The sequence below is a fragment of the Klebsiella sp. D-Nf1 genome (assembly GCF_002810515.1).
Classification (GTDB): Bacteria; Pseudomonadota; Gammaproteobacteria; order Enterobacterales; family Enterobacteriaceae; genus Klebsiella; species Klebsiella variicola.
This window is the reverse complement of sequence record NZ_PIOK01000001.1, coordinates 1822419-1936339: the sequence shown is the minus strand read 5'-3', so window position 1 is coordinate 1936339 and position 113921 is coordinate 1822419. Positions and strand designations below refer to the sequence as shown.

The window sequence follows — 113921 nt, the reverse complement described above, 5'->3', positions numbered from 1 at the left end:
AAAAATCTTTTGTCAAACATCAATTCGCCTGTTCAGGTGCAACTGCCGCTTCCATCAACAATTTGTTGTCATTTCCGACAATTATTCAGGAAAAATACTTTGCAGGATATCCATTTCTCAATCATCATTTGAAATGTTGTTTCAACATCTCTCACTAAGGTCTCTCTTGAACGTCACCTCCGCCGTACGCCAGGCCGTCGAACGGACATCCTGGTTTAAAAAACGTCAGCGTTATCGTGTGCTGTACTGGCGCGAAATCAGCCCTCTCGCTGTACCCATTTTGCTGGAAAATGCCTGTGTGCTGTTGATGGGGGTATTGAGCACCTTCCTTGTCAGCTGGCTGGGAAAAGAGGCCATGGCCGGGGTGGGGCTGGCCGATAGCTTTAACATGGTGATCATGTCGTTCTTTGCCGCCATCGATCTTGGTACCACGGTGGTGGTGGCTTTTAGCCTTGGCAAGCGCGATCGGCGGCGGGCGAGAGCGGCCGCGCGTCAGTCGCTGGCCATTATGACGCTGTTTTCCATTTTACTGGCGGGAGTGATTCATGCCTTTGGTCAGGAGATTATTGATTTTGTTGCCGGTGACGCCACTGCGCAGGTCAAGGACCTGGCGCTGACCTATCTGGAGCTGACGGCGCTGAGCTATCCGGCGGCGGCGATTGCGCTGATCGGTAGCGGTGCACTGCGCGGCGCCGGAACCACCAAAATCCCGCTGCTGATCAACGGCGGGATGAATATCCTCAACATCTTAATCAGCAGCGTGCTGATCTATGGCATCTTCTCCTGGCCGGGGCTGGGGTTTGTCGGCGCCGGTCTCGGGCTGACCATTGCCCGCTATATTGGCGCCGTGGCGACTATATGGGTGCTGATGGTGGGCCTCAATCCGGCGCTGCGGTTGTCGCTGAAGAGCTACTTCAAACCCTTTAACTTCGCCATTATCTGGGAGGTGATGGGGATCGGCATCCCGGCCAGTATCGAATCGGTCCTGTTCAATGGCGGCAAGCTGCTGACCCAAATGTTTGTCGCCGGGATGGGTACCAACGTTATCGCCGGCAACTTTATCGCTTTTTCAGTGGCCTCGCTGATTAACCTGCCGGGCAACGCCCTCGGCTCCGCCTCGACGATCATCACCGGCAAGCGACTGGGGAAAGGGCAGATTGGTCAGGCTGAATTCCAGGCCTGGCACGTATTTTGGCTGTCGACGATCATTCTGACGCTGATCGCCTGGGGCAGCGCCCCGTTCGCCGGCTTCATTGCCTCGTTCTATACCCATGAAGACGACGTGAAAGAGGTGGTGAAGCAGTTGCTGTGGCTCAACGCCCTGTTTATGCCAATCTGGTCGCTGTCGTGGACCTTACCCTGCGCGTTTAAGGGGGCCCGCGACGTACGCTATACCATGTGGGTGTCGATGCTGGGGATGTGGGGCTGCCGGGTGGTGGCGGGCTATACGCTGGGTATCGTGCTGGGGATGGGCGTGATTGGCGTGTGGTTGGGGATGGTGCTCGACTGGGCGGTGCGCGGTGTGCTGTTTTACTTCCGCATGGTGAGCGGTCGCTGGCTGTGGAAGTACCCGCGCGTGAAGGCCACGTCGGAGAAAACCTGAGCCGTTTGCGGGGATGAACGCCATTTTTTGCGCAAAGTGAAGAATAATTCGGCAAACGATTCATTTTATTGAAAACAGGCTTTGACAGCGCCGGGCGTCATCGATAATATGCGCCCCGTTCACACGATTCCTCTGTAGTTCAGTCGGTAGAACGGCGGACTGTTAATCCGTATGTCACTGGTTCGAGTCCAGTCAGAGGAGCCACATTTAAGAAGCCTGCTTTCGAGCAGGCTTTTTGCTTTTCAACATCTTTTGGCCGTATAAAAAGTATCAGCTCATAATGGCTTCCAGTCGGGTCAGCACTTCATTCACAATATCTGTCTATCTACAGGATCTCCTTACCCACCGCAGGCGCATCGATCCACTCTCGATACCCTACGCTACAAAACAAACTCATAGTGCGACCCGTCCGGGAGCTCAACATCAAGCCGCAGCTTACCACCCGCCGCTTCAACATAACGCTTAAGGGTAGAGAGCTTCAGGTCGCGGCCCGGTTTTTCCATTCCTGCAACGGTAGGCTGTTTTATGCCTAAATCCTGAGCCATTTCTACCTGGGTCTTCTGCACCTTCTCACGTAGTTCGGCAAGATGAATATTAAGCAGGATATCCTTAGCAATAGCCTGAGCTTCGGCAACGACATCCGGTTTTTCATCTATAAGAAGCTGTTCCAGCGTTCTGCCCATCGCGTTACTCCTTCTCTTTCAATCTGTTAAGCCAGTTCGTGAATTCCCGATCTGCGACCGCGAGCATCTCATGGTAAAACCGTTTTTCATTGCCGACCTTATTTCCGGCACAAAGCACAATGCCGGTACGGGCCGGGTCAAAAGCAAAAAACGCCCGTATTGGATCGCCCCGGCTCTGAACACGCAACTCTTTCATGTTGCTGTAGCGGGAACCTCTGATCGTATCGGCATAAGGTCTGGACAAACCCGGCCCCTTTTCCCGCAAGACCAACAGCGCTGCCAGCACGCTGGCCCGATCGATATCATTGAGCGAGGTAAACCAGCGATCAAACATATCCGTTGTTTTAATCGTCCACACGGGACCTCCAGGTTAATATAGGTTAAATACTATATAGATGTAAAGCTATAAGGGTAATAATGAAGCGATGGAATGAAGGATTCATGCGTTGTTACTGCAATGCTGAAGACGCATTCGGGTATTTCTGTGCATAACATGCAAGGTGTTCACCGTTTTACGAGCTGTGCCGAGAAACCAGATCAGGGATTGATGCAGTGTGAAGAGTGACCTTAGCTGCAACGCAGCCCGACATTTTCAAAGGTATTGTCGGTAACGGGACGATCAGCCTGGAATCAGGCCGCTTTTTACATGTCATGAAGCGTAAGAGCAACCCCGAGGGCCATTTGTTGCATGGGGGAAATCACATCAATGCGGATCACACAGTCACTTCTATAAAATACCGTTTCCATTGCCGCACGGGCTCGTATAATCAGATGCGAATGGAACTGCGAGCTGATTATTCACTACACTCTTTTTTGTTAATGGAAATAACGATGAAAAGTAAATGCTTTATTATAGTATTGATATCTACACTCTTATTAAGCGCCTGTGCATGGACTTCGCGAGGTAAAATCAACCGTAACCTGGAGAGCGCTTCCTATCTGGCAAATAAGAATTCATATTCTTCTTCCTATTGTGACAGCCTTGATTACCTGAAGGGAGCCCTGACAATCGCGCAGGCTAAGGGGAGTGCCGGTCTGCAAGCCAAAGTATTGCAGGCCTATGTCGATAATTATAATAAAATTATAATTAATCTTAAATATATTCATGCACAATCTAGTATTAATGATCTTTGGCAAAAAGGCGAAAGCTATGCCTGCTGGATGCCGGAGATGCGCCGCGTCATGCCCTTAATGACGGCAGAAATGAAAGCGCAGATTCATCCTGAATCTTACCCATCCACGGCTAACGAGCAAAAAGGAAGGGATCTGGCGGGAGAGGCTTTTTATCAACTGGCGCAAAAAGAAAAAAATAAAACAGTGAAGCTCCATGACCTGCTTGCAACTTATCGTTACAGCCCATGGCGTAAAGGTCTTAATCACGATCTGCAAACGGCTTATGACAATGCAACCAATCATATCATTATAAAAATTGCCGGAGACCGGGCTATCGCGGGTAAAGATGTATTGAGGGAAGGTGTTATTCCCGGACTTCGTCACTATTACGCGGCAAAATCACTCGATGAACGCAAAAAAGAAGCCAGCGACAGGAATAAAGTGCTTCCTTACCCTCTGGAAGTCAGCTGTATGTGTCACTATGTCTTCGACTATCCCAGTGCCCCACAAAAAACCGGTACAAATTTTGTTATTACATTGCGCTTAACCAAAGCCGAACGTGAATCCGGAAGTTACAGAAGGACCGCGCCGGAAGAAAGAGAGGGCGTCACACAGCAGTGTTACGATGTCCCTGTTTTCAGTCGCGACGGCAAAGGGAAAAAAATGAAAACCGGTGAAACGAAAACCCGCTGTGTCAATAGCACCTATACTTATACTGAAAATGCCGTTTACAGCGGAACAGAATATACGACCACCCTGAAGGGAAAAATAATGATGAGTATGAATGGTCGCACCATACTCAAAAACCAGGACATTATTGGCTATGAATCGACCGAGTCTTCTTCCGCAGATAGCCTTGAAAAGGCCCAGAATGATATTGTCCGGTTTATGGCTTACAAAATAAAAGTGGGCATCTTCAGCGCCAAATGACTCTGCTCGCCGGTGGGGATATCGCTACACACTGACGATCCCCTGCGGGGAACGCCAGCGTGTTTCCTTTTTATCCCTGCGTCACCGGTTAACGGAACGGTGGCTCGTTGAAGGTGCGCAGCTTACGCGAGTGCATGTGATCTCCCTCGGCGCGCAGCAGGTCGATCGCCCGGATGCCTATCTGCAGATGCTCGGAGATGGCGCCCTCGTAGAAGCGGTTGGCCTGGCCCGGTAGCTTGATTTCACCGTGCAGCGGTTTGTCCGAGACGCAGAGCAGCGTGCCGTAAGGCACGCGGAAGCGATACCCCTGGGCGGCGATGGTCGCGCTCTCCATATCGATAGCTACCGCGCGGCTGAGATTAAAGCGCAGCGCCGAAGCGGAATAGCGCAGCTCCCAGTTACGGTCGTCGGTGGTCACCACCGTTCCGGTACGCAGCCGCTGCTTCACTTCCTCGCCGGGCATCCCGCTTACCTGCTTGGTGGCGTCGTAGAGGGCGCGCTGCACTTCGGCAATGCTGGGGATCGGAATATCCGGCGGCAGTACGGCATCCAGCACATGATCGTCACGCAGATAGGCGTGGGCCAGCACATAGTCGCCGATAGTCTGGCTTTCGCGCAGGCCGCCGCAGTGGCCGATCATTAACCAGACGTCCGGCCGCAGTACCGCCAGATGATCGCAGATGGTTTTGGCGTTAGCCGGGCCGACGCCAATGTTAATCAGGGTGATCCCCTTGCCGTCGTGCGTGAGCAAATGCCAGGCCGGCATCTGATGCTTTTTCCACGCCAGATCGGAAATAGCCTGTTCAGGCGCTTCCGTTTCCGCGGTGATCCAGATCCCGCCGGCGCAGGAGAGGGCGATATAGGGGCTGTCGGGATCGAGGATCTGGCTGCAGCCCCAGCTGACGAACTCATCCACATAGCGGGTATAGTTGGTGAACAGTACGTAGGGCTGGAAGTGTTCCGCCGGCGTGCCGGTGTAGTGTCGCAGACGCGCCAGCGAAAAATCGACGCGGCGTGCGTCAAAGTGTGACAGCGGATAGAACTCGGTAGGGTGGAACAGGCCATCCGCGGTCTCATCGCCAATCTGTGACAGCTCGGTGGTGGGAAAATAGCGCGTCAGACCAGCGCTCATCGAGCGGTCGAGGGTCAGGGTGGAGCCATCTATCACGTAAGGATAGGGGATCTCATGCTGCGACAGCTCGACGCTGATATGCGCGCCATAGTCCTGATACAGCAGGGTCAGCTGTTCCAGCAAATAGCTGCGGAACAGTTTCGGATTCGTAATGGTGGTGGTATAGCAACCGGCATGGGTAAAACGCCCCCAGGCGCGCGTTTTGAGGGCCTTATGGTCGGCGCCGTCCCAGGAGACCGACAGCTGCGGATAGACAAAAAGGCCTTCCGCACGGGCTTCGGTATCAGGGAGCGTATTATGGTCGATATAATCGCCGATGGCCTTGCGTAACGCCGTGACCGAGGCTTCATAGCGCGCTTCCAGCTCGGCAAGCGCTTGTTCCGGGGTCAGACTGGCGGCCTTGTGATTCATTATTCGCTCCTTGTTTCAGGTCTGCTGACATTCCCGATAGTATGTCACAGCGCGAAAAGGACGAAGGGGAATTTATATATTGGATGCGAAGATACTGAGACCATAACTGGCTAAGGGCCTGGCGTGTTCTTTATCCGCCGAGGTTGGCCCAGCGCTCACTGCTATAATGAGTGGCTTTGAGGATCTTCAACGTCTGCGCCGGGTTATTATTCAGACAATAACGAGCATTGGCCAGCGGAGTGAGTTTATCGCCTTCCTGCAGGTGGAGGCGACAGGCTTCAATTTCCGCAATCATCTCCAGCGCACCGCTCTGCAGCACGACGCAGCAGGGGCTGGTCATTGAATTTTTTCGTACTTTTTTTACCCACCACTCCATCTATATCTTCCTGTCCTGTTTGTGTCCCTGCCGATAATTCATGTTTTCTCAAGGTCTGACAATAAGATTATCCCCTTGGTTTATACAGTATTTAAAAATACGCGACCGAACGTTGATCTCATCGGTAGGTTTTTTTTCACCAAACATGAATGATCTGCCGGGTTTAATTTCCCGGAACCGATGACTATGCTGAGAAGCAGACAGTGAAAATAGCCTGTCAGGAATAGGGCAGATGAGTTCGGCTACGCGAAAAATATAAGAGGGAGCGTCATGAAGCATGTTTTACGCCACTGGCGAACGTCGGGCGCCGTGATTGGCTCACTGCTAAAAAAAGGGATCATTGCGCTACTGGTGCTGCTGGTGGTCTTTCTCGCCGGGCGGATCTATGAGTCCCAGCGTGGCCCGGCCCTGCATCGCTGGCATACCTGGAGCGCCAACGAGATGTCGGCCGAAGCGATCGACCAGGCGACCTTTGCCCAGTATCTGGCGCGGGAGAAGACGATTTTCGCCGATCTCCAGCGCGAGGTGACAGAGGCTTTGCCGGAAGAAGATAAAACCCCGGTCAACCGCTTTTATCGTCACAGCCGGGTCTGGCCGGGGCAGTTTAAGCAGGACTGGAATCGTTCTTTTGTGCTGTTGCCGCAGGGCAAGCCGCGCGGCAGCGTGGTGTTGCTCCATGGCCTGACCGATTCGCCCTACAGCGTGCGCTATCTGGCGCAACTCTGGCAGCAGCGGGGTTATGTGGCGGTGGTGCCGCGTTTGCCGGGACACGGCACCGCGCCGGGGGCGTTAACGGCGGTGGACTGGGAGACCTGGCTGGCGGCGACGCGTCTGGCGGTGCGCGAAGCGACGCGCCTGGCCGGGGCGGACGTGCCGCTGCATCTGGTCGGCTACTCTAACGGCGGTGCGCTGGCGCTCAAGTATGCTCTCGATAGCCTGGAGGACAGTCACTTGCGCCAGCCGCAGCAGATTATCCTGCTGTCGCCGATGATCGGCGTGACCGCGTTTGCCCGTTTCGCTGGCCTCGCCGGGCTGCCGTCCATCTTCCCGGCGTTCGCCCGCGCGGCCTGGCTGAACGTGGCGCCTGAGTTTAATCCCTTCAAGTACAACTCCTTTCCGGTTAAGGCGGCAAGACAGTCCTGGTTATTGAGCCAGGCGCTGCAGCAGCAGATTATCCGCGCGTCCCGTCAGGGCGAGCTGAAAGCGCTGCCGCCGGTCCTGACCTTTCAGTCGGTGATGGATTCCACGGTCAGCACCCGCGCGGTGGTGGAATCCCTGTATCGCTACCTGCCGGATAACGGCAGCGAGCTGGTGGTGTTCGACATTAACCAGGCGGCGGATCTCCGGGTCCTGTTTCGTCCCGCGCTCTATGCGGCAGTCAATACGCTGCTGCCCCCGGCGCCGCGGGCCTATACCACCACGGTGGTGACCAACGCGACGGCGCACACGCTGCAGACCATCGCCCGTACCACGCTGGCGCAGGAGCAGGATGAGCATCGTTATCCGTTGCATCTCGCCTGGCCGGCGGATATGTACTCTCTGTCGCATGTGGCGGTGCCGTTCCCCCTGAGCGACTCGCTGTATGGTCGCGAGCCGGACGAGAAGAACCGCTACGGCATCAGCCTGGGCACCATTTCACTGCGTGGGGAAACCGGAACGCTGAGCGTGGGGCTGGAGACGTTAATGCGCGTCACCTCCAATCCTTTCTTTCCGTGGATGCTGGCGCGCGTCGATGAGCATATCACCTGCGGCGAGCAGGCGGCGGTGACGGCCTGCCTGAAAGCGCAGGCCAGAGCAGAGGCGTTAAAACAGGATCAGGTGCAGAACGGTACGCAGCAGGATGCCGACGATCGCCGCGGGAACGACAAAGCGAAACAGGCGGACGAACCGTGAGCTGATGCCGAGAAAAATACCGATACCGGGGAGGTCAAAGGTCTGGATCAGCAGGCCTGCCGAGGCGTTGACCTGGCTGACGGTCACTTTGCCCTGCTGGATCAGCTCAGAAATGACGCCAAAGTAGGCGGTGCCCCCGGCGACGCACTTCACCAGCGCCGGCAGCACAAAGTTCTGCGGGATGTGCAGCCAGCCAAGTACCGGCTTCAGCAACTGCTGTAGCAGGTCGATGGCCCCGGCGCCCTGCAGCAGTCCGACGATGGTTAACGACAGGATCAGCATCGGGACTGCGCCGAGCGCCAGGCGGATGGCGTCGGAGCCGGCGCTGTTGATCACCGCCAGTATGCCCTGGCTGTTTTGCTCGGCGTTGGGCAGCGCTTCCGCGCGGGGATTCTCGGCGACCGATAAGCGCCGTCCGGTGACGTGCCAGGCGACGGCGGCCGCGCACAGCCCGCCGACCACCGAGATAACGATCGAGGCCAGCCAGTGCAGACCAAAAGGGGTGAGGGGATAAAAGACATTGCCTTGCCCCATGGCGAACACCATGGCCAGCGTGGCGGCCATTTGCCGGTCCGAGACGCCGCGTTTGTCCATAATCGACAACGTCGCAAGCGGGGCGGCAAAGCTGACAAAGTTAATCTGGATCAGGGCGAAGGCGCTCATCCCGGTTAAGCCGAAGGGCTTCAGCAGCGGGGCAACCCAGCGAACAATCACATCGAGGATGCCGCGGACCTCCAGATATTTCATGATGATCAGCATGATCACCATAATCGGCAACAGCGTATACAGTGCAACGTCAACGGATGATTTACCCGCCGCCATAATGATGCTTATGACATCCATTTACTTTTTTACCACTCGCAAAGGCATCGGTTCGCGTCATCATAATCCCGTGGGGAAGGAAATGATATGCCTTGATCCTCTCGGGATCCGGCGCCGCACGGGCGCCGGGAGAAGAGGATTACTGGCCGATGCTGACCAGCGTGCGGCCGTGAATATTGTTGCTGAGAAAATCTGCGGCATACGCTGGCGCCTGCTCCAGCGTGATTTCGGTGGCCGCCTGCTGGTAGTAGCTCTCCGGCAGAAGCTGAGCCAGACGCTGCCAGACGGCGTCGCGTTCAGCAGTCGGCACCATCACCGAGTCCACCCCCTGCAGGCGCACGTTGCGCAGAATAAACGGCATCACGGTGGTCGGCAGATCGAAGCCCCCGGCCAGACCGCAGGCGGCGACGCAGCCGCGGTATTGCGTCTGCGCCAGCACTTTGGCCAGCATCGTGCCGCCTACGGTATCCACCGCGCCCGCCCACAGCTGTTTCTCCAGCGGACGGGTCTCCGCGAAGTCGCTGCGCGGCAGGATCGCATCGGCGCCCAGCTGGCGCAGGTAATCGTGCGTCGATTCCCGGCCCGATACCGCCGTCACCCGGTAGCCCAGCGCTTTCAGCAACACCACGGCGGTGCTGCCGACGCCGCCGCTGGCGCCGGTGACCAGGATATCCCCGCTTTCCGGAGTGACGCCCGCACTGACGAGGGCATCAACGCACAGCATTGCGGTAAAGCCGGCGGTGCCGATGATCATCGCCTGGCGCGCGCTGAGCGCCGCCGGCTGGGCAACCAGCCAGTCGCCTTTGACGCAGGCTTCGGTGGCCAGGCCACCCCAGTGGTTTTCGCCTACGCCCCAGCCGGTGAGGATCACGTCCTGACCGGGAACAAAGCGCGGATCGCGGCTTTCACTCACCCGTCCCGCAAAATCGATGCCAGGCACCATTGGGAACTGACGGATGATTTTGCCTTTGCCGGTGATCGCCAGGGCATCTTTATAGTTGAGACTCGACCAGTCGATAGCGACCCGAACGTCGCCTTCGGCAAGGGCGGGCAGGTCGATCGCTTTGACGGCGGCGACGGTGCGGTTGTCGATCTGGTCCAGAACTAATGCTTTCATGACAGAGTATTCCTCGTCGGAAGGGGGTTATCGGCGCTAACGCCGTCCTGTGCAGGTGTTTTTGTTGTCATACTGTGCGCAAAAAATTCCCAGTACTGGTGAAGCGGTGCGGCGGACTGGCACAGCCTGGCGCGCATCACCGCGCCTTCCCAGCCGATCCAGAACACCTGGGCCAGCGCGTCCGGTGAGGCGTCGCGGGCAATCGCTCCGGCAGCCTGCGCCTCGTGCAGGCAGCGGGCCACGCGCGACTCCCATGCCGTCAGGATCGCTTTTAATCGCCCGGGAAAGGTGTCGGGTAACAGCGGGGCCTCCTGCAGCAGGTTGCCCACAAGGCAGCCGCGGCGAAACTGGTATTTCTCCATCCCCTTGCCGGCATGACGCACAAAAGCCGCCATCCGTTCCAGCGGCGGCACGGCGTCGTCCAGCAGGAATTTATCTAATTTATGCGCAAAAAAGTCGCCATAGGCGCTAAGCACGGCCAGGCCAAAGGCCTCTTTGCTTTTAAAGCAGTGATAAAACGATCCCTTGGGCACATCGATATTCCTGATAACGGCCTCGATACCCGCCGCGAGATAGCCCGTTTCGGTCAGCACTTCAAGGCCTGAGCGAATCAGCGCCTGGCGCGTATCGTCAAACTGGCGATCGACCTTGGGTGGACGGCCGCGGCGGGGCTTCAGGATGGCGGAGGTATCGGGATTCATCATTTAGACCGTGTGGTTTAATTGTCGGTCAGGGTACGCCCAAACCCGGGATGGGGCAAGCGCAGCGTGGCGGAGGAGAGGGATGTCGAACAACCTGGGTCAGGAAGGCGGCCTGGCATGAGCATTTTCTGGCACTGTACGGTTATCACCGTTGTTTTCGGCAGAGAAATATTACTCTGCGAATTCTATTAGGTTGCCTGGTAATATCCGTATTCGAAATACGATAAGAAGAACTAATAATATAAAGAATATATTGATCCGTGTTCACTATGAGATGGGATAGACAAGCGCCAGAGATGCCTTCATTACGCTGCCGCAGACGCGGATTGTCAATTATTTGCAGACGATGGCGGATTGACAAAGGCGGTACGATAAAACACATTGTCACCCCTGGTTCGGCAGGAGGCGCCACCGTAGTTTAAATAACATCGCCATCATACCGAGATTGCTGACCTCTATTATCGGCGTCTGAAGCAATAAACCGGCGATGAAACAACACCTGCAAGGAAAGGAATAAAAGCGTGATGTACAGAATGAGTATTGCCGTCAGAGGAGGGGGCGAATGTCGCTAATTACTATTGTGTTGGTCTTTATGATGGCCATCGTCGTGACCGTGTTCGTGTCTCATCTTCTGCCCGTTAAGGTACCGCTGCCGCTGATCCAGATCGCCGCAGGCGCCGCGCTGGCCGCCGGCGGATTTCAGGTCGATTTCGATCCGCATATCTTTTTGCTGCTGTTTATCCCGCCGCTGCTTTTCCTCGACGGCTGGCGGATCCCCAAAGACGCCTTTTTCAGGGATATGAAGCCGATTCTGTCGCTGGCGATAGGCCTGGTGATGGTGACGATCCTCGGCATTGGCCTGTTTATACACTGGCTGATCCCGGCTATCACCGTGGCGGCGGGGTTCGCCCTCGCGGCTATTTTGTCACCCACCGATCCGGTGGCGGTATCGGCAATGACCGCCAGCTCGCCGCTTCCTTCAAGGATGGCGCATATTCTCGAAGGGGAGTCGCTGTTAAACGATGCTTCAGGCCTTGTCGCCTTTAACTTCGCCATCGCCGCGGTGCTGACCGGCAGCTTCTCCCCGGGAGACGCGGTGGTGAAGTTTTTCCTGATGGCGTTTGGGGGGATCCTCAGTGGCCTCGTGGTGGTGTGGGTCACCGGCAAATGTAATAACTTTCTCGTGCGCCGCACCCGCGAGGAGCCGGCAATTCAGATCCTGATAAGCCTGCTTATCCCCTTTGCCGCCTACCTGCTGGCCGAGGCGTTCCATGTCTCAGGCATTCTTGCTGCGGTGGCCGCCGGCATTGCGATGCACTATGAGCAGCTGTCGGGTCCCCGACTACCGGCGACGCGTATGAAAAGCAGCGCGGTGTGGACCATGCTGCAGACGACCCTCAACGGCATGATTTTTCTCATGCTGGGCGAGCAGCTGCCGCGCATGCTGAAGACGCTTCCTGCGGTGGCCAGTCAGGCCGGCGTCTCGTCTCCCTGGTATCTGCTGCTGTACGCGGTGGCCATCACGCTGGCGCTTGGCCTGATGCGCTTTGCCTGGGTATGGCTGTCGATGACCCTGACGATTTTCCGCCGTAAGCGCCGGGGCAAGGCTATCACTATTCGTCCGCGATTCAGCATCATGGCCGTCATGGCGCTGGCGGGAGTAAAAGGTTCCGTCACCCTGGCCGGTATCCTGACGTTACCGGTGATGCTGGCGGATGGCTCGCCGTTTCCGGGGCGGGAACTGCTGATCTTTCTCTCAATGGCGGTGATCCTGATGTCGCTCATCGTGGCGGCTGTCGGCCTGCCGTACATGACCCAGTATCTTGCCGATGATTTACCCCATGACACCGGGAAGGACAATATCGGTGCGGTGATGACCGAAGTGGCGATTAACCGCCTGAATGCGCTGCTGGACGAGCCGGTGGACGATCCGAATGAGCAGGCTTTGCGGGTCGATGCGGGCAATATGCTGCTGGAAACGTACCAGCGGCGGCTGCACTATAACGACAGTGACGAGGAGCAGGACGTCGGGCTGGAGCTGGCGAAGCGCGCCAGGCTGGAGAAGTATATGCAAAGAGAGGTCATTATCGCCCAGCGCCAGGAGCTGTTCCGACTGCGGCGCGCCCATAACATCAGTGATACGACCTTTTATGAAGTGCTGCGGGAGATAGATCTGAAGGAAGAAAGCTTGCGCTAACAAACATGGCCTGTGGCCCCGGGCGTAAGCGCTGGAAAGGGGCTGGTTCGCCTTCCGGAAGCGGTGTTCTGCCGCCGTATAAAACAAAGCCTGCTGGGAAGCAGGCTTTTTTATGTTGGCGCCTTTGACGGATCACCGGTGGCTGATGGGCTAGCGGCTCAGAAAGCAGTCCTCGGCTCTGCTTACCGCAAGGGGCCCGCTTTTCGCCCGTCTTACTGAGGTGTGACACCTGCAATGCTTGACCTGGCGGGACGCGATATCACGACTGAGTGAGGTGAGGGGGAGAGAATGCCTTGATTTTTAACTATTTATTCTTTTCAGCTATTGAAAGTCAATAAGGTTATTTGTTTTTAATGTGGGTAATGCATAAAAGTGAGGTAACGCCAAAAAGAATTTTATCGATGTGCTTTTATGAAGGATATTATTATGCCGGAAGCGGGTGAATTGTATCTCTTGCCGAAAAGAGAAAATAACTGGCATTTAAATAATGTCGTCAATGAATTGCGTCGCGTTCGCCAGGCGTGGCGCGATGAGCACGCGAAGAATAATTATCGTAATAAACGGAGTTTACCTTCCCGGGAAAGCGTTAATTCCGTCGCGGATACATTGATAAAAGTGCTTTATCCGATGCGCTTAGGCGACGTGGACTTACGCAAAGAGGGGGAGGATTATTACGTCGGCCATTTGCTCGGCACGGCGCTGGACAGACTCACCGAAGAAGCGCTGCTGGAACTCTATTATCAGTCGGATGAGCAGGCGGAAAATGAGGTCCTGTTGCAGGAGGCGGTCAGACGCGTTCAGCAGTTTGCCAACCGTTTACCGGTGATTCGTCAGCGTCTTGACGGTGATATCCTCGCCGCTTATCAGGGCGATCCCTCCGCACGCAGTATGGATGATGTGCTGCTGTGCTACCCGGGAATTCATGCGGTGATGCACTATCGGTTGGCCCATGAGCTGCATCAGCTCGACCTTCCGCTGCTGGCGCGCATCATCACCGAAAAGGCGCATAGCCAGACCGGAATCGATATTCATCCCGGTGCGCAGATTGATGATGGATTCTTTATCGATCACGGAACCGGCGTGGTCATTGGTGAAACCGCCATCGTCGGTAAACGAGTGCGTATTTATCAAGCTGTCACCCTGGGGGCCAAACGTTTTCTCGTCGGTGAGGATGGACAATTGCAAAAGAATTATCCTCGCCACCCTATTATTGAAGATGACGTTGTGATTTATGCCGGTGCGACAATACTTGGGAGAATTACCATCGGGGCGCGCTCCAGCATCGGAGGAAATATCTGGCTAACCCGTGATGTGCCACCGGACAGTAATGTTCAACAGGCGCGAATTCAGCAGAGGCATTTCAGCGACGGCGACGGCATTTAATCATTACAAGAATAAATAAACCTACCGTTCCCGTACCACTAAAATAGCAGCGTGATCATTATTATGAATTTACTTGAAACGATTGGCGCGACGCCTTTAATAGCCTTGCCCTCTTTTACTGCAGAATTATCGGGTGTCACCCTGCTGGCGAAAGCTGAATTTATGAATCCCAGCGGCTCGGTGAAAGACCGCGCGGCAAAAGCGATGGTACTGGACGGTATTGCGCGGGGGTTATTGACGCCGGATAAAACTATTATTGATGCGACCAGCGGTAATACCGGAATTGCTTACGCGATGATCGGCGCCGCGCTGGGGTATCACGTTCGGCTGTATCTCCCGCAGAATACCAGCCCGGAGCGTAAAAAAATAATTCGTCAGTATGGCGCCACGATTGTGGAGACTGATCCGCTTGAAGGTTCCGATGGCGCTTATCTTGAAGTTCAGGCCCAGGTCGCCGCACACCCGGAGCGCTATTTTTATCCCGACCAGTATAACAATCCCGTTAATCCGCAAACGCATTTCGCGACCACCGGGAAAGAGATCTGGGAGCAGAGCGGAAAGCAAGTCACCCATTTTGTCGCCGGGATGGGTACGTCAGGCAGTTTTGTCGGTACCGCCCGACGGCTGAAGTTCGAGGATCCGCGGGTGAAAACCCTCGCCGTGCAGCCCGCTTCGCCATTCCATGGCATTGAAGGGACTAAGCATATGGGCAGTAGCATTAAACCCGGCATTCTCGACGAAACCCTGTTTGATGATGTGATTTCCGTCACCACCGAGGAGGCCTATGCGAGCGCGCGACGCCTCGCCCGGCGGGACGGCATTTTTGTCGGTATTTCATCTGGCGCCAATGTTGCCGCCGCCGCACGGCTGGCCCGCACGCTGCCGGCTGGTTCGGTGGTGGTCACACTGCTGTGCGATGTGGGCTCCCGCTATTTGACCGACCCTTTCTGGAATGAAACTCATGATTGAATTGACTCGCGAAATCGCCAGACAGATTGGCGCTGAAGGGGAAAAGACCTATCCCAATGAATGCTGTGGTGCGCTTTTTGGCCATTTATCTGCGCAGGGCGATGGCCGCGTGACGGCGATTTTCCCCATCGTCAACGCGCGGGAATCGGAAGAGCAGTACCACCGCTTTGTTATCACCGCCGACGACGCCTTGCGGGCGGAGCGTGCTGCGCTGGCGGAAGGTGTGGATGTCATCGGCTATTACCATTCGCACCCCGATCATCCGGCCATTCCATCGGAATTTGACCGTGAACATGCCCTGCCGTTTTACGCCTACATCATCGTGGCGGTCGCGCAGCGGCAGGCGGGGGCGCTGACCAGCTGGCGGCTCACGCAGGACCGTCTGCGCTTTTTGCAGGAGGAAGTGCACATCGTTTCATGACGTGAATAACAGGCACAACGTTGCCGGAAACCAGAGCAAAACACGGAGAGATTATCACTATGGCATCGACATTACTGATCCCCACTGCGCTACGCGCGTTCACCGACGGTCAGGGGAAGGTGACCCTCGAAGGTCACACCGTTGGGCAGCTGGTCGCGGCGCTGGCGGCGCGATATCCGGACATTCAGCCGCATCTGTATGACGACGCAGGCGCGTTGCGCAGCTTTATCAATCTGTATGTGGGAGAACACAATATTAAAACTACCGGTGGGCTGGAGACGCCGGTTAGCGATGGGGCGGAAGTGCTGCTGGTTCCCGCCATTGCCGGTGGCGTCGGGAAGGCGATATGAGTAGACCGAGTATTATCCCGGACGACCGTCTGACGGAACTGACGCATGCTGAAATTGCCCGCTACAGCCGCCACTTGCTGCTGCCGGAAGTCGGGCTTGAGGGGCAAAAGCGTCTGAAGGCCGCCCGCGTGTTGCTTATTGGCACCGGCGGGTTGGGGGCGCCAGTGGCGCTTTATCTGGCCGCGGCGGGTGTCGGTAAGCTGGGGATTGTCGACTTTGATTTTGTCGATATCTCCAACCTGCAAAGGCAGATTATTCACAGCACCAAAGATATTAACCGGCCCAAAGTCGCTTCGGCGAAAGACAAGATTAAAGCAATCAACCCCGAGATTCAGGTGGAAACCTATAACACCACCCTGAGCAGTAAAAACGCGCTCGAGATCATCCGCGAATACGACCTGGTAGTCGACGGCACGGACAATTATCCCACCCGGTATCTGATCAACGATGCCTGCGTGTTACTGGGTAAGCCGCTGGTCTACGGCTCCATCTTCCAGTTTGAAGGACAGGCCAGCGTCTTTTATGCCGGGCGAGGACCCTGCTACCGCTGCCTTTATCCCGAGCCACCGCCGCCGGGTCTGGTGCCCTCCTGCGCGGAAGGCGGTGTGGTCGGTGTGTTGCCGGGAATTATTGGCACGATTCAGGCCGCGGAAGCCATCAAGCTTATCGTCGGCGGCAGCGAGAGCCTGATCGGCCGTCTGCTGCTCTTTGATGTGTGGCAGATGAAGCAACGTGAACTGCGGCTGGAGAGGGACCCTGGCTGTCCGGTCTGCGGTGAGCATCCGTCGATCCATGCGCTCATCGACTATGAGGAGTTTTGCGGGCTGAAACCCGATGAGTCAGAAGCACCCATTGAAAGCGTCACGGCGCTTGAGCTTCACGCCTGGATAGAGGAGGGAAAACCCCTGCAACTGATCGACATTCGTGAGCCCCACGAAAGAGCGATCGCAAAATTTCCGCAGGCCAAAGTGATGCCGCTGGGTCAGATAGTCAGACGTATTGATGAATTCGATCCGACGGTCGATGCGGTGTTTCTGTGCAAGATAGGGCAGCGCAGTATTTTCGCCATTCGGGCACTCCAGCGCGCAGGTTATCAGGGGCGCGTGATGAATTTAAAAGATGGCCTAAACGCCTGGGCGCGGGATGTCGATACCCGTTTACCGCAATACTAACCTTCAGCTCCACTCTTTCAAACACTAAGGACTTAACATGGCAGAACAAAAAAGTATTAATGCACTGGGGCGTGAAGCCGCGTATCAGTTAGCGAACGTGACCAAAACGGCGCCGCAATTCGCGGCAATTACTCCGCGCTGGGTCAGTCGTTTTCTCGATTATAAAGGGCTGGAGTCGGGAATTTATCGCGTCAACAAGGTCGTGGAGGGAGAGACGCCGCTGGACGTATTATGCAGCCAGGATCCTTCGCGCGTAGAGATACCGCAGGGCTATATTGAGTATCAGACCACACCGCGTGAATATCAGCTGGATTCGATCTCGACCATTATTAACGTCGATACCAAAATCGCCGATCTCTACAGTTCGCCCTATGACCAGGCGTCAGAGCAAATTGCGTTGGCGATCGAAAGCCTGCGTGAACGTCAGGAAAGCCAGCTTATTAATAATGATGAATATGGACTGCTGAAAAATATTGATGACTCGCAGCGCATTCAGACCCGCAACGGCCGCCCGACGCCGGATGATCTGGATGAGTTGTTGTCAAAAGTGTGGAAAGAGCCTTCCTTCTTCCTCGCCCATCCGCGGGCCATTGCCGCCTTTCAGCGTGAGGCCACGCGTCGCGGTGTGCCGCCGGTCACCGTGAACCTGCATGGCGGGACTTTTATTCTGTGGCGCGGTATTCCGCTGATCCCTTCCGATAAACTGTTTGTCGACGGACTGAAGAACCCAAAAAGCCAGGGCGGGAAAACCAATATTCTGCTGATTCGCTCCGGGGAAAGTAAACGCGGCGTGCTGGGACTTTATCAGGAAGGGCTGCCAAACGAGCAGTCTCGCGGGCTGTCGGTGCGCTTCCGCGGGATCGATGACAACGGCGTGGCCTCTTATTTACTCTCACTTTATTGCTCCGCCGCGATCCTGGCCGATGACGCCATTGCCGTGCTGGAAGATGTTGAAGTGGGTGAATATTATGACTACGAGTAATTTATTCACGCTTCCCTATGCGCCGGGCGGATGGCCCGGCGAGGCGGGTGACGCCCCCTCTGCACGCGATTATGGCCTGCCCGACGCGCGGGATCTGCAAGGATTGTTGGGCGATACGCCCGCCCGTCCGCGCGGAGTGGAGGCGGCCTACGCGCCGCGGGTGGTGCCACTGGGCCAGGAGAGCAGGGCGGATATCGCCCCTCGCGGATTTGCGTCATTGCCTGCTTTCGGCTCCCGGCCTGCGCCAGCGGCGCGGGTTGGGCAGATCCCGGTTGAGCGGATCCGTGCGGATTTTCCGATCCTCGCCGAACAGGTGGAGGGGCATCCGCTGGTGTGGCTGGATAATGCCGCGACGACCCAGCGCCCGCAGCAGGTTATCGATCGCATCAGCCATTATTATTTGCACGAGAACTCGAACGTTCATCGGGCGGCGCATACGCTTGCCGCTCGTTCCACCGATGCTTATGAAGCCGCGCGGGAGAAAGTATCGCGCTTTATTGGCGCCCGCGGCCCGGAGAATATCATCTTCGTGCGCGGCACCACGGAGGGACTCAACCTTATCGCGCACAGCTACGTGAAGCCGCTGCTACGCCCTGGGGATGAAATTATTCTCACGCAGCTTGAGCATCACGCCAACATTGTGCCGTGGCAACTTATTGCGCAGGAGACGGGTGCGACGATCCGCGTTGCGCCGGTTGATGAGCACGGACAGTTGATCGTCGAGGAGTATATTCGGTTATTCAACGATAAAACCCGTTTTGTGTCCGCCACTCACGTTTCCAACGCCCTGGGGACCGTGACGCCGGTTCAGGAACTGGTGCAGATCGCCCATCGTTTTGGCGTGCGTATCGCCATCGACGGCGCGCAGTCTATCTCGCATATTCCGACTAACGTCACGGCGCTGGATGCCGATTTCTTCGTCTTCTCCGGGCATAAAATTTTTGGACCTACCGGGATCGGCGTCGTCTATGGCAAGCAGGAGGTGCTGGAAGAGGCGCGCCCGTACCAGGGCGGCGGGAACATGATTGCCGACGTGACCTTTGAACTGACGCGCTATCAGCCTTCGCCGAATAAATTTGAAGCGGGAACGGGCAATATTGCCGATGCCGTCGGGCTGGGGGCGGCCATCGACTATGTGACCTCACTGGGGATCGAAAATATTGCGCAGTATGAGCATGCCTTACTGGAGTATGGGATTGCGAAGCTGTCGGCTATTCCGGGCCTGACGCTGGTCGGCACCGCGGCGAACAAAACCAGCGTCTTGTCTTTTGTGCTGGCGGGGCATGAAAATGAAGCCGTGGGGCGCTATCTCAGTCAGGTTGGCATCGCTGTGCGGTCCGGGCATCACTGTGCGCAACCGATCCTGCGTCGTTTGGGCTATGAGAGTACCGTCCGGCCTTCGCTGGCTTTTTATAACACGCCGCAGGAAATTGATTTTCTCGCCGAACAGGTTGCCCGATTTGCCGCGCGGCAATGACGCCGTAAACCCGCATGAAAAGCGAAAAGCAAAAAGCCTGCTCGAAAGCAGGCTTTTTTAAATTTGGCTCCTCTGACTGGACTCGAACCAGTGACATACGGATTAACAGTCCGCCGTTCTACCGACTGAACTACAGAGGAATCGTGTGAACGGGGCGCATATTAACGATGCCATCCGGCCTTGTCAAAGCCTGATTCAAAGAATTGCGTTCAACTGCTGACAATTTCAACAACCCCTGACTGGATGCCGCTTTTTTCACCATTACGCACCGTTGCGGTGCAAAAATACCCCTAATGGGGCATACCACAATCTGCTTACCGGGCAAATAAAAGCTGGATTGTTATCACTATCCCTTATAACACGGCCTCTGGCGGGCAGCGGCAGCGCAATTGAAAAGCTGGCAAGCAAATTGCAGAACCAGTTACATCATACTTCCAGCGTTGACGCTGGCGTTCCTTACAGGAGGCAAAATGAACTTAAGACGACTGAAATATTTTGTGAAAATCGTCGATATCGGCAGTCTGACCCAGGCCGCTGAAGTCTTGCACATCGCACAACCGGCCCTGAGCCAGCAGGTCGCGACCCTGGAAGGTGAAATGGACCAGCAGTTGCTGATACGCACCAAGCGAGGGGTCACGCCAACAGAAGCCGGTAAAATTCTCTACACCCATGCGCGAACCATCCTGCGCCAGTGTGAGCAGGCGCAGCTGGCGGTCAATAATGTCGGCCAGACGCTGCGTGGTCAGGTCTCGATTGGCCTGGCGCCGGGCACGGCAGCTTCTGCCATTACCATGCCGTTGCTGCAGACGGTGCGTAATGAGTTGCCCGAGGTGATGGTCTATCTGCAGGAGAGCAGCGGCACTGCGCTGAATGACAAGCTGCTGGCTGGTCAGCTGGATATGGCGGTGCTGTATGAGCGTTCGCCAGTGGCCGGTATCGTCAGCCAGCCGCTGCTAAAAGAGGATCTCTATCTGGTGGGTACCCGCGACTGCCCGGGACAGAGCGTGGATCTCACGGCGGTGGCGGAGATGAACCTGTTCCTGCCGCGGGATTACAGCGCGGTTCGGGCGCGGGTCACTGAGGCGTTCACCCTGCGTCGTCTGTCGGCGAAAATTATCGGCGAGATCGAATCCATTACCACCCTGACCGCGGCCATCGCCAGCGGTATGGGGGCGACGGTCCTGCCGGAATCCGCTGCCCGCTCCCTGTGCGGCGCGGCAAACGGCTGGATGGCGCGGATTAGCACGCCGTCGATGAGCCTGTCGCTGTCGCTGAATATGTCGGCACGCGGCAGTCTGTCGCCGCAGGCGCAAGCGGTGAAAGAGATCCTGCTGTCTCTGGTGAGCCGCCCGTCGCTGGAGAACCGTGAACTGCAGCTGGTTAGTTAGGCTATATTCTCTTAAGGAATAAGTTGCTGGTTTTTATTATTTGTTACCTGGGACAACAGACTTTAACAATAGCAGATACGTTAAGTCCATTGGCCCGGAGGAAAGGGTGAACTTCCAGCAACTGAAAATTATCCGTGAGGCGGCCCGTCAGGATTACAACCTGACGGAAGTCGCGAACATGCTCTATACCTCGCAGTCAGGCGTCAGTCGCCATATCCGGGAACTGGAAGAGGAGCTGGGGATTGAGATCTTTATCCGTCGCGGTAAGCGCCTGTTAGGCATGACCGAGCCGGGTAAAGCGCTGTTATCCATTGCCGAGCGCATCCTCAATGAAGCCAGCAACGTCCGGCGGCTGGCGGATCTTTTTACCAATGATGCCTCCGGCGTCTTAACCATCGCCACCACCCACACCCAGGCGCGCTACAGCCTGCCGCCGGTGATTAAAGCCTTCCGCGAGCTGTTCTCAGATGTTCGCGTCGAGCTGGTGCAGGGCACCCCGCAGGAAATCGAAGCGCTGCTGCATAACGGTGGGGCGGATATCGGTATCGCCAGCGAGCGCCTGAGCAACGACCCGACGCTGGCGGCTTTCCCCTGGTTCCGCTGGCATCACAGCCTGCTGGTGCCGAAGGATCATCCTTTGACGCAGGTTTCTCCTCTGACGCTTGAGGCAATAGCCCGCTGGCCGTTAATCACCTATCGCCAGGGGATCACCGGCCGTTCGCGAATCGATGAGGCCTTCAACCGCAAAGGGCTGATGCCGGATATTGTGCTGAGCGCCCAGGATTCCGATGTCATCAAGACCTACGTCGAGCTGGGGCTGGGCGTCGGGCTGGTCGCCGAGCAGTCCGGGGATGCCCGGGAAGCGGACACCTTTACGCGCCTCGATACCCGCCATCTGTTCGATGCCAATACCGTGTGGCTGGGGTTGAAGCGGGGCCAGCTGCAGCGCAACTACGTCTGGCGCTTAATCGAACTGTGCAATGCCGGACTGTCGCTGGATGAAATTAAGCGTCAGGCGATGGAGCCGGAAGAGGCTGCTATCGACTATCAGATTTAAGTCATGGTGGGTCAGCGGATCGAGGCGAGGAAATAACGCTATAATTCACACACGAGAGTCGCGACTGAGGAAGGGAAAATGACGATGCGGCGTGTGAAATTACTTTGTTCTGCGCTGATGCTGCTCGCCAGCCACGGCGCACTGGCCGTCAGCTACCCGCTGCCGCCGGAGGGAAGCCGTCTGGTGGGCAGCGCATTTACCATCGCCGTCCCGGAGAACAACACCCAACCACTGGAAAGTTTTGCTGCCCAGTACGGCCAGGGGTTGAGCAATATGCTGGAAGCCAACCCCGGCGTCGATGTCTATTTGCCGCACTCCGGTTCGACGCTGACTATTCCGCAACAGTTGATCCTGCCTGACACCGTGCGCGAAGGGATCGTCATCAACGTCGCCGAAATGCGTCTCTATTATTACCCGCCGCTGGGCAATAGTGTGGAAGTGCTGCCGATAGGCATTGGCCAGGCCGGGCGTGAAACCCCGCGTAACTGGGTGACGGCGGTAGAGCGCAAGCAGGAGGGACCGACCTGGGTTCCGACCGCCAATACCCGGCGCGAGTATGCGAAAGAGGGCAAAACCCTGCCGGCGCTGGTGCCGCCCGGGCCTGATAATCCGATGGGGCTGTATGCGATCTACATCGGCAGGCTGTACGCCATCCACGGCACCAACGCCAACTTTGGCATCGGGCTGCGCGTCAGCCAGGGGTGCATTCGCCTGCGCAATGACGATATTAAATTCCTGTTTGATAACGTACCGGTGGGGACGCGCGTCCAGCTAATCGATCAGCCGGTGAAGTACACCGTAGAGCCGGACGGCAGCCATTGGCTGGAGGTGCACGAGCCGCTGTCGCGCAATCGGGCGGAATTTGAATCCGACAGAAAAGTCCCCTTGCCGATGACCTCGGCGCTGCGCGAGTTTACCCAGGGGCCGGGAGTGAGTCCTTCGCAGGCCGAGCAAACCCTGCAGCGCCGCTCCGGCATGCCGGTGAATATCAGCGCCTCAGCGGTGCAGGGGAGTTTGTAAGTGTCGAACGACTGGCTGTCCCTGGCGGGCTGACCGCCCTCTGCGGGACGCCATCTGCTTAGTTCGCTTCCATAAAGTTGGGTAAGTCGGGGACAGGCAGCACGGAAAGCACTTTTAAACGCTGAAGGGTCCGGGATTGCGCGCGTTCAAGGTGATCTTTCAGGCAGGCGGCCGCCAGCGCCCAGTTTCCTTTCAGCAACATGTCATACACCAGAGCGTGTTCTTCCAGGGTGGCGGTTTCTACCGGAATGGCCAGTAAATCATAGAAGATACGCGTGATGATGAAAGGAGACTGATGCTGGCGCAGGATCTGCATCATCAGCTTATTACCTGCGGGCTCGAGGCAGCGGATGTGAAGATCTTCTTCCAGTAACTCCAGTTCCGCGGCAGTCAATTGTCGACCTTTATAACCTTGCGTCTTTTGCAGCATGGACGCCAGCCACGCCGACGAAAGGTGAGGTCCAGCCTTGCACAACGCTGCGGGTTCGAGGCTGGCGCGGATCTCGAAGTGATCGGCGATTTCGCGCGCGGTAAGCGGGCCGGTCAACCACTGTGAGTAAGGCTCTTTTTCTACCAGTCCCTTGTCGCGCAAACGCATCAGACTTTCACGGATTACCGAGCGGCTAACATTATAATATTGTGCCGCTTTTTGCTCATTTACCGAATAACAGCCAAATACCATGGCTGTTGAGAGTACAACCTGCAGGTTCTCCAGCACCTTTTCACCACTGGTGCGGGTATCCACCAATGGCTGCTGTTCATCAAGGCCGAAGAGCTCCCGGGTCAGGGCGAGGCGCAATGGCTCGACCTCTTCGTCAGGCTGTGCCACGATAAAACCACGCCCCTCGAAGCGGGTAATTAATCCTTCTTCATGTAACAGGCTGAGCGCCCGACGCACCGGCACCCGGCTGGTACCGAATAATTGTGCTAACGGACCCTCCAGAAGTACCAGCCCCTTTGGCACTCGCTGGGCAACCAGAATATGACGTAAAAACTGACGAATAACTTCATAGCGCGCAGCGGCGGTATCTTCCGTTGCCGCATGCGAAGGGTTTGTCTGCATGACCATATTTTCGATCCTTACCTCATCAAACTTACCTTATCACATCCTGAGCGGTGTCATACCAACCCCCATCATTAGCACCGCGGTAGTGCAGGCTGCCCACTAATGGATCATAATATAAAATATACATTTATGACTCCGGTTCATGATGCTCTTCTACACCTGTTATCTCATTGCTTCGCCCACTTCTATCTTCTTGATATTACTATAATAAAACAAAATTAATACGATATGATCACATTTTAGACACTTTTTTGTCATTGTTCTGGCACTCGTTTTGCTATGTTTAAATGGATTTTTATTTAAATATACATTTAAGGGTGATATGAACGCGAATACGATTCGCCTGCAATTTCAGCGGGGCCAGATTGATGCCTGTGCCATTGCGGCGCTGTTTGCCAGAGGTCAGCTTTCGCCACTTGCCTTTACGGAAGCCTGCCTGACGGCGGCCAAAGAGACCCAAGGGATTTTTATTACGCTGACTCCCGAACGCGCCCGTCAGGAGGCTGCCGCCTCGACGCAGCGCTGGCGCGAGGGCACGCCGCTGAGCCCGTTGGATGGTATTCCGGTCTGCTGGAAAGATTTATTCGATATCACCGGGACCCGAACCACTGCAGGATCCGCAACCCGCCTGGATGCGCCTCTCGCGACACACGATGCCGGAATGGTGGCGCGCCTGACGCAGGCGGGAATGGTGACTATCGGCAAAACCAATCTGAGTGAGTTTGCCTTTTCCGGTCTGGGTATTAACCCAACGTTTACCACGCCGGCATTACTGGCAACCGATGGCGAGGAACATGTTCCTGGTGGCTCTTCCAGCGGCGCGGCGCGAGCGGTTGCTCAAGGGGTGGCCTGCATTGCAATAGGAACGGATACCGCGGGTTCCGTGCGCATCCCGGCTGCGTTTAACGGAGTGATCGGTTTTCGCGCCAGCCGTCATCGCTATGACGCGAGCGGAGTGTTTCCCCTGGCGGCGTCTCTCGATACGCTCGGGCCTCTTTGTCGCAGCGTCCGTGATGCTTACGCCCTTGATGTCATTCTCTGTGGCGAGGAGACGACTTCGTCGACGGTGTCACGGTTAATTGTCGATCCGGAAATTCTCAATGCCGCTGATATTAGCGTCCGTGACAACGGTGCTTCGTTGCTGTCCCGATTAGCGGCGTCAGGCGTCGTTGTTGAATATCGGCGCCTGCCAGCCTTACATGAAGCACTTACCTGGATTGCTCACCATGGCTGGCCAGGGGCGATTGAAGCCTTTCAGTTACATGCCTCTCTGCTGGCGTCACCGGCAGCAACAGCGATGGATCCCCTCATTCGCCGCCGATTGCTGGCCTCCGGCACGATTGATCCGGCGGTGCTCACCACCTTTTTGCGTCTACGTCCGGTCTGGCAGCTGGCACTGGCTGAAGAACTCAATGGCGCGATTTTGGTGACACCAACGGTCGCGCATACCGCGCCGCGGCTGGCGCCCTTGCAGGCGGATGCTGAGGCATTTGCCCTCGCCAATAGCGCCACGCTGCGCTTAACCATGCCAGGCAGTTTACTGGATATGCCCGGTCTCGCTGTGCCAAGCGGTACGACCGCGAACGGCCTGTATACCAGTCTGCTTTTCTCTTCACCGAACGGTGAAGATCGCTCGCTTTTAAGCGCTGCCTGTGCGGTAGCGCATCTGCTGGCGCCTTCCAAAGGTGATGGCGCTAATTCGTTATCCCTCAACTCAAAAGGAAAATAAACATGGCCAAAGAAATCCTTTGCGCATTTGGTGTGGACGTTGATGCCGTTGCCGGCTGGCTGGGGTCATACGGTGGCGAAGATTCTCCGGATGATATTTCACGCGGCTTGTTTGCCGGGGAAGTGGGCGCGCCGCGGCTGCTGAAACTGTTCGCGGAGCAGCAATTACGTACGACGTGGTTTATTCCCGGGCATTCGATAGAAACCTTTCCGGAGCAGATGAAAGCGGTTGTGGAGGCAGGACATGAGGTGGGGATCCATGGTTATAGCCATGAGAACCCGATTGCCATGACGCCAGCCCAGGAGGAAGCGGTGCTGGATCGTAGCATCGAACTGGTGACGCAGTTAGCCGGTAAACGCCCGACCGGGTATGTGGCGCCGTGGTGGGAGTTTAGCAATGTGACTAACGAGCTGCTGTTAAAAAAGGGCATTAAATACGACCACAGTCTGATGCACAACGACTTCCATCCGTACTATGTCAGGGTTGGCGACAGCTGGACAAAAATCGACTACAGCAAGCATCCCGATGCGTGGATGAAACCATTGCAGCGCGGACAGGAGACGGATCTGGTTGAAATTCCAGCCAACTGGTACCTCGACGATCTACCACCGATGATGTTTATCAAAAAATCCCCTAATAGCCATGGCTTCGTTAACCCTCGTCATCTGGAGGAGATGTGGCGCGACCAGTTCGACTGGGTTTATCGCGAAAATGAGTACGCCGTCTTCACCATGACTATCCATCCCGATGTTTCCGGCCGTCCTCAGGTGTTGTTAATGCTTGAACGCCTGATTCAGTACATCCGTAGCCACGATGGCGTTCGCTTCGTGACCTTTGACGAAATTGCAGATGATTTTAAAGCGCGCAAACCGCGCTCGGCATAATGTCATTTACCCCCTGACAGAGGGATTACGCTATGAGCATTTTTAACAAAACTTCCGTAAACGGCTGGCAGCCGCAGCAGTTAACCATCAAGGATGTGAAATTTGCCACCTGGATTGCCTTTTTTGCCTGGGTTTTCGCTGTCTACGATTTCATCCTTTTTGGCACATTATTGCCGGAAATCGGTCTCCATTTTGGCTGGGATGAGGTAGAGCAAGCGGAAATCGCCACCTGGGTGGCGGTTGGCGGCGCAGTGATTGCGCTGGCGATTGGTCCGCTGGTCGATCGTCTGGGACGCCGGATGGGGATTGTCATTACCGTTGGCGGTGCCGCGTTGTGCTCATTATTGACCGCTGTGGGCGGTGCATGGGGGAAAGGGGCGCTGACGGCCATTCGCTCTGTCGCGGGGTTGGGCTACGCGGAACAAACGGTGAACGCTACCTATTTATCAGAACTGTATACCGCGCTCGACGATCCAAAACTCAATAAACGTAAAGGGTTTGTCTACAGTCTTGTGCAAGGTGGTTGGCCGGTCGGTGCACTAGTCGCTTCAGCGCTGACCGCCATTTTAATGCCCATCATCGGCTGGCAGGGCAGCTTCATTTTTGCAGCATTACCCTCACTGGTTATCGCTGTGCTGGCGCTAAAACTTAAAGAAACACCTCAATTCCAGGTACAAAAGAAAATCCAACATTTGCGTGAACAAGGGCAGGTCGCCGAAGCCCGTCAGGTAGCCCAGGATTATCAGATTTCATGGGAGGAACATCACCGCGGTGGGATTGCCGCAGCGTTTCGAGGCACATCGCTGCGCGCCACCCTGGTACTGGGGGCGGCGGTACTGATCAACTGGTTTGCCATTCAGATTTTTAGCGTGCTCGGTACGACGGTCATCACCAAAACCCATGATGTTTCTTTTAACAACTCGTTGCTTATCTTAATCCTGTCCAATCTGGTGGGCTATTGCGGTTACCTGGCCCATGGCTGGCTGGGCGACCGGATTGGGCGTCGTAATACTATCGCGGTCGGCTGGATGCTGGGGGGGGTGGCGTTTGCTGGCATGCTCTACTGCCCGGACAACTTTGCCGCTATCGTCACGCTGTACAGTATTGGTTTGTTCTTCCTGATTGGTCCCTACGCGGCAGCGCTGTTTTTCATTAGTGAAAGCTTTCCTACCGCCATCCGTGCTACGGCAGGGGCGTTGATTGGCGCGATGGGACCGGTCGGGGCGATCATCGCCAGCGTTGGTACCACCGCAGTGTTAAGCCATGGAGGGCACTGGCAGGATGCTGCGCTGTGGTTTGGCGCCATACCCTGCTTTATCTCAGGTGTGGTGATGTGGCTGGCGCGTGGCGATGTCCAGCACGCGTCAGGGATGAACAAGACCGTTAACACACAACCTCAGGCGTAAGGAGCAATGATGGAAACCACAAACATCAGTCAGCGAGTAGCGGCAATCAGTGGTGCGGCAAGCGGCATTGGTCTGGCGCTGGCCACCCTGTATGCCCGCCGCGGAATACGGGTGATCGCCGGTTACTACCCGGACGATCCGCATGACCCTACTGTCGCCGCTGCACAGGTTGAGGAGGCTGGTGGCGATGCACTCTGGCTGCCGCTGAATGTCGCCGATACGGCGTCGGTTGATACGTTTATAGCGCAAGGCGTCGCTCATTATGGCCGTCTTGATTATGTCATCGCCAATGCGGGGATCTTACGCTGCGCGTCTATTGAAGAGATGAACGACGACCGCTGGAACGAAATGCTTAATGTGGACCTCACCGGCGTGATGCGGTGTTTCCGGGCGGCTACGCCACGACTGGTCAGCGGTGGGAGTTTGGTCGCTATCTCATCGATTGCCGGGGGCGTCTATGGCTGGCAGGAGCACGCCCACTACGCGGCGGCGAAAGCCGCAGTCCCAGGGATTTGTCGCTCACTGGCCGTTGAGCTTGCACCGCGAGGTATTCGCTGCAACGCCGTGATCCCCGGATTGATTGAAACCCCACAGTCGCTGGATAAGCAGAACTCTCTGGGGCCGGAGGGGCTGGCAAAAGCAGCCAGATCGATTCCACTGGGACGGGTTGGCTGTCCGGATGATATCGCTCGCGTAGTGGCTTTTCTCACCAGCGACGAAAGCCGTTATCTGACCGGGCAAAGCCTTATTGTCGACGGTGGTTTGACCGTCCGCTGGCCGGATTAAGGAGCCACTATGCAGTTGCAAAACAGACGTTGTGTTGTGACGGGCGCGGCAAGTGGTATCGGCGAGGCTATCGCACTGCTTTTTGCCGGGGAAGGGGCACGACTGATACTCACCGACCGGGACCGTAATAAACTGGAAGGGGTGGTACAGCGTTGTCGGTTAATTGGGGCGCATTGCTATGGCGTGGTGGCTGATGTCGGCGAGGTCGACGGGGCAACGGCTGGTGTGGATGCCTGCCTGGGGCACTATGAAGGGATTGACGTGCTGGTCAACAATGCAGGCATGCTTACCCAGGCTCCCTGCACCGATATCACTCTGGATATGTGGGAAACCATGATGGCCGTCGATCTGCGCAGCGTGTTTCTGGCCTGCCAGCGAGCTCTGCCAGTGATGTTAAGCCAACGCTGGGGACGCATTATCAATATCGCTTCCCAACTGGGCATCAAAGGTGGGGCAGAGCTGTGTCACTATGCGGCCGCTAAGGCTGGCGTGATCGGCCTGACGAAATCTCTGGCGCTGGAAGTCTCCAGCCGAAATGTGCTGGTTAACGCTATCGCCCCAGGACCGATTGAAACCCCGCTTATTGAGGGTATTCACCAGGCGTGGAAAACGGCCAAAACGGCGGAGCTGCCGCTGGGGCGCTTTGGGCGAGCAGAAGAAGTGGCGCCGGTGGCGCTGCTGCTGGCCAGCGAGCCTGGGGGTAACCTGTTCGTTGGCCAGACGCTGGGGCCAAATTCGGGTGATGTGATGCCTTGAGGAGTGGATGATGTGCGGAGTGTGCGGCCTGCTTGATAACGGGCCGCAGTGGAGCGATCCGCTGCGGCAGGATATTCCCCTACGCCAGCTGCGTCTGCGGCAGCTGGCATTACTAAACCGTACGCTGAAGCCCTGGCGCCTCTCGCTGACGGAGTTTCATGGTCAATGGCTGCTGGCCAGCCCGACGGGACAACAGGTGCTGGTCCACTCCCTGGATCGGTTGTGGAAAGAAGCCGAGAACATGCTGCATCAGGCGATCGATCCGCTCGATGATGCCTGGTTAGCCTCGCTTGAGGCCAAAGGGGAAAACGATGCCTGCTGAAGAGAAATTACCCCTCCATGTGCTGAGCGGGTTCCTGGGTAGCGGTAAAACAACGCTGCTGAAAAACTGGCTCGCCCGGCAGGACGTGAACGATATTGCTCTGCTGGTGAATGAGTTTGGCGAGGTGGGGATCGACCATCATCTGCTTCACGCAGTCGCGCCGGATACTGTGTTATTGCCGAGCGGTTGCGTATGCTGTCAGATTCGAGGGGAATTGCAGGCCGCTCTGCTGGCGCTTTATGAACGGCGGGCGCGCGGCCTGATCCCGGCGTTTCGCTACGTTGTTCTGGAAACCAGCGGGCTGGCCGATCCGGCTCCCATCTTATCGACACTTCTCCACGATCGTCAGTTGCAGAGCCATTTCACGCCAGGGACGCTGGTCACACTCGTCGATGCGGAACATGCCCACCGTCAAGCCGATCTTCAGCCCGAGTGGCTTGCGCAGGTGACGGCGGCGGACAAACTGCTGGTGAGTAAAAGCGATCGCGTTGCCCCCGAGGAGACGGTGACGCTCGAGCAGTGGCTGCGTCAGCTTAATCCGCTGGCGGAAGTGAGCACTACGCGGCTGGCGCAGGATACCCCGGACTGGCTGTTCCGAAGTGAAGTATTTCGCGGCTCTTATGAACAGCGTTTCCGCTGGTTAGGGTCATGTGCTGACAGCACGTTTTCGTTGGTGCCAAAGCGCGATGGCGGGGCGCATCCCACGACAGAAACATGCGTGATTTCGCTTGAGCAGTCGTTAAACTGGCCCGCTTTTGCTATCTGGTTATCCATGCTATTACATTGCCATGGTAACGCGGTGCTGAGAATGAAAGGCATTTTGCGTGTAAGCGACAGTGAGACTCCGGTGGTTATTCATGGTGTACAGCACACGTTGCATCCTCCGGTGCATTTGGATGACTGGCCTGGAGCCTTAAGCCATTCAACGTTGGTATTTATCTTACGTGGACTGGAGGCGCATCGCTTGCAGCAGGCCTTTAGCCGCTTTATGCAAGTATTACAGGAGTCCTGAAGGGATGAGTTCTGCGGCGATTATTTCTCCTCCATTAACGCTTCGGGTTTTGGGCACGTCGGTGACATTACTGGAGATATTGCGTGTTCGCGCTGAGCAGGAGCTGGGGATTAAGATCGAATACCTGCTGCATAGCGTGGAAGATGCCCAGCGCATCGCGGTTATGCAGCCTGACAGTTACGATCTCTATGACCAGTGGTTTCATAATATCGATTTTGTCTGGCCGGCACGTGCTATTCAGCCGCTGGAGGTGAAGCGGCTGAAATATTGGGACGAGGTGAACGAACTGGCGAAGCAGGGCACCCTGAACGGCGTTGTGGCCGATGGCAGCGTACCGTCCCAGCGCTTGTACGTTCAACGGGATCGCCATTTAAGCAGCCAGCCGAGCGATCTCATCAGCATGCTGCCATTGACGCATAATGCCGATAGCTTTGCTTATCATGTCGACCGTCTTCCCGAGGCGCTTCAGCAGGAAGAAGAGAGTTGGGGATGGCTGCTGCATAGCGCGCTTACTGGCGCGGTCGCCCTGCAGGAGGATGCAGCTATGGGAGGGATCGATGCCGCTCTGGCCATGCAGGGCGCGGGGATGGCGCAGTTTGCCGATATTGGCAATTTGACGTTGGAAGAGATCGATGTTTTGACACAAGGATTAGCCCATCTTAATCGCCAGGGACACTTTGCCGCATTCTGGTCGTCCCAGGAGCAGGCATGCGATTTAATCGATAATCGATGCGTTGAGGTCCAGAGCTTATGGGCTCCCATCTATTTCCGGCACCATTTCCATCAGCGAGGCTATAAAATGGCGCGCCCGCGCGAAGGCTATCGGGCGTGGTATGGCGGCATGTCGCTATCTCGCTGCGTGACCGGGAAGGTAAAAGAAGCGGCCTATGATTACCTTAACTGGTGGCAGTCTGGTTGGCCCGGCGCAGTAATGGCCCGGCAGGGGTATTATATTTCCAACCCTCAGCGGAGCCGCGCTTGTCTGTCTCAGGCCGAATGGGACTATTGGTATGCAGGAAAACCGGCAGCTGAATTACTCCTCGATGCCTCTGGCGCGCCGCTTATTCCTGCGGGTGAGCGTCGGGATGGTGGAAGCTACGAGCAGCGGATGGGACATATTGCGGTATGGAATTCGGTGATGGATGAACATAACTATCTGACGCGACGCTGGCAGGAGGCGCTGATGCGCCGCTAGCTCTTATGCGGCTGGGCCGGACAGAAGTGAGGCAGACCTGACGGAAGCTAAAAAGCAAAAAGCCTGCTCGAAAGCAGGCTTTTTTAAATTTGGCTCCTCTGACTGGACTCGAACCAGTGACATACGGATTAACAGTCCGCCGTTCTACCGACTGAACTACAGAGGAATCGTGTGAACGAGGCGCATACTACTGGCCTCGTATTTTTGTGTCAACACTAAAATTAACCTGCTGATTCAAATGGCTAAATTTAGCTCAAGGCGTTGTTTTAGTGAACAATGCGCCGATCGTCTTCATCCTGCAGGCCATTCTCACGTATCCGCTTCAGCGGATCCTGCTGGTAAAAGTGGCAAAAACGCTGCCACAGGGCGGGGAAGCGGGGCGCGAACAACTCGGGTGCGCTGAAAAAATATTCCGAGAGGACGGCAAAGCACTCCGCAGGATCGGTGGCGGCATAGGCGTCAATGCTGGCAGCGCTTTCCCCCACCAGGTCTATCTCATCCTGAATATTGTTCATTGCCGCATGGAGATCGTGTTCCCAGCCGGCGACCTCGCGTAGCGGGATAAGCGGCACGCCGCTGGCCCGATCGCCATTCCTTGCATCCAGTTTATGCGCCACCTCGTGCACCACGAGGTTAAAGCCTGACGCATCAAAGGAGTCCTGAATATCCAGCCAGTTCAGCACCACAGGCCCCTGCTGCCAGCTTTGTCCTGATTGCACCACCCGCTGGTTGTGGACCAGACCAATATCATCCTCCCATTCATCATCCACGACGAACGGGGCAGGGTAGATCAGCACTTCATGGAAACCGTCCAGCCACTCTATTCCCAGCTCAAGCACCGGCAAACAAAAGAGCATGGCAATGCGTGCCTGATGCAGCGGGGTGAGCTCCAGCCCCTGGAGGGCCACCAGACGTTTTTGCTGTAAGAAACGGGCAGCCATCTGAGTCAGCTTGCGCTGCTCAGTGGGTGAAAGATGGGCTAACACCGGAATGGCAAGCGCTTGCTCCCAGGGCATCTCTGCATTGCCGGACTCATCATCTGCTTTCCAGGGCCATTTAAACATCATATCGCTCGCAAAGTCGTCACTTGAACACGATTACCGAAACGGGAGCTATTAAAATGCCAAAGATCCTGGCATTATAGCAACCACAACAGCGGAGAGATGCCGGAGCGGCTGAACGGACCGGTCTCGAAAACCGGAGTAGGGGCAACTCTACCGGGGGTTCAAATCCCCCTCTCTCCGCCACTTTTCTCTTAATGACCATTCCCCTTCAATCACACCGTTAGCTTCAGGTATAACGCCTGCGCTGGGGTATCGCCATCATCATCGTCCTGGTTTCAGCGTAGAGACGCGGTAGCACGTTATCCTTTTAGGACCTTATCGCCGCTTTTTGCCCGAACGAGCTTAAACGCATCATAAAGAGGGAAGGTACGCCTGGAAAGCGGCAATGTCGAAAAGAGTGATCTCAACGGAGCGGGAACATAAAAAAGCCCGCTGAACGCGGGCTTTGACGGGCATCAGAACTGGTAAACCAGACCGAGGGCGACGATATCATCGGTCGCGATACCGCTGTTTTTGTAGAAGCGGTCGTCTTCATCCAGCAGGTTGATTTTGTAATCCACATAGGTGGACATATTTTTGTTGAAGTAGTAAGTCATGCCCACGTCGACATACTTGACCAGATCCTTGTCGCCGTAGCGAGAATAGGTGTAGAGATCTTTCCCCTTCGACTGCAGATAGGCGACAGACGGACGCAGCGGTAAATTATAGTCGTCGAACTGGTACTGCGCGACCACTTCGAAGTTCTGCGTCTTATTGGCAATCCCACCAAAACTGTCGTTGCCATAGAAGGTCATGTTGCGGGTTTCTGCATACATGGCGGCCAGATAGATGTTGTTGGCGTCATATTTCGCGCCGACCGTCCAGGCATCGGCTTTATCGCCATTGGCATAGCGCTGGCTGCTGTGTGCCGCTGCCTGTTGGTTATGGGTCCGGTCCGAAGACGAATACGCTGCCCCTACACTGATCCCCATATCAAGATCGTAGTAGCTGGAGATACCGAAACCGTCGCCATTTTCCCGCGCCAGCTTACGTTTGCCGCCGTTATTAGTGCCTTCGCCAGAACCGGCGTTTTCATTATTACCCTGATACTGCAGGGCGAAATGCAGACCATCGACGAGGCCGAAGAAGTCGCTGTTACGGTAGGTTGCCACGCCGTTGGTACGGCCGGTCATGTAGACGTCGGTCTGGGTGTAGGTATCGCCGCCGAATTCCGGCAGCATATCGGTCCAGGATTCAATGTCGTACACCACGCCGTAGTTACGACCGTAATCCAGTGAGCCGTAGTCGGCAAACTTCAGACCAGCGAAGGCCAGACGGGTCCAGGAGTTTGCGCCTTCTTTTTCAGTGGTATTTGCCTGAATGTTGTATTCCCACTGACCGTAGCCGGTTAATTCTGAGGTAATCTGCGTTTCGCCTTTCAGGCCAAAGCGAACATAGGTCTGATCGCCGTCCTCTGAAGCGTCGTCAGAGAAGTAGTGCAGGCCGTCAACTTTCCCGTAAAGGTCCAGTTTGTTACCGTTGTTGTTATAGATTTCCGCGGCATTAACGGCATTGGCCATTAATAATGCCGGTACCATGAGTGCCAGTACTTTTCTTTTCATTATATATTCCCTTTTAATAATAATTTCTATGAATTATGACAATCCCTCCGGAATGACTATCAGATACTAACGACTAAGTTCATTTTTATTTAAAATGAAAAATGTAAATAAATAATGTAAAATATTTCAATTTATTTCTATTTGGTTCTTTATGTTTTTTATGAATGATTTTGGGTGTGGTATCATTTTGTTATATAGCAATAGGATATGATGTCATTTGATAGATTTTGTTAACTCAATGAAATGGATTGTATGAATTAACATCAAGACATTATTCATCACGAAAATTGATTTTCTACCGGCGAAAATAATCAAAAAATTATCAATACAACACCCGACCTTCCGCGCCGAAATAAACTTTGTCCATGGGGCGAATAATACATAAAGCACTCCAGCGCGCGCTCACCGGCAGCATAAGTCGCAGGTTGACGCAGAAGATGGGGATGAAACTGCTGCCTGCTGCGCAGGTTGACGGTATAATGTGACGCTTGTCACGTTTTGAGTGGCGGTAGTGTGTTGTGTCACGGAGAGGAATGAGATGGAAGAGCAGGCAAAACGCAGCCCCGGAGGGAAGCTCGCGTTATGGGCGTTGTATGCTTTTTGCGGATATTGTGTCTGGGTCATTGTGCGTTACTGGTGGGTGGTCGGAAAAATTCAGAGCGTTCCCGGCGCCAGCGTGGAGGGCGATTTTGGAACCACGACGGGTAAGTGGCTTGGTGCGCTGTTGGGTATGTTAGTGCTTGCGGGCATTGGCGCGATCCTCGGGGCGGTCGTCTGGTATACCCGGCCGTCTCGCGGCGAGCAGGATCATCAGCGGTAAAGTTGCTATGCTCGAGGCTGACCTTCACATAAAGGAAAGCCTATGGACCTGGTTGACTGGCAGCAACGATTTGAGCACTGGATACTGATGCATTACGCGCAGGATGATGCTGCACACGATCTGTCCCATTTTCGTCGCGTCTGGGCCACGGCTACCCAGTTGGCCGCCGGGGAGGAAGTCGACCGACTGGTGCTCCTCACGGCCAGCTATTTTCATGACATCGTCAGCTTGCCGAAGAATCATCCGGAGCGTAGCCGTTCCTCGATGATGGCCGCCGAGAAAACCCTCGCGATCCTGCAATCCTCTTTTGCCGATTTTCCCGTGGAGCGTTACGCGGCGGTCAGCCATGCCATCGAGGCGCACAGCTTCAGCGCGGCGATCCCCCCGCGCACGCTGGAGGCGAAAATCGTCCAGGACGCCGACCGTCTTGAGTCGCTGGGGGCGATTGGTCTGGCGCGCGTCTTCGCCGTCGCCGGCGCCCTGAATACCATCTTGTTTGATGCTGAAGATCCGTTTGCTGACCGGCGGGCGCTGGATGACCGCAGATATGCCCTTGACCATTTCCAGTGCAAACTCCTGCGCCTGCCGGAGACCATGCAGACGGCCAGGGGAAAAGAGATGGCGCAGCACAATGCCCGCTTCCTCGTCGAATTTATGGCCAAGCTCAGCGCCGAGCTGCAGGGGGAGCCGCGGGCGCTGGATGAAGCGGTTTTGCGCCGCTTTGCACCGCAGGCGTCAACCGACCAGTGATTTATGGTACTCTCTGCAAAAATCGTCCGCGCTGGTTGAGGATATGCCGCAAAAGTTAATTAAGGAAAACAGGTCGTTGCCGCTGGCAGAGCAGGCCGGGGAAGAGGCTCAGGCGCTGCTGCGTCAGCTGATGACGATCTATGATGTGAAAACGCTGGTCGCCGAACTGGTAAGCGTCGGCGAACAGCACTGGAGCGCGGCGATCCTCAAGCGCGTGGCGGCGCTCCCCCGCGCGGCGGGGCGTTTGCGTCCGCAGGAGGTCACCCATCTGGCGACGCTGCTGCCGGCGCCGCCAGCTCATCACCCGCATTATGCGTTCCGCTTTGTCGATCTGTTTGCCGGTATCGGCGGGATCCGCAACGGTTTTGAAGCCATTGGCGGGCAGTGCGTCTTTACCAGCGAGTGGAACAAGCACGCGGTGCGTACCTACAAGGCCAACTGGTACTGTGATCCGCAGCAGCATCGTTTTAATGAAGATATCCGCGATGTCACGCTCAGCCACCGCCCCGATGTCAGCGATGACGAAGCGGCGCAGCATATCCGCGAGACTATTCCTCAGCATGATGTCTTGCTGGCCGGCTTTCCCTGCCAGCCTTTTTCACTTGCCGGCGTCTCCAAAAAAAATGCCATGGGCCGCGCGCACGGCTTTGCCTGCGAAACCCAGGGGACACTGTTTTTTGATGTGGTGAGAATCATCGCCGCGCGTCAGCCGGCGATTTTTGTGCTGGAGAATGTCAAAAACCTCAAAAGCCACGATCAGGGGCGCACCTTCCGCATCATCATGCAGACGCTGGATGAGCTGGGGTATGAGGTGGCCGATGCCGGGCATACCGGGCCGGATGACCCTAAGGTCATCGACGGGCGCCATTTCTTACCACAGCACCGGGAGCGCATCGTGCTGGTGGGTTTCCGCCGCGACCTGCAGCTGCATGAAGGATTTACGCTGCGCGATATCGCTGCGCTCTATCCGGCGGTGCGGCCGACATTTGGCGAGCTGCTGGAGCCGACAGTGGATGCCAAATTTATCCTTACGCCGGTGCTGTGGAAATATCTCTATCGTTATGCCCGCAAGCATCAGGCGCGGGGTAATGGCTTTGGTTATGGCCTGGTAGACCCCGGTAATCCCCACAGCGTGGCTCGAACGCTGTCTGCCCGCTACTATAAAGACGGTGCCGAAATTCTCGTCGATCGCGGCTGGGACCGGCCGTTGGGCGAGCAGCATTTTGACGATCCGCAGAACCAACAGCGGCGGCCTCGCCGGTTGACACCGCGCGAATGCGCCCGGCTGATGGGCTTTGAATCGCCCCAGGGTTCGCGTTTCCGCATTCCGGTGTCGGATACCCAGGCCTATCGTCAGTTCGGCAACTCGGTGGTGGTTCCGGTCTTCGCCGCGGTGGCGAAGCTCCTGGCGCCGCGTATCGCCCAGGCGGTGGCGCGTCGCGAAGCGGATGATAACGATGGCGGATGTTCACGATAAAGCCACGCGCAGTAAAAATATGCGGGCTATCGCTACGCGCGATACGGCGATTGAAAAGCGGATAGCGGCGCTGCTGGCCGGGGCGGGATTCACCTTTGTCGCCCAGGATCGCGCGCTGCCGGGACGCCCCGATTTCGCCTTGCCCGACTACCGTTGCGTTATCTTTACTCACGGCTGTTTCTGGCATCACCATGACTGTTATCTGTTTAAGGTACCGGCCACACGGACGGCGTTCTGGCTGGATAAAATCGCCGGCAATGTGGCGCGCGATGCCCGCGACCGGCAACAGCTGGCTGAGCAGGGCTGGCGGATGCTTATCATCTGGGAATGCGCCCTGCGCGGCCGGCTGAAACTAAATGATGAGGCGCTCACCGAGCGTCTGGAAGAGTGGATCTGCGGCGCCGGGCACGACGCGCAGATCGATACGCAAGGGATCCGCGAGCTGGCGTTTACTTCGACGCCTTACAAGGAGTAGCCTCGCTGCGAGCGGGGAAGAGATATTTTCCCAGCGTCACCAGCACTACGGCGAAAATAATCACTGCCAGCGCCAACCATTCAATGAGCGACAGGCTTTCACCGCCAAACCCGGTGCCGAGCAAGACGGCCACCACCGGGTTAACGTAGGCATAGCTGGTGGCTACCGCCGGGGTGACGTTGCGGATCAAAAACATGTAGGCGTTGATGGCGATTAGCGAGCCAAAGATAGCCAGGTAGGCCAGGGCGGCGATCCCGGACCATGAGGGGACATGGGTTAACGTCTCACCGGTCAGCCATGACGCGACCAGCAGGACGATCCCGGCGGCGAGCATCTCGATAGCCCCTGCCATCATGCCGGTTGGCAGCTCAATCCGCGACCCGTAAACCGAACCGAACGCCCAGCTTAGCGAACCCACCAGGATCAGCAGTGCGCCCCACGGATTACCGTTTAAATTGCCACCGCTATTGAGCATCACGATACCCGCCAGGCCAATGGCAATGCCCAGCCATTCCAGTTTACGGGTGGCGATGCCGAAAAAGCGGCTGAAGCACAGGGTGAACAGCGGCACAGTGGCAACCATCACCGCCGCGATCCCTGACGGGACGTGCTGATGTTCGGCGAGGGTGACGAAGCCGTTGCCGACGGCAAGCAACAAAATCCCGATCAGCGCGGCGTTAAGCAACGGCCGGCGCGCTGGCAGCTTATGGCCGGTGGCCAGCAGCCAGCCCAGCAGTAGCACGCCGGCAGAGAGAAAGCGAATACCGGCCATCATCAGCGGCGGCCAGCTGGCGACGCCGACGGCGATGGCAAAATAGGTAGAGCCCCAAATGATATACAGCGCAAACAGCGCCCCGATAAGCGGTAACAGCTGACGGGTAGACATACTTCCTCACGACGGTGCAGAGATAGAAAGGGGACATATAGTAAACGTGAAAACTATCGTGCTGGCGAGCGCTTAATTTGCGCGAGTTTGTTAAATTTATATTGACTAATTGTACCTTGGGCACCGGCCGTTTTTTAACGCATACTCGAGGGAGACATTGATGAAAAGAGAAGGAAATTATTTTGGCAGGAAGTAGTCTTTTAACGTTACTCGATGATATCGCCACGCTACTGGATGATATTTCCGTGATGGGCAAGCTGGCGGCGAAAAAAACAGCCGGGGTATTGGGGGACGATCTGTCGCTCAATGCTCAGCAGGTGACCGGCGTGCGAGCGAATCGTGAACTGCCGGTCGTCTGGGGCGTGGCGAAAGGTTCGTTCGTTAATAAAGTGATCCTCGTGCCGCTGGCGCTATTGATCAGCGCTTTTATTCCCTGGGCGATTACGCCGTTGCTGATGCTGGGAGGCGCGTTCCTCTGTTTTGAAGGGGTGGAGAAGGTGCTTCACAGCCTGGAGGCGCGCAAGCACAAAGAGGATCCTGCGCAACGGCAGCAGCGTCTTCAGGCGCTGGCGGAGCGCGATCCGCTGGCCTTTGAGCGTGACAAAGTGAAAGGGGCGATTCGCACCGATTTTATTTTGTCCGCGGAAATTGTCGCCATCACCCTCGGCATTGTGGCGGAAGCGCCGCTGCTCAATCAGATCCTGATCCTCTCCGGGATCGCGATTCTGGTCACTATCGGGGTCTATGGTCTGGTGGGCGTGATCGTTAAGCTGGACGACATGGGCTACTGGCTGGCGGAGAAACGCGCTGCGCTGGCGCAATGGCTGGGCAAAGGATTGTTAGTGGTAGCCCCCTGGCTGATGAAAGTGCTCTCCATCGTTGGGACGCTGGCGATGTTCCTTGTCGGCGGCGGAATTGTGGTTCACGGCATTGCGCCACTGCATCATGCCATTGAGCACTGGAGCGCGGGGCTGGGCGGGATATTGGCTTCCCTGCTGCCGGTCATTGCCAACCTGGTGCTGGGTTTTATCATTGGCGCAGTGGTGTTGGCGGGCGTGAAAGTGGTGAGCAGCCTGCGCCGGTCGGTGAAGTAGTGTGGTTGCACACAGCGCGACGGCGCTGCGTCGTCTACGCTAAAAGCGCGCCCGGCATCGACAGAACCCGGGGCGCTGACGTCGTCAGGTTTGCGCTACGTACTGCGAGAGAATGATGGATAAGCCACTTCGGTTGAAGATGAAAAAGCTCCGCCACCTGACTCGCCCGGCGCATGTGGTTAACGTCTGTTTTATCGTGGTGCTTTTTTTCTCCACGTTACTGATCTGGCGTGAAATCAACGTCCTGGAAGAGGCCTACGTGGCCAACCAGCGTAATAATCTGGCTAATGTCGCCCATGAAATGGATGGACTGCTGCAGTTCAACATCGACCGGATGATGTTTTTTCGCCACGGTATGCAGTCTGCGCTTGAACAGCCGCTCGATATCGACGTATTGCGTAGTGCCAGCCAGCGCTATCTGAGCCAGCGTCACCAGGAGGCCTGGCGTGTGGCGCTGCCGAACCGTCGTACGCTGCCGGTGTTTGGCGTCTCGGGCAGCGTCGTCGGTAACAACCCTATGCTGCTGAAGGACGATCCGCTCGCGGCTGATGAACTGATGGCGACGCTGGAGCTGGGGTATCTGTTGAATCTGACGCAACATAACCGCGATTTCGCGGAGCGAATGCAGTATATCTCCCGCAGTGGTTTTTTCACCTCGACCCTGCCGCTGCGGGACGAGTCGCAGGTGATGACCCACTATTCGCAAGCCATCGGCGCCCTCTGGTTTACCCGACAGAGCCAGCGGAATAATCCGGGGCGGGGCGTTATCTGGCAAACCTTTCCTGACGACGATCCACAGATGGAAGAGCAAGTGGTCACCGCCTCGATACCGCTGGATTTCGCCGGCTACTGGCGCGGGGTGCTGGCGATGGACTTCTCGGTCAGTGAAATAAAAGCGTTTTTGGTCAGCGCCATGCAGGGGGGGCAGGAGGGGGAGTACCAGCTTTATGATAGCCATTTGAACCTGCTGGCCTCTTCCGCGCCGGGGAATGTCCTGACGCTTTTGTCCCCCCGTGAACAGGAGTTGCTCAGCCGCGCGTTTGTCCATGATAACCAGGGGGGACTGCGCTTGCTGACGCGCTATATCAGCTGGGCCAAACTGCGCAATTTTGACGGCGTGCTGCTGCGGATCCACACTCTGCGGGAAGGCGTGCGGGGCAATTTTGGCACCATCACCATCGCCCTGACCCTGATGTGGGTGCTCTTCACCTTAATGCTATTGCTCTCCTGGCTGGTGATCCGCCGCATGGTCCGCAATATGAGCGTCCTGCAAACCTCCCTCGAATGGCAGGCATGGCACGATGCCTTAACCCGTCTGCTCAATCGCGGGGCGCTGTTTGAACAGGCGATGGCGGTAGCCAGCGCCTGCCAGCGCAGTGGACGACCGTTGGCGGTGATCCAGCTCGATCTGGATCACTTCAAACGCATTAACGATCGCTATGGTCATCAGGCGGGCGACAGAGTGCTATCGACGGTGGCCAGTACCCTTGCCAGCACCGTTCGTGAGGGCGATTTGCTGGGCCGCGTGGGTGGGGAGGAGTTTTGTGTCGTGCTGCCGGATACCACGCTTCAGGAAGCGGCGGTGGTGGCAGAGCGGCTACGCCTGCGTATCCAGCTCCGGGAGGTCTTTTTGCATAACAATGTGACGCTGCGGGTCAGTGCGTCGCTGGGGGTCAGTGCCAGTGAAGAGCAGGGGGAGTATCAGTTTGAAGCCTTGCAGTCGGTAGCCGATCGTCGTCTCTATCAGGCAAAGCAGAATGGCCGCAATCAGGTCTGCTTTGACAGCGAAGCGTGAGCAAAACGTTTCGCCCGAATCAGCTAAAATGAGATTTTTCTTAAAGTGTTCGACAGGGATCGCGCTATCGAATGAAACCGGTTTGCGGCGAAGCCTTCTCGCATCAGCCCTGTAGCCATGTTCCTTGCAAAGCGCCAACATTCTCAATAATTTGCGGCATGAATATCTCTTGTCATGCAAAATAATTGAGGATAATGTTTTAACGCATCGGATTTCCCGGTGTAACGAATTTTCAAGTGCTTCTTGCATTAGCAAGTTTGATCCCGACTCCTGCGAGTCGGGATTTTTTTCGTCCACCGTTAGCGGTTGACTTCACTGGCGCTGAAATCGTGAATATCGAGCTCGAAGGCCTCCGCCAGTTCGCGCCAGGTATGGGCTCCTCGACCATCAATACTGGCACGATGCGGGTCATCCAGTGTGCGATGGACCTCGCTTTCGCTAATCTCATTAATCGCTGCCAGCAGAGCATCAACATTGATATCAACGTCGTTCCCGGCCTGGCCTGTCAATCGATTCTTCATCATTACCCCCTCGCTGAGCGTCGCTCAAGCCTCTTTAAGTATAGTCAGTCTAAAAAAACAACAGTCATGGGCCGCAACGCTGCGAGTTGCGTTGTTTTGTTCTACACTGGCTGAAAAATAGAGGAGATTGAATATGCAGGTGAACGATCGTGTCACGGTGAAGACCGACGGTGGCCCACGTCGATCGGGGGTAGTGCTGGCAATTGAGTCGTTTAGTGAAGGGACGATGTATCTGGTTTCGCTGGAAGACTATCCTTTAGGGATCTGGTTTTTCAATGAAGTGGGGCACCCGGATGGGATCTTCGTCGAAAAAGAAACCTCATAAAACGGGACTGGCGGAACCACCGCCAGTTTGTTTCAGCGCAGGTTCACCTGAATACCTGAAGTGACGTTTTCGGTAAGCCGAACGATATGGTAAATCACCTGTTTATTGTGCGTCTGTATTTTCTTTTTAATATTGCCTTTATGTGACGATACCGTCTTCGCTTTGATGTTCATTTGCGTTGAAATTTGCGACGTGCCATGCCCGGCCATCCACATTTGCAGCATATTGGATTCAGTCTTACTCAGCGATAAAGTCGGTAAATTTAATTGCCCCAGACTGCTGTTTTTGTATTTAAGATAATTAACCAGAATAACATCAAGGTCTTTTGGCGTTATCGATTTAGAACTGATCAGCAGGTTTTTCCGTACCCGCAAATAGCGGTCAAAATGAATGTTTGCCAGCGACATAAAGATAACAAACAGCGTCGCCGGGTTTTGCGTAATGATCTGGCGAATAATGCCATTACTTTCATCATCATGCACGAAGCAGTCTTCATTAAGAAACACCACTGCCGGACAGCACGAGGCGCAATGTTTTTGCAGATCTGCCGCGCAATGGACCTCAACGATTTCCTGTTTTTTAATTCCCCGACTGGTCAGATAACCCGTTAAGCCTAACCGGGTATAGCTGCACAAATCCATAATCATCGTTGACATGACCCATCCTCAATCAACACGTAACGATATTCACTTCACACTCACTTTGTGAAGCAGTCCTTGCGAGCGGTATATAGTAGGTTTAAGAAAGAACCCATTAGTTCCATTAAACTATTCCGCATCTATGCATATAATTTGCCAGGAAAACTCTTAAAGTAAAGTCGAGAACCGGTAGTGTGAGCGGATTAAAAACAAAAAGTGCCCACAGATGCTATGGTTAGGCCCCAAACAATATTTTATTTTCGGAATTTCCTTATTTCAAATGAAGGTCGGATTGCCGGCTTCTGTCTTGCCCGGTTTTTCCGCCTGGGGCGGGGGTGGAAGGCTTAACGCTTTAATGCCACAATACTTTTTTATCGGCTTGTGGGATGAATGATGAAACAGTTAGTTTTTGCTGGCATGGTGTTGGCGCTGGCCGGATGTGTGCAGGTTGATCATTACGATGACGTCGTTAAAGCGCCGGCGCCGGCTGGCCTTGAGGGCTACTGGCAATCGAAAGGGCCGCAGAGTGAAATGATGAGCCCTGACGCGATCGCCAGCCTGATCGTCACCAAAGAAGGGGATACCTTCGACTGCCGCCAGTGGCAGCGCGTGATCGCGCAGCCGGGTAAACTGATGAACCGCGATAACCAGATCTACAATGTTACGGCTTCCCTGGATATCTATCCGATCGAGCGTGAGGGTAATACCCTCTCCTACGACCGTATGACGTTGACCCGTGTTGAACGCCTCACCCCCGAGTGCGAAAAGGCGTGGGCCAAAGTGCGTACGACAGGGACCGTCAGCGCGCCGGTCTCCGCGCGCTGAGGTTCCGGCGGGCCCGTTCGGCCCGCCAGGTACATCGCCCGCTGACTACAGCACGGCTTCCATCACCCACACGCTCACGCTGCCCCCGTTGCAGGTAAAGGTCGCGCTACCGTCGTCGTCGGTTTCGACAATCTCTTCCCGGTTGCCGAGAAAATCCCGCCAGCGTTTATTGCCATAGTTCTCGCCCAGCGTCAGGGTCTTTTCTCCTTCATCACCATTGGACATCACTACCACGCAGCCGGGATCCTCGTCGGTGCCGCTACGGCTGAAGGCAATACAGTTGGGGTGATCGAACCACAGCGTTTGCACGCCGTGAGCAAAGCGCTGACGGGCGTCGATCAGTTCATGCAGTTGTTCGATAACGGGCATCTCAATGGCGTAGGTTTGTCCATCGCCGCCGGTATCTTCATAGGATGCGCCGAAAAGATCGGCATAAAAGACCGACGGCACGCCATTTTCACGCAGCAGGATCAGCGCATAGGCAAGGGGCTTGAACCAGGGTTCAACCGGCGCCTCAAGGGCCTGCAGCGGCTGCGTATCATGGTTTGTCACCAGCGTCACAGCGTGAAAAGGGTCGGCTTCCACCAGCGTGCCGCTGAAGATCTGACTCATGTCATAGTCGCGTCCCTGGCGTGAGGCTTCATGAAATTTCATCTGCAGCGGGGCATCGAACAGCATCGTCTTGCCCTCGACCAGGTCGATATACTGCTGGAGCTTTTCCACCTCATGGGACCAGTACTCCGCGACAATAAACAGCGGCTGCGGCGCCACCTCCTGGACGTGCTCGATCCACACTTTGTAAAACCAGGCGGGGATATGCTTCACGGCATCAAGACGAAAACCATCGCAGCCGGTCTGCTCCATGACCCAGCGCGCCCAGTATTTGATCTCCTCGGTAACGGCGTGATTACGAAAATCAATGTTGGCACCCATCAGGTAGTCGAAGTTGCCAAGCTCATCGTCGACCTGCTCGTTCCAGCCTTCGCCGGTGTAATCGTTGACGATTTTAAACACGCCATCTTCCGTCGGGTTCTCAATGTGGTCGATGCCGCTAAAGCATTTATAGTCCCAGACAAATTGCGAATACTGCCCGGCTCGCACCGGAAAGGTATAGCGAGTCCATGCCTCGCATTCAATGATCTCCTCGGCAATCTGGGTGCGATCCTGCTCATCGACGCGCTGCACCTGTAGGGTTTCTTTTTCATCGGCGCCCATTTTGTGGTTCACCACCACATCCAGCAGCACGGCGATATCATGCTCTTTCAGAGCCTTCATCGCCGCCAGCAGCTGCGCTTTATCGCCATATTTGGTGGCGACTGATCCCTTTTGATCAAACTCACCGAGGTCGAAGAGATCGTAGGTGTCATAGCCGACGGAATAACCGCCCGAGGCGCCTTTATAGGCGGGCGGCAACCAGACCATATTGATGCCGATTTCATTCAGACTGGGGGCCAGCGCTTCGACTTCACGCCACAATTCGCCGCCGGCGGGGTAGTACCAGTGAAAACATTGCAACAAAGTGGGGTTTTTCATCTTCCATGCTCCAGACGTCAACAGGCTGACCTTTGCAGTATGGGAGATATCCCGCAAAACGGGTGAGGAAAGCCCTGATTTTCGCTATACCCTAACAGGGATCATATATAATAAATTGGCATAAGATGTAGCGTAACGATGTTGGTGTGAGGCTGTTAAGCGCCTTACACTACAGGAAAATCCTAACCTTCGGGGTATCTATGAAATTAGCACTTCTGGGTCGTCAGGCGCTGATGGGCGCGATGGCCGTTGTTTTGATGGCTGGCGTTAGCGTGAAAACTTTTGCAGCGGAAAACCTGCTCAATCAGGTTAAAGAGCGCGGTACCCTGCGTGTGGGCCTCGAAGGCACCTATCCTCCTTTTAGCTTCCAGGGTGATGACGGCAAGCTGACCGGATTTGAAGTGGAGTTTGCCAACGAGCTGGCGAAACATCTTGGTGTGAAAGCCGATCTCAAACCGACCAAATGGGACGGTATGCTGGCTTCGCTGGACTCCAAACGCATCGACGTGGTGATTAACCAGGTCACTATCTCCGATGAGCGTAAGAAGAAATACGATTTCTCAACCCCGTACACCATCTCTGGCGTGCAGGCGCTGGTGAAGAAAGGTAACGAAGGCGCGATTAAAACCGCGGCGGATCTGAAAGGCAAGAAAGTCGGCGTCGGACTGGGCACTAACTATGAAGAGTGGCTGCGTCAGAACGTCCAGGGCGTTGATGTCCGCACCTATGATGATGACCCGACGAAATACCAGGATCTGCGCGTAGGCCGTATTGACGCCATTCTGGTTGACCGTCTGGCCGCGCTGGATCTGGTGAAGAAAACCAACAATACGCTGGCGGTAACCGGTGATGCGTTCTCCCGTCAGGAGGCTGGCGTGGCGCTGCGCAAAGGCAACGACGATCTGCTGAAAGCGGTAGACGCCGCGATTGCGGATATGCAGAAAGATGGCTCCCTGAAGGCGTTGTCAGAGAAATGGTTTGGCGCTGACGTGACGAAATAACGGTCAGTGGTGAAAAAAGGCGCTCCTGGAAGCGCCTTTTTTTATTTAGCGCGTAACTGTGTGCATAATGAAGCATAACTGAGTCAGGAGGGGCCATGTCACTGCAAAATTTAACCCGCTTTCCGCGTCTGGAATTAATTGGCGCACCGACGCCGCTGGAGTATCTGCCGCGTTTGTCCGATCACCTTGGGCGCGAGATTTTTATCAAACGCGATGATACAACGCCGCTGGCAATGGGGGGCAACAAACTGCGCAAGCTGGAGTTTCTCGCCGCCGATGCGCTGCGTGAAGGGGCGGATACCTTAATTACCGCCGGCGCGATCCAGTCCAACCATGTGCGTCAGACGGCGGCGGTCGCCGCGAAACTGGGGCTGCACTGCGTGGCGCTACTGGAAAACCCCATCGGCACTCGGGCGGAGAACTATCTGAGCAATGGCAACCGCCTGCTGCTGGATCTGTTTAACACCCAGGTTGAGATGTGCGATGCCCTTTCCAATCCTGCCGCTCAGCTCGACGAGCTGGCGACCCGCATCGAGGCGCAGGGATATCGCCCCTACGTCATCCCGGTCGGCGGATCCAATGCGCTCGGGGCGTTAGGCTATGTGGAAAGCGCGCTGGAAATTGCCCAGCAGTGCGAAGGCGCGGTGGAGATCTCATCGGTGGTGGTGGCTTCCGGCAGCGCCGGTACGCATGCCGGGCTGGCTGTGGGGCTCGAACAGTTGATGCCGCAGGCGGAACTGATTGGGGTGACGGTATCGCGCTCTGTTGCTGACCAGCTGCCAAAAGTGGTGGCGCTGCAGCAGGCCGTGGCCAGCAGCCTCGAGCTGCAGGCGAAAGCCGACATCACCCTGTGGGATGATTACTTTGCCCCAGGCTACGGTACGCCGAACGAGGAAGGCATGGCCGCCGTGAAGCTACTGGCGGAGCTGGAAGGTATTTTGCTCGATCCGGTCTATACCGGCAAAGCGATGGCCGGGCTTATCGACGGCATTACGCAGAAGCGTTTTAAGGATGAAGGACCGATTTTGTTCGTCCATACCGGCGGGGCGCCGGCGCTGTTTGCCTATCATCCTCACCTCTAATACAGAAACGACAGCATGCAAGAAAGTATCCAACTGGTCATCGATTCCGCTCCTTTTCTGCTCAAAGGGGCCGTCTTTACGCTGCAGCTGAGCATTGGCGGGATGTTTTTCGGCCTGGTGCTGGGCTTTATCCTGGCGCTGATGCGCATGTCGCCCCTCTGGCCGGTAAAATGGCTGGCGCGCATGTATATCTCCATTTTTCGCGGCACGCCGCTTATCGCCCAGCTGTTTATGATCTACTACGGCTTGCCGCAGTTTGGCATCGAGCTTGACCCGATTCCGGCGGCGATGATCGGCCTGTCGCTCAATACGGCGGCCTACGCGGCGGAAACCCTGCGCGCGGCCATCGCTTCGATCGACAAAGGGCAATGGGAAGCGGCGGCCAGTATCGGCATGACGCCGTGGCAGACAATGCGCCGGGCCATCTTACCCCAGGCGGCGCGGGTCGCTTTGCCGCCGCTGTCCAACAGTTTTATCAGCCTGGTAAAAGATACCTCGCTGGCGGCGACGATCCAGGTGCCGGAGCTGTTCCGTCAGGCGCAGCTTATCACTTCCCGAACCCTGGAGGTCTTCACCATGTATCTGGCGGCCTCTCTGATTTACTGGGTGATGGCGACCGTCCTCTCCTCGCTGCAGAACTATTTTGAAAACCAGCTGAACCGCCAGGAGCGTGATCCGAAATGAGTGCGATAGAAGTGAAAAGCCTGGTGAAGAAATTCCATGGCCAGACGGTGCTCCACGGTATCGACCTGGAGGTACAGAAAGGGGAAGTGGTGGCGATCATCGGCCCCAGCGGCTCGGGTAAAACCACGCTGTTGCGCAGCATCAACCTGCTGGAGCAACCGGAGAGCGGCACCATCCGCGTTGGCGATGTGACCATCGACGCCGGCCGCAGCATGGGGTCACAGAAAGGACTCATCCGCCGACTACGCCAGCATGTTGGCTTTGTCTTCCAGAACTTTAATCTGTTTCCCCACCGTACGGTGCTGGAGAATATTATTGAGGGGCCGGTCATCGTAAAAGGTGAAGATAAGCAGGAGTCGATTGTGCGGGCGCGCGATCTGCTGGCGAAAGTGGGTCTCAGCGGTAAAGAGAATAGCTATCCGCGTCGCCTCTCCGGCGGTCAACAACAGCGGGTGGCTATTGCTCGCGCGCTGGCCATGCGTCCGGACGTGATCCTGTTTGATGAACCGACCTCAGCCCTCGATCCTGAGCTGGTGGGGGAGGTGCTCAACACCATCCGGCAGCTGGCGCAGGAGAAACGCACCATGGTTATTGTGACCCATGAGATGAGTTTCGCCCGCGACGTTGCCGATCGGGCCATCTTTATGGATCAAGGGCGCATTGTCGAGCAGGGAGAGGCGAAAGCGTTGTTCGCCTCCCCGCAGCAGCCGCGCACTCGCCAGTTCCTCGAAAAATTTCTGATGCAGTAAACCATGTGCTGGCGCGGCGGCTTTCCCGGGGGAGGGCCGCCGCGTTCAGCCTGTCTTCCCTGCGGCGCGCCACGCTCGTCGTCACCTCTTTGTGCGATCTCTCCCTGTGGCCGTATACACCGCTTCCCATCCCCCTTTGTAGGGTGTAGAAAATGACAAGAACGTGGGCACGAGGTTCTGCGCTGAGAACGGGAAAAAGGCAAGCCTTCAGACTAATAAATGCGACGGCGACAATATTTTATACATATAAATAAGATTTATGTGTTAGTTTTCTGTATTTATAATAATGATTATCAATCAGGAGTTATTTGCACAGCTATGAGGGACAATGATTTTTTCAGCTGGCGGCGGGATATGCTGCATCAATTTCAGTCCGTGGCTGCTGGTGAGGAGGTTTATAATCTCCTGCAACGAGAAACCGAAGCGCTGGAATATGATTACTACACGCTTTGTGTACGCCACCCGGTGCCTTTCACTCGCCCCCGCGTCACCTTCCAGTCGACCTATCCCCGCGCATGGATGTCGCACTACCAGGCCGAGAACTATTTCGCGATAGATCCGGTATTACGCCCGGAGAATTTTATGCGTGGTCATCTGCCATGGGAGGATGGGCTGTTTCGCGATGCGGTGGCATTATGGGACGGCGCCCGCGATCATGGTCTGAAAAAAGGGGTGACCCAGTGCCTGACCTTGCCCAACCATGCGCAGGGTTTTCTCTCCGTCTCCGCGAATAACCGTTTGCCGGACGCTTATCCTGAAGATGAACTGGAGATGCGCCTGCGCATGCTGACAGAGCTAAGCTTGTTGACGCTCCTGCGTCTGGAAGATGAGATGGTGATGCCGCCGGAAATGAAGTTCAGCCGCCGTGAACTGGAAATTCTGAAATGGACCGCGGAAGGGAAGACCTCGGCGGAGGTGGCGATGATTCTTTCTATTTCGGAAAATACGGTGAATTTCCACCAGAAGAATATGCAACGGAAATTCAATGCGCCGAACAAAACGCAGATAGCCTGTTATGCGGTGGCGACAGGGTTAATCTGAGAGCGCCTGTCGTTCTGCGTGCCAGACGTGACACCGGCTGTCAGGGATACTTTCAGCCGGCACAGGATTACTGACGGTAAGCTTGTTTAATTTGCTTAACGGTGCTGGAGAATACGGCGGCCTGAGCCTCATCTTCCATCTGCGCGATCTGCTTTTCCATTTTAATAATCACGCGACCCGCATCCGCCTGGCCCATCGCCTGCAGCATCAGCGTTATCAGCGCTTTCATGCAGGAGACTTCCTGCGCCAGTTCTTGATTATTTTCTGCAGTGGAAAAATCTGGTGTGCTCATCGATATCCTCGTTTACTCGCTGCGCTAATGCGCCTTACCCAATGTGAAGGCCGCGCAGTATACCACAAGCGACGGAAAAAAAAGGAGTGCTTAATTTCTGTTCTCTCATCTGAGCTGTGAATGATTCCGTGCTTCGGATAATACGTAATAGCCGCCAGACTGCCATTAATTTATTCCATTTATTTAGCACGTTAATATTTGTTACATATTTTGCCTCCTATTTATGCGCTACGTAATCTGTTGTGTTTTTTGTGCTTTCTGTATGAGGATTGTTAAAAAATAAGACCATGGCAACTGACTGTTCTCAATGACTTTCCACTGTGTGTGCACAGACATTGCCATAAATGAGAGTCAAATCGAGGCGAGGGCATTTTTTTGCCTTTTAAATTAGCAATAAAACCCGGTAATATGTGGGAGATAAAGTATCAGTAGCGTTATCCCTCATTCTGGAGATTATTCCTTTGATCAACGTTCTTCTTGTTGATGACCACGAACTGGTGCGCGCAGGGATACGACGCATTCTGGAAGATATAAAAGGGATTAAAGTCGCTGGCGAAGCCTGTTGCGGCGAGGACGCCGTGAAGTGGTGCCGGGCTAATTCCGCAGATGTCGTCCTGATGGACATGAACATGCCCGGGATCGGTGGTCTTGAAGCCACGCGCAAAATCGCGCGCTCCGTGGCGGGCACGAAAGTGATCATGCTCACCGTGCATACCGAGAACCCTCTACCTGCCAAGGTCATGCAGGCGGGGGCGGCGGGCTATCTCAGTAAGGGGGCAGCGCCGCAGGAAGTGGTGAATGCGATCCGTTGCGTGGCGTCCGGACAACGTTACATTGCCTCCGATATTGCTCAGCAAATGGCGCTAAGTCAGATTGAACCGGAAAAAACGGAATCGCCGTTTGCCAGTTTGTCTGAACGCGAATTGCAGATTATGCTGATGATCACCAAAGGTCAGAAGGTGAATGAGATCTCAGAGCAGCTCAATCTGAGTCCCAAAACGGTTAACAGCTATCGTTACCGAATGTTCAGCAAATTAAACATTCATGGCGATGTGGAGCTGACCCACCTGGCAATTCGCCATGGCCTGTGTAATGCGGAGTCGTTAGCAAGCCAGTGAGTGATGTTTTTGACGCAAAAGCTTTCCTGAAAACGGTGACTAGCCAGCCCGGTGTGTATCGGATGTATGATGCTGGCGGGACCGTCATCTATGTTGGCAAAGCCAAAGATCTGAAAAAGCGGCTCAGCAGCTATTTTCGCAGCAATCTCGCGTCGCGTAAAACCGAAGCGCTGGTGGCGCTGATTGCGCAGATTGACGTGACCGTCACCCACACCGAGACGGAAGCGCTGCTGCTGGAGCACAACTATATCAAGCTGTACCAGCCGCGTTACAACGTGCTGTTGCGCGATGATAAGTCTTATCCTTTTATTTTCCTCAGCGGTGATACTCATCCACGTCTGGCGATGCATCGCGGCGCCAAACATGCGAAAGGCGAGTACTTTGGTCCTTTCCCCAACGGCTATGCCGTGCGGGAGACCCTGGCGCTGCTGCAGAAAATCTTTCCTGTTCGCCAGTGCGAAAATAGCGTCTATCGCAACCGCTCGCGTCCCTGCCTGCAGTATCAGATTGGCCGCTGTCTGGGGCCGTGCGTGGCGGGGCTGGTCAGCGAAGAAGAGTATGCTCAGCAGGTTGAATATGTACGGCTGTTCCTTGCCGGCAAGGACGATCAGGTCCTGACCCAGCTCATCGCCAGAATGGAGAAAGCGAGCCAAAGTCTGGAGTTTGAAGAGGCCGCGCGCATTCGCGACCAGATTCAGGCCGTGCGCCGGGTGACGGAGAAACAGTTTGTTTCTAACACCGGCGACGATCTTGACGTTATCGGCGTCGCCTTTGAGGCCGGAATGGCCTGCGTCCATGTGCTGTTTATCCGCCAGGGCAAAGTGCTGGGCAGCCGGAGCTACTTCCCGAAAGTCCCGGGCGGCACTGAGCTGGGAGAGGTCGTGGAGACGTTTGTCGGTCAGTTCTACCTGCAGGGTAGCCAGATGCGCACCCTGCCGGGCGAGATTTTGCTCGACTTCAACCTCGGCGATAAGACGCTGCTGGCCGATTCGCTGTCGGAACTGGCGGGGCGCAGAATCAATGTGCAGACTAAACCGCGCGGCGACCGGGCGCGTTACCTTAAGCTGGCGCGCACCAATGCCGCGACGGCGTTAACCACCAAGTTGTCTCAGCAGTCGACCATTCATCAGCGTCTGCAGGCGCTGGCCACCGTGCTGGAGCTGCCGGCCGTGAAGCGGATGGAGTGCTTTGATATCAGCCACACTATGGGCGAGCAGACCGTGGCGTCCTGCGTGGTGTTTGACAGCAATGGCCCACTGCGTGCGGAGTACCGGCGCTACAATATCACCGGCATCACCCCAGGGGATGACTATGCGGCGATGAATCAGGTCCTGCGTCGACGCTATGGTAAAGTGATTGATGACAACAAAATTCCGGATGTGATCCTGATAGACGGCGGAAAGGGGCAGCTGGCACAGGCGAAAGCGGTGTTTGCCGAACTGGACGTTCCCTGGGATAAACATCATCCGCTGCTGCTGGGCGTGGCGAAAGGCAGCGATCGTAAAGCCGGCCTGGAAACGTTATTCTTTGAACCGGAAGGTGAGGGGTTTAGCCTGCCGCCGGATTCGCCCGCCCTGCACGTAATCCAGCACATCCGCGATGAATCGCACGATCATGCGATTTCCGGACATCGTAAAAAACGGGCGAAAGTGAAGAGCACCAGCTCGCTTGAGACTATCGAGGGAGTGGGGCCGAAGCGTCGCCAGATGCTGCTGAAGTATATGGGAGGGCTGCAGGGGCTGCAGCAGGCCAGCGTCGAGGAAATTGCCAAAGTACCGGGCATCTCTCACGGTCTGGCAGAAAAGATCTTCTACTCGTTGAAACATTAGGGGCTCTGTAGCAACATAGGGCTAATTTTTACTTACAACAGATAGTTACCCGTCACTATGCAATTTAATATCCCTACGTTGCTTACTCTGTTTCGCGTCATCCTGATCCCGTTCTTTGTGCTGGCGTTTTATCTCCCCTTTAGCTGGGCGCCGTTTGCCTGCGCGCTGATTTTCTTTGTCGCCGCCGTGACCGACTGGTTTGATGGTTTTCTGGCCCGTCGCTGGAATCAGAGCACCCGGTTTGGCGCCTTCCTGGATCCGGTGGCGGATAAAGTCATGGTGGCTATCGCCATGGTGCTGGTTGCCGAGCACTATCACACCTGGTGGGTCACGCTGCCGGCGGCGACCATGATTGCCCGTGAAATTATTATTTCGGCACTGCGCGAATGGATGGCTGAGCTGGGGAAACGCAGCAGCGTGGCGGTCTCGTGGATTGGCAAAGTCAAAACGACCGCACAGATGGCCGCCCTGGTATGGATGCTGTGGCGTCCTTATCCGTGGGTTGAGTGGGCCGGGATCGCGCTTTTCCTCGTAGCTGCGGTGCTGACGCTGTGGTCGATGCTGCAGTATCTGAACGCAGCGCGCGGCGATTTGCTTGATCAGTGATCGTTTCGCCGTTATTTTCAGCAAACGATGCAAAGTTGCGAAAAATACCGTTGACTCACCGCGAGAGATAAGTAGAATGCAACGCATCGAACGGCAGCACAGTCTTCCAGACGATAACAAAATCAAGTAATTAGCAAATAACTTGATAATGCGGGAATAGCTCAGTTGGTAGAGCACGACCTTGCCAAGGTCGGGGTCGCGAGTTCGAGTCTCGTTTCCCGCTCCAGATTATCAGCATCGGCAGTTGCGGGTGCTTCAGTATTAAAGGCGCGTTAGCAAAGCGGTTATGTAGCGGATTGCAAATCCGTCTAGTCCGGTTCGACTCCGGAACGCGCCTCCACTTTATATCCCGAGCCCGGATGGTGGAATCGGTAGACACAAGGGATTTAAAATCCCTCGGCGTTCGCGCTGTGTGGGTTCAAGTCCCACTCCGGGTACCATTGGGATAAAAGCAGAATAATCAAAGCAATAAGCAGTGTCGTGAAACCACCTACGGGTGGTTTTTTGTTTCTGTCCCTCCCTTTTCCTGACATCCTTGTAAGATAACCTTCTTCTACCCTTCAGATTAGGCCGTTCAGTCAACCTTTCATTTGTCCCAGGACAAAACGATCTCTCCTTGCTACTATCAACCGGATTCGTATCCCAGCCTGCCGGAGGCATCATGTTCACAGGGCTTTGCGCATTTCCGCTGACGCCGCTGCATCAGCAGCATATTGATGAAAAGGCGTTTATCCGTATTCTCTCTCGTCTTACCGATACCCGCGTCGACTCGCTGGGCATCTTGGGCTCGACCGGCAGCTACGCTTATCTGAGTCGTGAGCAGCGCAAGCGGGTGGTGCAGGTGGCGAAAGCGCATGTTGGGTCGATCCCGATGATGGTCGGTGTCGGCGCCATCGCCACCAGCGAGGTGCTGCGCCTGGTGGAGGATGCCCAGCAGGCCGGGGCGGATGCGTTATTACTGCCGATGATGTCCTATCAGCCGCTTTCTGCGGAGGAGATCTTTGCCTTTTACGAAGAGGTCTGTCGGCACGTCTCGGTTCCGGTTTGCCTGTATGACAATCCCCGCACCACTCACGTCACGCTGGCGGATGAGCTGCAGGGGCGCATCGCCGCCTTGCCGGCCATCGCCTCGATTAAAATTCCCGGTTTGCCTGAGCCACAGGCGCGTGAACGGCTGGCAACGTTGCGCCGTCATCTTCCTGCCCGCGTTACGCTTGGCGCCAGCGGCGACGCCCTGGCGACGGCGGGATTGCAGGCCGGTTGCGAAGTCTGGTACTCGGTTTGCGGCGGGCTCTTTCCCCAACTTTCGGGGGCGCTGGTAAGGGCGATTCGTACTGGCGACGCGGCGCAGGTTGCGGCGCTGAATGCGCAGCTGACCCCTCTCTGGCGATGCTTTGACCGCTATGGCGGCAGCCTGCGGGTGATAGCCAGCGCGGCGGCCATTCTCGGGCTGTGCGATCCTGACTGTCTTCCCCGGCCCTTGCTGCCGTTAGGGGAGGAGGCCATTCGCGACGTGGCGGCGGCGCTGCACGGCCTGGCCTGATGTGCATGGGCAGGCGGATTGCCGCGCCGGGTGGCTTTCTGTCGGCAATTCGGCTACTGTAGGCCCGATTTTTACCATGCGAGCCTGTGAATGAATACCGGACCTTTAAACGAAAACGAACTGGAATGGCTGGACGAAACGCTGGCGAAATACGCCACCGAAGGCGCTATTCTGGATGTGTCTGAACTGGATGGCCTGCTGACGGCTATCCTCTCTGCACCGACTGATATCGAACCAGCCCAGTGGCTGGTGGCCATCTGGGGCGGGGCGGACAATGTGCCGCGCTGGGCCAATGACCGCGAGCGCGATCGCTTTGTCGATCTGACGCTGCAGCATATGAGCGACATCGCCGAACGGCTGGAGTCCTATCCCGAACAGTTCGAACCGCTGTTTGGCACCCGCGAAGCGGAAGGTCAGGAACTGACGATCGTCGAAGAGTGGTGCTTTGGCTACCTGCGCGGCGTAGCGCTGAGCGACTGGTCGACGCTGCCCGCTGAGCTTCAGCCAGCCCTGGACGCGATTGCACTCCACGGCAGCGAGGCGCAGTTTACCGCGCTGGATAATCTGACGGCGGATGAGTTTATCGACAGCATCGAGCGTATCACGCCGGCGGCGCTGGCGCTTTACCAGTACTGGATGGCGAATCCGCAGCCGGTGGTGGTTCCGCAGCCGGTCAGAAATGAGGCGAAGGTCGGACGCAACGATCCCTGCCCGTGCGGGAGCGGAAAAAAGTATAAGCAGTGCTGCTTAGCAAAATAAAACCAGGGGCCGGCCGGCCCCTTTTTTTATCCCACCGCAGGCAGCAGTCCGGCGACGATACTGAACTGAATCGCCACGATACCGATCCCGCACAGCAGAACCAGCCACAGCGCCGGCGCGCCGCCGACCACTCTCCAGGCAGCCTGCGGATGTTGTCGGCGGCTCTTCATTGCCAGCAGAGCCGGCAACATCAGGGCCAGCACGGCGAGTGCCACCCCGGCGTAGCCCAGGGCCATAACAAAACCGCGGGGATAGAACAGGGCGAACGCCACCGGCGGCAGGAAGGTGATTGCTCCACTCTGCAGACGCCCACTCACGCTGTTTTTGCGTTGAAACACATCGGCCAGATAATCAAACAAGCCGAGCGAGACGCCGAGGAATGAGGTCGCCAGCGCGAGGTCGGCAAACAGGTGTACGGCCAGCTCCACGTGTGGAGACGCCACCACTTCGCGGATCGCCTCCAGCAGACCGTTCAGACCGGCGTTTTTGGCCAGCAGGGCGGTGAACGCGGGAGGGTTGATACTCCCCAGCGTCGCCAGCTGCCAGAAAATATAAGCCACCAGCGGAATAAAGCTGCCGATAATAAATACCCGGCGCAGTTTGCGGATATCGCCGCCAAGATAGCTGACGATGCTCGGCACGCTGCCGTGAAAGCCAAAGGAGGTAAAGATCACCGGAATAGCCGACAGCGCCAGGCCTTGCTCAACCGGCAGCGTCAACAAATTGACTTGATGAATATGCGGCATCAGTAGCGCCAGCATAATCACCAGAAAGATGATTTTGGCGCTAAACAGGAAGCGATTGAATAAGTCGACCAGCGAGGTACCGATGCACACCACCGCCCCGCCCAGTGCTGTAAATAACAGTACCCCGGCCGCCGGCGGCAGCTGCCAGTCCAGCCACTGGTTGAGGCTGGAAGCGAGCAATTCACCGGCGCCACTGATATAGGCCGCCGTGAGGGCATACAGCAGAAACAGCATGCAGAACCCGGTAATCCACTGCCCGTAGCGGCCCAGATAGCGTGCGGCCAGGGAGCCGAGCCCCATGTCGGCAGGCACGTGCTGGTAGACTTCCAGCAACAACAGGGCGGTATAGCACATCAGTGCCCACAAGGTGAAAAGTAAACCCAGCGTGACGGTAAACCCAACGCCGGCGGCGGCCAATGGCATCGCCAACATTCCTGCACCGATAGTGGTGCCAGCTACGATTAAAATACTGCCCAGAGTGCGGTTTTTCACGCTTTTCGCTATCCCTACAGCAAATAACAATAAATTATGCCGCGCAGAGTAGGGGATATTACGGCATTCGTCAAATGAGGGTTACAATGGGTGTAATGTAAACTTTACGAACTTAAAGGGGGGAAAGCCTGCGCTGGCGCAAGGCGCCGATGGCATGGCTGGCCTAAGCTGGTGGTTTTCAGGAGGGGTTATGTCTTCTATTCATGGTCATGAAGTACTGCAGATGATGCTCGCCTCGGGTGAGTCCTGGACGGTCGCCTCGCTGGAGGCCGCCATTCGCCACCGCTTTGGCGAAGAGGCGCGGTTTCACACCTGTTCAGCAGCGAATCTAAGCGCCGCAGAGCTGGTAGCGTTTTTAGAGAAAAAAGGCAAATTTATTGCCAGAGAAGAAGGCTTTACTACCGCAGAAAATAAGATTTGCCGGCATTAAAAGGGCCGCGACACGGGTTGTCGCGGCGCGGGAGATTAATTCTGTGTGTCGAGGGTAGCCAGTTCTTTATCGATAAAGTACAGACCTTCGCCACTTTTTCCAACGAGAGTCAGTTTATCAATCACCGATTTAAATAATTTCTCTTCTTCGTGCTGTTCAGCAACATACCACTGCAGGAAATTAAAGGTCGGGTAATCCTGACTGGTCATGGCGGCGTGCGCCAGTTCATTAATTTTTTGCGTGATCAGCTGCTCGTGCTCATAGGTCTGGCGGAACAGCTCGTCCAGTGAGGCATATTCGGCAAACGGGGAGGCGATAGCGTTGATGCGCGGCAGGCTACCGGTGTCGGTCAGGTAGTCGAACAGGCGCTGCATATGGGTCATCTCTTCCTGGGCATGGCGACGCAGGAAGGCCGCTGCGCCTTCAAAACTGTGGTAACTGCACCAGGCGCTCATCTGCTGATAAAGAAGAGAAGAATAAAGTTCAAGATTCATCTGTTCATTCAGTTTGTCGATCATTTCCGTTTTCAGCATTGTCGCGCTCCTGGAATTAAAAATAGATGTTATAGGATGCCACTATAATTTGTTATTTAATTATTTGCAAAAAGTAAATTTAAAAATATTTTATTTAAAATGCTAATGGGAATAACACGCATTGGCAGTTTAATAATAAATGAGAATGGTTTTAATTTATTATTAATCGTATTGGAAAATCAAATGACCTTCCAACTGGCTGACGAAGTTCAAACCACGAGGTGGGGTTGCTTGCCTGGGGGCGTGGACCTGGCGACTGGACCGGCGGAGAGGGTGAAAGTGTGAAGCGCTGCGTAATTTTTAAAACAACTTTTCATAAAATTTGAAAGTTTGTTTTTCAGGTAGTAGAGTGCAGTCAACGCCAATGACATTCTGCGGGCAGGCCCGCACAGCATTCAGGAGAGTAAACCATGAAGATTGCACTGATGATGGAGAACAGCCAGGCGAACAAAAACGCCATCATCCTTAAGGAGCTTAACGCCGTTGCCGACGAAAAAGGATTCCCGGTGTACAACGTCGGCATGAGCGATGAGCACGATCATCATCTGACCTACATTCACCTCGGGATCATGGCCAGCATCCTGCTGAATTCGAAAGCGGTCGACTTCGTGGTCACCGGCTGCGGTACCGGTCAGGGGGCGCTGATGTCGCTGAATATTCACCCGGGCGTGGTCTGCGGCTACTGTATCGATCCGGCGGACGCGTTCCTGTTTGCTCAGATCAACAATGGTAATGCGCTGTCGCTGCCGTTTGCCAAAGGTTTCGGCTGGGGCGCGGAGCTGAATGTACGCTTTATCTTTGAAAAAGCGTTTACCGGCCGCAACGGCGAAGGCTATCCGCCGGAGCGCAAAGAGCCGCAGGTGCGAAATGCCGGGATCCTCAACCAGGTTAAAGCGGCAGTGGTAAAAGAAAACTATCTCGACACCCTGCGCGCCATCGATCCGGAGCTGGTGAAAACCGCGGTATCTGGCCCGCGCTTCCAGCAGTGCTTCTTCGAAAACTGTCAGGATAAAGCAATCGAAGCCTTCGTTCGCCAGATCGTCGGTTAACCGTCATCAGGGCCAGCGCCCCTGGCCCTTCCATCATTTATGTCTTCTTCTCCGACACGCTGCTGCCGGCCGTTTTGGCCAGATGCAGGCTGTCGATCATCCCCACCAGACAGATCAACGCGATAAAGACAAACGACAGGCGAAAGCTGATCCCCGGCAGCGTGGAAAGGTGCAGCCAGTCGCCGACCTGCTCACCCAGGCGAATACCAATTGCCCCGAGCGTGATCCCCAGCCCCACAGCCAGCTGCGACGCGGTACTGAACAGCGTATTGGCATCACTCATCTGCGCGGCGGGGACATCGGCAAAAGCCAGTGTGCTCACGCCCGTAAACTGGATTGAGCGAAATACTCCGCCGAGATAAAGGATCAGCATGATGGCCCAGACCGGCGTCTGCGGCGTGAGCAGCGCGCAGGCCAGCAGTGAACAGACGTTCAGCGCACCGTTGATCAACAGCAGCCGGCGAAAGCCCAGCCAGCGGATCAGCGGCGTGGTGGCGGGTTTGATGGTCAAATTGCCGACAAACACCGCCAGCACCAGCAGGCCGGAGTGGAAGGGATCCATGCCGAACCCTACCTGAAACAGCAGCGGCAGCAGAAAGGGGACCGCGCTGATGGAGGAGCGGAACAGCGAGCCGCCGTACATCGTCACCCGGAACGTAGGCACCTGTAGCGCGTCGAGACGAACCATCGGCGCCGTCGCCCGGCGGAAGTGGCGTATAGCATATGCCAGACAGCCGAAGCCAAGCGCGGCGAGGGCCAGCGTCGGCCAGATCTGCGGCTGGCGATCGCCGAGCCGTTCCATCGCGGTGACCAGACTGACCATCGCGACTGCGGTGGTGATAAAGCCGGTGAGATCGAAGGAGCGCCGTTCCGTTTCGCGAATATCAGGGATAATGCGCAGCGCAAGGATGATGGCTGCAAGGCCCAGCGGGACATTGATAAAGAAGATCCAGTGCCAGCTGGCGTAGCGGGTGATAAAGCCGCCTAAAGGCGGGCCGATAATGGGGGCCACCAGCGCCGGCCAGGTGAGGGTAGCGATGGCTTTGATCAGCAGGTGTTTCGGCGTGGTTCGCAGTACCGCCAGGCGACCGACGGGGACCATCAGCGCGCCACCGATCCCCTGCAGGATACGCATGGCGACAAAGGTATGCACCTCGGTGGAGAGGCCGCAGAAGACCGAGGCAAGGGTAAAGATCGCCAGGGCGAGGGTAAAAATAGCGCGAGCGCCGAAGCGATCGGCGATCCAACCGCTGGCTGGGATCAGTACCGCGAGGGTGATCAGATAGGCGCTGATGCCGATATTCAGTTCGACCGCGGTGACGCCAAAATCTTTCGCCATATCGGGCAGCGCGGTGGCGATCACCGTCCCGTCGAGAAACTCCATAAAAAAAGCACCGGCCACCAGCAGCGCAGGCGCTGAAAAAGCACGTTCGTCTCTGGAAGAGATCGTGGTAGTCATGTTGTTAATGCCATCAAGAGTGTGAACCTGGGCAAAGCGGCAGGAGAAGTTCCGCCAGCCAGTAGGGCAGATAAAAAAACCTGCGACGGCAGGTTTTTTTATCTGTGACGATTTAGGGTACTATTACGCTCCTGAAAAAAGGAGTAATTAATGTCTCAACATCTTACCGAACACGATGAGCTGGTTTCCGATGTGGTTGCCTGCCAGCTGGTTATCAAACAGATCCTCGACGTCATTGACGTCATTGCGCCCGTGGAAGTGCGTGAAAAAATGACCACTCAGCTGAAAGCTATCGACTTCGCCAGCCATCCGGCCTCTGCCGACCCGGTGACCCTTCGCGCGGTGCAAAAAGCGATCGCGTTGATTGAGCTGAAGTTTACCCCGCAGGAAGAAACGCATTAATAACAGGCCTCGCCGGTCACCGGCGGGGCCTTCTTCTTTAATGGGAAATCACGGTCTGCGCAGGCGCAGGGGCCGTATCTTTGAACAACTTGCTGTTGCCCCAGCACTCTTCGTAGCGGTGGCCGACCAGATCTTCCACGATAACTCGCACATCCGGCGCGATATCGCTGATTTTTCCGCCCGCTTTGATCCGCGCGACTTCCTGCAGCACCACCAGATGAGCTTTACGATCCAGCTTCATCTGCTTGCTGAAGACGATGGCGGCCAACGCTAACGCGATCACCCCGACGCAGAATACCACTGCGATAGCGGTCACCGCGCTTTCCGGTTGGCTGTGCGCTTTTGACTGGAAACCGTAGAAGCTCAGGATCGCCCCCATCGAGAACACCACAATCGAGCGCAGAATTTTCCCTGAGAAGGTCATGGCGCCGGCATAGATCCCTTCCCGACGGCGTCCGGTGTAGATCTCATCGACATCGGCCAGGAAGGTGTAAACGGTCCAGGGAATGTAGTAAACCCCGCCGGTACCCAGGCCGAACAGCACGGTAATGCCGAACATCAGCACCGTCGCCAGGCCTGACGGCAGATGGAAGAACCACAGCGAGGTATACAGCAGGACCGCGAAAATCACGATCCCCAGCGCCAGGATATAGGGTTTGCTGAAGCCCTTTTTCACGCACAGGCCGATAAACAGCGCCGTAGAGATCAGCTGCAGAATCGAGTTCAGGCTGTTCAGTCCAGCGACCATCGCCGGATCATGCTGCAGAACGAATATCACGAAATAGGTGAAGATGGAGGCAAACAGCCATTCAGCGCCAAACCCGCACAGGTACATACCAAGATGTTTGCGGAATACGCGCAGGTAAAAGGTGGAACGCATATCTTTTGCCAGCGACAGCAGGGTGCTCAGCAGTCCTTTTTTCGCGCTGGTTTCCACTTCTTCCTCGCGTTCGCGCTCCCAGCTGCACAGCCACAGGCAGGAAATCGCGACGATCAGGATAGCGCCGTAGGTCAGACCGGTGAGGAAGAAAGGGGTGGCAGAATCTTTGCCGTACAGCAGAATGAACTGTCCGGGAATAAACGCCGCGAGGAAGTTGGCTAGCTTGCCGAAAATGGCTTTATAGCCGGTCAGTTTTGAGCGCAACGAGAAATCATCGGTCATCTCTGTCGCCAGCGTTTCATAAGGCACCATGATAGAGGTGTAGATGATCTCAAACACCACATAGGTGCAGAGGTAGTACCAGAAACTCAGGCCTTCCACCCACAGCAGCGGGTAGAACATCATCAGCGGAATACCGATTAGCAGAAAGAAACGCCGGCGGCCGAAGCGCTTGCCTAAGCGCGTTTTGCTAAAGTTATCGGTGAGATAGCCCATCAGCGGGTTGCTGATAGCATCAATGATGCTGGCGACGGAGAAGATAAATGAGGCCTCGATCAGCGTCAGGCCGCAAAAGGTCGTATAAAAATAGAGCAGCCAGGCGCCGCTTATCGCCAGTGCGCCACTCCCCAACAGATTACCACCGCCGTAAGCTAACTGATGGCGTAACAAGATCGGTCTTCCCTGCAGCCCTTCAGGGGCTGAAGCCGTATATCTAGCCATAAAAAATAAACCTCGTGTTTTATATTTTTGAAACACTGTTTTTATATTTCTTTGTGGCTTGATAAAAAGTGACCGCGCTCACTAATCCCTGAGAAGGGATAGCGGTGACGTGGGAATGCGATCGCGCTAAAACTTTTTTATTCTATTGGGGAATAAATGAGGTGGGAAAATTGACATAACTGATTTAAAGCGAGAGACGGGGCAGCGCGGTCGCGCTCCCCCGGCAGAGCGAAGTGCCCGACTAATGTGGCTTCCGCGATTCCCCGACCAATGCCATCAGACGCCGATCGGTCTGCTCCATTCCGAGACCGGCTTTATCGGCGTTGCGGATTTCCTCAAGCACGCTTTGCAACAGCAGACCATCCTGTTGCTGCTCTTCCGCCAGCAGCGTCAGAAATCGCCAGGTGTTATCGTCGCTGTGCGCTCTGGCTTCTTCGGCAAGACCGCTTAGCATACTGCTACGCTGTTGGTAATCGCTAAGAGTTTGAGTAAACAGATCTTCCAGCGAGGTACACTCGGGATTACAGGCGTGGTCGGGATTCACTATCGGCCAGCTACCGGCTTTTTTCAGGTAATCAAACACGCGCATGGTGAGGGTGATGCTGCTTTGCGCGCGGGTGCGCAAAAATGTTGCGGCGCCGTCGAACCGATGCCGGGCGCACCACTCGCTTAAATTCAGGTAAACGTTAGAGGCGTGAAACTCAAGGTTCATTTGGGTGTTTAGCTTTTGTGCCATTCCTGGAACTGCCATAAAAATATCCTTATTAACCTGGAAGGGGTTACTGATGCGTGTCGACGGATCCTGCGGATAACCGCAAGATAAAATAGTGACACGCTGCACTGTTGCAGAATAATAAAACTCTACACATTCCATATGGTCGGGTAATTTTTCCCGTTTGCCGACGATTTAAGAATACTCGCTGAACGGAATTAAGAAAACTCTCAAGTGCGGTAATTTACGTTTTGTTACACCATTATTTGTGGATAACGTCAGGATTGAGATTGTGCGCCGTTGGCGGGGCTTGCTGGCATCGGGTTAGTGATAAGTTATAGATATTTGACTACGAAATTTGTCGTAGAACAGAGCGGAATAAGTTATTTCAATAGTAATGTTTCAGGCTAATGAAAATTATTTTTATTTTTTGTTGCAGGCTTTTTTTGAAGAGGAATATATTTTTTCAATTCGGAATAAATTACGCAAAAGATCCGTTTTTTCGCGATATTAAGTGGGTCACGTAGCCCAGCCGTGTGAGGCTGCTTGTCACAGGAAAAAGCGAAAAGACGATCGGCCTTTATGACGCCGTCAACCGCCGGTGATAACAGTGTTGTAACCCTCCGTTAAACACCCTCTGACATCACAAGGATAAGTCTGCTGGTGGTATAGATGATCCTGCTATAAGTCGCTAAAATTGTATGACAATTATGTCTTTTTTTATGTCATTTTTTGCTAAATGTATGTACGAAATTACTGTAATTCCGCGATGTGATAATGCTCTCGTATGGAGAAATAATTTCCGGGTATTACTACTCTAACAACGGCAGTGGGGAATGCGATTTTTCTAATGCCTTGTTTTGATGCCGATAAAATTGTTAATTCCGATTTTTCCCTACATGAAAGCGAATTAAAGCTGGAGTTTACCATGCACAAATTTACTAAAGCGCTGGCGGCCATTGGTCTCGCTGCGGTTATGTCACAATCAGCTATGGCGGAAAATTTAAAACTGGGTTTTCTGGTGAAACAACCGGAAGAGCCATGGTTCCAGACTGAGTGGAAATTTGCTGATAAAGCAGGAAAAGATTTAGGGTTTGACGTCATTAAGATTGCGGTTCCGGATGGTGAGAAAACCCTCAACGCGATCGATAGCCTGGCGGCCAGCGGCGCGAAAGGTTTTGTCATCTGTACCCCCGATCCCAAACTCGGGTCGGCGATCGTCGCCAAAGCGCGCGGCTATGACATGAAGGTCATTACCGTCGATGACCAGTTCGTCAACGCCAAAGGTAAACCGATGGAGAGCGTGCCGCTGGTGATGATGGCGGCCAGCGAAATCGGCGCCCGCCAGGGGCAGGAGCTGTATAAAGAGATGCAGAAACGCGGCTGGGATGTCAAAGACACTGCGGTAATGGCTATCACCGCCGATGAGCTGGACACCGCCCGTCGTCGCACCACCGGCTCCATTGATGCCCTGAAGGCAGCCGGCTTCCCGGACGCGCAAATCTACCGCGTTCCGACAAAATCTAACGATATCCCGGGGGCGTTTGACGCCGGTAACTCGATGCTGGTCCAGCACCCGCAGGTGAAACACTGGCTGATCGTTGGGATGAACGACAACACCGTGCTCGGCGGCGTGCGTGCCACTGAAGGCCAGGGCTTTAAAGCACCGGATGTGATTGGCATCGGTATTAACGGTGTGGATGCGGTCAACGAACTGTCGAAGGCCCAACCGACCGGCTTCTATGGTTCCCTGCTGCCAAGCCCGGATATTCATGGCTATAAAACCAGCGAAATGCTCTACAACTGGGTCACCAAAGGCGTTGAACCGCCGAAGTTTACGGCGGTGACCGATGTGGTGCTGATTACCCGCGATAACTTCAAAGAAGAGCTGGCGAAAAAAGGGCTGTAACAGCCCGGTTGAACTGGCCCCCGCCGCGGCGGGGGCTGAGTGCTGAAGAGCGGAGTCGTTATGCAACAGTCTATCCCTTATCTCTCATTTCGCGGCATCACCATGACGTTCCCTGGCGTAAAGGCCTTGTCCGATATCAGTTTTGACTGCTACCCAGGACAGATCCACGCGCTGATGGGCGAAAATGGCGCAGGCAAATCGACGCTGCTGAAAATTCTCAGCGGTAACTACATCCCGACCGCCGGTCACCTGCAGATCGGCGGCCAGCAGATGGCGTTCAGCAATACCATGGCGGCGCTGAACGCCGGCGTGGCGATTATCTACCAGGAGCTGCATCTGATCCCGGAGATGACCGTCGCCGAAAATATCTATCTTGGCCAGCTGCCGCACAGAGGCGGTATCGTCAACCGATCGTTGCTCAACTATGAGGCCCGCCTGCAGCTGGAGCATCTGGGGCTGGATATCGATCCGGAGACGCCGCTGAAGTATCTCTCCATTGGCCAGTGGCAGATGGTGGAGATTGCCAAAGCGCTGGCGCGCAACGCCAAGATCATCGCGTTCGATGAACCGACCAGTTCGCTCTCCGCCCGCGAGATAGACAACCTGTTTCGCGTTATCCGCGAACTGCGGGAGGAGGGGCGGGTCATCATCTATGTTTCGCACCGGATGGAAGAAATTTTCGCCCTCAGCGATGCCATCACCGTCTTTAAGGATGGCCGCTATGTTTGCACCTTTGACGATATGCCGAGCGTCAGTCATGACGCGCTGGTCCAGGCAATGGTGGGACGCAATCTGGGGGATATTTACGGCTGGAAGCCTCGCCCCTATGGCGAAGAGCGGCTGCGCCTGGAGGAGGTCAAAGCGCCGGGCGTGCGTACGCCGGTCAGCCTCTCGGTACGCAGTGGTGAAATTGTCGGCCTGTTCGGGCTGGTGGGCGCCGGTCGCAGCGAACTGATGAAAGGCTTATTTGGCGGGACGCGGATCACCGGCGGTCAGGTGTATATCGATGGCCAGCCCGTGGACATTCGTAAACCGGCCCAGGCCATTCGGGCCGGCATGATGCTGTGCCCGGAAGATCGCAAGGCGGAGGGGATTATTCCGGTTCACTCCGTGCGCGACAACATCAATATCAGCGCCCGGCGCAAGCATATTCACGCTGGCTGCCTGATCAACAACGCCTGGGAGGCGGACAACGCCGATCAGCATATCCAGTCGCTGAATATTAAAACGCCGGGCCCGGAACAGCTGATCATGAACCTGTCTGGCGGTAACCAGCAGAAAGCGATCCTTGGCCGCTGGCTGTCGGAAGAGATGAAGGTGATCCTGCTCGATGAGCCCACCCGCGGCATCGACGTCGGCGCCAAACATGAAATTTACAACGTGATATATGGCCTCGCCGCCTCAGGTGTTGCCGTGGTGTTTGCCTCCAGCGACCTGCCGGAAGTGCTGGGCGTCGCTGACCGCATCGTGGTGATGCGCGAAGGACAAATCGCCGGCGAACTGCTGCATGAAGAAGCCAATGAACAGCAGGCGTTAAGCCTTGCGATGCCAAAAGTGAGTCAGGCTGTCGCCTGAGTAAGGAGTAAATGATGTCATCAGTGACTACGTCCGGCGCTACCCGCTCTGCCTTTAGCTTTGCCCGCATTTGGGATCAGTTTGGCATGCTGGTGGTGTTTGCTGTGCTGTTTATCGGCTGCGTTATTTTTGTGCCCAACTTTGCTTCATTCGTCAATATGAAGGGACTGGGGCTGGCGATCTCGATGTCCGGGATGGTGGCCTGCGGCATGCTCTTCTGCCTGGCCTCCGGCGATTTTGACCTGTCGGTGGCGTCGGTTATCGCCTGCGCCGGGGTGACCACCGCGGTGGTGATTAATCTCAGCGAAAGCCTGTGGCTGGGGATTGCCGCCGGCCTGCTGCTGGGCGCGGTCAGTGGCCTGGTCAACGGCTTTGTCATTGCGCGCCTGAAGATTAACGCCCTGATCACCACCCTCGCGACGATGCAAATCGTCCGGGGTCTGGCCTACATTATCTCCGACGGTAAAGCGGTGGGGATCGAAGATGAGCGTTTCTTCACCCTCGGCTATGCCAACTGGTTTGGTCTGCCGGCGCCAATCTGGCTGACGGTCGCCTGCCTGGTGGTTTTCGGATTATTACTAAACAAAACCACCTTTGGTCGTAATACGCTGGCTATTGGCGGCAATGAAGAGGCGGCGCGCCTGGCCGGGGTCCCGGTGGTGCGCACCAAGATTATTATCTTTGTTCTCTCCGGTCTGGTATCGGCCGCCGCGGGGATCATTCTGGCGTCGCGGATGACCAGCGGCCAGCCGATGACCTCGATTGGCTATGAGCTGATTGTTATTTCAGCCTGCGTGCTGGGCGGGGTATCGCTGAAGGGCGGGATCGGCAAGATCTCCTACGTAGTCGCCGGGATCCTGATCCTCGGGACCGTGGAGAACGCGATGAATCTGCTGAACATCTCGCCATTCTCACAATACGTCGTGCGCGGGGTCATCTTGCTGGCGGCGGTGATCTTTGACCGCTACAAGCAAAAGGCCAAACGTGCGGCCTGATTTTAGGCCGAACTTTTAAGTCTACAGAGTAATTACCGCCAGCGCCCGTTTCGCTGGCGGTAACTATCAAAAATGGCGAGGTTGGTCACACTGTCTATACTTACATGGCTAACATATAATTAACAATCAGCTTCGGCTGGCCATGATAAGGAGGAAACAGGGTGGATAACCAGATATCTGTACCGCCTGCGCTAACCGGAAACTACGCTTTTTTCTTTGACCTCGACGGTACTCTTGCCGATATCCAACCGCACCCCGATCAGGTGGTGATACCCGACAACACGCTGCAGGCGCTCAACGCGCTGGCCCAGCAGCAGGGTGGGGCGGTGGCATTGATTTCAGGGCGCTCAATGGCTGAACTTGACGCGCTAACCCATCCCTGGCGGCTACCGCTGGCCGGTGTTCACGGGGCAGAACGCCGTGATATCAATGGTAAAACCTATATCGTTTCTCTGCCGTCGGCGCTGCGCGATGAAATCGCGGCTGAACTGACCTCGGCGCTGCAGGCGCTTCCCGGCTGCGAGCTGGAGAGTAAAGAGATGGCCTTCGCGCTGCACTACCGTCAGGCTCCGCAGCAGCAGAGCGCGGTGCTGGAGCTGGCTCAGCGCATCGTTCAGCGCTACCCGCTGCTGGCACTGCAGCTGGGCAAGTGCGTGGTGGAGATTAAACCCCGCGGAGTGAACAAAGGGGAGGCGATCAGCGCCTTCATGCAGGAGGCGCCGTTTGCCGGTCGCGAACCAGTTTTTGTCGGCGATGATTTGACCGACGAGGCGGGATTCAGCGTGGTTAATCAACTGCAGGGGATGTCGGTAAAAGTCGGCGCCGGGGAAACTCAGGCGCACTGGCGGTTGGCGGATGCCGCCGCTGTAAGGACGTGGGTGCAACATCTGGCGTATGACGCGCAAATCGAAAGGAGGGATGACCATGAGTCGTTTAGTCGTAGTCTCTAACCGTATCGCCTTACCGGACGATAAAAAATCGAGTGCTGGCGGCCTGGCCGTCGGCATCCTGGGGGCACTGAAAGCGGCGGGGGGGCTGTGGTTTGGCTGGAGCGGCGAAATTGGTGATGACCAGCAGCCGCTGCAGCAGGTCTCCCGCGGAAATATCTCCTGGGCGTCGTTCAACCTGAATGAACGGGACCATGATGAATATTACAACCAGTTTTCCAATGCCGTGCTGTGGCCGACCTTCCACTATCGTCTTGACCTGGTCAGCTTCCAGCGCGAAGCCTGGGAAGGGTATCAGCGGGTCAACGCGATGTTGGCCGACAAGCTTCTGCCGCTGATCGAGCCTGACGATACGCTGTGGATCCATGATTACCATCTGCTGCCTTTCGCCAGTGAACTGCGTAAGCGCGGAGTGAACAACCGGATCGGCTTCTTTTTGCATATTCCGTTCCCGACGCCGGAGATTTTTAACGCGCTACCGCCGCATGCCGAGCTGCTGGAGCAACTGTGCGATTACGATCTGCTGGGCTTCCAGACCGAAAGCGACAGAACCGCCTTTCTTGACAGCATTGCCATGCAGACCCGGCTCTCCGAGATCGGGGACAAACGCTATCAGGCATGGGGTAAGGCGTTCAGTACCGAGGTTTATCCGATTGGGATCGATCCGGACGAGATTACCCGCAACGCCAAAGGCCCGCTGCCACCGAAGCTGGCCCAGCTGAAGAATGAGCTGAAAAATGTGAAGAATATCTTCTCCGTGGAACGCCTTGACTACTCGAAAGGGTTGCCGGAGCGATTCCTTGCCTATGAGACGCTGCTTGAGAAGTACCCTCAGCATCATGGCAAGATCCGTTATACCCAGATTGCGCCCACTTCCCGTGGCGATGTGCAGGCCTATCAGGATATCCGCCACCAGCTGGAAACGGCATCCGGACGCATCAATGGCCAGTTTGGCCAGCTTGGCTGGACCCCGCTCTACTACCTGAACCAGCATTTTGACCGTAAGCTGCTGATGAAGGTCTTCCGCTACTCTGACGTCGGGCTGGTGACGCCGCTGCGTGATGGCATGAACCTGGTGGCGAAAGAGTATGTCGCGGCGCAGGATCCGGATAACCCCGGTGTGCTGGTCCTGTCGCAGTTTGCCGGGGCGGCGCAGGAGCTGACCAGCGCGCTGATCGTCAACCCTTACGATCGCGATGAGGTGGCCACCGCGCTGGATCGCGCTCTCAGCATGCCGCTGGCGGAACGTATCGCCCGTCATTCAGCGATGCTGGACGTGATCAGAGAGAATGATATTCATAACTGGCAGGCGCGCTTTGTCGACGATCTGCAGCATATTTCGCCGCGCAGCGAGGAGAGCCGCCTGCGGGGGAAGATAGCCACCTTCCCTAAACTGGCCTAGTTCAGGAAAAGGGCTAACCGGCGTTAGCCCTTTTCAAGGGAAACCAGCAGGACATCGACGCCGCTACTGCCGACGATATTTTTCGCCGAGCAGGTGGCGCGCGAGAAAAGCGAGTGGTTGTGATTGCCGCAGATCACCAGATCGACCTTGTGCGACTGGCAAAAGTCTTTGACATGGTGACCCAGTTCGCCGCAGGCGATGGTCATTTTTTCTATCGGGTAGTCCGCCTGACGTGCCAGCTCATTGAGAAACTCCCGCGTTTCTTCCTGCATCAGCTCACGCAGATTTTCCATCATCGGTGCGGCGAACTGGTTATACATCTCCGGGTCCGTGGCGAAGGTGATAAAGCTCACTTTCGCGTTAACGGGGCGGGCAATCGACACCGCTTTTTTAATTAATATCTGACTCTCCGGCGTTGGCGCGACGGCAACCAGCAGATGTGAATAAGGCATCAGGCCTCCTTGAGATACGCGGAATAACCCTTTCTTCCATTCTTTACTCCTGTTTCCCCAGCGGCGCAAGGGCTGCTCACGTGATTTGCGACGCTCTTCGCCAGTCCGTGTTTTCCCCACAAGATCACATAAATGAACCTGTCTTTTTATTTAAAAGAAATGCTGTTTTATAAATGAGTGAAGTGGAGACATCGTCTCTTTGTCATTTTGCCACCGGCGGTTGTTCCGTGGCAAAAACACAAAGGTAACGTCTTTTCACTGCTTTTAGTGTAGCCAGGTACCCACTCCCTTCCGGTGGCAAATCCGGAACGATTGTCGGCGTTCTTTTAAAAAAGACACAGGATCACGGCGATGAAAACACGAAAAATTGGACTGGCTAACTACCTGGCCTACGGCGCGGGCGATTTTCTCGGCGCCGGCACGACGGCGCTAACCGCCGCATGGCTGCTCTACTTTTACACCACCTTCTGCGGACTCTCCCCAATAGAGGCCACGCTCATTTTTGCTTCTGCCCGCGTGCTGGATGCGGTGGTGAGCCCGCTGATGGGCTTTCTCACCGATAACTTCGGCACCACCTGGCTCGGCAAGCGCTTCGGCCGCAGAAAATTCTTTATTCTGCTCGGTATCCCGTGCGTATTCAGCTATTCAGCGATGTGGGTCGGCGAGATGGGCTTCTGGTACTACCTCGTCACCTATCTGCTGTTTGATATGGTTTACACCATGATTCTGGTGCCCTACGAAACGCTGGTGCCGGAGATGACCGATGATTTTAAACAGAAAACCAAATTTTCCGGCGCGCGCATCTCGATGGCGCAAATGTCGGCGATTTTAGCCTCCTTTCTGCCGGGGATCCTCCTCACCTGGCTCGGTAAAGACAATGCCAGCTCATTCTTTTATGCCAGTCTGGTGTTCTCGGTCCTGTGCGCGGTGATGCTGACCTTCGTCTGGTGCTTCACGTGGGAACGGCCGCGTGAGGCGTGGTCAGAGGCGGCGCTGCGGGCGGAAGCGGAAAAACAAAACTTAACCCTCGCCCAGAGCCTCAATCGCCTGGTGATTGAGCTAAGCTCCACGCTGCGGATAAAAATTTTTCGCCAGCACCTCGGCATGTATCTGGGGGGCTATATCGCCCAGGACGTCTTCAATGCCGTGTTTACCTATTACGTGGTCTTTGTCCTGATGCAGGAAGCCTCTGTCGCCTCGAATCTGCTGGGGACGATGGCCATCTTCCAGTTTATCGCGGTGATCGCCATGATCCCGCTGTGCATTCGCTTTGGCCCCGCGCCGTCGTACCGCATGGTGGTGGTCCTGTTTGGCCTGAGCTCGCTCTCGTATGCGCTGCTCTATTACGCCGGACTGAGCGACGTCTATTCCTTATTGCTGCTCATCTCTGCTGTCGCCGGACTGGGACGCGGCGGGATTAATTACGTGCCGTGGAATACCTATACCTATATTGCCGACGTCGACGAGGCGATCACCGGCCAGCGCCGCGAAGGGATTTTTGCCGGCATCATGACGCTGACCCGCAAAGCCTCGCAGGCGGGGGCGGTGATGCTGGTGGGCATCATCATGCAACTGTCGGGGTTTGTTTCCGGGCAAAAAATACAACCGCCAGGGGTGAGTCATACCATTTTACTGATCCTCAGCGTCGGCACCCTGGTGGTGTTAGCCTGCGGCTTCCTCGTCTCGCTACGCTTCAAGCTCAACCTGCACACCCACAGCATCCTGCGCAGTGAAACCCTCAGAATGCGCGATCTCGGCTGTGCCCAGCCGGAACAGACCCGTGCGGAACACCGCGCGGTGGTCGAGATGCTGGCGGGGATGCCTTACGACTGCCTGTGGGGCAATAACAATATTGGCTATCTGAATCGTCATAAACCTGCTGCCCCGGCGCTCAACCAGGGCAGCGCTTTGAATTCGACATACACCCGAGGTTAACAACATGAAAGTTTGGCCAGTCAAACATAGCCCATTACTGTGTCAGCCTGAGCGTTTTATCGCCCGCAGCGAACTGCAGGCGCTGATCCGCAACGTGACGCAAAACCTGGTGAACATTAAGGATGAGAGCGGGCAATTTTTACTGCGCCTCGATGACGGGCGCGTGATCGATACCAAAGGCTGGGCCGGCTGGGAGTGGACCCACGGCGTTGGGCTGTACGGCATCTATCAGTATTATCAGCAAACCGGCGATATCGAGATGCGCGATATCATCGACCGCTGGTTTGCCGACCGCTTCGCCGAGGGGGCAACGACCAAAAACGTCAATACGATGGCCCCGTTCCTGACCCTGGCATACCGCTTTGAAGAGACCGGCCGGATGGCGTATCTGCCGTGGCTCGAAAGCTGGGCGGAATGGGCGATGCATGAGATGCCGCGCACCGAGCAGGGCGGCATGCAGCACATGACCCTGGCGGAGGAGAACCATCAGCAAATGTGGGATGACACGCTGATGATGACCGTGTTGCCGTTAGCCAAAATTGGCAAGCTGCTTAATCGCCCGCAGTATGTGGAGGAGGCGACCTATCAGTTCCTGCTCCATGTGCAGAACCTGATGGACCGGGAGACCGGGCTGTGGTTTCACGGCTGGAGCTATGAGGGGCGGCACAACTTTGCCCGGGCGCGCTGGGCGCGGGGCAACAGCTGGCTCACCATGGTGATCCCGGATTTTCTGGAGCTGGTGGATCTCCCCGAGGGGAACGCGGTACGGCGTTATCTGATGACGGTACTCGACGCACAGATTGCCGCCTTAGCAAAATGCCAGGACGACAGCGGCCTGTGGCATACCCTGCTGGACGATCCGCACTCTTATCTTGAGGCCTCCGCGACCGCCGGCTTTGCCTACGGCATTCTTAAAGCGGTGCGCAAGCGTTACGTCGGGCAGCACTATGCCGGGGTGGCTGAAAAAGCGATTCGCGGGATTGTGCAGAATATTTCGCCGCAGGGGGAGTTGCTGCAGACCTCGTTTGGCACTGGAATGGGGTCAGACCTTGATTTTTATCGCCAGATCCCGCTTACCTCGATGCCCTATGGCCAGGCGATGGCGATCCTTTGTCTGACGGAGTATCTGCGTAAATATTTCTGAGCAGAGCGCCCCACTGGCGGGGCGCCGAATAAAACTAACCCGGCTTTCGCCGGGTTACTGGTTACATACGCTCTACGGTTTCGATACCCAGAGTATCGAGACCCAGCTTGAGGGTTTTCGCTGTCAGCAGCGCCAGCTTCAGGCGGCTGTTGCGGATCTCTTCGCTTTCCGCGCTGAGGATCGGGCAGTGCTCGTAGAAGCCGGAGAACAGCCCCGCCAGATCGTACAGGTAGGCGCACATCACGTGCGGCGTCCCTTCGCGAGCGACCACGGAGAGGGTCTCTTCAAACTGCAGCAGGCGCGCGGCCAACTGGGCTTCGCGATCTTCGGCGATGACCACTGGTGCATCGTTCATCGCGTTTTCGTCGATGCCGGCTTTACGGAAGACGGAGAGCACGCGGGTATAGGCATACTGCATATACGGTGCGGTGTTGCCTTCGAACGCCAGCATATTATCCCAGTCAAAAACGTAATCGGTGGTGCGGTTTTTCGACAGATCGGCATATTTCACCGCGCCGATACCCACCACTTTTGCCAGATTTTCCAGCTCGTCAGCCGACATGTCCGGGTTCTTCTCCGCGACCAGGCGACGGGCGCGCTCCAGCGCTTCGTCCAGCAGATCGGCCAGCTTCACGGTGCCGCCGGCGCGGGTTTTAAACGGCTTGCCGTCTTTACCCAGCATCATACCGAACATATGGTGCTCCAGCGGCACAGAGTCCGGCACGTAGCCTGCTTTACGCACGATGGTCCACGCCTGCATCAGGTGCTGGTGCTGACGAGAGTCGATGTAATAGAGCACGCGGTCGGCGTGCAGCGTTTCATAGCGATACTTCGCGCAGGCGATATCGGTGGTGGTATAGAGGTAGCCGCCATCCTTTTTCTGGATGATGACGCCCATCGGTTCGCCTTCCTTGTTTTTGTACTCATCAAGGAACACCACGGTGGCGCCTTCGCTCTCGACGGCCAGCCCTTTGGCTTTCAGATCGGCGACGATCCCCGGCAGCATCGGGTTATACAGGCTCTCACCCATCACGTCATCGCGGGTCAGCGTCACATTCAGGCGATCGTAGGTGATTTGGTTTTGCGACATGGTGATGTCCACCAGCTTACGCCACATCTGCAGGAAGTACTGATCGCCGCCCTGCAGTTTAACCACGTAGCTACGTGCGCGCTCGGCGAAGGCTTCGTCTTCGTCGTAGTGCTTTTTCGCTTCGCGATAGAAACCTTCGAGGTCGGCCAGGGCCATCTCACCGGCGTTTTCCTGCTGCTGTTTTTCCAGATACGCGATCAGCATACCGAACTGGGTGCCCCAGTCGCCGACGTGGTTGGCGCGGATCACCTTATGACCCAGGAACTCCAGGGTACGGACTGAAGCATCACCAATGATGGTCGAACGCAGATGGCCGACGTGCATCTCTTTCGCCACGTTGGGGGCCGAGTAGTCGACGACGATGGTCTGCGCCTGCGGTTTCGTGACGCCCAGGCGCTCAGACTGCAGTGCGCGGTTGACGTTGTCCGCCAGAAACGCGGGATCGAGGAAAATATTGATAAAGCCCGGCCCGGCGATTTCAACCTTGCTGGCAATGCCGTTGAGGTCAAGATGAGACAGTACCTGCTCTGCAAGTTGTCGCGGCGCCATGCCCAGTTTTTTGGCGACAGCCATCACGCCGTTGGCCTGATAGTCACCGAACTGAACTTTTGCTGACTGGCGGACCTGAGGTTCGCAATCGGCAGGCGCGCCTGCCGCGATCAGGGCCTGGCTGACTTTTTCTGAGAGAAGAGCCTGAATATTCACCGGAATACCTTACGTGTAATGCGCCTGCCCCCGAGGGAGGCGGCGCCATAATGTGGACAAATTAGGGCGGGAGTATACTGCATTTGTCCCCGTCCGTCAGCATTGCGCGCGGCGCGGCGGCGTGCGCAATCCATCGCCGTTCGGTTGCCCGTCAGCAGGGCGGCGGTTGGTCCGCAGGCCGAAACACGGTAAATTACCTTTTCATTACTGACGAGCATTATTGACGAGCAAACCCATGGCAAACTGGCAGCAAATTGAACAACTGGCCGATATTACGGCGGATCTCCCGCGATTTTCCGATGCGCTTCAGCGCTTCACTGCGCGACTGGGGCTGGAGATAGCCGGGCTCGACGCCGACCATATCTCCCTGCGCTGTCATCAGAATACCACGGCGGAACGCTGGCGCCGCGGTCTGGAACAGTGCGGAACCCTGCTGTCGGAGAATATGATCAACGGCCGGCCCATTTGCCTGTTCAAGCTGGCGGAGCCGGTCTGCGTGGCGCACTGGCGCTTCCATATCATTGAGCTGCCGTGGCCGGGTGAAAAGCGTTATCCCCATGAAGGCTGGGAGCATATTGAAATTGTCCTGCCTGGCGATCCGGCAACCTTAAATGCCCGTGCTCTGGCGCTGTTGGCCGATGACGGACTCAGCCAGTCGGGGATCGTCGTCAAAACCAGTTCGCCGAAAGGGCAGCATGAGCGTCTGCCGAACCCCACTCTGGCGGTGACCGACGGTAGCGTGACGGTGAAATTTCATCCGTGGTCTATTGAACAAATCGTCGCCAGCGAGCAAGCTGATACATAACAGTGTGAAGCGGCGCGGCGTCTGTGGCGCGAAATCGTGACATGCTCGAAGGATGGTCTGGATCAGGGAGAGGGAAATGGCGGTACTGGAAGTCTGTTGCTATAGCGCGGCGTGCGCCCGGGAGGCTGAGCGCTGCGGTGCCGATCGCATCGAGCTCTGCGCCGCGCCGCAGGAAGGGGGATTAACGCCCTCTTATGGGGTGCTGGTCTCGGTCCGCAAGGCGATGACCATTCCGGTGCATCCGATTATTCGCCCCCGCGGTGGCGATTTCTGCTACACCGAGGCGGAGTTCGCCTCGATGCTTGCCGATGTTCAGATGGTACGTGAGCTGGGGTTCCCTGGTCTGGTGACCGGTGTGCTGGATGCTGATGGCCATGTGGATATTCCGCGGATGAAAAAAATAATGGCGGCGGCAGGACCGCTGGCGGTGACCTTTCATCGCGCGTTCGATCTGTGCGCCGACCCGCGTCAGGCCTGGAATACATTGGGTGAGCTGGGGATTAAACGTATCCTGACTTCCGGTCAGCAACCCTCAGCGGAGAAAGGTATTTCATTAATTACGGAACTTATTGCCGCAGGGGATACTCCAATCATTATGGCCGGTGCGGGAGTCCGCGCCGCGAACCTGCCGCTGTTTCTGCAGGCGGGGGTGAAAGAGGTTCATAGCTCTGCAGGCCAGTGGTTGCCATCGGAAATGCGCTTTCGTCATCCAGGCGTTTCGATGTCAGCCGATCCTGATGCGGACGAATACAGGCGCTACGCCGTTAATGGCGAAGCGGTGGCGGAGATGAAAAGGATTATCTCCGCCTGGAGAAGTTAAACGGTTTTTTGCTGCACATCATGTCGCCCAATATGATGATTGCCCGTACCAGGCCCCTGCCCATTAAACAGGGGCCTTTTTTTATCTCGCTTTTTTCGCCAGCGACTGCTGCGTTTCCGGTTTGGTGGCGATAATCACCGCGCGCAGCGGAGCCGGATAGCCTTCCACGGTTTTGCGCTGATCCTGCGGGTCGAGGAAATCGGCCAGTGATTCACTGGTCATCCATTCGGTGCGCCGCTGCTCCTCAGTCGAGGTGACGCAGGCATCGACGATGCGCACATCGATAAACCCGCACTTCTCCAGCCACATTTTCAGGGCCGCCGCCGAGGGGATAAAATAGACGTTGCGCATCTGCGCATAGCGTTCGCCCGGAACCAGCACCGTATTTTCATCCCCTTCGACCACCAGCGTCTCCAGCACCAGCTCGCCTCCGGGCGCCAGCTGATCTTTCAACTGCCACAGGTGGTCCAGCGGCGAGCGGCGATGGTAAAGCACGCCCATCGAGAACACGGTGTCAAAAGCTTCCAGCGCCGGCAGCTGTTCGATACCCAGCGGCAGCAGATGCGCCCGCTGATCGTTGCCGAGCAGCTTACGGACCGCCTCAAACTGGCACAGGAACAGCTGGGTGGGATCGATGCCGACCGCCAGATGTGCGCCAGCGCCGATCATTCGCCACATGTGATAGCCGCTGCCGCAGCCCACATCGAGGATAGTCCGCCCGGTGAGATCGGACAGGTGCGGCAGGACACGCTCCCACTTCCAGTCAGAGCGCCATTCGGTATCAATGTTAATGCCGTACAGCGAATAAGGCCCTTTGCGCCATGGCATCAGGTTTTTTAGCAGATTTTCTACCCGCAGCTGATGGCCTTCGCTAAGCGGCGTTTCGCTCTCGGCGGTGACGCTGTGCAGGAGGTCCAGACGCCAGGGCGTTAATTCAGGGAGAAACTCAACGGCACGCTCCCATTCGCGAAACTTGCCGTGCAGGGCCTCGCGCTGCCAGGTGGCTACCTGAGCTGGCAAGGTTTCCAGCCAGTGAGACAGCGGGCTTTTGGCGATCAGCTGATAGAAATTACTGAAGTCGATCATGCCTGCTCCCCGGATTTTACTGCCACCAGCGAGCCAAAGTTAAAGCACTGGAACCACAGTTCGGCATGTTCAAACCCAGCCTGACGCAGGCGGGCTTTATGGGTTTCCACGGAGTCCGTCAGCATCACGTTTTCCAGCATGCTGCGTTTCTGGCTGATCTCCAGCTCGCTGTAGCCGTTAGCGCGTTTAAAGTCATGATGCATATTGAACAACAGTTCGCCAACGTGGGAATCTTCGAAGCTGAATTTCTCCGAGAGCACCAGCGCGCCGCCGGGGTTGAGACCCTGATAGACTTTATTCAGGATCGCCTGGCGATCGCCCGGCTCGAGGAACTGAATGGTAAAGTTCAGGATAACCAGCGAGGCGTTTTCAATGGCCACCGCACGGATATCCCCTTCAATCACCTCGACCGGCGTCGGGGCTTTATAGGCGTCAATATGACGGCGGCAGCGTTCCACCATCGCCGGGGAGTTATCGATGGCGATAATGCGACATCCTGGATGGCTAATACTGCGGCGCACGGAAAGGGTGGCGGCGCCCAGCGAACAGCCAAGATCGTAAACCTGGGTGTTGGGCTGAACGAAGCGCTCGGCCAGCATGCCGATCATCGAGATGATATTGGAATAGCCGGGCACAGAACGCTGGATCATATCGGGGAAGACTTCAGCAACCCGTTCATCAAAGGTCCAGTCGCCGAGGCTGGCAATCGGCGCGGAAAAAAGCGTATCGCGGTGAGACATAACGTTAAACCCGAAAAAACGAAAACGGCGTATTGTGCGCTAACGGAGGGAGAAAACCAACTCCCAGGGCATATACCAGAGATTGGCCAGCACCATCAGCAGCAACGCGCACCAGGTCGCGCTCATGCCGGAGCGGCGCCAGTGGTAGACGCGGTGATGAAAACCCCAGGAGTGCATCAGTCGCCCGACAATCAATAAAATGCCGCAAACGTGCACCATCCAGGTCTGGGCGCCATTCATCTCCATAAATAGCAGCAAAATGAGGCCAATCGGCACATATTCGACGGCATTACCGTGAACGCGGATGGCAACCTGCAGCTCGCTAAAGCCGCCGTCACCGTAGCCCACATGGTACTGGGTGCGTAAACGCACCACGTCGAAAGAAAACTTCACTAACAATAACGCACCTAAAACGGCATACAGCGCGCTGACCATACGAAAACTCCCTTTAACTCTGGCAGATGGCTCCGATTATGATAGCAGGATATCAGAAAAGGGAGGATTGCTGCGGAATCGACGGCGCATTTCCTGCCGCCGGCAGGGCGGTGCGCAGATCGCTCCACAGCGTATCGACCAGCGTCGGCGCGTAAGCAATGTCTGGGGTATGCAGGAACAGCCACGGGGTGCCAGACTGATGCCACTTCGGCAGGGTCTGCAGCCAGACGCGAAACAGTTCCCGGTTGTGGGCCATGTCGTCACCGCCGATAAAGCGCACCATCGGCTGCCGGGCGGTCATCACCGCATGTACCGGCACTTTGGGTTTCTTTTTCTGCGCGTCGATCATCGCCGGGCTGGTGGCCGCGGCGCTGTGGACCGGGCGGCTGTCGAGGATCACGCGGTTAACGTTGCGCTCGTGCAGCCCGCGATTGAGCTGCTGTTCCGCTTCGCCTTTGGCGAAGAATTCGGGGTGACGAACCTCGACGCCGTAGGTGAAATCCTTCGGCAGCCCGTCGAGAAATTGCCATAACGCGGGGAGATCGCGAGGACCGAAGGTCGCCGGCAGCTGCAGCCAGTACTGGCCGATGCGCGAGGCCAGCGGCGCCAGGCGGGCAAAAAATTCACTGCTTAACTCGTCGCAATGACGCAGGGCGGCCTGGTGCGAGATGGTGGCCGGGAATTTGAAGCAGAAGCGGAAGTCATCGTGGGTCTGTTCATACCAGCGGGTGACTATCTCCGGCTTCGGCAGCGCATACAGGGTAGTGTTGCCCTCGACGCAATTGAAGTGGCGGGCGTACTCTTCAAGGCTGGTGATGCCAAGGCGCACCCATTTCGGGTGCGACCACTGGGGAAGCCCAATATAAATCATAGCGCGGCGAGGATCTCCTCGGTGCTGCGCACCCGACCGATGCGCGGGAAAATATGCGTCATGCTGCCCTGATGCTGCTCGGCGGAGGCGGCGCTGCAGGCATCTTCGGCGATGATCAGATTAAAACCCAGCTCCCAGGCGTTGCGGGCGGTGGACTCGACGCCGATATTGGTGGAGATACCGCAGAGAATAATGGTGTCGATACCGCGGCGGCGCAGCTGAAGCTCAAGGTCGGTGCCATAGAACGCGCCCCACTGGCGTTTGGTCACTTCGATATCGCTCTCCTGCTTACCGAGCGTGGCCGGGTAGGTCCACCAGTTTTCAGGCAGCGTATGCGCCCCGGCCTGAGCGTCGACAGGCTGTTTCAGCGCTTCAGCGAAATCGGCCGACCAGCCGACGCGGACCATGATGACCGGTGAACCCTGTTGTCGACACTGGTCTGCCAGGCGAGCGGCACGCGCCACCACCTCGTCAGCCCGATGCGGTCCGCCGGCGAAAGGCAGAATGCCTTCCTGCAGATCGATCACCACCAGCGCCGTTTTTTTTGCATTGAGTTCTAACATGGTATCCCCGTATCTTGTTCTGTTGTCAGGCGGCTACAATACCTGCGCGGCTTCTGCAAAAGGGTAACAAATATTGTTAATTTATGTGAGTGTAGACGTTAAGCGCGCAGCAAAGCAGCGTACATCGTGCGTCGGACTTATCGAACGACAGAATTTCCAGTATAATAGCCGCCTTTTTTCATTCAGTTGTGACATCAGCTAAAGCTGCGACCTCGTCGCCTGCAGGGCAGACGACAATCCGCCGACGGCTAAGTTAAGGGATATCTCATGCGTACAGAATATTGCGGACAGCTTCGACAGTCCCACGTTGGGCAGCAGGTGACTCTGTGTGGTTGGGTCAACCGCCGTCGCGATCTCGGTAGCCTCATTTTTATCGACATGCGCGACCGCGAAGGCATCGTTCAGGTGTTTTTCGACCCGGATCGTGCGGATGCGTTGAAATTAGCCTCTGAACTGCGTAATGAGTTCTGCATTCAGGTCACTGGCACCGTCCGCGCGCGTGAAGAGAAAAACATCAACGCGGACATGGCCACCGGCGCCATCGAAGTGCTGGCCTCCGATCTGACGATCATTAACCGCTCAGAATCGCTGCCGCTGGACTCCAATCACGTCAACACCGAAGAAGCGCGTCTGAAATACCGCTACCTCGACCTGCGTCGTCCGGAAATGGCGCAGCGTCTGAAAACCCGCGCGAAAATCACCAGCTTTGTGCGCCGCTTTATGGATGACCATGGCTTCCTCGACATCGAAACCCCGATGCTGACTAAAGCCACCCCGGAAGGCGCTCGCGATTACCTCGTGCCTTCCCGCGTGCATAAAGGCAAATTCTACGCACTGCCGCAGTCCCCGCAGCTGTTCAAACAGCTGCTGATGATGTCCGGGTTCGATCGCTATTATCAGATCGTTAAATGCTTCCGCGATGAAGACCTGCGTGCCGACCGTCAGCCTGAATTTACCCAGATCGACGTAGAAACCTCCTTTATGACCGCGCCGCAGGTGCGTGAGATCATGGAAGCGATGGTGCGTCAGCTGTGGCTGGAAATTAAAGGCGTCGACCTGGGCGATTTCCCGATCATGACCTTCGCCGAAGCCGAACGTCGTTACGGCTCCGATAAACCAGATCTGCGTAACCCGATGGAGCTGGTGGACGTCGCCGACCTGCTGAAGTCCGTGGAGTTCGCGGTCTTTGCCGGCCCGGCCAACGATCCGAAAGGGCGCGTGGCGGCGCTGCGCGTCCCGGGCGGTGCTTCTCTGACCCGCAAGCTGATTGACGAATACGGCAACTTTGTGAAGATCTACGGCGCGAAGGGGCTGGCCTATATTAAAGTGACCGAGCGTGCGAAAGGCATGGACGGGATCAACAGCCCGGTGGCGAAATTCCTGACCGCTGAGATCGTGGAAGCCATCCTCGAGCGCACCGGCGCGCAGGACGGCGATATGATCTTCTTCGGTGCCGACAACAAGAAAGTGGTGGCTGACGCGCTGGGCGCGCTGCGTCTGAAGCTCGGTAAAGACCTGAGCCTGACTGACGAAAGCAAATGGGCGCCGCTGTGGGTGATCGACTTCCCGATGTTCGAAGACGACGGCGAAGGCGGCCTGACGGCGATGCACCATCCGTTCACCTCGCCAAAAGATATGACGGCGGACGAGCTGAAAGCCGCGCCGGAAGAGGCCGTAGCCAACGCCTACGATATGGTCATTAATGGGTATGAAGTCGGCGGCGGTTCTGTGCGTATCCACCGTGGCGACATGCAGCAAACCGTATTTGGCATTCTGGGCATTAACGAGCAAGAGCAGCGTGAAAAATTCGGCTTCCTGCTGGATGCGCTGAAATACGGTACGCCGCCGCATGCGGGCCTGGCGTTCGGTCTTGACCGCCTGACTATGCTGCTGACCGGTACCGATAACATCCGCGACGTTATCGCCTTCCCGAAAACCACCGCGGCGGCCTGTTTGATGACCGAAGCGCCAAGCTTCGCGAATCCGGCCTCGCTTGGTGAACTGGGTATTCAGGTTGTGGAGAAAGAGACAAAAGCGTCTCTGGAGAACAAGTAATATGTCATTTAAGCTGCCCGTTTCGGTGCTGGTGGTGATTTACGCCGAAGATACGAAACGGGTGCTGATGTTACAGCGGCGCGACGATCCCGCGTTCTGGCAGTCGGTGACCGGCAGCCTGGAAGCAGGAGAGACCGCGCTGCAGGCCGCCGCGCGTGAAGTAAAGGAAGAGGTCGCCATTGATGTTGCCTGCGAGCAACTGACCTTAATTGACTGTCAGCGCACGGTGGAGTTCGAGATATTTTCTCATTTGCGTCATCGCTATGCGCCGGGCGTAGAGCGCAATACAGAATTCTGGTTCTGTCTTGCGCTGCCTCATGAGCGGGAGATTACCTTCACCGAACATCTGGCATACCGCTGGGTTAGCGCGGCGGAAGCCGCTGCGCTGACCAAGTCGTGGAGCAACCGGCAGGCGATTGAAGAATTTGTAATTAACGCCGCCTGAAAGGGCGCGCTTTTTGGAGAGTTTTTTATGGCAGGTCATAGTAAATGGGCCAACACCAAACACCGCAAAGCGGCACAGGATGCTAAACGCGGTAAAATCTTTACGAAAATCATTCGCGAGCTGGTGACTGCGGCGCGTCTGGGCGGCGGCGACGCGGCTTCCAACCCGCGTCTGCGTGCAGCTGTTGATAAAGCGTTGTCTAACAACATGACGCGCGACACCCTGAACCGCGCCATCGCGCGCGGCGTCGGCGGTGATGAAGACGCGAACATGGAAACCATCATTTACGAAGGCTATGGCCCTGGCGGTACCGCGGTAATGGTGGAATGTCTGTCCGACAACCGTAACCGTACCGTTGCGGAAGTGCGTCACGCCTTCACCAAAACCGGTGGTAACCTCGGTACCGACGGCTCCGTGTCCTATCTGTTCAGTAAGAAAGGCGTCATCTCCTTCGAGAAAGGCGATGAAGACACCATCATGGAAGCGGCGCTGGAAGCCGGCGCAGAAGACGTGGTGACCTATGACGACGGCGCCATCGACGTCTACACCGCGTGGGAAGAGATGGGCGCCGTGCGCGACGCGCTGGAAGCCGCTGGCCTGAAAGCCGACGCTGCCGAAGTCTCGATGATCCCGTCCACCAAAGCGGATATGGATGCCGAGACGGCGCCGAAGCTGCTGCGTCTGATCGATATGCTCGAAGACTGCGACGACGTGCAGGAAGTGTACCATAACGGCGAGATCTCCGACGAGGTCGCAGCCACCCTGTGATGCAGTCGCATCCACGGTTAACCGGAGGCGCGTGATGGCTATTATTCTCGGCATTGACCCGGGGTCGCGCGTCACCGGTTATGGCGTGATCCGTCAGGTCGGACGGCAGTTGAGCTACCTTGGCAGCGGATGCATTCGCACCAAAGTGGACGATCTGCCGTCGCGGCTGAAGCTGATTTACGCTGGGGTGACAGAGATCATCACCCAGTTCCAGCCCGACTATTTCGCCATTGAGCAGGTCTTTATGGCGAAGAACGCCGATTCGGCGTTAAAGCTCGGGCAGGCGCGGGGAGTGGCGATTGTTGCAGCGACCAATCAGTCGCTGCCGGTGTTTGAATACGCCGCCCGCCAGGTCAAGCAGACCGTTGTCGGGATCGGCAGTGCCGAAAAGAGCCAGGTCCAGCACATGGTGCGTACCTTGCTCAAGCTGCCTGCCAATCCGCAGGCGGATGCGGCGGATGCGCTGGCGATTGCCATCACCCACTGCCATGTTAGCCAGAATGCCGCTCAGATAAGTGAGACCCGGCTCAATCTGGCGCGAGGGCGCTTACGATAATCGCAAATCAGGCTGGATATCTATCCAGCCTTTTTTTATGATACCGCCAGATACTTAGACCATAACGCAGGAGCCCCATGTGATAGGCAGACTCAGAGGCATCATTCTCGAAAAACAACCCCCGCTGGTGTTGCTGGAAACGGCGGGCGTCGGCTATGAAGTGCATATGCCAATGACCTGCTTCTATGAGCTGCCGGAGGCCGGTCAGGAGGCGATAGTCTTTACCCACTTTGTGGTGCGTGAAGATGCCCAGCTGCTGTATGGTTTTAACAACAAACAGGAACGTACGCTGTTTAAAGAGCTGATTAAAACCAACGGCGTAGGGCCAAAGCTGGCGCTGGCGATCCTCTCCGGCATGTCGGCGCAGCAGTTCGTCAACGCCGTTGAGCGGGAAGAAGTCGCCTCGCTGGTGAAGCTGCCGGGGATTGGCAAAAAAACCGCAGAACGCCTGATCGTCGAGATGAAAGACCGCTTCAAAGGGCTGCACGGCGACCTGTTCACTCCGGCGGCCGATCTGGTGCTGACTTCACCGGCAGGCCCGACGGCAGATGATGCCGAACAGGAAGCGGTTGCCGCGCTGGTCGCGCTGGGCTATAAACCGCAGGAGGCCAGCCGGATGGTAAGCAAGATCGCGCGTCCGGACGCCAACAGTGAAACGCTAATCCGCGAAGCGCTGCGCGCCGCGTTGTGAGGTAAGGGATGATTGAAGCAGACCGGCTGGTATCGGCAGACAGCAGCGGCGCAGAAGAGGCCGTTGACCGCGCCATCCGCCCAAAATTGCTGGCAGAGTATGTCGGCCAGCCGCAGGTGCGCTCGCAGATGGAGATCTTTATCCAGGCGGCGAAACTGCGCGGCGACGCCCTCGATCACCTGCTGATTTTTGGCCCGCCTGGGTTGGGGAAAACCACTCTGGCGAACATTGTCGCCAATGAGATGGGGGTGAATCTGCGCACCACCTCCGGCCCGGTGCTGGAGAAAGCAGGCGATCTCGCCGCGATGCTGACCAACCTCGAACCGCACGACGTGCTGTTTATCGATGAGATCCATCGCCTTTCGCCGGTGGTGGAAGAGGTGCTCTACCCGGCGATGGAAGACTATCAACTGGATATTATGATTGGCGAAGGTCCGGCGGCGCGCTCCATCAAAATCGATCTGCCGCCGTTTACCCTGATCGGCGCCACCACCCGGGCCGGTTCATTGACCTCACCGCTGCGCGACCGCTTTGGCATCGTGCAGCGTCTGGAGTTCTATCAGATACCCGATCTACAGCATATTGTCAGCCGCAGCGCCCGCCATATGGGGCTGGAGATGAGCGACGAAGGCGCGCTGGAAGTGGCCCGTCGTTCACGCGGCACGCCGCGTATTGCCAACCGTCTGCTACGTCGGGTGCGCGACTTCGCGGAAGTGCGCCATGACGGCACCATCTCTGCCGACATTGCCGCCCAGGCGCTGGATATGCTGAATGTCGATGCGGAAGGGTTCGACTATATGGACCGCAAACTGCTGCTGGCGGTGATAGATAAATTCTTTGGTGGGCCGGTGGGGCTGGATAACCTTGCCGCCGCGATCGGCGAAGAGCGGGAAACCATTGAAGATGTGCTGGAGCCTTATTTAATTCAGCAGGGCTTTCTGCAGCGTACGCCGCGGGGAAGAATGGCGACGGTGCGCGCCTGGAATCATTTCGGCATTACGCCGCCGGAAATGCCATAGTGCGTTGCGGCAGAGCAGTGCGTGTGGAGGCCCGGTCAACAGCATGACCGGGCTTTTTCATTTTCAGCTGGCGGCTTTTTTCGTCATGCTGAGGATAAACAGCGCGGCGGCGCACAGCACCACCGATGGCCCTGCGGGGGTATCGTAGAAGGCCGATAGGGTCAGCCCCCCGGTGACCGCCAGCATGCCCACGCCCACTGCCACGGCGGCCATCTGCTCCGGCGTGCGGGCAAAACGGCGGGCGGTGGCGGCAGGGATAATCAGCAGGGAAGTGATGATCAGCGCGCCGACGAACTTCATCGCCACGCCGATAGTCAGGGCGGTGACCAGCATCAACAGCAGCTTGACCCGCTGCAGTTTCACGCCATCGACAAACGCCAGATCCGGACTGATGGTCATCGCCAGCAGAGGTCGCCACTGCCAGAGCAGGATACCAATCACAATCACTACGCCAATGGCGATGGCAATCAAATCCTGCGGCGTCACTGCCAGCAGATCGCCGAACAGGTATGCCATCAGATCGACGCGGACGTTAGACATCAGACTGACCACCACCAGCCCCAGCGACAGTGCGCTGTGCGCCATGATGCCCAGCAGGGTATCGATCGCCAGATGGGGGCGTTTCTCCAGCCACACCAGCCCGCCGGCCAGCAGCAGGGTTACGGCGATCACCGCATAAAACGGATTGACGTTAAGCAGTAAGCCGAAAGCGACGCCGAGCAGCGACGCATGCGCCAGCGTATCGCCAAAATAGGACATGCGGCGCCAGACCACAAAGGAGCCCAGCGGGCCGGCGGCGCAGGCCAGCATCATCCCGGCAAGCCAGCCAGGTAACAGAAGTTCAATCATTAGCGGCTGTTTCCCCGACGCAGTACAATTCGCCCCTGAAGGTCGTGGCGGTGATTATGGTGGTGGCGGTAAATCCCCAGCTGTTCCGCGCCGCGCGGGCCGAACATGGAGATAAACTCCGGATGCATGGAGACCACCTCCGGCGCGCCGGAGCAGCAGATATGCTGGTTCAGGCACAGGACTTCGTCGGTTTTGGCCATCACCAGATGCAGGTCGTGCGATACCATCAGCACTGCGCAGTCCAGTTCATGGCGCAACTGGTCGATAAGATCGTAAAGCGCCACCTGGCCATTGACGTCAACCCCCTGGGTTGGTTCATCCAGCACCAGCAGCTGTGGGCGGTTGAGCAGGGCGCGGGCCAGCAGTACGCGCTGGGTTTCGCCGCCGGAGAGTTTTTGCATCGGCGCGTCGATCAGATGCCCGGCCTGCACACGTTTCAGTGCCGGCAGGATGTCGTCTTTGCGGGTACCCGGGCGCAAACGCAGGAAGCGGCTGACGGTCAGCGGCAGCGTGGCGTCAAGATGCAGCTTCTGCGGCACGTAGCCAATCCGCAGGCGGTCTTCCCGCTTGATGACACCCTCTGTTGGTGCTACCAGCCCCAGAACCACTCGCACAAGGGTCGATTTACCGGCGCCGTTCGGGCCCAGCAGGGTTAATATTTTGCCTGGCGTGAGTGCCAGCGAAATGTCAGACAGCACGCGGCGTTGGCCAAAGGCCACCGACACATTTTCCAGCGTAACAAGGTTTGTCATAGTAATTTAGGGTTGCACAAGCTAGTGAATGTTATAATATCACATCACATTCACTCGTTTCGATGACTAGACGCATTATGTTACATAAAAATACGCTTCTTTGCGCTGGACTTAGCGCTGTTTTTTTGTTCGCGCAGGTTCCGCTGGCCAGCGCCGCCGTAGTGACTTCCATGAAACCGCTGGGCTTTATTGCAGCCGCTATCGCCGATGGGGTGACAGATACTCAGGTGCTATTGCCCGACGGCGCCTCAGAGCATGACTATTCACTGCGGCCTTCTGATGTAAAACGCTTACAGAACGCAGACTTAGTGGTATGGATTGGTCCGGAAATGGAAGCCTTTATGGATAAGTCGACGCAAAGCATTGCGGCGAATAAAAAGGTGACCATCGCGGAGCTGGATGGGGTGAAGCCGCTGCTGATGACCGGCGCTGACGATGATGACGATCATGATGGTCATGACCACGGCGCAGCAGAAAAAAGTGACGGCGATCACCATCACGGTATTTACAATATGCATCTGTGGTTATCCCCAGAGATAGCGCGGCTTTCGGCGGTTGCAATCCACGATAAATTATTGGAACTTATGCCGCAGAGTCGAGCCAAACTCGACAGCAACCTGCAGCAGTTCGAGGCCGCGCTGGCGGCAACTGACAAGCAGGTTAGCAATGAGCTGGCACCGCTGAAAGGGAAGGGCTATTTCGTTTTTCATGACGCCTACGGTTACTTTGAAAAACACTACGGTTTGACCTCACTGGGGCACTTTACCGTCAACCCTGAAATACAGCCTGGTGCGCAGCGTTTACACGAAATCAGAACACAACTGGTTGAGCAGAAGGCCACGTGCGTTTTTGCTGAGCCACAGTTCAGGCCAGCGGTTATCGAAGCTGTTGCCCGGGGCACGTCTGTGCGCATGGGAACCCTGGATCCGCTGGGTACTGGAATTACGTTGGGTAAAGCGAGTTACCCGCAATTCCTGACCCAGCTGGCGAATCAGTATTCGAGCTGCCTGAAAGGAGATTAACGAGGAAGTGAATACGTGCAACAGATAGCCCGCGCTGTCACTCAGGCATTCAACAATCTGCCACGACCTCATCGCGTCATGTTGGGGTCGCTTAGCGTTCTTACCTTAGCGGTCGCCGTCTGGCGACCCTACATTTACCACCCGGAATCCGCCCCCATCGTCAGAACCATTGAACTGGAAAAAAGCGAGATCCGTTCCCTGCTGCCGGAAGCCTCCGAGCCGATCGACCAGGCCCCGCAGGAAGAAGAAGCCATTCCTCAGGATGAACTCGACGAGAAGGCCGATACCGATGCCGGCGGTCACGAATATGTGGTGTCGACCGGCGATACGCTCAGCAGCATCCTGAACCAGTACGGTATCGATATGGGTGATATCGCCCAGCTTTCCTCCGCCGATAAAGAGCTGCGTAATCTGAAAATTGGCCAGCAGCTCTCCTGGACTCTGACCGCGGACGGCGATCTGCAGAGTCTGACCTGGGAGATGTCCCGCCGTGAAACCCGCACTTATACCCGTGTGGATAACGGTTTTAAAATGAGCAGCGAGCTGCAGAAAGGCGACTGGGTCAACAATGTGCTGAAGGGCACCGTCGGCGCCAGCTTTGTCTCCAGCGCACGAGACGCCGGGCTGACCAGTACCGAAATCAGCGCGGTGATCAAGGCCATGCAGTGGCAGATGGATTTCCGTAAGCTGAAAAAAGGCGACGAGTTCTCGGTATTGATGTCGCGCGAAATGCTCGACGGTAAGCGCGAGCAAAGTCAGCTGCTGGGCGTGCGTTTGCGCTCCGATGGTAAAGACTACTTTGCTATCCGTGCCGAAGACGGCAAATTCTACGATCGTAACGGGACGGGGCTGGCGAAAGGCTTTATGCGCTTCCCGACGGCGCGTCAGTTCCGCGTCTCCTCTAACTTTAACCCGCGTCGTCTGAACCCGGTCACCGGGCGCGTCGCGCCGCACCGTGGCGTCGATTTCGCGATGCCGCAGGGGACGCCAGTGCTGGCGGTCGGCGATGGTGAAGTGGTGGTGGCCAAGCGCAGCGGCGCTGCCGGGTATTATGTTGCTATCCGCCATGGTCGCACCTATACCACCCGCTATATGCACTTGCGTAAGCTGCTGGTGAAACCGGGGCAGAAAGTGAAGCGCGGCGATCGTATCGCGCTGTCGGGGAATACCGGCCGCTCTACCGGACCGCATCTGCACTACGAAGTGTGGATCAACCAGCAGGCGGTCAACCCGCTGACGGCTAAGCTGCCGCGTACCGAAGGGCTGAGCGGTTCCGACCGTACCGATTACCTGGCGCAGGTCAAAGAGGTCGTCCCGCAGCTGCGGTTTGACTAACTACCGGTCAGTGGAAAGCCGGTGCCCCAGGGCGCCGGCTTTTTCTTTTGTAGGTTACCCAACGTCTCGCTACACTATCCCATTATCTTGATTAAGCAGTCGACCTGCGGATTGGGCATGGAAACGAAAAAAAATAATATTGAGTTTATCCCTAAGTTTGAGAAATCCTTTTTACTGCCGCGCTACTGGGGCGCGTGGCTGGGCGTCTTTGCCTTCGCTGGCATCGCGCTGACGCCGCCTTCCTTTCGCGATCCGATCCTCGGCAAACTCGGCCGCTTCGTAGGGCGTTTGGCGAAAAGCTCGCGGCGCCGGGCGCAGATTAATTTGCTGTACTGTTTTCCGGAAAAAAGCGAGCGCGAACGGGAAGCGATCATCGACGCCATGTATGCCTCGGCGCCGCAGGCGATGGTGATGATGGCCGAGCTGGGCCTGCGCGATCCGCAAAAAATCCTTGCCCGCGTCGACTGGCAGGGGAAAGAGATCATCGACGAGATGCAGCGTAATAACGAGAAAGTGATTTTCCTCGTTCCGCATGCCTGGGGCGTGGATATCCCGGCGATGCTGATGGCCTCCGGTGGGCAGAAGATGGCGGCGATGTTCCACAACCAGGGTAACCCGGTCTTTGATTACGTGTGGAATACCGTGCGCCGTCGTTTTGGCGGGCGTATGCACGCGCGCAACGACGGAATCAAACCGTTTATTCAGTCGGTGCGCCAGGGCTACTGGGGTTACTATCTGCCCGACCAGGATCACGGCGCAGAGCACAGTGAATTTGTGGATTTCTTTGCTACCTACAAGGCGACGCTGCCAGCGATTGGCCGTTTAATGAAGGTATGCCGCGCCCGCGTCGTACCGCTGTTCCCGGTCTATGATGGCCAAACGCATCGGCTGACGGTGCTGGTCCGTCCACCAATGGACGATCTGCTGGACGCTGACGATACGACGATCGCCCGGCGGATGAACGAAGAAGTGGAAGTGTTTGTTAAGCCGCACACCGAGCAGTACACCTGGATCCTGAAGCTGCTGAAAACGCGCAAACCGGGTGAAATCGAGCCCTATAAACGCAAAGAGCTGTTCCCAAAGAAGTAGTCTAAAAGAGAGCCAGTGGGCGTTCCCGGCTCACTGGCTATATTGCGTCAGTAACATCACGTTCTCGACGACAAGCCGGTAGCGATACTCCGGGCGGCCAGTGATACCGTAGTGATTGGTCGTGAAGAGCACGTTTATCTGCTCCAGCCAAATCAGGTATTTGCGGCATGACACCCTGGATATCTGCAGCGCCGCCGCCAGCTCGTTGGTCGAAAAATCGCGCGCCTGATGGGCGTCAATCCACTGGCACACCAGGCGAAGGGTTTGCGGAGTCAGCCCTTTCGGCAAGCGGCGGGCGCTTTCCTGTTGCGGGATCCCGCGACGCAGCAGGGTGTCGATATCCGCCTGGGCGTAACAGGATTTCGCCTGCTTCACTTCACGCTTGTTGCGCCATGTCTGCAGGGCTTCCTCAAAGCGCGGAAACTGAAACGGTTTAATCAGGTAATCCACCACGCCATAGTGCAGCGCCGTTTGTAGCGTGAGCGCATCGGCGGCAGATGTCATCATGATGACGTCAATATTCCGCGCATCTGCGCGAAGCGAGGGCAGCAGGTCAAGGCCATTCTCCTGTTGCATGTAGACATCCAGCAGCAGTAGATCGACCTGCGCCAGATGGCTCAGCATCGCTTTGGCGTCGCCGATCGTCGCCGCCACCCCGCAGCAGTGAAAATCAGCCACCCGGCTGATAAACAGCCGGTTCAGTTCGGCTACCATGGGATCATCATCGACGATCAGCACATTGAACATGCGTGGTTCCCCGGTGTGGCGGGAAGCCAGCCGGCTTCCCGCAAGATGAGTTGAGGAATAGCGATCAGAATGACGATCGTTTATAGGCGGTGTAGCGCGCTCGCCAGAAGGTTTTATCGATATTCGCCGCCAGCTGTGCCTCGTCAATCTGCGGCGCGACGCCGTCCCGCTGCGCGGCGCGAGCAACCTCTGCGGCAATAGCCCGGGAAATCATTTCAATCTCTTCAACCGGCGGCAGTAAAGCACCGGTTTCACGGGTCGCCAAAGGCGAGTGGGCTGCGAGGGTTTTACTGCAGGTGATCAGCATCGCTTCGGTGACGCGCTGCGCTTTACTGGCGAGGATCCCCAGCCCCAGACCGGGGAAAATATAGGCGTTGTTGCACTGAGCGATATCGTAGGTTTTGCCGTCGTAGAAGACGGGTTCGAACGGGCTACCGGTGGCGATCAGCGCGCTTCCCCGGGTCCACTCCAGCAAATCCTTCGGCTGGGCTTCGGCCCGGGAGGTGGGGTTAGACAGCGGCATAATAATCGGACGCGGGCAGTGCCGATGCATCTCTTTCACAATCTCCTCGCTAAACAACCCCGGCTGGCCTGACACGCCAATCAGTACGGTAGGGTGGACGTTGCGTACGACATCCATCAGCGACAGCTGGGCGGACTCGGTATCCCAGTGGGCAATACTGGCTCGCGGCGTCACGAGGTTGCGTTGAAAATCGAGCAGATTGGGCATCTCATCCGTCAGCAGGCCAAAGCGGTCAACCATAAAGATGCGGCGTCGCGCTTCCTCCTCCGAGAGACCATCATCCACCATCAGCGCAATGATTTTTTCCGCAATGCCGCATCCGGCCGAACCGCCACCGAGGAAAACTACCCGCTGGTCGCGGATCGGCGTCCCGGCCGCGGCCGCGGCGGCGATCAGCGTCCCTGAGGTCACGGCGGCGGTACCCTGGATATCATCGTTAAAACAGCACAGCTGGTGACGATAACGGTTGAGCAGTCGCGTGGCATTCTTTTGGGCAAAATCTTCAAACTGAAGTAATACATTCGGCCAACGTTGCTGAATGGCATAGACAAACATGTCCATAAACTCAAGGTACTGCTCGTCGCTGATGCGCGGATGGCGCCAGCCCATATACAGTGGATCCTCCAGATGCTGCGGGTTATTGGTACCAACATCTAACATAATGGGCAGCGTGGATGCCGGGTGAATACCCCCGCAGGCGGTATATAACGAGAGTTTGCCAATGGGGATCCCCATGCCACCAATCCCCTGGTCACCCAGCCCCAGAATGCGCTCGCCATCGGTCACGACAATGACTTTGATATCATTGCGGGAAAACCCCTGCAGCATTTCGTCAATCTGGTGACGGTTAGGCCAGGAAATAAATAAACCGCGTCCCCGGCGATATATTTCTGAAAAATGTTCGCACGCTTCTCCCACCGTCGGGGTATAGATCACCGGCAACGTTTCTTTCATATGGCTGCGCAGCAGGTTATAAAATAATGTCTCGTTAGTATCCTGAATATTCCTGAGATAGATATGGCGTGAAATACTCTTTTTGAACTGGCAAAACTGGCCCCATGCGCGCTCGGTTTGTTCTTCAATGGTTTCAACATTATGGGGTAACAGTCCCTGAAGATTAAATGCTGTGCGTTCACTTTCGGTAAATGCAAGGCCTTTATTTAATAACGGATTTTCCAGCAAGACTGCACCGTTATAGGGAGTGTATAAGGTTTCTGTGGCTAACATTGGATGACTCCTGAATATCATAGTAAATAATGACCGGGATGCTTAAGGGTTTTCGTTCCGTGTTCACGAAATTAAATAAATCATAATGCCTTCGGTGACGACGCCGATGGCGGTACCCAGCAAAATAGAGGATGAGGCCGGCTCAATATAGGTATCGCTGCGCAGAGCAAACATCCCTGCGGCGATGGCGGAAGGCGTCGCGCCGATGATAATAACCTGTTGCATTAAGGTATGACTGAGCCCGAAGGCCAGTCCGGCCAGCGCCATCATTGCCGGTTGGATCAGATTTTTGATACTGATATTGGTACAGGTTTGAATATTGACCGTCGGGCGTTCGCCGTAAAACAGCAGCCCCAGGGCGAACAGTGACAGACCGCCGGCGATTTTACCCACCATTTCAATAGGCATACTGAGCATATGCGGCAACTGGACCCCTGCCAGGCTGAGCAACACGCCGGAAATCGGGATCCAGACGATGGGGTTTCTCACGGCTTTCAGCAGGTTTTGCAGGATCAGCTGCCCGGCATGAAGCTGGGGTTCATCCGCACTTCCGTGCTTGTCTCCCATGCGAATCAGGATGATAGTCAGAGGGATCATCAATACGCTGGTCACCAGGTTTCCGATAAGCACGCCAAGAAAACCCTCCGGGCCTATCAGTACCGCCAGAACGGGCGCACCAAAGTAGGCCATATCGGGGAAGGCGCAAACCAGCGACTGAATCGCGCTGGTTTTAATATCATGACGGAAAACATAGCGTGAGATCAGCAGCGTGAGAAAATAGGATCCCATCAGGCCAATGACTAACACCGCCATAAAGGTGAAGTTTTTAATTTTATCGGGATTGGTATTTAACGCGCCGATAAAAAGATGGAACGGAAGCGCAAAGCGGATCACCACCGTGGCAAGAACGGAGGCATCCTCGCGCCGGGTATAGCCTAGTTTACCGCTAAGCCATCCCAGCAGCATGATAAATACCAATGGGAAAAGGGATTGTAAGAGTAGTGAAGGCATAAGATGTCCTGACATATTTTATTGGGTTGTTGTGTCGCCAATCTAGCGATCCCGTAATATTTAAAAGGTGATAGTCATCACAGTCGCCTGCCTTTAAATAATTTCGCCTCGGATACTTTACTTACAAATGGGTAAATCAGGGTTAAATCATGGAGTTGCTTGAATGAGATGCAAATATTATCGATGATGCTAACTTTAGCTTTATGACGATAAATTAAATTACTTAAAATAAACTTTATGGTTTAGTCACAAAGCCGACAGCGGAAAACCGTTTGTCATTTTTTGTTTTAAACGCCTGTGCTACCGTTTTGAGTGTATTTTGTTGAGCCGGTGTTTAGTGCTATTTCGTTTATGTTGCTACGCAAATTTTAATATTGCGTTACTACCCTACGCTACCTCCTTATCATTCAGGTAAAAATATGGAAAATAATTCACTCAACCACCCGATAGATAAAACCCAACCGAACGGGCAATCGACACGATTTTTTTCCAATATCGACGTTGGTGCCGTACCGTTAACGCTCTTTATTGGTATCGCTGCGATCGTCGCGCTCTCTGCGAGTGCGGGTCTGCTGCCGAAAAATATGATTGGCGGACTGGCGGTCATTATGACCCTCGGATTCGCGCTGGCTAAGATTGGCCGCATGGTACCAGTATTAAAAGACATTGGCGGGCCGGCTATCTTGTGCCTGATGATGCCCTCAGTGTTGGTCTACTTTGGCGTGTTTGAAGCTCATACGCTCGATACTGTGCACTTGCTGATGAAAGAGGCCAATCTCCTCTATTTCGTCATCGCCTGTCTGGTCGTCGGGAGTATTCTGGGAATGAACCGCACTATTCTGATCCAGGGGATGGTGCGTATGTTTGTCCCGTTGGTGGTGGGGACCGGGGCGGCAATATTAACCGGCCTGCTGGTGGGCAGCTTATTTGGCTACAGTATTTACCACACCTTCTTTTTTATTATCGTGCCAATTATCGGCGGCGGCATCGGCGAAGGGATCCTGCCTTTGTCGCTGGCTTATTCGGCCATTCTCGGGCAAACGCCTGATGTCTATGTTGCCCAGCTGGCGCCGGCCGCGGTGGTTGGGAATATTTTCGCCATTATCTGCGCTGGTTTTCTGGCGCGCATGGGCGCACGTCGTCCGGCGCTATCCGGCAATGGGATGCTGATCCGTAGCCATGACGATAATAGCGTCTTTGCGCAACATCAGAGTACCCAACCCACCGATTTTCAGCTCATGGGTGCCGGGTTGCTGATGATTTGCGCGTTTTTCATCGTCGGTGGTCTGCTGGAGAAGGTGGTGCATATTCCGGGGCCGGTGCTGATGATTCTGGCGGCCGTCTTCTGCAAATATACCAAAGTTATCCCGGCGGCGATGGAGCTGGGGGCGCATAGCTGCTACAAGTTCGTCTCCGCCGCGCTGGTGTGGCCGCTGATGATCGGCCTGGGCATGCTGTATGTGCCGCTGGAGAGCGTGGTCTCGGTGTTCTCCGTTGGTTACGTCGTGGTTTGCGGCTCCATCGTTATTGCCATGGCGCTGAGCGGTTTCTTTATCGCTGCTCGCCTGAATATGTATCCGGTGGAAGCCGCTATCGTGACCAGCTGCCATAGTGGCCTTGGAGGAACCGGAGATGTGGCCATCCTCTCGGCGTCAAACAGAATGGGGTTGATGCCGTTTGCACAGATTGCGACGCGGATCGGCGGGGCGTCAACGGTGATCGCCGCGACGCTGTTGTTGAGCTGGATGGTGTAGTCTGCCAGATAGTGGGCAAAAAAAACCTGCCAGCCGCATCGCTGGCAGGTCGACACCGAGGCTTACTCGACGGTGAGGATACGGGTGGTGTTGGTGCTGCCGATGGTGCTCATCACATCACCCTGGGTCACGACCACGAGGTCACCGGAGACGAGATAGCCTTTATCCCGCAGCAGATTGACGGCATCGTGCGCAGCGGCTACCCCGTCATTCTGGCTGTCGAAGAACACCGGGGTCACCCCGCGGTAGAGTGCGGTCAGGTTCAGGGTGCGCTCGTGGCGGGAAAGGGCGAAAATCGGCAGACCGGAACTGATGCGCGAGGTCATCAGCGCGGTGCGGCCCGATTCAGTCATGGTGATGATGGCCGTGATGCCTTTCAGGTGGTTGGCGGCATACATCGCCGACATGGCAATCGCTTCTTCCACGTTGTCGAACTGGACGTCCAGACGGTGTTTGGAGACGTTGAGGCTCGGGATTTTTTCGGCGCCCAGACACACGCGCGCCATCGCGGCCACGGTTTCCGACGGGTACTGACCGGCAGCGGTTTCCGCGGAGAGCATCACCGCATCGGTACCATCCAGCACGGCGTTGGCCACGTCCATCACTTCCGCGCGAGTCGGCATCGGGTTGGTGATCATCGACTCCATCATCTGGGTAGCGGTAATGACGGAACGGTTCAGCTGACGGGCACGACGAATCAGCGCTTTCTGGATACCCACCAGTTCTGGATCGCCGATTTCGACGCCGAGGTCGCCGCGCGCAACCATGACCACATCGGAGGCGAGGATCACGTCGTCCATCGCATCCTGATCGCAGACTGCTTCCGCACGCTCAACTTTGGCGACGATTTTCGCATCGCAGCCGGCATCGCGCGCCAGGCGACGGGCGTAGTTCAGGTCTTCGCCGCAGCGCGGGAAAGAGACCGCCAGGTAGTCGACGCCGATTTTGGCGGCGGTGACGATATCAGCCTTGTCTTTGTCGGTCAGCGCTTCGGCAGACAGACCGCCGCCCAGCTTGTTGATCCCTTTGTTGTTAGATAACGGACCGCCGACAGTCACTTCAGTAAACACTTTCATCCCCTGAACTTCGAGGACTTTCAGCTGTACGCGACCATCGTCGAGCAGCAGGATATCGCCCGGCACGACGTCCGCCGGCAGGCCTTTGTAGTCGATCCCGACTTTCTCTTTGTCGCCTTCACCTTTGCCGAGGTTAGCGTCGAGCAGGAATTTGTCGCCGATATTGAGGAAAATTTTGCCTTCTTTGAAGGTCGATACGCGAATTTTTGGTCCCTGGAGGTCGCCGAGGATAGCAACGTGACGGCCCAGTTTCGCCGCAATCTCACGCACTTTGTCGGCACGGAGCTGATGATCTTCCGGGGTGCCGTGAGAGAAGTTCATACGCACTACGTTTGCGCCCGCGGCGATAACTTTTTCCAGGTTGTTATCACGGTCAGTTGCTGGGCCTAAGGTAGTAACGATTTTGGTTCTGCGAAGCCTTCTGGACATGTAATACTCCGTTGACTGATACAACTTTGGTGTTGCGTGAACATGGATTCGGTAGCGCCAGCCTGCAACGTCGCACAGCCGGATCGTTATCGAAGGTGTAATGGGGTACTGCTTGTTATCAACTTTTATTGATTATCACTGGGTACGAACTGTTCTTTATCAAAACGCGATTCCTTCAGCGCTTCCTTGACCCTCTTCAAGTTATCTCTGAATTTTGCCCCCCGACGCAGCGTAAAACCCGTCGCCAGCACGTCGATGACGGTCAACTGGGCCAGACGGGAGACCATCGGCATATAGATGTCGGTATCTTCCGGCACATCGAGGGTGATAGCGAGCGTGGCTTCCCGGGCCAGGGGGGTACCGGCGGAGGTGAGGGCGATCACCATGGCATCGTTTTCACGGGCCAGCTGCGCCAGTTCCACCAGGCTCTTGGTTCTTCCGGTATGTGAGATAATCACCACCACATCATCGTCATCGCAATTCATACAGCTCATGCGTTGCAGGACAATGTCGTCGGAATAGATGACCGGCACGTTAAAGCGGAAAAATTTGTTCATCGCATCATGGGCGACCGCCGCCGAGGAACCGAGGCCGAAAAAGGCGATTTTTTTGGCCTGAGTCAGCAGATCCACCGCGCGATTCACCGCCGACATGTCGAGAGAATGGTGGACCTGATCTAAACTCGCCATGGCCGATTCGAATATTTTTCCCGTGTATGACTCAACGCTGTCGTCTTCATCAACATTCCGGTTAACATAGAGCGTACCGTGCGCGAGGCTCTGGGCAAGGTGCAGTTTAAAATCAGGAAACCCGCGGGTTTCGAGGCTGCGGCAGAAGCGATTGACGGTCGGTTCGCTCACCCCGGCCTCAAGGGCGAGGGCGGCGATGCTCGAATGAATGGCCTGCGCGGGGGTGGCGAGGATCACTTCCGCCACTTTGCGTTCAGATTTGCTAAGGTGTTCCAGTCGGGACTGGATTTTTTCCAGCATGTTCATTAGTAACAGGGCGCTCATCAATGGAAACGATTTCATTAATGGGTGAAATCATCGGGCGTTTTAGCAAGAATATACCCCTCCGCAAGCGCAAGCGGTGAGGAATGACGTGAAATAATGTTGTTTTTTTTCATTACATGATCAGAGTCGTATTTTACTGACCTGAAACAGGTACAAACAACGAACAATATCAGCCAGATGCCCAAATCATCGCCGAATGTTTTCACCCTGTGCGGTTTTACCGCCGCAAACGAAGGGGAAGGCTTTCGGGAAATACGTAAACACAGTACAGTGCAGTGTAAGAAAATTACAAATATAGCCTGGCAGAAGCACCAGACTATCAACTGAGGAGAATGACATGGCGGTAACGCAAACGGCCCAGGCATGCGACCTGGTCATTTTCGGCGCGAAGGGCGACCTGGCGCGACGTAAATTGTTGCCTTCCCTGTATCAGCTTGAAAAAGCGGGCCAGATCCACGCCGACACCCGCATCATTGGCGTCGGCCGTGCCGATTGGGATAAAGCGGCTTACACCAAAGTCGTGCGCGAAGCGCTGGAAACCTTCATGAAGGAAAAAATTGATGAAGGTTTGTGGGATTCCCTGAGCGGACGCCTGGAGTTCTGTAACCTTGACGTCAATGACACCAGCGGCTTCACGCGTCTGGGTGAGATGCTGGATCAACAGAACCGTGTCACCATCAACTATTTCGCCATGCCGCCGAGCACCTTTGGCGCGATCTGCAAAGGTCTGGGCGAAGCGAAGCTCAATGCCAAGCCTGCGCGCGTGGTGATGGAAAAACCGCTGGGTACCTCGCTGGAAACCTCGCGTGAAATCAATGACCAGGTCGGCGAGTTTTTTGAAGAGTGCCAGGTCTACCGTATCGACCACTACCTCGGTAAAGAGACGGTCCTCAACCTGCTGGCGCTGCGCTTTGCCAACTCCCTGTTCGTCAATAACTGGGACTGCCGCACTATCGATCATGTCGAAATTACCGTCGCGGAAGAGGTGGGTATTGAAGGGCGCTGGGGTTACTTCGACCAGGCCGGACAGATGCGCGACATGATCCAGAACCACCTGCTGCAGATCCTCTGCATGATTGCCATGTCGCCGCCGTCCGATCTCAGCGCCGACAGCATCCGTGATGAAAAGGTCAAGGTCCTGAAATCCCTGCGTCGCATTGATCGCTCCAACGTGCGTGAGAAAACCGTTCGCGGCCAGTACACCGCCGGCTTTGCCCAGGGCAAAAAAGTGCCGGGCTATCTCGAAGAAGAGGGCGCCAACAAAACCAGTAACACCGAAACCTTCGTGGCGATCCGTGTCGATATCGATAACTGGCGCTGGGCCGGCGTACCGTTCTATCTGCGCACCGGCAAACGTCTGCCGACCAAATGCTCTGAGGTAGTGGTTTACTTCAAAACCCCGGAGCTGAACCTGTTTAAAGAGACCTGGCAGGAACTGCCGCAGAACAAGCTGACTATTCGTCTGCAGCCGGACGAAGGGGTGGATATCCAGGTGCTGAACAAAGTGCCGGGCCTCGACCATAAGCATAATCTGCAGATCACTAAGCTGGATCTGAGCTACTCCGAGACCTTTAATCAGACGCACCTGGCCGATGCTTATGAGCGTCTGTTGCTGGAGACCATGCGCGGTATCCAGGCGCTGTTTGTGCGCCGTGATGAAGTCGAAGAGGCGTGGAAATGGGTGGATTCCATCACCGAAGCCTGGGCTGCCGACCGCGATGCGCCGAAACCGTATCAGGCAGGGACCTGGGGACCGGTTGCGTCGGTGGCGATGATCACCCGTGACGGCCGCTCGTGGAACGAGTTCGAGTAAGCTCGCCGCCTAATCCGTCAGGGTTATTTTACCGGTAACATGATCTGACGCAGAAAGTCGCACGCTTTTTAATCTTTTAAGCCCCGTGAGGATTCACCCACGGGGCTTTTTTTATTACACTGCTTTCAGACATTTTGCCCCTGAGCGCTGGTGTTGGTGGCCTTTAGCACAAAAATACGTCATCACGCAGCGGCCGGACAGATACAAATTTGAGGAGCCTTTATGAATTCGACAATGTTACGGGTAACAAATCGCATTATCGAACGGTCGCGTGAGACCCGCGCGGCTTACCTCGCAAGGATTAACCAGGCCAAAACCGACACCGTGCATCGTGCGCAACTGGCCTGTGGCAATCTGGCTCACGGTTTCGCGGCCTGTCAGGCTGACGACAAAGCCTCTCTGAAAAGCATGTTGCGCAACAACATCGCCATCATCACCTCCTACAACGATATGTTGTCCGCTCACCAGCCCTATGAACACTATCCGGACATCATCCGTAAAGCGCTGCATAGCGCCAATGCGGTCGGCCAGGTGGCTGGCGGCGTGCCGGCAATGTGCGACGGCGTAACCCAGGGGCAGGACGGTATGGAGCTCTCATTGCTGAGCCGCGAAGTGATCGCCATGTCCGCCGCAATCGGCCTGTCGCATAACATGTTCGATGGCGCGCTATACCTCGGCGTGTGCGATAAAATTGTCCCCGGCCTGACCATGGCAGCGCTCTCTTTCGGCCATCTGCCGTCGATCTTTATTCCCTCCGGTCCAATGGCCAGCGGCCTGGCTAATAAAGAGAAGGTCCGCATTCGCCAGCTGTACGCGGAAGGTAAAGTGGATCGTATGGCGCTGCTGGAGTCCGAAGCCGCCTCTTATCACGCGCCGGGAACCTGTACTTTCTACGGGACGGCGAACACCAACCAGATGGTGGTCGAGTTTATGGGCATGCAACTGCCGGGATCGTCCTTCGTCCATCCGGATGCCCCGCTGCGGGACGCGCTGACCGCCGCTGCCGCACGCCAGGTCACCCGCATGACCGGCAATGGCAACGAGTGGATGCCGCTGGGGAAAATGTTCGACGAAAAAGTGGTAGTCAACGGCATCGTGGCGCTGCTGGCGACCGGTGGCTCCACCAACCATACCATGCACCTGGTGGCGATGGCCCGCGCGGCGGGGATCATTATTAACTGGGACGATTTCTCCGACCTGTCAGACGTGGTGCCGCTGCTGGCGCGCCTCTATCCCAACGGCCCGGCGGATATTAACCACTTCCAGGCGGCGGGCGGCGTTCCGGTACTGGTGCGCGAGCTGCTGAAAGGCGGCCTGCTGCATGAGGATGTTCACACCGTCGCCGGCTTTGGTCTGTCGCGTTACACCCTGGAACCGTGGCTCAACAACGGCGAGCTGGACTGGCGTGAAGGGGCGACAGCGCCGCTTGACGATCAGGTCATCGCGACCTTCGAGAAACCGTTCTCCCGCCACGGCGGCACGAAAGTGCTGAGCGGCAACCTGGGACGCGCGGTAATGAAAACGTCGGCGGTCCCGGTAGAGAACCAGGTGATTGAAGCGCCGGCGGTGGTGTTCGAGAGCCAACACGACGTATTGCCGGCCTTTGAAGCGGGCTTGCTGGATAAAGATTGTGTGGTGGTGGTCCGTCATCAGGGGCCAAAAGCGAACGGGATGCCAGAATTACATAAACTTATGCCGCCACTTGGTGTATTATTGGACCGCCGTTTCAAAATAGCGCTGGTGACCGATGGCCGACTCTCTGGCGCCTCCGGTAAAGTCCCGTCAGCTATCCATGTCACGCCTGAAGCGTATGACGGTGGTTTGCTGGCCAAAGTGCGCGATGGCGATGTGATTCGCGTGAACGGACAGACGGGAGAACTGACGCTGCTGGTGGACGATGCCGAACTGGCGGCGCGTCAGCCGCATATCCCTGACCTCAGCGCGTCGCGCGTGGGAACCGGTCGGGAGATGTTTGGGGCGCTGCGTGAGAAGCTCTCTGGCGCGGAGCAGGGCGCAACCTGCATCACTTTTTAAGACGATTTTATTTCTAGATCTGGCGAGAGAAAATCCTGATGAAAAACTGGAAAACAACAGCAGAAGCAATCCTCACCTCCGGTCCGGTTGTCCCGGTTATCGTAGTGAAAAAGCTGGAGCATGCGGTACCGATGGCGAAAGCGCTGGTCGCAGGCGGCGTGCGCGTGTTGGAAGTCACCCTGCGCACCGAGTGCGCCCTGGAAGCGATCCGCGCGATTGCCAAAGAAGTGCCGGACGCGATTGTCGGCGCGGGCACGGTCACCAACGTCGAGCAGCTGAAAGCGGTAACGGAAGCTGGCGCGCAGTTCGCTATCAGCCCGGGGCTGACCGAATCCCTGCTGAAAGCGGCGACTGAAGACGGCACCATTCCGCTGATCCCGGGGATCAGCACGGTGTCCGAGCTGATGCTGGGTATGCAGTATGGTCTGAAAGAGTTTAAATTCTTCCCGGCGGAAGCCAACGGCGGCGTGAAAGCCCTGCAGGCGATTGCGGGTCCGTTCGGCCACATTCGTTTCTGCCCGACCGGCGGTATCTCTCCGGCCAACTACCGTGACTACCTGGCGCTGAACAGCGTGCTGTGCATTGGCGGTTCCTGGCTGGTGCCAGCCGATGCGCTGGAGGCCGGCGACTACGATCGCATTACCACCCTGGCGCGTGAAGCGGTGGAAGGCGCGAAGTAAACCGCGCCTCAAGGTCGACAACCCGGTCAGCGGCAACGCGACCGGGTTTTTTTGTCTCTACCCTTCGACGATGACCGCCGCGGCGGCAGTTTTAGCCCGTGCCACCGCCTCTTCGACTGAATCGGCGACGGCGAGGGTCACCCCCAGGCGGCGGGTACCGTCAATCTCTGGCTTGCCGAACAGACGCAGCTGCAGGCCAGCCCCGACGGCCGATTGCAACTGGCCAAAGCTGACGTTCTGGCTGGTCAGCTGCGGAAGGATCACTGCGGAAGCGGCCGGACCATACTGACGGATAGCGCCGACGGGCAGTCCAAGGAAGGCGCGAACGTGCAGGGCGAATTCCGAGAGATCCTGCGAGATCAGCGTCACCATGCCGGTGTCATGTGGGCGCGGGGAGACTTCGCTAAAGATCACCTCGTCGCCGCATACGAACAGTTCCACGCCAAACAGGCCATGACCGCCCAGCGCCAGCACCACCTTGCGGGCGATGGCCTGGGCACGTTCGAGGGCCAGGTCGCTCATCTGCTGCGGTTGCCAGGACTCACGGTAATCGCCGTCTTCCTGGCGATGGCCAACCGGGGCGCAGAAATGCACGCCATCGACGGCGCTGACGGTGAGCAGGGTGATTTCAAAGTCGAAACTCACCACCCCCTCGACGATCACCCGCCCGGCGCCGGCGCGGCCGCCCTGCTGCGCATAGCGCCAGGCTTCGCTGAGCTGGTCAGCCGAGCGGATAAAGCTCTGGCCTTTGCCGGAGGAGCTCATCACCGGTTTGACGATGCATGGCAAACCGATCTCGGTAACGGCCGCACGGAAGCCTTCTTCGCTGTCGGCGAAGCGATAGCTGGAGGTGGGGAGCTGCAGCTCTTCTGCCGCCAGGCGGCGAATGCCTTCGCGGTTCATGGTGAGCTTTGCCGCCCGCGCCGTGGGGACCACTTTCTGCCCGGCCTGTTCCAGTTCAACCAGGGTATCGGTAGCAATAGCTTCGATCTCCGGCACGATGTAATCGGGTTTTTCCTGTTCAATCAGGGCGCGCAGGCTCTCGCCGTGCAGCATATTGATGACGTGGGCGCGGTGGGCGACCTGCATCGCCGGGGCATCGGGGTAGCGGTCGACGGCGATAGTTTCAATGCCCAGACGCTGACATTCAATGGCGACTTCTTTGCCCAGCTCGCCGGAACCTAACAGCATTACTTTGGTGGCTGCCGGGCGCAGCGCGGTGCCTAATACAGTCATAACTCTCTTCCGCAGTAAAAAAAGATGCCGCCGATTATAAACGAAAACGTTTGCGTCTGTCTTTACGCGCGTGAGTTGAGTCCGGAGAGGAAATTTGTTATACTGTATAAAAATACAGTATTGAGAGGCTGCAGCATGGCGGTTGAAATTAAATATGTTGTGATCCGCGAAGGTGAGGAAAAAATGTCTTTTGCCAGCAAAAAAGAGGCCGACGCTTACGACAAAATGCTCGATCTGGCAGAGGTGCTGAATGACTGGCTGATGGCATCGCCGCTGGAGATGGATGACGCCCAGCGTGACACCATGGCGATGTGGCTGGCAGAGCGAAAAGAGGCGCTGCAGCATATCCTGCGCGTCGGCCGATTGCCGGAGCAGGATGCGTCCGCGCACGACTCACCCGCGTCGTCGGCGGCAGAAGAGGCTTCTCCGGCGGATGAAGACGCTGCACCGGCTGCCAAAGCGCGTAAGGTGAAAGTGGCCTGACTGGCGGCAGCCAGCTATGGCCTGGCTGGCTGGGCAGGGATTTGTCTGCCGCGCCCACCTTTGCGCATCTTTAGCCAGGTCTAACATTTCCTGACATCGCGTCGTTTAGGCTGATAGCAGTGTTTTATCACCTGAGAGGAAAACCATGGCTAACTGGCTTAATCAACTGCAGTCGCTGCTCGGGCAGCAGGGCGCGTCACCGACAGGCGAGTCGTCAAAAGGGAGCGCACTGCTGCCTGGTGCGATTGGCGGGCTGGCCGGGTTGCTGGTGGCCAGTAAATCCTCACGCAAACTGCTGGCGAAGTACGGCACCAGCGCGCTGCTGGCAGGCGGTGGGGCGGTGGCGGGTACGGTGTTATGGAACAAGTATCAACAGAAGATGCGCGCTCAAAACGCGCCTGCGTCCGAGGCGAGCACGCCGGCTGTCGTGCCGGCGGACGTTGATCCGCGCAGCGTGCGGCTGATCACCGCGCTGGTTTTTGCCGCCAAGAGCGATGGTCATATTGATGACCACGAGCGGGCCAATATTGAAGCCCAGCTGCGGGCGGCCAATATTGACGTTCAGGCTCGGGTGCTGATCGACCAGGCGCTGGCCCAACCGCTGGATCCACAGCGTCTGGCGGAGGGCATCGTTGATTCGCAGGAGGCGCTGGAGATCTACTACGTCAGCTGCGCGGTCATTGATATCGACCACTTTATGGAACGCAGTTATCTGAACGCGCTGGGAGACGCGCTGTCACTGCCAAAGGATGTCCGGGCCGATATAGAACAGGATATCCAGTCACAAAAACAAGCGCTAAGCGTCTAAATTATCACGTTTCGCTTGCATCGCCCGCGTCTTTTGCCACCCTTATAGACACGTCATCATTCAGGCGCCGCCGTGTGGCCTGAATGCTCTTGTGTCACGATAAAGCAGCAGAAGACCAACATGCCACCAAAAGCCAAACGGATCCCTCACGCCATGACCTTGCATGGCGATACACGCATCGATAACTATTACTGGCTGCGCGACGATGAGCGCGCGCAACCTGACGTGCTGGACTATCTGCACGCGGAGAACGCCTACGGCAAGCGGGTAATGGATTCGCAGCTCAGCCTGCAGGAACGTCTGCTGAAGGAGATTATTGACCGCATTCCGCAACGGGAAGTCTCCGCCCCTTACAGTAAAAACGGTTTTCGCTACCGCCAGGTTTACGAGCCGGGCTGTGAATACGCCATCTATCAGCGCCAGTCGGTGCTCAAAGAGGAGTGGGATGAGTGGGAGATCCTGCTTGACGGCAACCAGCGGGCGGCGAAGAGTGAGTTCTACACCCTTGGCGGACTGGGCGTCGCGCCGAATAACCAATTGATGGCGGTAGCGGAGGATTATCTTTCCCGCCGCCAGTATGGCCTGCGCTTCTGCAACCTTAGCAGCGGTGAGTGGTACCCGGAGATCCTGGAAAATGTCACTTCGGGCTTTGCCTGGAGTAATGATTCCCGCTTTGTGTGGTACGTGCGTAAACATCCCACCACGCTGCTGCCTTATCAGGTCTGGCGCCACACGGTGGGTACCGCGGCGCAGAGTGATGTGCTGGTGTACGAAGAAAAAGATGAGACCTTCTACGTCAGCGTACATAAGACCACTTCCCAGCAGTTCGTGGTGATTTATCTCTCCAGCGCCACCACCAGTGAAGCATTACTGCTCAACGCCGAACTCCCTGACGCTGAGCCGGTCTGCTTCCTGCCGCGGCGGAAAGATCACGAATACAGCCTCGATCACTATCAGCACGCGTTCTATCTGCGATCCAACCGGGAGGGGAAGAATTTTGGCCTCTATCGTACCGTGCTGCGCGATGAAGATCAGTGGACCACGCTGATCCCGCCGCGTCACGACGTGATGCTCGAAGGATTTACGCTGTTTACCGACTGGCTGGTCGTCGAGGAGCGCCAGCGCGGCCTGACCAGCTTGCGGCAAATTAACCGCAAGACCCGGGAGGTGGTAGGGATCGCCTTTGACGATCCGGCCTATGTCACCTGGCTTGCCTATAATCCGGAACCCGAAACATCGCGCCTGCGTTACGGGTATTCCTCCATGACCACGCCGGACACCCTGTTTGAACTGGATATGGATACCGGCGAACGGCGGGTTATCAAGCAGCAGGAAGTGAAGGGGCTGGACACGAGCTGCTACCAGAGCGAACACCTGTGGGTGACCGCCCGCGATGGCGTCGAGGTTCCGGTATCGCTGGTCTACCATCGCGACCATTTCCGCAAAGGGAGCAATCCGCTGCTGGTCTATGGCTATGGCTCATATGGCGAGAGTATCGATGCCGATTTCAGCGCCAGCCGGCTGAGTCTGCTCAACCGGGGCTTTGTCTACGCCATTGCCCACGTCCGCGGCGGTGGCGAGCTGGGGCAGCAGTGGTATGAGGACGGCAAATTTCTGAGTAAGAAAAATACCTTCAATGACTATCTGGACGTCTGCGACGCGCTACTGGCCCAGGGGTACGGCGATCCGCAGCTCTGCTATGGCATGGGGGGCAGCGCCGGCGGGATGCTGATGGGCGTGGCCGTTAACGAACGTCCTGAGCTGTTTCATGGCGTGATAGCCCAGGTGCCGTTCGTCGACGTGGTGACCACCATGCTGGATGAATCTATTCCATTGACTACCGGTGAGTTTGAAGAGTGGGGAAACCCACAGGATGAAACCTATTACCACTACATGAAAAGCTACAGCCCCTACGACGGCGTCCGGGCGCAGGCTTATCCGCATATGCTGGTGACCACCGGGCTGCACGATTCCCAGGTGCAATACTGGGAGCCGGCAAAATGGGTGGCCAAACTGCGGGAACTGAAAACCGACGATAACCTGCTGCTGCTTTGCACCGATATGGATTCCGGCCATGGCGGCAAATCCGGGCGCTTTAAAAGCTATGAGGGAGTGGCGCTGGAGTATGCCTTTTTCATTGCCCTGGCGCAGGGGACACTGCCGGGGAAAGCGGCAGTGTGACGACTATTCCCCGAGGTAATGTTTGAGGGTCAGGCGCAGTTCGGGGCTCATGCGGTCGAGATTGTTGAATAACCAGCGCAGGTAGCCGGGGTCGTTTTCAGCAATTTCGGCCACCGCTTTACCCCGGTATTTGCCGAAAGTAAAGGTGGTAAGCAGCGCCGGGCGGCCGGTAATATTGGCCATTTCGTCAGGCGTCCAGCCGGAAACGTTGATGATATCCAGCAACAGCGCGGCGGTGATATAGCAGTCATACAGCGCGCGGTGGTGATGCAGCCCCGGCGGGGTCGCCACATTCAGCTTACGTGATTTATATAACCCCATATTGCTGTATTTGATCCCCGGCCACAGGCGGCGGGCCAGCTTCATGGTACAAATCCACTCGCCGCTCATCTCCGGTAACACCCGGCGGTCAAAGCTGGCGTTGTGCGCGACATACCAGGGACTGCCAAGATAGTGCGGAATAATCTCCTCAATCCACGGCTTATCAGCGACCATCTCTTCCGTTATACGGTGGATAGCCATCGCCTGCGGCGTGATGGGGCGGTCAGGACGCACCAGATGGCTCATCGGGTTAGTGATGTGCCCATCGACAATGTCGACCGAGGCGATTTCGACGATGCCCCCCTGCAGGCCGCAGGTTTCGGTATCAATGACGCGCAACATGGCTCGCTCCAGAGCAAAACAACAAGCGTAAAGGAATTGGGTGGCCTTGCCAACCGACGGGGAGCAGGCGGGCGCGCATTATTTCTGCTTCGGCTCCCAGGGCAGTCGGGAAAGCGAAACAGACGCCAGCCGGTGGGCGATCAGTCGTTCGCGGAACCAGTCGCGCAGATGGGCGGGCTGCTCACGCTCGACCAAATCAGCGACCACCGGCATGTTGTATCGCTCCTTAAACGCGACGCCGGCGGCGGCGAGATCGACGTTGACCTTATCCATCTCAGCTTGCGAAATTTTGGCCAGATTTCTTTCCATTATTAACTCCAGTGTGCTGGTAAACCCGGTCGAGGCGCTGACGCTTAGCTCGACTCTGCCATTATACAGGGTTATTCTCTGTCCTACAGACATAACAAAAGGGAATGACGAATATGCGACTCCTCGCTGGACGCGCGTTGCGCCTCTCGGTTGCGTTTGCCGGTATGTTAACCGCGGCAGGCGCCTTCGCCCACGCTCACCTGCAACAGCAGATCCCCGCCGCGGGTGCACAGCTGACCGCTCCCCCTCAGACGCTGACGCTCAGTTTCTCCGAAGGGATCGAACCGGCCTTCAGCGGCGTGGTCGTCACCGGTCCGCAGCAGCACGCGGTAGCCACCGGAAAACTGACCCGCAGCGCTGACAACCCCGCTCAGGTCACCTTACCCCTGGCGGAAACGTTGCCTCCGGGGGAGTACACCGTAGCATGGCATGTGGTCTCGGTTGACGGCCATAAAACCAAAGGGCAATACACTTTTAGCGTGAAGTGATCGATGTTGACCGGGCTCTATATCACGCTGCGTTTTGGGCACTTTATCACCCTGATGTTGGCTTTTGGCTGCGTGCTGTACGGCGCCTGGTGGGCGCCAGTACCGCTGAGGCGCGTGCTGATGCACCGCTTTTATCCGCTATTGCGCCCCCTGATGTTGATCGGCGCGCTCTCAACCGTGGCGCTGTATCTGCTGCAGGGGGGGATAATGGGCGACGGCTGGGCGGATGTCTGGCAGCCCGCCGTTTGGCAGGCGGTAGCGGGTACCCGCTTCGGCGGGGTGTGGATCTGGCAGATCCTGCTGGCGTTGACTGCTTTCGCCGTGGTGTGGATCCGTCCCCATCACGGCGCCAGGCAACTGATGGCCCTGCTGGCAGCCCAGCTGTTGCTTTCCGCCGGGGTAGGACATGCCGCCATGCACGATGGCTTACTTGGCGCCCTGCAGCGGACTAATCATGCCGTCCACCTCTTCTGCGTCGCCAGCTGGTTCGGCGGCCTGTTGCCCTTCATCTACTGCCTGCGCCTGGCGCAGGGGCGCTGGCGTCAGGCTGCAATCTATACCATGGCGCGCTTTTCGCGTTACGGACATCTGGCAGTGGCCGGCACCCTTGCCAGCGGCGTAGTCAATGCGCTGTTGATCCAGGGTGCGGTGATCGGAACCTCGCCCTGGGGGCGCATGCTGTTGATCAAATGTGCGCTGGTCGCCGGGATGGTGGTAATTGCCTTAGTGAACAGGTATGTTCTGGTACCGCGCATGTCGGCAAGCGGTTCGCGGGCGGAAAGCCTGATCCTGCGGACCACGCAGGCTGAGATAGGGCTGGGCGCGCTGGCGCTGCTGGCCGTCAGTCTGTTTGCCACCTGGGAACCTTATTGAATTAACTGGCAAAATCATGAAAAAAATTGTTCTGACCATGTTGTTACTGGCAAGCTCCGGGGCTGCTCTGGCGGCGCCGCAAATTATCACCGTGAGCCGCTTTGAAGTGGGGAAGGAGAGCTGGGCGTTCAACCGTGAAGAGGTGATGTTGACCTGCCGTCCGGGTAACGCGCTTTACGCCATCAACCCGAGTACGCTGGTCCAGTATCCGCTCAATGACGTAGCGGAACAGCAGGTTAAAGCCGGCAAGACGACCGCGCAGCCGATCTCCGTGATCCAGATCGACGATCCGCAGCATCCGGGACAAAAAATGAGCCTCGCGCCATTTATCGAGCGAGCGCAGAAGCTCTGCTAGCGTTCCGCGTTATCTTACTGTAATAGCATAAAAAAAACCGCCCTTGCCGGATAACGGCAGTGGCGGTTTTTTACTGGCTGACAGCCGTTTACCAGGAATTATACGACCACATTGGCCGCAGACTGGAAAAGCTGACGCGTTAAACTATTCTTATAGTGCAAGGCGACTTAGCCTGCATTAATGCCAACTTTTAGCGCACGGCTCTCTCCCAAGAGCCATTTCCCTGGACCGAATACAGGAATCGTATTCGGTCTCTTTTTATCTGTCACTTTTTGCTTTCGCAATAGCCAGCGACATCATGTCAGTCAAACCCCAGGCTGGCCTCTGGATGTCCCGTTATAGCACACCGTTTTTAGCATACACAATCCATTTACACACAAATCGCATCCTGAGGAAGGGTTGCGTCGGGAAGGAGAGATCTGAAACTGAGGTGGAAAGAGAAAAGAAAAAACCTGCACCTAACCAGGCCCGGCGTGCAGGTTAACAGGCGGGCCAACATCGGAAGTCTGCTAGTATACATATTTGTATGATAAATAAAATGAGCAAAGTCTAATAGATTTGGCAATTCATGCGATTAGCTATCATCGAACGACCGTATCGCTAAAAATAATAAGCAAATGCGCTATGTGTGGCGGTTGAAATTATTCAGGAACGCTAAAGGTGGGGTATATCTTACTTTCGAGATAGCAGAGCAAAAGCCAAATTTCATCGCTAAAAATAAACCATACGCAGCCCAGCAGAATGACCGCAAGAATAATTAGCAGGAAAATTTCGGTTTTACTCATCATGCCAACCACTATCCAATGGCGCCTGGGGCCATGATAGTAGCGAAATAAGTACCGAATAAGCAAACGCCGCGTGTCAGCGCGGCGTTACCGGCAGCGAAATTTACGTGCCATGGCGCGGTTGCGTCAGGATGTCCACCTGCTCAGCCAGCTGATCCAGCAGCTGGAACCGACGCCGGTATTCAGCCCGTTTTTTACTGGCGATACTCTCCAGTGGTTTGCGTTCCAGACGCTGCGGCAGCCGCCAGCGCCAGGCGCTTTCCGGCTTACCGTCGATGGACTGCCAGAACTCGTCGTAACTGGCGTGGAAATGGCGGCCCTTGCTCAGGCGATAGCGCAGGGCACGGAACACATGGCCATTATCGCTGACGCCATAAATCGACTCGATAGCGCTGCGAGCAGCCAGCAGCCAGATGAACTCCAGCAGCAGGCGCTTCGGGAACAGGCCGAAGCAGGCGCGAGTGGCCTGCTTAATCACCTCATGGGAAACGTGGCGCCGTGGCCCCTGCAGGCCGCCAATGACCAGCTGCCAGGCTTCACCGTCCCAGGTCACGCTAAAGGTTGCGCTGGCCAACAGGGTGTTGTTGTTGTCACGTAGCCACAGCGTGGTTTCGCCCTCACGCTCAGCCTTCCCGGCAGACGAGGCGGAGAGCGTGAACGGGCTGTCGTCTTTTCCGTTCAGCGTCAGCAGCGGGACCTCGCTCACCGCGGTCATGGCATGCGCCAGCAGCGACCCCTGCAGGGTATCGATGTAGCGATAATGACTTATCACCGCCATCGCCCGCTGCCAGGCGTTAAGATCGCGCGTCAGGTACTGACGGTGCACTTTCCCCGGCAAGGTCGCCTGCGCGGCCAGAAGCTGGTTAAAATCATCGCGGGCGCTAAGCGCCTCAAGCATCGCTTTGGTGGGGCTATAAAATAACGCCGTACGCAGCAGAAATTTAAGGCGAAAATTTCTCTGCCGCCAGATAGGTGCAGGTATTAGTCTGCCCATCACCAGATCGGCAATAAGATGCGAGCGCGGCGCAAGTACGCTGGTTGAATGCAGGCTATTGTCTGTCACGATAAACACCTCGTTGTTATTTCCTCCTATT

111 protein-coding genes, 7 tRNA genes and 3 pseudogenes (1 of these 121 only partly in view) are annotated in these 113921 nt (G+C 56.3%); 78 read left to right on the top strand and 43 right to left on the bottom strand.

What is annotated here, in order from left to right; translation table 11 throughout:
* The 3 genes from CWM54_RS29495 to CWM54_RS09535 form a co-directional block, all read left to right on the top strand.
* On the top strand, positions 1-158 hold the 3' portion of the coding sequence (locus CWM54_RS29495; protein ID WP_219163281.1) for a DUF5951 family protein. It extends 22 nt beyond the left edge of the window; 158 of the gene's 180 nt are visible here — the last part of the coding sequence; its start codon lies off the left edge, out of view; it ends in the stop codon at positions 156-158.
* Between the two features lie 8 nt (positions 159-166).
* Positions 167-1603, top strand: coding sequence for an EmmdR/YeeO family multidrug/toxin efflux MATE transporter (locus tag CWM54_RS09540; RefSeq protein WP_165785906.1), 1437 nt, complete (start codon positions 167-169; stop codon positions 1601-1603).
* 128 nt (positions 1604-1731) lie between these two features.
* Positions 1732-1807: transfer RNA gene (locus tag CWM54_RS09535), tRNA-Asn, on the top strand.
* A gap of 176 nt (positions 1808-1983) precedes the next feature.
* Here CWM54_RS09535 and CWM54_RS09530 read toward each other — a convergent pair.
* Together CWM54_RS09530 and CWM54_RS09525 are read right to left on the bottom strand one after the other, a co-directional pair.
* Positions 1984-2286 (bottom strand): helix-turn-helix domain-containing protein, encoded by a 303-nt coding sequence (locus CWM54_RS09530; RefSeq protein ID WP_061153979.1) that lies wholly within the window; start codon positions 2284-2286, stop codon positions 1984-1986.
* Positions 2287-2290: 4 nt separating this feature from the next.
* Positions 2291-2644 (bottom strand): type II toxin-antitoxin system RelE/ParE family toxin, encoded by a 354-nt coding sequence (locus CWM54_RS09525; protein ID WP_008804168.1) that lies wholly within the window; start codon positions 2642-2644, stop codon positions 2291-2293.
* 203 nt (positions 2645-2847) lie between these two features.
* On the opposite strand from CWM54_RS09525, the gene CWM54_RS09520 reads away from it, so the two are divergent.
* Positions 2848-4329: a hypothetical protein gene (locus CWM54_RS09520; RefSeq protein WP_133122426.1), complete on the top strand. Its 1482-nt coding sequence runs from the start codon at positions 2848-2850 to the stop codon at positions 4327-4329.
* A gap of 88 nt (positions 4330-4417) precedes the next feature.
* Here CWM54_RS09520 and CWM54_RS09515 read toward each other — a convergent pair whose 3' ends face one another.
* Both CWM54_RS09515 and pmrD read right to left on the bottom strand, forming a co-directional pair.
* The gene (locus tag CWM54_RS09515) at positions 4418-5872 is read right to left on the bottom strand and encodes an AMP nucleosidase (RefSeq protein ID WP_100696822.1); all 1455 of its coding nucleotides are present in this window, start codon (positions 5870-5872) and stop codon (positions 4418-4420) included.
* Positions 5873-6002: 130 nt separating this feature from the next.
* Entirely contained in the window at positions 6003-6248 is a 246-nt protein-coding gene (gene pmrD, locus CWM54_RS09510; RefSeq protein WP_061153981.1) for a signal transduction protein PmrD, read from the bottom strand.
* Positions 6249-6518: 270 nt separating this feature from the next.
* Between pmrD and CWM54_RS09505 the strand changes: the two genes are divergently transcribed.
* Positions 6519-8141 carry an alpha/beta hydrolase gene (locus CWM54_RS09505; RefSeq protein WP_100696821.1) on the top strand — a complete coding sequence of 541 codons (1623 nt, stop codon included), beginning with the start codon at positions 6519-6521 and terminating at the stop codon, positions 8139-8141.
* Here the strand turns inward: CWM54_RS09505 and CWM54_RS09500 are convergent.
* The 3 genes and pseudogenes from CWM54_RS09500 to CWM54_RS09490 form a co-directional block, all read right to left on the bottom strand.
* A complete protein-coding gene (locus CWM54_RS09500; protein ID WP_023318652.1) occupies positions 8052-8984 on the bottom strand; it encodes a nucleoside recognition domain-containing protein in 933 nt (310 codons plus the stop codon). The genes CWM54_RS09505 and CWM54_RS09500 overlap by 90 nt on opposite strands.
* A gap of 118 nt (positions 8985-9102) precedes the next feature.
* Positions 9103-10023 (bottom strand): MDR family oxidoreductase, encoded by a 921-nt coding sequence (locus CWM54_RS09495; protein WP_243456653.1) that lies wholly within the window; start codon positions 10021-10023, stop codon positions 9103-9105.
* Positions 9956-10781: pseudogene (locus CWM54_RS09490) on the bottom strand (TetR family transcriptional regulator C-terminal domain-containing protein). Before CWM54_RS09490 ends, CWM54_RS09495 begins: the two are co-directional and overlap by 68 nt.
* Before the next feature lie 562 nt (positions 10782-11343).
* Between CWM54_RS09490 and CWM54_RS09485 the strand changes: the two are divergent.
* The 8 genes from CWM54_RS09485 to CWM54_RS09450 all read left to right on the top strand — a co-directional run bounded on the left by CWM54_RS09485 (position 11344) and on the right by CWM54_RS09450 (position 19732).
* Positions 11344-12978, top strand: coding sequence for a Na+/H+ antiporter (locus tag CWM54_RS09485; RefSeq protein WP_061153985.1), 1635 nt, complete (start codon positions 11344-11346; stop codon positions 12976-12978).
* A 453-nt stretch (positions 12979-13431) separates the two neighbouring features.
* The gene (epsC, locus tag CWM54_RS09480) at positions 13432-14361 is read left to right on the top strand and encodes a serine O-acetyltransferase EpsC (protein WP_008804177.1); all 930 of its coding nucleotides are present in this window, start codon (positions 13432-13434) and stop codon (positions 14359-14361) included.
* 63 nt (positions 14362-14424) lie between these two features.
* Positions 14425-15330 carry a PLP-dependent cysteine synthase family protein gene (locus CWM54_RS09475; RefSeq protein WP_100696943.1) on the top strand — a complete coding sequence of 302 codons (906 nt, stop codon included), beginning with the start codon at positions 14425-14427 and terminating at the stop codon, positions 15328-15330.
* Positions 15323-15751, top strand: coding sequence for a Mov34/MPN/PAD-1 family protein (locus tag CWM54_RS09470; protein ID WP_012541140.1), 429 nt, complete (start codon positions 15323-15325; stop codon positions 15749-15751). The genes CWM54_RS09475 and CWM54_RS09470 overlap by 8 nt, the downstream gene beginning before the upstream one ends.
* Positions 15752-15810: 59 nt before the next feature.
* Positions 15811-16101, top strand: coding sequence for a MoaD/ThiS family protein (locus CWM54_RS09465; protein WP_008804180.1), 291 nt, complete (start codon positions 15811-15813; stop codon positions 16099-16101).
* On the top strand, positions 16098-17273 hold the full coding sequence (gene moeB / locus CWM54_RS09460; RefSeq protein WP_100696819.1) for a molybdopterin-synthase adenylyltransferase MoeB: 1176 nt from the start codon (positions 16098-16100) through the stop codon (positions 17271-17273). The genes CWM54_RS09465 and moeB overlap by 4 nt, the downstream gene beginning before the upstream one ends.
* A gap of 37 nt (positions 17274-17310) precedes the next feature.
* Positions 17311-18255, top strand: coding sequence for a family 2A encapsulin nanocompartment shell protein (locus CWM54_RS09455; protein WP_008804182.1), 945 nt, complete (start codon positions 17311-17313; stop codon positions 18253-18255).
* On the top strand, positions 18242-19732 hold the full coding sequence (locus tag CWM54_RS09450; protein WP_100681249.1) for a cysteine desulfurase: 1491 nt from the start codon (positions 18242-18244) through the stop codon (positions 19730-19732). The genes CWM54_RS09455 and CWM54_RS09450 overlap by 14 nt, the downstream gene beginning before the upstream one ends.
* A 64-nt stretch (positions 19733-19796) precedes the next feature.
* Here the strand turns inward: CWM54_RS09450 and CWM54_RS09445 are convergent.
* Positions 19797-19872 (bottom strand) — tRNA-Asn (locus CWM54_RS09445).
* Between the two features lie 330 nt (positions 19873-20202).
* On the opposite strand from CWM54_RS09445, the gene nac reads away from it, so the two are divergent.
* The 3 genes from nac (at position 20203) to ldtA (ending at position 23197) form a co-directional block, all read left to right on the top strand.
* Entirely contained in the window at positions 20203-21120 is a 918-nt protein-coding gene (gene nac, locus CWM54_RS09440) for a nitrogen assimilation transcriptional regulator NAC (RefSeq protein WP_002911729.1), read from the top strand.
* A gap of 106 nt (positions 21121-21226) precedes the next feature.
* Entirely contained in the window at positions 21227-22177 is a 951-nt protein-coding gene (cbl, locus tag CWM54_RS09435) for an HTH-type transcriptional regulator Cbl (protein WP_100696818.1), read from the top strand.
* 78 nt (positions 22178-22255) lie between these two features.
* On the top strand, positions 22256-23197 hold the full coding sequence (gene ldtA, locus CWM54_RS09430; protein ID WP_061153989.1) for a L,D-transpeptidase: 942 nt from the start codon (positions 22256-22258) through the stop codon (positions 23195-23197).
* Between the two features lie 58 nt (positions 23198-23255).
* On the opposite strand, the gene CWM54_RS09425 is transcribed toward ldtA, so the two are convergent.
* Positions 23256-24266: a GntR family transcriptional regulator gene (locus CWM54_RS09425; RefSeq protein ID WP_016161421.1), complete on the bottom strand. Its 1011-nt coding sequence runs from the start codon at positions 24264-24266 to the stop codon at positions 23256-23258.
* A gap of 319 nt (positions 24267-24585) precedes the next feature.
* Here CWM54_RS09425 and CWM54_RS09420 point away from each other — a divergent pair, with 319 nt between their 5' ends.
* From CWM54_RS09420 to CWM54_RS09385, 8 genes are read left to right on the top strand one after another with little or no spacing between them, the layout of a single operon-like run.
* Positions 24586-25992, top strand: coding sequence for an amidase family protein (locus CWM54_RS09420; protein ID WP_100696817.1), 1407 nt, complete (start codon positions 24586-24588; stop codon positions 25990-25992).
* Positions 25993-25994: 2 nt separating this feature from the next.
* Positions 25995-26876, top strand: coding sequence for a polysaccharide deacetylase family protein (locus CWM54_RS09415; protein ID WP_016161418.1), 882 nt, complete (start codon positions 25995-25997; stop codon positions 26874-26876).
* Positions 26877-26908: 32 nt separating this feature from the next.
* Positions 26909-28282, top strand: coding sequence for an MFS transporter (locus CWM54_RS09410; RefSeq protein WP_100696816.1), 1374 nt, complete (start codon positions 26909-26911; stop codon positions 28280-28282).
* Positions 28283-28291: 9 nt separating this feature from the next.
* Positions 28292-29068 carry an SDR family NAD(P)-dependent oxidoreductase gene (locus CWM54_RS09405; RefSeq protein ID WP_077265654.1) on the top strand — a complete coding sequence of 259 codons (777 nt, stop codon included), beginning with the start codon at positions 28292-28294 and terminating at the stop codon, positions 29066-29068.
* Positions 29069-29077: 9 nt separating this feature from the next.
* A complete protein-coding gene (locus CWM54_RS09400) occupies positions 29078-29824 on the top strand; it encodes an SDR family NAD(P)-dependent oxidoreductase (protein WP_022065159.1) in 747 nt (248 codons plus the stop codon).
* Between the two features lie 10 nt (positions 29825-29834).
* Positions 29835-30146 (top strand): hypothetical protein, encoded by a 312-nt coding sequence (locus CWM54_RS09395; RefSeq protein WP_016161414.1) that lies wholly within the window; start codon positions 29835-29837, stop codon positions 30144-30146.
* Complete coding sequence (locus CWM54_RS09390) at positions 30136-31158, top strand: CobW family GTP-binding protein (protein ID WP_100696815.1); 1023 nt, start codon at positions 30136-30138, stop codon at positions 31156-31158. Before CWM54_RS09395 ends, CWM54_RS09390 begins: the two co-directional genes overlap by 11 nt.
* Before the next feature lie 4 nt (positions 31159-31162).
* Positions 31163-32353 carry an ABC transporter substrate-binding protein gene (locus CWM54_RS09385; RefSeq protein WP_023297892.1) on the top strand — a complete coding sequence of 397 codons (1191 nt, stop codon included), beginning with the start codon at positions 31163-31165 and terminating at the stop codon, positions 32351-32353.
* A gap of 90 nt (positions 32354-32443) precedes the next feature.
* Here the strand turns inward: CWM54_RS09385 and CWM54_RS09380 are convergent.
* Positions 32444-32519, bottom strand: a tRNA-Asn gene (locus CWM54_RS09380).
* 100 nt (positions 32520-32619) lie between these two features.
* Positions 32620-33420: a DgsA anti-repressor MtfA gene (gene mtfA / locus CWM54_RS09375; RefSeq protein ID WP_162677286.1), complete on the bottom strand. Its 801-nt coding sequence runs from the start codon at positions 33418-33420 to the stop codon at positions 32620-32622.
* Between the two features lie 90 nt (positions 33421-33510).
* Between mtfA and CWM54_RS09370 the strand changes: the two genes are divergently transcribed.
* A tRNA-Ser gene (locus tag CWM54_RS09370) sits at positions 33511-33600 on the top strand.
* 272 nt (positions 33601-33872) lie between these two features.
* Here CWM54_RS09370 and ompC read toward each other — a convergent pair.
* A complete protein-coding gene (gene ompC, locus CWM54_RS09365) occupies positions 33873-35018 on the bottom strand; it encodes a porin OmpC (protein WP_100696813.1) in 1146 nt (381 codons plus the stop codon).
* Between the two features lie 538 nt (positions 35019-35556).
* Between ompC and drpB the strand changes: the two genes are divergently transcribed.
* From drpB to CWM54_RS09345, 4 genes are all read left to right on the top strand, one after another.
* Entirely contained in the window at positions 35557-35838 is a 282-nt protein-coding gene (gene drpB, locus CWM54_RS09360) for a cell division protein DrpB (RefSeq protein ID WP_100681239.1), read from the top strand.
* A 42-nt stretch (positions 35839-35880) separates the two neighbouring features.
* A complete protein-coding gene (locus tag CWM54_RS09355; protein WP_100696811.1) occupies positions 35881-36588 on the top strand; it encodes a phosphohydrolase in 708 nt (235 codons plus the stop codon).
* A gap of 76 nt (positions 36589-36664) precedes the next feature.
* On the top strand, positions 36665-38065 hold the full coding sequence (locus tag CWM54_RS09350) for a DNA cytosine methyltransferase (protein ID WP_162678268.1): 1401 nt from the start codon (positions 36665-36667) through the stop codon (positions 38063-38065).
* Positions 38046-38540: a very short patch repair endonuclease gene (locus CWM54_RS09345; RefSeq protein ID WP_100681235.1), complete on the top strand. Its 495-nt coding sequence runs from the start codon at positions 38046-38048 to the stop codon at positions 38538-38540. The genes CWM54_RS09350 and CWM54_RS09345 overlap by 20 nt, the downstream gene beginning before the upstream one ends.
* Here the strand turns inward: CWM54_RS09345 and yedA are convergent.
* Positions 38515-39426, bottom strand: coding sequence for a drug/metabolite exporter YedA (gene yedA, locus CWM54_RS09340; RefSeq protein ID WP_100681234.1), 912 nt, complete (start codon positions 39424-39426; stop codon positions 38515-38517). The two genes, CWM54_RS09345 and yedA, sit on opposite strands and share 26 nt — an antisense overlap.
* 182 nt (positions 39427-39608) lie before the next feature.
* Here yedA and CWM54_RS09335 point away from each other — a divergent pair, with 182 nt between their 5' ends.
* Together CWM54_RS09335 and dgcQ are read left to right on the top strand one after the other, a co-directional pair.
* Complete coding sequence (locus CWM54_RS09335; protein ID WP_061154035.1) at positions 39609-40520, top strand: DUF808 domain-containing protein; 912 nt, start codon at positions 39609-39611, stop codon at positions 40518-40520.
* A 115-nt stretch (positions 40521-40635) separates the two neighbouring features.
* Entirely contained in the window at positions 40636-42315 is a 1680-nt protein-coding gene (gene dgcQ, locus CWM54_RS09330; RefSeq protein WP_100696941.1) for a cellulose biosynthesis regulator diguanylate cyclase DgcQ, read from the top strand.
* 299 nt (positions 42316-42614) lie between these two features.
* On the opposite strand, the gene CWM54_RS09325 is transcribed toward dgcQ, so the two are convergent.
* Positions 42615-42836 carry a YodD family protein gene (locus tag CWM54_RS09325; protein ID WP_165784174.1) on the bottom strand — a complete coding sequence of 74 codons (222 nt, stop codon included), beginning with the start codon at positions 42834-42836 and terminating at the stop codon, positions 42615-42617.
* 133 nt (positions 42837-42969) lie between these two features.
* On the opposite strand from CWM54_RS09325, the gene dsrB reads away from it, so the two are divergent.
* Entirely contained in the window at positions 42970-43161 is a 192-nt protein-coding gene (gene dsrB, locus CWM54_RS09320) for a protein DsrB (protein WP_061154037.1), read from the top strand.
* Positions 43162-43193: 32 nt separating this feature from the next.
* Here the strand turns inward: dsrB and rcsA are convergent, their stop codons facing one another.
* Positions 43194-43817, bottom strand: a complete 624-nt coding sequence (rcsA, locus tag CWM54_RS09315) for a transcriptional regulator RcsA (RefSeq protein WP_061154038.1) — start codon at positions 43815-43817, stop codon at positions 43194-43196.
* A 372-nt stretch (positions 43818-44189) separates the two neighbouring features.
* On the opposite strand from rcsA, the gene yedD reads away from it, so the two are divergent.
* Positions 44190-44624, top strand: coding sequence for a lipoprotein YedD (gene yedD, locus CWM54_RS09310; protein ID WP_165785905.1), 435 nt, complete (start codon positions 44190-44192; stop codon positions 44622-44624).
* A gap of 45 nt (positions 44625-44669) precedes the next feature.
* Here yedD and amyA read toward each other — a convergent pair whose 3' ends face one another.
* Positions 44670-46157: an alpha-amylase gene (amyA, locus tag CWM54_RS09305; RefSeq protein WP_061154040.1), complete on the bottom strand. Its 1488-nt coding sequence runs from the start codon at positions 46155-46157 to the stop codon at positions 44670-44672.
* A 200-nt stretch (positions 46158-46357) separates the two neighbouring features.
* On the opposite strand from amyA, the gene tcyJ reads away from it, so the two are divergent.
* The 5 genes from tcyJ (at position 46358) to sdiA (ending at position 50714) form a co-directional block, all read left to right on the top strand.
* Positions 46358-47158: a cystine ABC transporter substrate-binding protein gene (tcyJ, locus tag CWM54_RS09300; protein ID WP_061154041.1), complete on the top strand. Its 801-nt coding sequence runs from the start codon at positions 46358-46360 to the stop codon at positions 47156-47158.
* 95 nt (positions 47159-47253) lie between these two features.
* Positions 47254-48240 carry a D-cysteine desulfhydrase gene (gene dcyD / locus CWM54_RS09295; RefSeq protein ID WP_100681230.1) on the top strand — a complete coding sequence of 329 codons (987 nt, stop codon included), beginning with the start codon at positions 47254-47256 and terminating at the stop codon, positions 48238-48240.
* 15 nt (positions 48241-48255) lie between these two features.
* Positions 48256-48924 (top strand): cystine ABC transporter permease, encoded by a 669-nt coding sequence (tcyL, locus tag CWM54_RS09290; protein ID WP_008804215.1) that lies wholly within the window; start codon positions 48256-48258, stop codon positions 48922-48924.
* Complete coding sequence (tcyN, locus tag CWM54_RS09285) at positions 48921-49673, top strand: L-cystine ABC transporter ATP-binding protein TcyN (RefSeq protein ID WP_061154043.1); 753 nt, start codon at positions 48921-48923, stop codon at positions 49671-49673. The genes tcyL and tcyN overlap by 4 nt, the downstream gene beginning before the upstream one ends.
* Positions 49674-49991: 318 nt before the next feature.
* Positions 49992-50714, top strand: coding sequence for a transcriptional regulator SdiA (sdiA, locus tag CWM54_RS09280; protein WP_100696807.1), 723 nt, complete (start codon positions 49992-49994; stop codon positions 50712-50714).
* Positions 50715-50781: 67 nt separating this feature from the next.
* On the opposite strand, the gene CWM54_RS09275 is transcribed toward sdiA, so the two are convergent.
* Positions 50782-51006, bottom strand: coding sequence for a DUF2594 family protein (locus tag CWM54_RS09275; RefSeq protein WP_061154045.1), 225 nt, complete (start codon positions 51004-51006; stop codon positions 50782-50784).
* Positions 51007-51467: 461 nt separating this feature from the next.
* Here CWM54_RS09275 and uvrY point away from each other — a divergent pair, with 461 nt between their 5' ends.
* From uvrY to CWM54_RS09235, 8 genes are all read left to right on the top strand, one after another.
* Positions 51468-52124: a UvrY/SirA/GacA family response regulator transcription factor gene (uvrY, locus tag CWM54_RS09270; protein WP_002911539.1), complete on the top strand. Its 657-nt coding sequence runs from the start codon at positions 51468-51470 to the stop codon at positions 52122-52124.
* Positions 52121-53953 carry an excinuclease ABC subunit UvrC gene (gene uvrC, locus CWM54_RS09265; RefSeq protein ID WP_100696805.1) on the top strand — a complete coding sequence of 611 codons (1833 nt, stop codon included), beginning with the start codon at positions 52121-52123 and terminating at the stop codon, positions 53951-53953. Before uvrY ends, uvrC begins: the two co-directional genes overlap by 4 nt.
* Before the next feature lie 57 nt (positions 53954-54010).
* The gene (gene pgsA, locus CWM54_RS09260) at positions 54011-54559 is read left to right on the top strand and encodes a CDP-diacylglycerol--glycerol-3-phosphate 3-phosphatidyltransferase (protein WP_008804219.1); all 549 of its coding nucleotides are present in this window, start codon (positions 54011-54013) and stop codon (positions 54557-54559) included.
* A gap of 150 nt (positions 54560-54709) precedes the next feature.
* A tRNA-Gly gene (locus tag CWM54_RS09255) sits at positions 54710-54785 on the top strand.
* Between the two features lie 40 nt (positions 54786-54825).
* Positions 54826-54899, top strand: a tRNA-Cys gene (locus CWM54_RS09250).
* Positions 54900-54912: 13 nt separating this feature from the next.
* Positions 54913-54999, top strand: a tRNA-Leu gene (locus CWM54_RS09245).
* A gap of 221 nt (positions 55000-55220) precedes the next feature.
* Entirely contained in the window at positions 55221-56102 is an 882-nt protein-coding gene (locus CWM54_RS09240) for a dihydrodipicolinate synthase family protein (protein ID WP_100696803.1), read from the top strand.
* Between the two features lie 90 nt (positions 56103-56192).
* Positions 56193-56861: a YecA family protein gene (locus CWM54_RS09235; RefSeq protein ID WP_061154073.1), complete on the top strand. Its 669-nt coding sequence runs from the start codon at positions 56193-56195 to the stop codon at positions 56859-56861.
* 26 nt (positions 56862-56887) lie between these two features.
* Here CWM54_RS09235 and tyrP read toward each other — a convergent pair whose 3' ends face one another.
* On the bottom strand, positions 56888-58099 hold the full coding sequence (gene tyrP, locus CWM54_RS09230) for a tyrosine transporter TyrP (protein WP_100681228.1): 1212 nt from the start codon (positions 58097-58099) through the stop codon (positions 56888-56890).
* 190 nt (positions 58100-58289) lie between these two features.
* On the opposite strand from tyrP, the gene CWM54_RS09225 reads away from it, so the two are divergent.
* Positions 58290-58529, top strand: a complete 240-nt coding sequence (locus CWM54_RS09225) for a YecH family metal-binding protein (RefSeq protein ID WP_061154075.1) — start codon at positions 58290-58292, stop codon at positions 58527-58529.
* 35 nt (positions 58530-58564) lie between these two features.
* Here CWM54_RS09225 and ftnA read toward each other — a convergent pair whose 3' ends face one another.
* The gene (gene ftnA / locus CWM54_RS09220) at positions 58565-59062 is read right to left on the bottom strand and encodes a non-heme ferritin (RefSeq protein WP_008804225.1); all 498 of its coding nucleotides are present in this window, start codon (positions 59060-59062) and stop codon (positions 58565-58567) included.
* 56 nt (positions 59063-59118) lie between these two features.
* Positions 59119-59229, bottom strand: a pseudogene (locus CWM54_RS29250) (hypothetical protein); the annotation flags it as partial.
* Positions 59230-59472: 243 nt separating this feature from the next.
* Between CWM54_RS29250 and CWM54_RS09210 the strand changes: the two are divergent.
* Positions 59473-60111, top strand: a complete 639-nt coding sequence (locus CWM54_RS09210) for an RpiB/LacA/LacB family sugar-phosphate isomerase (RefSeq protein WP_061154076.1) — start codon at positions 59473-59475, stop codon at positions 60109-60111.
* A 37-nt stretch (positions 60112-60148) separates the two neighbouring features.
* On the opposite strand, the gene CWM54_RS09205 is transcribed toward CWM54_RS09210, so the two are convergent.
* The gene (locus CWM54_RS09205) at positions 60149-61570 is read right to left on the bottom strand and encodes an MFS transporter (protein ID WP_074385440.1); all 1422 of its coding nucleotides are present in this window, start codon (positions 61568-61570) and stop codon (positions 60149-60151) included.
* Positions 61571-61720: 150 nt separating this feature from the next.
* Between CWM54_RS09205 and CWM54_RS09200 the strand changes: the two genes are divergently transcribed.
* A complete protein-coding gene (locus CWM54_RS09200) occupies positions 61721-61972 on the top strand; it encodes a DUF2766 family protein (RefSeq protein WP_002911524.1) in 252 nt (83 codons plus the stop codon).
* Between the two features lie 37 nt (positions 61973-62009).
* On the opposite strand, the gene CWM54_RS09195 is transcribed toward CWM54_RS09200, so the two are convergent.
* The 3 genes and pseudogenes from CWM54_RS09195 to CWM54_RS29245 form a co-directional block, all read right to left on the bottom strand.
* Positions 62010-63521 carry an MFS transporter gene (locus CWM54_RS09195; RefSeq protein WP_162678270.1) on the bottom strand — a complete coding sequence of 504 codons (1512 nt, stop codon included), beginning with the start codon at positions 63519-63521 and terminating at the stop codon, positions 62010-62012.
* A 292-nt stretch (positions 63522-63813) separates the two neighbouring features.
* Positions 63814-64323, bottom strand: coding sequence for a non-heme ferritin-like protein (locus CWM54_RS09190; protein WP_061154079.1), 510 nt, complete (start codon positions 64321-64323; stop codon positions 63814-63816).
* Between the two features lie 384 nt (positions 64324-64707).
* Positions 64708-64811: pseudogene (locus CWM54_RS29245) on the bottom strand (hypothetical protein); the annotation flags it as partial.
* 401 nt (positions 64812-65212) lie between these two features.
* On the opposite strand from CWM54_RS29245, the gene CWM54_RS09180 reads away from it, so the two are divergent.
* The 5 genes from CWM54_RS09180 (at position 65213) to otsA (ending at position 71112) form a co-directional block, all read left to right on the top strand.
* Complete coding sequence (locus CWM54_RS09180; RefSeq protein WP_002911518.1) at positions 65213-66193, top strand: arabinose ABC transporter substrate-binding protein; 981 nt, start codon at positions 65213-65215, stop codon at positions 66191-66193.
* 60 nt (positions 66194-66253) lie between these two features.
* Positions 66254-67768, top strand: a complete 1515-nt coding sequence (araG, locus tag CWM54_RS09175) for an L-arabinose ABC transporter ATP-binding protein AraG (RefSeq protein ID WP_100696801.1) — start codon at positions 66254-66256, stop codon at positions 67766-67768.
* A gap of 14 nt (positions 67769-67782) precedes the next feature.
* A complete protein-coding gene (gene araH / locus CWM54_RS09170; protein ID WP_004203438.1) occupies positions 67783-68763 on the top strand; it encodes an L-arabinose ABC transporter permease AraH in 981 nt (326 codons plus the stop codon).
* A 161-nt stretch (positions 68764-68924) separates the two neighbouring features.
* Positions 68925-69713: a trehalose-phosphatase gene (otsB, locus tag CWM54_RS09165; protein WP_061154081.1), complete on the top strand. Its 789-nt coding sequence runs from the start codon at positions 68925-68927 to the stop codon at positions 69711-69713.
* A complete protein-coding gene (otsA, locus tag CWM54_RS09160; protein ID WP_100696799.1) occupies positions 69688-71112 on the top strand; it encodes an alpha,alpha-trehalose-phosphate synthase in 1425 nt (474 codons plus the stop codon). Before otsB ends, otsA begins: the two co-directional genes overlap by 26 nt.
* Before the next feature lie 23 nt (positions 71113-71135).
* Here otsA and uspC read toward each other — a convergent pair whose 3' ends face one another.
* On the bottom strand, positions 71136-71564 hold the full coding sequence (gene uspC, locus CWM54_RS09155) for a universal stress protein UspC (protein WP_008804235.1): 429 nt from the start codon (positions 71562-71564) through the stop codon (positions 71136-71138).
* A 351-nt stretch (positions 71565-71915) separates the two neighbouring features.
* On the opposite strand from uspC, the gene CWM54_RS09150 reads away from it, so the two are divergent.
* On the top strand, positions 71916-73499 hold the full coding sequence (locus CWM54_RS09150; protein WP_100681226.1) for an MFS transporter: 1584 nt from the start codon (positions 71916-71918) through the stop codon (positions 73497-73499).
* 4 nt (positions 73500-73503) lie between these two features.
* A complete protein-coding gene (locus CWM54_RS09145; protein ID WP_100696797.1) occupies positions 73504-74643 on the top strand; it encodes a glycoside hydrolase family 105 protein in 1140 nt (379 codons plus the stop codon).
* A gap of 61 nt (positions 74644-74704) precedes the next feature.
* On the opposite strand, the gene argS is transcribed toward CWM54_RS09145, so the two are convergent.
* A complete protein-coding gene (argS, locus tag CWM54_RS09140; RefSeq protein ID WP_100696795.1) occupies positions 74705-76438 on the bottom strand; it encodes an arginine--tRNA ligase in 1734 nt (577 codons plus the stop codon).
* 235 nt (positions 76439-76673) lie between these two features.
* Between argS and CWM54_RS09135 the strand changes: the two genes are divergently transcribed.
* Together CWM54_RS09135 and cutC are read left to right on the top strand one after the other, a co-directional pair.
* Positions 76674-77243 carry a VOC family protein gene (locus tag CWM54_RS09135; protein ID WP_100696793.1) on the top strand — a complete coding sequence of 190 codons (570 nt, stop codon included), beginning with the start codon at positions 76674-76676 and terminating at the stop codon, positions 77241-77243.
* A 76-nt stretch (positions 77244-77319) separates the two neighbouring features.
* Positions 77320-78063, top strand: coding sequence for a copper homeostasis protein CutC (gene cutC, locus CWM54_RS09130; RefSeq protein WP_061154086.1), 744 nt, complete (start codon positions 77320-77322; stop codon positions 78061-78063).
* 81 nt (positions 78064-78144) lie between these two features.
* Here cutC and cmoB read toward each other — a convergent pair whose 3' ends face one another.
* Genes cmoB through CWM54_RS09105 form a run of 5 tightly spaced genes read right to left on the bottom strand, consistent with a single transcriptional unit; the run spans position 78145 to position 81758 of the window.
* On the bottom strand, positions 78145-79149 hold the full coding sequence (gene cmoB, locus CWM54_RS09125) for a tRNA 5-methoxyuridine(34)/uridine 5-oxyacetic acid(34) synthase CmoB (RefSeq protein WP_061154087.1): 1005 nt from the start codon (positions 79147-79149) through the stop codon (positions 78145-78147).
* The gene (gene cmoA, locus CWM54_RS09120) at positions 79146-79889 is read right to left on the bottom strand and encodes a carboxy-S-adenosyl-L-methionine synthase CmoA (protein ID WP_061154088.1); all 744 of its coding nucleotides are present in this window, start codon (positions 79887-79889) and stop codon (positions 79146-79148) included. Before cmoA ends, cmoB begins: the two co-directional genes overlap by 4 nt.
* Positions 79890-79928: 39 nt before the next feature.
* Positions 79929-80324, bottom strand: coding sequence for an MAPEG family protein (locus CWM54_RS09115; RefSeq protein WP_008804243.1), 396 nt, complete (start codon positions 80322-80324; stop codon positions 79929-79931).
* Between the two features lie 52 nt (positions 80325-80376).
* Positions 80377-81195 (bottom strand): DUF72 domain-containing protein, encoded by an 819-nt coding sequence (locus CWM54_RS09110; protein WP_061154089.1) that lies wholly within the window; start codon positions 81193-81195, stop codon positions 80377-80379.
* The gene (locus CWM54_RS09105; RefSeq protein ID WP_100696791.1) at positions 81192-81758 is read right to left on the bottom strand and encodes a hydrolase; all 567 of its coding nucleotides are present in this window, start codon (positions 81756-81758) and stop codon (positions 81192-81194) included. Before CWM54_RS09105 ends, CWM54_RS09110 begins: the two co-directional genes overlap by 4 nt.
* A gap of 267 nt (positions 81759-82025) precedes the next feature.
* On the opposite strand from CWM54_RS09105, the gene aspS reads away from it, so the two are divergent.
* From aspS to ruvB, 6 genes are all read left to right on the top strand, one after another.
* Positions 82026-83813 (top strand): aspartate--tRNA ligase, encoded by a 1788-nt coding sequence (aspS, locus tag CWM54_RS09100; protein ID WP_061154091.1) that lies wholly within the window; start codon positions 82026-82028, stop codon positions 83811-83813.
* Position 83814: 1 nt separating this feature from the next.
* Positions 83815-84258 (top strand): dihydroneopterin triphosphate diphosphatase, encoded by a 444-nt coding sequence (gene nudB, locus CWM54_RS09095; RefSeq protein ID WP_061154092.1) that lies wholly within the window; start codon positions 83815-83817, stop codon positions 84256-84258.
* A 27-nt stretch (positions 84259-84285) separates the two neighbouring features.
* Positions 84286-85026: a YebC/PmpR family DNA-binding transcriptional regulator gene (locus tag CWM54_RS09090; protein ID WP_061154093.1), complete on the top strand. Its 741-nt coding sequence runs from the start codon at positions 84286-84288 to the stop codon at positions 85024-85026.
* 34 nt (positions 85027-85060) lie between these two features.
* A complete protein-coding gene (gene ruvC / locus CWM54_RS09085) occupies positions 85061-85582 on the top strand; it encodes a crossover junction endodeoxyribonuclease RuvC (RefSeq protein WP_061154094.1) in 522 nt (173 codons plus the stop codon).
* 79 nt (positions 85583-85661) lie between these two features.
* On the top strand, positions 85662-86273 hold the full coding sequence (gene ruvA, locus CWM54_RS09080; protein WP_002911454.1) for a Holliday junction branch migration protein RuvA: 612 nt from the start codon (positions 85662-85664) through the stop codon (positions 86271-86273).
* A gap of 8 nt (positions 86274-86281) precedes the next feature.
* On the top strand, positions 86282-87292 hold the full coding sequence (gene ruvB, locus CWM54_RS09075; RefSeq protein WP_061154095.1) for a Holliday junction branch migration DNA helicase RuvB: 1011 nt from the start codon (positions 86282-86284) through the stop codon (positions 87290-87292).
* Between the two features lie 63 nt (positions 87293-87355).
* Here the strand turns inward: ruvB and znuB are convergent, their stop codons facing one another.
* A complete protein-coding gene (gene znuB / locus CWM54_RS09070) occupies positions 87356-88141 on the bottom strand; it encodes a zinc ABC transporter permease subunit ZnuB (RefSeq protein ID WP_061154096.1) in 786 nt (261 codons plus the stop codon).
* Positions 88141-88860, bottom strand: a complete 720-nt coding sequence (gene znuC, locus CWM54_RS09065; RefSeq protein ID WP_229531798.1) for a zinc ABC transporter ATP-binding protein ZnuC — start codon at positions 88858-88860, stop codon at positions 88141-88143. The genes znuB and znuC overlap by 1 nt, the downstream gene beginning before the upstream one ends.
* 110 nt (positions 88861-88970) lie before the next feature.
* Between znuC and znuA the strand changes: the two genes are divergently transcribed.
* The 3 genes from znuA (at position 88971) to lpxM (ending at position 92339) form a co-directional block, all read left to right on the top strand.
* Positions 88971-89915, top strand: a complete 945-nt coding sequence (gene znuA, locus CWM54_RS09060) for a zinc ABC transporter substrate-binding protein ZnuA (RefSeq protein ID WP_061154097.1) — start codon at positions 88971-88973, stop codon at positions 89913-89915.
* A gap of 15 nt (positions 89916-89930) precedes the next feature.
* Positions 89931-91250, top strand: coding sequence for a murein DD-endopeptidase MepM (gene mepM, locus CWM54_RS09055; RefSeq protein WP_061154098.1), 1320 nt, complete (start codon positions 89931-89933; stop codon positions 91248-91250).
* Between the two features lie 117 nt (positions 91251-91367).
* A complete protein-coding gene (gene lpxM, locus CWM54_RS09050) occupies positions 91368-92339 on the top strand; it encodes a lauroyl-Kdo(2)-lipid IV(A) myristoyltransferase (protein WP_061154099.1) in 972 nt (323 codons plus the stop codon).
* Between the two features lie 30 nt (positions 92340-92369).
* On the opposite strand, the gene dcuR is transcribed toward lpxM, so the two are convergent.
* The 3 genes from dcuR to CWM54_RS09035 all read right to left on the bottom strand — a co-directional run bounded on the left by dcuR (position 92370) and on the right by CWM54_RS09035 (position 95847).
* The gene (dcuR, locus tag CWM54_RS09045) at positions 92370-93086 is read right to left on the bottom strand and encodes a two-component system response regulator DcuR (RefSeq protein ID WP_100681219.1); all 717 of its coding nucleotides are present in this window, start codon (positions 93084-93086) and stop codon (positions 92370-92372) included.
* 64 nt (positions 93087-93150) lie between these two features.
* The gene (locus CWM54_RS09040; protein WP_100681218.1) at positions 93151-94836 is read right to left on the bottom strand and encodes an NAD-dependent malic enzyme; all 1686 of its coding nucleotides are present in this window, start codon (positions 94834-94836) and stop codon (positions 93151-93153) included.
* Between the two features lie 63 nt (positions 94837-94899).
* Entirely contained in the window at positions 94900-95847 is a 948-nt protein-coding gene (locus CWM54_RS09035) for an AEC family transporter (RefSeq protein WP_061154102.1), read from the bottom strand.
* Positions 95848-96266: 419 nt separating this feature from the next.
* Here CWM54_RS09035 and CWM54_RS09030 point away from each other — a divergent pair, with 419 nt between their 5' ends.
* On the top strand, positions 96267-97601 hold the full coding sequence (locus tag CWM54_RS09030; protein WP_100681217.1) for a 2-hydroxycarboxylate transporter family protein: 1335 nt from the start codon (positions 96267-96269) through the stop codon (positions 97599-97601).
* 62 nt (positions 97602-97663) lie between these two features.
* Here the strand turns inward: CWM54_RS09030 and pyk are convergent, their stop codons facing one another.
* Entirely contained in the window at positions 97664-99106 is a 1443-nt protein-coding gene (gene pyk, locus CWM54_RS09025) for a pyruvate kinase (RefSeq protein WP_074385455.1), read from the bottom strand.
* 125 nt (positions 99107-99231) lie between these two features.
* Positions 99232-100137 (bottom strand): MurR/RpiR family transcriptional regulator, encoded by a 906-nt coding sequence (locus CWM54_RS09020; RefSeq protein WP_162677299.1) that lies wholly within the window; start codon positions 100135-100137, stop codon positions 99232-99234.
* A 159-nt stretch (positions 100138-100296) separates the two neighbouring features.
* Between CWM54_RS09020 and CWM54_RS09010 the strand changes: the two genes are divergently transcribed.
* The 4 genes from CWM54_RS09010 (at position 100297) to CWM54_RS08995 (ending at position 104646) form a co-directional block, all read left to right on the top strand.
* Positions 100297-100446: a hypothetical protein gene (locus CWM54_RS09010; protein WP_004145554.1), complete on the top strand. Its 150-nt coding sequence runs from the start codon at positions 100297-100299 to the stop codon at positions 100444-100446.
* Between the two features lie 10 nt (positions 100447-100456).
* A complete protein-coding gene (gene zwf, locus CWM54_RS09005; protein ID WP_008804260.1) occupies positions 100457-101932 on the top strand; it encodes a glucose-6-phosphate dehydrogenase in 1476 nt (491 codons plus the stop codon).
* 222 nt (positions 101933-102154) lie between these two features.
* Positions 102155-103966 carry a phosphogluconate dehydratase gene (gene edd / locus CWM54_RS09000; RefSeq protein WP_100696789.1) on the top strand — a complete coding sequence of 604 codons (1812 nt, stop codon included), beginning with the start codon at positions 102155-102157 and terminating at the stop codon, positions 103964-103966.
* 38 nt (positions 103967-104004) lie between these two features.
* A complete protein-coding gene (locus CWM54_RS08995) occupies positions 104005-104646 on the top strand; it encodes a bifunctional 4-hydroxy-2-oxoglutarate aldolase/2-dehydro-3-deoxy-phosphogluconate aldolase (protein ID WP_002911423.1) in 642 nt (213 codons plus the stop codon).
* 57 nt (positions 104647-104703) lie between these two features.
* Here the strand turns inward: CWM54_RS08995 and purT are convergent, their stop codons facing one another.
* Positions 104704-105882: a formate-dependent phosphoribosylglycinamide formyltransferase gene (gene purT / locus CWM54_RS08990; protein ID WP_061154106.1), complete on the bottom strand. Its 1179-nt coding sequence runs from the start codon at positions 105880-105882 to the stop codon at positions 104704-104706.
* Between the two features lie 135 nt (positions 105883-106017).
* Between purT and CWM54_RS08985 the strand changes: the two genes are divergently transcribed.
* From CWM54_RS08985 to ptrB, 3 genes are all read left to right on the top strand, one after another.
* Positions 106018-106365: a YebG family protein gene (locus tag CWM54_RS08985; RefSeq protein ID WP_100696787.1), complete on the top strand. Its 348-nt coding sequence runs from the start codon at positions 106018-106020 to the stop codon at positions 106363-106365.
* A 145-nt stretch (positions 106366-106510) separates the two neighbouring features.
* Positions 106511-107173, top strand: a complete 663-nt coding sequence (locus tag CWM54_RS08980; protein ID WP_100696785.1) for a tellurite resistance TerB family protein — start codon at positions 106511-106513, stop codon at positions 107171-107173.
* Positions 107174-107293: 120 nt separating this feature from the next.
* A complete protein-coding gene (gene ptrB / locus CWM54_RS08975; RefSeq protein WP_074385459.1) occupies positions 107294-109354 on the top strand; it encodes an oligopeptidase B in 2061 nt (686 codons plus the stop codon).
* A 3-nt stretch (positions 109355-109357) separates the two neighbouring features.
* Here the strand turns inward: ptrB and exoX are convergent, their stop codons facing one another.
* Positions 109358-110017, bottom strand: a complete 660-nt coding sequence (gene exoX, locus CWM54_RS08970) for an exodeoxyribonuclease X (RefSeq protein ID WP_100696783.1) — start codon at positions 110015-110017, stop codon at positions 109358-109360.
* A gap of 78 nt (positions 110018-110095) precedes the next feature.
* Positions 110096-110326 carry a DNA polymerase III subunit theta gene (locus CWM54_RS08965; RefSeq protein ID WP_012541260.1) on the bottom strand — a complete coding sequence of 77 codons (231 nt, stop codon included), beginning with the start codon at positions 110324-110326 and terminating at the stop codon, positions 110096-110098.
* A gap of 113 nt (positions 110327-110439) precedes the next feature.
* Here CWM54_RS08965 and yobA point away from each other — a divergent pair, with 113 nt between their 5' ends.
* The 3 genes from yobA to CWM54_RS08950 are packed head-to-tail and all read left to right on the top strand — an operon-like array spanning position 110440 to position 112042.
* Positions 110440-110814 carry a CopC domain-containing protein YobA gene (gene yobA, locus CWM54_RS08960; RefSeq protein WP_100681212.1) on the top strand — a complete coding sequence of 125 codons (375 nt, stop codon included), beginning with the start codon at positions 110440-110442 and terminating at the stop codon, positions 110812-110814.
* A 3-nt stretch (positions 110815-110817) separates the two neighbouring features.
* Positions 110818-111687, top strand: a complete 870-nt coding sequence (copD, locus tag CWM54_RS08955; RefSeq protein WP_100681211.1) for a copper homeostasis membrane protein CopD — start codon at positions 110818-110820, stop codon at positions 111685-111687.
* A 16-nt stretch (positions 111688-111703) separates the two neighbouring features.
* Positions 111704-112042: a YebY family protein gene (locus CWM54_RS08950; RefSeq protein ID WP_008804271.1), complete on the top strand. Its 339-nt coding sequence runs from the start codon at positions 111704-111706 to the stop codon at positions 112040-112042.
* Positions 112043-112683: 641 nt separating this feature from the next.
* Here the strand turns inward: CWM54_RS08950 and CWM54_RS28520 are convergent.
* Complete coding sequence (locus CWM54_RS28520; protein WP_142667623.1) at positions 112684-112827, bottom strand: Ecr family regulatory small membrane protein; 144 nt, start codon at positions 112825-112827, stop codon at positions 112684-112686.
* A 103-nt stretch (positions 112828-112930) separates the two neighbouring features.
* Entirely contained in the window at positions 112931-113899 is a 969-nt protein-coding gene (locus tag CWM54_RS08940; RefSeq protein WP_061154113.1) for a VirK/YbjX family protein, read from the bottom strand.
* Between the last annotated feature and the right edge of the window lie 22 nt (positions 113900-113921).

Excerpts from the sequence above, each read along its gene's own strand:
- CWM54_RS09530 (WP_061153979.1), bottom strand. The coding sequence starts at position 2,286 with ATGGGCAGAACGCTGGAACAGCTTCTTATAGATGAAAAACCGGATGTC.
- CWM54_RS09515 (WP_100696822.1), bottom strand. The coding sequence starts at position 5,872 with ATGAATCACAAGGCCGCCAGTCTGACCCCGGAACAAGCGCTTGCCGAG.
- pmrD (WP_061153981.1), bottom strand. The coding sequence starts at position 6,248 with ATGGAGTGGTGGGTAAAAAAAGTACGAAAAAATTCAATGACCAGCCCC.
- CWM54_RS09505 (WP_100696821.1), top strand. The coding sequence starts at position 6,519 with ATGAAGCATGTTTTACGCCACTGGCGAACGTCGGGCGCCGTGATTGGC.
- CWM54_RS09500 (WP_023318652.1), bottom strand. The coding sequence starts at position 8,984 with ATGGATGTCATAAGCATCATTATGGCGGCGGGTAAATCATCCGTTGAC.
- CWM54_RS09485 (WP_061153985.1), top strand. The coding sequence starts at position 11,344 with ATGTCGCTAATTACTATTGTGTTGGTCTTTATGATGGCCATCGTCGTG.
- CWM54_RS09475 (WP_100696943.1), top strand. The coding sequence starts at position 14,425 with ATGAATTTACTTGAAACGATTGGCGCGACGCCTTTAATAGCCTTGCCC.
- CWM54_RS09470 (WP_012541140.1), top strand. The coding sequence starts at position 15,323 with ATGATTGAATTGACTCGCGAAATCGCCAGACAGATTGGCGCTGAAGGG.
- CWM54_RS09465 (WP_008804180.1), top strand. The coding sequence starts at position 15,811 with ATGGCATCGACATTACTGATCCCCACTGCGCTACGCGCGTTCACCGAC.
- moeB (WP_100696819.1), top strand. The coding sequence starts at position 16,098 with ATGAGTAGACCGAGTATTATCCCGGACGACCGTCTGACGGAACTGACG.
- CWM54_RS09455 (WP_008804182.1), top strand. The coding sequence starts at position 17,311 with ATGGCAGAACAAAAAAGTATTAATGCACTGGGGCGTGAAGCCGCGTAT.
- CWM54_RS09450 (WP_100681249.1), top strand. The coding sequence starts at position 18,242 with ATGACTACGAGTAATTTATTCACGCTTCCCTATGCGCCGGGCGGATGG.
- nac (WP_002911729.1), top strand. The coding sequence starts at position 20,203 with ATGAACTTAAGACGACTGAAATATTTTGTGAAAATCGTCGATATCGGC.
- ldtA (WP_061153989.1), top strand. The coding sequence starts at position 22,256 with ATGACGATGCGGCGTGTGAAATTACTTTGTTCTGCGCTGATGCTGCTC.
- CWM54_RS09425 (WP_016161421.1), bottom strand. The coding sequence starts at position 24,266 with ATGGTCATGCAGACAAACCCTTCGCATGCGGCAACGGAAGATACCGCC.
- CWM54_RS09420 (WP_100696817.1), top strand. The coding sequence starts at position 24,586 with ATGAACGCGAATACGATTCGCCTGCAATTTCAGCGGGGCCAGATTGAT.
- CWM54_RS09415 (WP_016161418.1), top strand. The coding sequence starts at position 25,995 with ATGGCCAAAGAAATCCTTTGCGCATTTGGTGTGGACGTTGATGCCGTT.
- CWM54_RS09410 (WP_100696816.1), top strand. The coding sequence starts at position 26,909 with ATGAGCATTTTTAACAAAACTTCCGTAAACGGCTGGCAGCCGCAGCAG.
- CWM54_RS09405 (WP_077265654.1), top strand. The coding sequence starts at position 28,292 with ATGGAAACCACAAACATCAGTCAGCGAGTAGCGGCAATCAGTGGTGCG.
- CWM54_RS09400 (WP_022065159.1), top strand. The coding sequence starts at position 29,078 with ATGCAGTTGCAAAACAGACGTTGTGTTGTGACGGGCGCGGCAAGTGGT.
- CWM54_RS09395 (WP_016161414.1), top strand. The coding sequence starts at position 29,835 with ATGTGCGGAGTGTGCGGCCTGCTTGATAACGGGCCGCAGTGGAGCGAT.
- CWM54_RS09390 (WP_100696815.1), top strand. The coding sequence starts at position 30,136 with ATGCCTGCTGAAGAGAAATTACCCCTCCATGTGCTGAGCGGGTTCCTG.
- CWM54_RS09385 (WP_023297892.1), top strand. The coding sequence starts at position 31,163 with ATGAGTTCTGCGGCGATTATTTCTCCTCCATTAACGCTTCGGGTTTTG.
- mtfA (WP_162677286.1), bottom strand. The coding sequence starts at position 33,420 with ATGATGTTTAAATGGCCCTGGAAAGCAGATGATGAGTCCGGCAATGCA.
- ompC (WP_100696813.1), bottom strand. The coding sequence starts at position 35,018 with ATGAAAAGAAAAGTACTGGCACTCATGGTACCGGCATTATTAATGGCC.
- drpB (WP_100681239.1), top strand. The coding sequence starts at position 35,557 with ATGGAAGAGCAGGCAAAACGCAGCCCCGGAGGGAAGCTCGCGTTATGG.
- CWM54_RS09355 (WP_100696811.1), top strand. The coding sequence starts at position 35,881 with ATGGACCTGGTTGACTGGCAGCAACGATTTGAGCACTGGATACTGATG.
- CWM54_RS09345 (WP_100681235.1), top strand. The coding sequence starts at position 38,046 with ATGGCGGATGTTCACGATAAAGCCACGCGCAGTAAAAATATGCGGGCT.
- yedA (WP_100681234.1), bottom strand. The coding sequence starts at position 39,426 with ATGTCTACCCGTCAGCTGTTACCGCTTATCGGGGCGCTGTTTGCGCTG.
- dgcQ (WP_100696941.1), top strand. The coding sequence starts at position 40,636 with ATGGATAAGCCACTTCGGTTGAAGATGAAAAAGCTCCGCCACCTGACT.
- CWM54_RS09325 (WP_165784174.1), bottom strand. The coding sequence starts at position 42,836 with ATGAAGAATCGATTGACAGGCCAGGCCGGGAACGACGTTGATATCAAT.
- dsrB (WP_061154037.1), top strand. The coding sequence starts at position 42,970 with ATGCAGGTGAACGATCGTGTCACGGTGAAGACCGACGGTGGCCCACGT.
- rcsA (WP_061154038.1), bottom strand. The coding sequence starts at position 43,817 with ATGTCAACGATGATTATGGATTTGTGCAGCTATACCCGGTTAGGCTTA.
- yedD (WP_165785905.1), top strand. The coding sequence starts at position 44,190 with ATGATGAAACAGTTAGTTTTTGCTGGCATGGTGTTGGCGCTGGCCGGA.
- amyA (WP_061154040.1), bottom strand. The coding sequence starts at position 46,157 with ATGAAAAACCCCACTTTGTTGCAATGTTTTCACTGGTACTACCCCGCC.
- tcyJ (WP_061154041.1), top strand. The coding sequence starts at position 46,358 with ATGAAATTAGCACTTCTGGGTCGTCAGGCGCTGATGGGCGCGATGGCC.
- dcyD (WP_100681230.1), top strand. The coding sequence starts at position 47,254 with ATGTCACTGCAAAATTTAACCCGCTTTCCGCGTCTGGAATTAATTGGC.
- tcyL (WP_008804215.1), top strand. The coding sequence starts at position 48,256 with ATGCAAGAAAGTATCCAACTGGTCATCGATTCCGCTCCTTTTCTGCTC.
- tcyN (WP_061154043.1), top strand. The coding sequence starts at position 48,921 with ATGAGTGCGATAGAAGTGAAAAGCCTGGTGAAGAAATTCCATGGCCAG.
- sdiA (WP_100696807.1), top strand. The coding sequence starts at position 49,992 with ATGAGGGACAATGATTTTTTCAGCTGGCGGCGGGATATGCTGCATCAA.
- CWM54_RS09275 (WP_061154045.1), bottom strand. The coding sequence starts at position 51,006 with ATGAGCACACCAGATTTTTCCACTGCAGAAAATAATCAAGAACTGGCG.
- pgsA (WP_008804219.1), top strand. The coding sequence starts at position 54,011 with ATGCAATTTAATATCCCTACGTTGCTTACTCTGTTTCGCGTCATCCTG.
- CWM54_RS09240 (WP_100696803.1), top strand. The coding sequence starts at position 55,221 with ATGTTCACAGGGCTTTGCGCATTTCCGCTGACGCCGCTGCATCAGCAG.
- CWM54_RS09235 (WP_061154073.1), top strand. The coding sequence starts at position 56,193 with ATGAATACCGGACCTTTAAACGAAAACGAACTGGAATGGCTGGACGAA.
- CWM54_RS09225 (WP_061154075.1), top strand. The coding sequence starts at position 58,290 with ATGTCTTCTATTCATGGTCATGAAGTACTGCAGATGATGCTCGCCTCG.
- ftnA (WP_008804225.1), bottom strand. The coding sequence starts at position 59,062 with ATGCTGAAAACGGAAATGATCGACAAACTGAATGAACAGATGAATCTT.
- CWM54_RS09210 (WP_061154076.1), top strand. The coding sequence starts at position 59,473 with ATGAAGATTGCACTGATGATGGAGAACAGCCAGGCGAACAAAAACGCC.
- CWM54_RS09205 (WP_074385440.1), bottom strand. The coding sequence starts at position 61,570 with ATGACTACCACGATCTCTTCCAGAGACGAACGTGCTTTTTCAGCGCCT.
- CWM54_RS09200 (WP_002911524.1), top strand. The coding sequence starts at position 61,721 with ATGTCTCAACATCTTACCGAACACGATGAGCTGGTTTCCGATGTGGTT.
- CWM54_RS09190 (WP_061154079.1), bottom strand. The coding sequence starts at position 64,323 with ATGGCAGTTCCAGGAATGGCACAAAAGCTAAACACCCAAATGAACCTT.
- CWM54_RS09180 (WP_002911518.1), top strand. The coding sequence starts at position 65,213 with ATGCACAAATTTACTAAAGCGCTGGCGGCCATTGGTCTCGCTGCGGTT.
- araG (WP_100696801.1), top strand. The coding sequence starts at position 66,254 with ATGCAACAGTCTATCCCTTATCTCTCATTTCGCGGCATCACCATGACG.
- araH (WP_004203438.1), top strand. The coding sequence starts at position 67,783 with ATGTCATCAGTGACTACGTCCGGCGCTACCCGCTCTGCCTTTAGCTTT.
- otsA (WP_100696799.1), top strand. The coding sequence starts at position 69,688 with ATGAGTCGTTTAGTCGTAGTCTCTAACCGTATCGCCTTACCGGACGAT.
- uspC (WP_008804235.1), bottom strand. The coding sequence starts at position 71,564 with ATGCCTTATTCACATCTGCTGGTTGCCGTCGCGCCAACGCCGGAGAGT.
- CWM54_RS09150 (WP_100681226.1), top strand. The coding sequence starts at position 71,916 with ATGAAAACACGAAAAATTGGACTGGCTAACTACCTGGCCTACGGCGCG.
- CWM54_RS09145 (WP_100696797.1), top strand. The coding sequence starts at position 73,504 with ATGAAAGTTTGGCCAGTCAAACATAGCCCATTACTGTGTCAGCCTGAG.
- CWM54_RS09135 (WP_100696793.1), top strand. The coding sequence starts at position 76,674 with ATGGCAAACTGGCAGCAAATTGAACAACTGGCCGATATTACGGCGGAT.
- cutC (WP_061154086.1), top strand. The coding sequence starts at position 77,320 with ATGGCGGTACTGGAAGTCTGTTGCTATAGCGCGGCGTGCGCCCGGGAG.
- cmoB (WP_061154087.1), bottom strand. The coding sequence starts at position 79,149 with ATGATCGACTTCAGTAATTTCTATCAGCTGATCGCCAAAAGCCCGCTG.
- cmoA (WP_061154088.1), bottom strand. The coding sequence starts at position 79,889 with ATGTCTCACCGCGATACGCTTTTTTCCGCGCCGATTGCCAGCCTCGGC.
- CWM54_RS09115 (WP_008804243.1), bottom strand. The coding sequence starts at position 80,324 with ATGGTCAGCGCGCTGTATGCCGTTTTAGGTGCGTTATTGTTAGTGAAG.
- CWM54_RS09110 (WP_061154089.1), bottom strand. The coding sequence starts at position 81,195 with ATGATTTATATTGGGCTTCCCCAGTGGTCGCACCCGAAATGGGTGCGC.
- CWM54_RS09105 (WP_100696791.1), bottom strand. The coding sequence starts at position 81,758 with ATGTTAGAACTCAATGCAAAAAAAACGGCGCTGGTGGTGATCGATCTG.
- aspS (WP_061154091.1), top strand. The coding sequence starts at position 82,026 with ATGCGTACAGAATATTGCGGACAGCTTCGACAGTCCCACGTTGGGCAG.
- nudB (WP_061154092.1), top strand. The coding sequence starts at position 83,815 with ATGTCATTTAAGCTGCCCGTTTCGGTGCTGGTGGTGATTTACGCCGAA.
- CWM54_RS09090 (WP_061154093.1), top strand. The coding sequence starts at position 84,286 with ATGGCAGGTCATAGTAAATGGGCCAACACCAAACACCGCAAAGCGGCA.
- ruvC (WP_061154094.1), top strand. The coding sequence starts at position 85,061 with ATGGCTATTATTCTCGGCATTGACCCGGGGTCGCGCGTCACCGGTTAT.
- ruvB (WP_061154095.1), top strand. The coding sequence starts at position 86,282 with ATGATTGAAGCAGACCGGCTGGTATCGGCAGACAGCAGCGGCGCAGAA.
- znuB (WP_061154096.1), bottom strand. The coding sequence starts at position 88,141 with ATGATTGAACTTCTGTTACCTGGCTGGCTTGCCGGGATGATGCTGGCC.
- znuA (WP_061154097.1), top strand. The coding sequence starts at position 88,971 with ATGTTACATAAAAATACGCTTCTTTGCGCTGGACTTAGCGCTGTTTTT.
- lpxM (WP_061154099.1), top strand. The coding sequence starts at position 91,368 with ATGGAAACGAAAAAAAATAATATTGAGTTTATCCCTAAGTTTGAGAAA.
- dcuR (WP_100681219.1), bottom strand. The coding sequence starts at position 93,086 with ATGTTCAATGTGCTGATCGTCGATGATGATCCCATGGTAGCCGAACTG.
- CWM54_RS09040 (WP_100681218.1), bottom strand. The coding sequence starts at position 94,836 with ATGTTAGCCACAGAAACCTTATACACTCCCTATAACGGTGCAGTCTTG.
- CWM54_RS09035 (WP_061154102.1), bottom strand. The coding sequence starts at position 95,847 with ATGCCTTCACTACTCTTACAATCCCTTTTCCCATTGGTATTTATCATG.
- CWM54_RS09030 (WP_100681217.1), top strand. The coding sequence starts at position 96,267 with ATGGAAAATAATTCACTCAACCACCCGATAGATAAAACCCAACCGAAC.
- pyk (WP_074385455.1), bottom strand. The coding sequence starts at position 99,106 with ATGTCCAGAAGGCTTCGCAGAACCAAAATCGTTACTACCTTAGGCCCA.
- CWM54_RS09020 (WP_162677299.1), bottom strand. The coding sequence starts at position 100,137 with ATGAAATCGTTTCCATTGATGAGCGCCCTGTTACTAATGAACATGCTG.
- CWM54_RS09010 (WP_004145554.1), top strand. The coding sequence starts at position 100,297 with ATGCCCAAATCATCGCCGAATGTTTTCACCCTGTGCGGTTTTACCGCC.
- zwf (WP_008804260.1), top strand. The coding sequence starts at position 100,457 with ATGGCGGTAACGCAAACGGCCCAGGCATGCGACCTGGTCATTTTCGGC.
- edd (WP_100696789.1), top strand. The coding sequence starts at position 102,155 with ATGAATTCGACAATGTTACGGGTAACAAATCGCATTATCGAACGGTCG.
- CWM54_RS08995 (WP_002911423.1), top strand. The coding sequence starts at position 104,005 with ATGAAAAACTGGAAAACAACAGCAGAAGCAATCCTCACCTCCGGTCCG.
- purT (WP_061154106.1), bottom strand. The coding sequence starts at position 105,882 with ATGACTGTATTAGGCACCGCGCTGCGCCCGGCAGCCACCAAAGTAATG.
- CWM54_RS08985 (WP_100696787.1), top strand. The coding sequence starts at position 106,018 with ATGGCGGTTGAAATTAAATATGTTGTGATCCGCGAAGGTGAGGAAAAA.
- CWM54_RS08980 (WP_100696785.1), top strand. The coding sequence starts at position 106,511 with ATGGCTAACTGGCTTAATCAACTGCAGTCGCTGCTCGGGCAGCAGGGC.
- ptrB (WP_074385459.1), top strand. The coding sequence starts at position 107,294 with ATGCCACCAAAAGCCAAACGGATCCCTCACGCCATGACCTTGCATGGC.
- exoX (WP_100696783.1), bottom strand. The coding sequence starts at position 110,017 with ATGTTGCGCGTCATTGATACCGAAACCTGCGGCCTGCAGGGGGGCATC.
- CWM54_RS08965 (WP_012541260.1), bottom strand. The coding sequence starts at position 110,326 with ATGGAAAGAAATCTGGCCAAAATTTCGCAAGCTGAGATGGATAAGGTC.
- yobA (WP_100681212.1), top strand. The coding sequence starts at position 110,440 with ATGCGACTCCTCGCTGGACGCGCGTTGCGCCTCTCGGTTGCGTTTGCC.
- copD (WP_100681211.1), top strand. The coding sequence starts at position 110,818 with ATGTTGACCGGGCTCTATATCACGCTGCGTTTTGGGCACTTTATCACC.
- CWM54_RS08950 (WP_008804271.1), top strand. The coding sequence starts at position 111,704 with ATGAAAAAAATTGTTCTGACCATGTTGTTACTGGCAAGCTCCGGGGCT.
- CWM54_RS28520 (WP_142667623.1), bottom strand. The coding sequence starts at position 112,827 with ATGAGTAAAACCGAAATTTTCCTGCTAATTATTCTTGCGGTCATTCTG.